The 83,594-nt window shown below is 60.0% G+C and carries 73 protein-coding genes, 1 tRNA gene, 1 rRNA gene and 1 pseudogene; 44 read left to right on the top strand and 32 right to left on the bottom strand.

Annotation, left to right across the window (positions count from 1 at the left end; genetic code table 11):
* Nucleotides 1-86: ribosomal RNA gene (gene rrf, locus QEP12_RS17070) — 5S ribosomal RNA — on the top strand; the annotation flags it as partial.
* A gap of 166 nt (nucleotides 87-252) precedes the next feature.
* On the opposite strand, the gene QEP12_RS15195 is transcribed toward rrf, so the two are convergent.
* The 12 genes from QEP12_RS15195 to QEP12_RS15140 form a co-directional block, all read right to left on the bottom strand.
* On the bottom strand, nucleotides 253-390 hold the full coding sequence (locus tag QEP12_RS15195) for a hypothetical protein (RefSeq protein WP_174862279.1): 138 nt from the start codon (nucleotides 388-390) through the stop codon (nucleotides 253-255).
* A gap of 140 nt (nucleotides 391-530) precedes the next feature.
* Entirely contained in the window at nucleotides 531-1,604 is a 1,074-nt protein-coding gene (locus tag QEP12_RS15190) for a porin (RefSeq protein ID WP_174862280.1), read from the bottom strand.
* A 243-nt stretch (nucleotides 1,605-1,847) separates the two neighbouring features.
* Nucleotides 1,848-3,533 (bottom strand): MFS transporter, encoded by a 1,686-nt coding sequence (locus QEP12_RS15185; RefSeq protein ID WP_284214771.1) that lies wholly within the window; start codon nucleotides 3,531-3,533, stop codon nucleotides 1,848-1,850.
* Nucleotides 3,534-3,743: 210 nt separating this feature from the next.
* Nucleotides 3,744-4,379 (bottom strand): 2-hydroxychromene-2-carboxylate isomerase, encoded by a 636-nt coding sequence (locus QEP12_RS15180; protein ID WP_174862281.1) that lies wholly within the window; start codon nucleotides 4,377-4,379, stop codon nucleotides 3,744-3,746.
* Between the two features lie 127 nt (nucleotides 4,380-4,506).
* Nucleotides 4,507-4,821, bottom strand: a complete 315-nt coding sequence (locus tag QEP12_RS15175; RefSeq protein ID WP_174862282.1) for a DUF1289 domain-containing protein — start codon at nucleotides 4,819-4,821, stop codon at nucleotides 4,507-4,509.
* Nucleotides 4,818-5,333 carry a YbaK/EbsC family protein gene (locus tag QEP12_RS15170; protein ID WP_174862283.1) on the bottom strand — a complete coding sequence of 172 codons (516 nt, stop codon included), beginning with the start codon at nucleotides 5,331-5,333 and terminating at the stop codon, nucleotides 4,818-4,820. The genes QEP12_RS15175 and QEP12_RS15170 overlap by 4 nt, the downstream gene beginning before the upstream one ends.
* Nucleotides 5,334-6,263 carry a hydroxymethylglutaryl-CoA lyase gene (locus QEP12_RS15165; protein WP_219163634.1) on the bottom strand — a complete coding sequence of 310 codons (930 nt, stop codon included), beginning with the start codon at nucleotides 6,261-6,263 and terminating at the stop codon, nucleotides 5,334-5,336.
* A gap of 26 nt (nucleotides 6,264-6,289) precedes the next feature.
* Nucleotides 6,290-7,210 carry a 2-hydroxyacid dehydrogenase gene (locus QEP12_RS15160; RefSeq protein WP_174862284.1) on the bottom strand — a complete coding sequence of 307 codons (921 nt, stop codon included), beginning with the start codon at nucleotides 7,208-7,210 and terminating at the stop codon, nucleotides 6,290-6,292.
* A 391-nt stretch (nucleotides 7,211-7,601) separates the two neighbouring features.
* Entirely contained in the window at nucleotides 7,602-9,617 is a 2,016-nt protein-coding gene (locus QEP12_RS15155) for an acetyl-CoA carboxylase biotin carboxylase subunit (RefSeq protein WP_284214770.1), read from the bottom strand.
* Nucleotides 9,618-9,676: 59 nt separating this feature from the next.
* Nucleotides 9,677-10,447: a DUF4126 domain-containing protein gene (locus QEP12_RS15150; RefSeq protein WP_284214769.1), complete on the bottom strand. Its 771-nt coding sequence runs from the start codon at nucleotides 10,445-10,447 to the stop codon at nucleotides 9,677-9,679.
* Between the two features lie 38 nt (nucleotides 10,448-10,485).
* On the bottom strand, nucleotides 10,486-11,268 hold the full coding sequence (locus QEP12_RS15145; protein ID WP_284214768.1) for an enoyl-CoA hydratase/isomerase family protein: 783 nt from the start codon (nucleotides 11,266-11,268) through the stop codon (nucleotides 10,486-10,488).
* Between the two features lie 30 nt (nucleotides 11,269-11,298).
* Nucleotides 11,299-12,906 carry a carboxyl transferase domain-containing protein gene (locus tag QEP12_RS15140; protein ID WP_284214767.1) on the bottom strand — a complete coding sequence of 536 codons (1,608 nt, stop codon included), beginning with the start codon at nucleotides 12,904-12,906 and terminating at the stop codon, nucleotides 11,299-11,301.
* A gap of 98 nt (nucleotides 12,907-13,004) precedes the next feature.
* Here QEP12_RS15140 and QEP12_RS15135 point away from each other — a divergent pair, with 98 nt between their 5' ends.
* The 5 genes from QEP12_RS15135 (at nucleotide 13,005) to QEP12_RS15115 (ending at nucleotide 19,573) form a co-directional block, all read left to right on the top strand.
* The gene (locus tag QEP12_RS15135; RefSeq protein WP_174862406.1) at nucleotides 13,005-14,732 is read left to right on the top strand and encodes a Na+/H+ antiporter; all 1,728 of its coding nucleotides are present in this window, start codon (nucleotides 13,005-13,007) and stop codon (nucleotides 14,730-14,732) included.
* A 187-nt stretch (nucleotides 14,733-14,919) separates the two neighbouring features.
* Nucleotides 14,920-15,972 (top strand): AraC family transcriptional regulator, encoded by a 1,053-nt coding sequence (locus QEP12_RS15130; protein ID WP_284214766.1) that lies wholly within the window; start codon nucleotides 14,920-14,922, stop codon nucleotides 15,970-15,972.
* 149 nt (nucleotides 15,973-16,121) lie between these two features.
* Nucleotides 16,122-17,075 carry a cation diffusion facilitator family transporter gene (locus tag QEP12_RS15125; protein ID WP_219163642.1) on the top strand — a complete coding sequence of 318 codons (954 nt, stop codon included), beginning with the start codon at nucleotides 16,122-16,124 and terminating at the stop codon, nucleotides 17,073-17,075.
* A 162-nt stretch (nucleotides 17,076-17,237) separates the two neighbouring features.
* On the top strand, nucleotides 17,238-18,647 hold the full coding sequence (gene dbpA, locus QEP12_RS15120) for an ATP-dependent RNA helicase DbpA (protein ID WP_284214765.1): 1,410 nt from the start codon (nucleotides 17,238-17,240) through the stop codon (nucleotides 18,645-18,647).
* Nucleotides 18,648-19,099: 452 nt separating this feature from the next.
* On the top strand, nucleotides 19,100-19,573 hold the full coding sequence (locus QEP12_RS15115; protein ID WP_284214764.1) for a hypothetical protein: 474 nt from the start codon (nucleotides 19,100-19,102) through the stop codon (nucleotides 19,571-19,573).
* A 361-nt stretch (nucleotides 19,574-19,934) separates the two neighbouring features.
* On the opposite strand, the gene QEP12_RS15110 is transcribed toward QEP12_RS15115, so the two are convergent.
* The 3 genes from QEP12_RS15110 to QEP12_RS15100 all read right to left on the bottom strand — a co-directional run bounded on the left by QEP12_RS15110 (nucleotide 19,935) and on the right by QEP12_RS15100 (nucleotide 22,571).
* The gene (locus tag QEP12_RS15110; protein ID WP_284214763.1) at nucleotides 19,935-20,723 is read right to left on the bottom strand and encodes a sulfite exporter TauE/SafE family protein; all 789 of its coding nucleotides are present in this window, start codon (nucleotides 20,721-20,723) and stop codon (nucleotides 19,935-19,937) included.
* Nucleotides 20,724-21,066: 343 nt separating this feature from the next.
* Nucleotides 21,067-21,378 carry a hypothetical protein gene (locus QEP12_RS15105; RefSeq protein ID WP_174862227.1) on the bottom strand — a complete coding sequence of 104 codons (312 nt, stop codon included), beginning with the start codon at nucleotides 21,376-21,378 and terminating at the stop codon, nucleotides 21,067-21,069.
* Complete coding sequence (locus QEP12_RS15100; RefSeq protein ID WP_284214762.1) at nucleotides 21,375-22,571, bottom strand: MFS transporter; 1,197 nt, start codon at nucleotides 22,569-22,571, stop codon at nucleotides 21,375-21,377. Before QEP12_RS15100 ends, QEP12_RS15105 begins: the two co-directional genes overlap by 4 nt.
* Nucleotides 22,572-22,791: 220 nt before the next feature.
* Here QEP12_RS15100 and QEP12_RS15095 point away from each other — a divergent pair, with 220 nt between their 5' ends.
* Nucleotides 22,792-23,631 carry an NADPH-dependent oxidoreductase gene (locus tag QEP12_RS15095; RefSeq protein WP_284214761.1) on the top strand — a complete coding sequence of 280 codons (840 nt, stop codon included), beginning with the start codon at nucleotides 22,792-22,794 and terminating at the stop codon, nucleotides 23,629-23,631.
* Between the two features lie 119 nt (nucleotides 23,632-23,750).
* On the opposite strand, the gene QEP12_RS15090 is transcribed toward QEP12_RS15095, so the two are convergent.
* From QEP12_RS15090 to QEP12_RS15075, 4 genes are all read right to left on the bottom strand, one after another.
* Nucleotides 23,751-23,826: transfer RNA gene (locus QEP12_RS15090), tRNA-Phe, on the bottom strand.
* A gap of 104 nt (nucleotides 23,827-23,930) precedes the next feature.
* Nucleotides 23,931-24,149: a hypothetical protein gene (locus QEP12_RS15085; protein WP_174862229.1), complete on the bottom strand. Its 219-nt coding sequence runs from the start codon at nucleotides 24,147-24,149 to the stop codon at nucleotides 23,931-23,933.
* A 180-nt stretch (nucleotides 24,150-24,329) separates the two neighbouring features.
* On the bottom strand, nucleotides 24,330-24,791 hold the full coding sequence (ybeY, locus tag QEP12_RS15080; RefSeq protein ID WP_174862386.1) for an rRNA maturation RNase YbeY: 462 nt from the start codon (nucleotides 24,789-24,791) through the stop codon (nucleotides 24,330-24,332).
* A gap of 53 nt (nucleotides 24,792-24,844) precedes the next feature.
* Complete coding sequence (locus QEP12_RS15075) at nucleotides 24,845-25,792, bottom strand: PhoH family protein (protein WP_174862387.1); 948 nt, start codon at nucleotides 25,790-25,792, stop codon at nucleotides 24,845-24,847.
* A 60-nt stretch (nucleotides 25,793-25,852) separates the two neighbouring features.
* On the opposite strand from QEP12_RS15075, the gene ruvA reads away from it, so the two are divergent.
* The 5 genes from ruvA to QEP12_RS15050 all read left to right on the top strand — a co-directional run bounded on the left by ruvA (nucleotide 25,853) and on the right by QEP12_RS15050 (nucleotide 30,836).
* The gene (ruvA, locus tag QEP12_RS15070; RefSeq protein ID WP_284214760.1) at nucleotides 25,853-26,431 is read left to right on the top strand and encodes a Holliday junction branch migration protein RuvA; all 579 of its coding nucleotides are present in this window, start codon (nucleotides 25,853-25,855) and stop codon (nucleotides 26,429-26,431) included.
* A 6-nt stretch (nucleotides 26,432-26,437) separates the two neighbouring features.
* Complete coding sequence (gene ruvB / locus QEP12_RS15065; RefSeq protein ID WP_284214759.1) at nucleotides 26,438-27,571, top strand: Holliday junction branch migration DNA helicase RuvB; 1,134 nt, start codon at nucleotides 26,438-26,440, stop codon at nucleotides 27,569-27,571.
* A gap of 68 nt (nucleotides 27,572-27,639) precedes the next feature.
* Nucleotides 27,640-28,884 carry an efflux RND transporter periplasmic adaptor subunit gene (locus tag QEP12_RS15060; protein ID WP_284214758.1) on the top strand — a complete coding sequence of 415 codons (1,245 nt, stop codon included), beginning with the start codon at nucleotides 27,640-27,642 and terminating at the stop codon, nucleotides 28,882-28,884.
* An 11-nt stretch (nucleotides 28,885-28,895) separates the two neighbouring features.
* Nucleotides 28,896-30,116 (top strand): ABC transporter permease, encoded by a 1,221-nt coding sequence (locus tag QEP12_RS15055; RefSeq protein ID WP_284214757.1) that lies wholly within the window; start codon nucleotides 28,896-28,898, stop codon nucleotides 30,114-30,116.
* Nucleotides 30,117-30,119: 3 nt separating this feature from the next.
* Nucleotides 30,120-30,836: an ABC transporter ATP-binding protein gene (locus tag QEP12_RS15050; protein WP_284214756.1), complete on the top strand. Its 717-nt coding sequence runs from the start codon at nucleotides 30,120-30,122 to the stop codon at nucleotides 30,834-30,836.
* 63 nt (nucleotides 30,837-30,899) lie between these two features.
* Here the strand turns inward: QEP12_RS15050 and QEP12_RS15045 are convergent, their stop codons facing one another.
* Complete coding sequence (locus tag QEP12_RS15045) at nucleotides 30,900-31,601, bottom strand: lysoplasmalogenase (protein WP_284214755.1); 702 nt, start codon at nucleotides 31,599-31,601, stop codon at nucleotides 30,900-30,902.
* 184 nt (nucleotides 31,602-31,785) lie between these two features.
* Between QEP12_RS15045 and QEP12_RS15040 the strand changes: the two genes are divergently transcribed.
* On the top strand, nucleotides 31,786-33,414 hold the full coding sequence (locus tag QEP12_RS15040; protein WP_284214754.1) for a peptide chain release factor 3: 1,629 nt from the start codon (nucleotides 31,786-31,788) through the stop codon (nucleotides 33,412-33,414).
* A gap of 166 nt (nucleotides 33,415-33,580) precedes the next feature.
* Nucleotides 33,581-34,375: an HAD-IIB family hydrolase gene (locus tag QEP12_RS15035; protein WP_284214753.1), complete on the top strand. Its 795-nt coding sequence runs from the start codon at nucleotides 33,581-33,583 to the stop codon at nucleotides 34,373-34,375.
* Between the two features lie 124 nt (nucleotides 34,376-34,499).
* Here QEP12_RS15035 and QEP12_RS15030 read toward each other — a convergent pair whose 3' ends face one another.
* The 4 genes from QEP12_RS15030 to QEP12_RS15015 all read right to left on the bottom strand — a co-directional run bounded on the left by QEP12_RS15030 (nucleotide 34,500) and on the right by QEP12_RS15015 (nucleotide 43,682).
* A complete protein-coding gene (locus tag QEP12_RS15030) occupies nucleotides 34,500-35,489 on the bottom strand; it encodes a Bug family tripartite tricarboxylate transporter substrate binding protein (protein WP_284214752.1) in 990 nt (329 codons plus the stop codon).
* A gap of 159 nt (nucleotides 35,490-35,648) precedes the next feature.
* Entirely contained in the window at nucleotides 35,649-36,155 is a 507-nt protein-coding gene (locus QEP12_RS15025; RefSeq protein WP_284214751.1) for a GIY-YIG nuclease family protein, read from the bottom strand.
* A 90-nt stretch (nucleotides 36,156-36,245) separates the two neighbouring features.
* Nucleotides 36,246-42,176, bottom strand: a complete 5,931-nt coding sequence (uvrA, locus tag QEP12_RS15020) for an excinuclease ABC subunit UvrA (RefSeq protein WP_284214750.1) — start codon at nucleotides 42,174-42,176, stop codon at nucleotides 36,246-36,248.
* 165 nt (nucleotides 42,177-42,341) lie between these two features.
* A complete protein-coding gene (locus QEP12_RS15015; RefSeq protein WP_174862395.1) occupies nucleotides 42,342-43,682 on the bottom strand; it encodes an MFS transporter in 1,341 nt (446 codons plus the stop codon).
* A 424-nt stretch (nucleotides 43,683-44,106) separates the two neighbouring features.
* On the opposite strand from QEP12_RS15015, the gene cyoA reads away from it, so the two are divergent.
* The 5 genes and pseudogenes from cyoA (at nucleotide 44,107) to QEP12_RS14990 (ending at nucleotide 49,102) form a co-directional block, all read left to right on the top strand.
* Nucleotides 44,107-45,153 (top strand): ubiquinol oxidase subunit II, encoded by a 1,047-nt coding sequence (gene cyoA / locus QEP12_RS15010; protein ID WP_219163664.1) that lies wholly within the window; start codon nucleotides 44,107-44,109, stop codon nucleotides 45,151-45,153.
* A 127-nt stretch (nucleotides 45,154-45,280) separates the two neighbouring features.
* Nucleotides 45,281-47,221, top strand: a complete 1,941-nt coding sequence (gene cyoB / locus QEP12_RS15005; protein WP_246253951.1) for a cytochrome o ubiquinol oxidase subunit I — start codon at nucleotides 45,281-45,283, stop codon at nucleotides 47,219-47,221.
* Nucleotides 47,214-47,828, top strand: coding sequence for a cytochrome o ubiquinol oxidase subunit III (gene cyoC, locus QEP12_RS15000; RefSeq protein WP_284214749.1), 615 nt, complete (start codon nucleotides 47,214-47,216; stop codon nucleotides 47,826-47,828). Before cyoB ends, cyoC begins: the two co-directional genes overlap by 8 nt.
* Nucleotides 47,829-48,209 (top strand): annotated as a pseudogene (gene cyoD, locus QEP12_RS14995) (cytochrome o ubiquinol oxidase subunit IV); the annotation flags it as partial.
* A gap of 116 nt (nucleotides 48,210-48,325) precedes the next feature.
* A complete protein-coding gene (locus QEP12_RS14990) occupies nucleotides 48,326-49,102 on the top strand; it encodes an SURF1 family protein (RefSeq protein ID WP_174862403.1) in 777 nt (258 codons plus the stop codon).
* Nucleotides 49,103-49,340: 238 nt separating this feature from the next.
* Here QEP12_RS14990 and cyoE read toward each other — a convergent pair whose 3' ends face one another.
* The 4 genes from cyoE to QEP12_RS14970 all read right to left on the bottom strand — a co-directional run bounded on the left by cyoE (nucleotide 49,341) and on the right by QEP12_RS14970 (nucleotide 52,938).
* The gene (cyoE, locus tag QEP12_RS14985; protein ID WP_370893569.1) at nucleotides 49,341-50,330 is read right to left on the bottom strand and encodes a heme o synthase; all 990 of its coding nucleotides are present in this window, start codon (nucleotides 50,328-50,330) and stop codon (nucleotides 49,341-49,343) included.
* Entirely contained in the window at nucleotides 50,240-51,415 is a 1,176-nt protein-coding gene (locus tag QEP12_RS14980; protein ID WP_284214748.1) for a COX15/CtaA family protein, read from the bottom strand. Before QEP12_RS14980 ends, cyoE begins: the two co-directional genes overlap by 91 nt.
* A 394-nt stretch (nucleotides 51,416-51,809) precedes the next feature.
* Nucleotides 51,810-52,484: an HAD family hydrolase gene (locus QEP12_RS14975; protein WP_284214747.1), complete on the bottom strand. Its 675-nt coding sequence runs from the start codon at nucleotides 52,482-52,484 to the stop codon at nucleotides 51,810-51,812.
* 43 nt (nucleotides 52,485-52,527) lie between these two features.
* Nucleotides 52,528-52,938 (bottom strand): YchJ family protein, encoded by a 411-nt coding sequence (locus QEP12_RS14970; protein WP_284214746.1) that lies wholly within the window; start codon nucleotides 52,936-52,938, stop codon nucleotides 52,528-52,530.
* A gap of 106 nt (nucleotides 52,939-53,044) precedes the next feature.
* Here QEP12_RS14970 and QEP12_RS14965 point away from each other — a divergent pair, with 106 nt between their 5' ends.
* The 8 genes from QEP12_RS14965 (at nucleotide 53,045) to QEP12_RS14930 (ending at nucleotide 60,984) form a co-directional block, all read left to right on the top strand.
* The gene (locus QEP12_RS14965) at nucleotides 53,045-53,464 is read left to right on the top strand and encodes a MerR family transcriptional regulator (RefSeq protein ID WP_284214745.1); all 420 of its coding nucleotides are present in this window, start codon (nucleotides 53,045-53,047) and stop codon (nucleotides 53,462-53,464) included.
* A gap of 55 nt (nucleotides 53,465-53,519) precedes the next feature.
* Nucleotides 53,520-53,963 carry a PaaI family thioesterase gene (locus tag QEP12_RS14960; protein WP_284214744.1) on the top strand — a complete coding sequence of 148 codons (444 nt, stop codon included), beginning with the start codon at nucleotides 53,520-53,522 and terminating at the stop codon, nucleotides 53,961-53,963.
* Nucleotides 53,964-54,016: 53 nt separating this feature from the next.
* Nucleotides 54,017-55,198, top strand: a complete 1,182-nt coding sequence (locus QEP12_RS14955; RefSeq protein ID WP_174862401.1) for an isovaleryl-CoA dehydrogenase — start codon at nucleotides 54,017-54,019, stop codon at nucleotides 55,196-55,198.
* Nucleotides 55,199-55,246: 48 nt separating this feature from the next.
* Complete coding sequence (gene can, locus QEP12_RS14950; RefSeq protein WP_174862402.1) at nucleotides 55,247-55,909, top strand: carbonate dehydratase; 663 nt, start codon at nucleotides 55,247-55,249, stop codon at nucleotides 55,907-55,909.
* Nucleotides 55,910-55,953: 44 nt separating this feature from the next.
* The gene (gene aceK / locus QEP12_RS14945; RefSeq protein ID WP_284214742.1) at nucleotides 55,954-57,753 is read left to right on the top strand and encodes a bifunctional isocitrate dehydrogenase kinase/phosphatase; all 1,800 of its coding nucleotides are present in this window, start codon (nucleotides 55,954-55,956) and stop codon (nucleotides 57,751-57,753) included.
* Between the two features lie 64 nt (nucleotides 57,754-57,817).
* Nucleotides 57,818-59,008 carry an acetyl-CoA C-acyltransferase gene (locus QEP12_RS14940; RefSeq protein ID WP_284214741.1) on the top strand — a complete coding sequence of 397 codons (1,191 nt, stop codon included), beginning with the start codon at nucleotides 57,818-57,820 and terminating at the stop codon, nucleotides 59,006-59,008.
* A 66-nt stretch (nucleotides 59,009-59,074) separates the two neighbouring features.
* Nucleotides 59,075-59,740: an SDR family oxidoreductase gene (locus QEP12_RS14935; protein ID WP_284214740.1), complete on the top strand. Its 666-nt coding sequence runs from the start codon at nucleotides 59,075-59,077 to the stop codon at nucleotides 59,738-59,740.
* A 113-nt stretch (nucleotides 59,741-59,853) separates the two neighbouring features.
* Nucleotides 59,854-60,984: an acyl-CoA dehydrogenase family protein gene (locus QEP12_RS14930; RefSeq protein WP_284214739.1), complete on the top strand. Its 1,131-nt coding sequence runs from the start codon at nucleotides 59,854-59,856 to the stop codon at nucleotides 60,982-60,984.
* A gap of 94 nt (nucleotides 60,985-61,078) precedes the next feature.
* Here QEP12_RS14930 and QEP12_RS14925 read toward each other — a convergent pair whose 3' ends face one another.
* The 3 genes from QEP12_RS14925 to lptM all read right to left on the bottom strand — a co-directional run bounded on the left by QEP12_RS14925 (nucleotide 61,079) and on the right by lptM (nucleotide 62,749).
* Entirely contained in the window at nucleotides 61,079-61,606 is a 528-nt protein-coding gene (locus QEP12_RS14925) for an ImmA/IrrE family metallo-endopeptidase (protein ID WP_284214737.1), read from the bottom strand.
* Nucleotides 61,607-61,622: 16 nt separating this feature from the next.
* Entirely contained in the window at nucleotides 61,623-62,459 is an 837-nt protein-coding gene (locus tag QEP12_RS14920; RefSeq protein WP_284214735.1) for an oxygen-binding di-iron domain-containing protein, read from the bottom strand.
* A 104-nt stretch (nucleotides 62,460-62,563) separates the two neighbouring features.
* The gene (gene lptM / locus QEP12_RS14915; RefSeq protein WP_219163681.1) at nucleotides 62,564-62,749 is read right to left on the bottom strand and encodes an LPS translocon maturation chaperone LptM; all 186 of its coding nucleotides are present in this window, start codon (nucleotides 62,747-62,749) and stop codon (nucleotides 62,564-62,566) included.
* Between the two features lie 12 nt (nucleotides 62,750-62,761).
* Between lptM and cyaY the strand changes: the two genes are divergently transcribed.
* Nucleotides 62,762-63,100, top strand: a complete 339-nt coding sequence (gene cyaY / locus QEP12_RS14910) for an iron donor protein CyaY (RefSeq protein WP_219163682.1) — start codon at nucleotides 62,762-62,764, stop codon at nucleotides 63,098-63,100.
* 67 nt (nucleotides 63,101-63,167) lie between these two features.
* On the opposite strand, the gene QEP12_RS14905 is transcribed toward cyaY, so the two are convergent.
* A complete protein-coding gene (locus tag QEP12_RS14905) occupies nucleotides 63,168-65,555 on the bottom strand; it encodes a penicillin-binding protein 1A (RefSeq protein ID WP_284214734.1) in 2,388 nt (795 codons plus the stop codon).
* A 249-nt stretch (nucleotides 65,556-65,804) separates the two neighbouring features.
* Here QEP12_RS14905 and QEP12_RS14900 point away from each other — a divergent pair, with 249 nt between their 5' ends.
* The 16 genes from QEP12_RS14900 to QEP12_RS14825 form a co-directional block, all read left to right on the top strand.
* Complete coding sequence (locus QEP12_RS14900) at nucleotides 65,805-66,884, top strand: pilus assembly protein PilM (protein ID WP_219163684.1); 1,080 nt, start codon at nucleotides 65,805-65,807, stop codon at nucleotides 66,882-66,884.
* The gene (locus QEP12_RS14895; RefSeq protein ID WP_219163685.1) at nucleotides 66,881-67,468 is read left to right on the top strand and encodes a PilN domain-containing protein; all 588 of its coding nucleotides are present in this window, start codon (nucleotides 66,881-66,883) and stop codon (nucleotides 67,466-67,468) included. The genes QEP12_RS14900 and QEP12_RS14895 overlap by 4 nt, the downstream gene beginning before the upstream one ends.
* Entirely contained in the window at nucleotides 67,465-68,160 is a 696-nt protein-coding gene (locus tag QEP12_RS14890) for a type IV pilus inner membrane component PilO (protein ID WP_174864250.1), read from the top strand. The genes QEP12_RS14895 and QEP12_RS14890 overlap by 4 nt, the downstream gene beginning before the upstream one ends.
* A complete protein-coding gene (locus tag QEP12_RS14885; RefSeq protein WP_423108551.1) occupies nucleotides 68,160-68,702 on the top strand; it encodes a pilus assembly protein PilP in 543 nt (180 codons plus the stop codon). Before QEP12_RS14890 ends, QEP12_RS14885 begins: the two co-directional genes overlap by 1 nt.
* Nucleotides 68,702-70,771: a type IV pilus secretin PilQ gene (locus tag QEP12_RS14880; protein WP_431308099.1), complete on the top strand. Its 2,070-nt coding sequence runs from the start codon at nucleotides 68,702-68,704 to the stop codon at nucleotides 70,769-70,771. Before QEP12_RS14885 ends, QEP12_RS14880 begins: the two co-directional genes overlap by 1 nt.
* A gap of 73 nt (nucleotides 70,772-70,844) precedes the next feature.
* Complete coding sequence (locus QEP12_RS14875) at nucleotides 70,845-71,396, top strand: shikimate kinase (protein WP_284214733.1); 552 nt, start codon at nucleotides 70,845-70,847, stop codon at nucleotides 71,394-71,396.
* A 95-nt stretch (nucleotides 71,397-71,491) separates the two neighbouring features.
* Nucleotides 71,492-72,619 carry a 3-dehydroquinate synthase gene (aroB, locus tag QEP12_RS14870; protein WP_431308098.1) on the top strand — a complete coding sequence of 376 codons (1,128 nt, stop codon included), beginning with the start codon at nucleotides 71,492-71,494 and terminating at the stop codon, nucleotides 72,617-72,619.
* Nucleotides 72,620-72,685: 66 nt separating this feature from the next.
* Nucleotides 72,686-73,873, top strand: coding sequence for a deoxyguanosinetriphosphate triphosphohydrolase (locus QEP12_RS14865; protein WP_174862939.1), 1,188 nt, complete (start codon nucleotides 72,686-72,688; stop codon nucleotides 73,871-73,873).
* A gap of 123 nt (nucleotides 73,874-73,996) precedes the next feature.
* Nucleotides 73,997-74,617 carry a DUF1415 domain-containing protein gene (locus QEP12_RS14860; RefSeq protein ID WP_174862940.1) on the top strand — a complete coding sequence of 207 codons (621 nt, stop codon included), beginning with the start codon at nucleotides 73,997-73,999 and terminating at the stop codon, nucleotides 74,615-74,617.
* The gene (locus QEP12_RS14855) at nucleotides 74,617-75,552 is read left to right on the top strand and encodes a class I SAM-dependent methyltransferase (RefSeq protein WP_431308097.1); all 936 of its coding nucleotides are present in this window, start codon (nucleotides 74,617-74,619) and stop codon (nucleotides 75,550-75,552) included. The genes QEP12_RS14860 and QEP12_RS14855 overlap by 1 nt, the downstream gene beginning before the upstream one ends.
* A 407-nt stretch (nucleotides 75,553-75,959) precedes the next feature.
* Nucleotides 75,960-77,453 (top strand): TolC family outer membrane protein, encoded by a 1,494-nt coding sequence (locus tag QEP12_RS14850; protein ID WP_284214731.1) that lies wholly within the window; start codon nucleotides 75,960-75,962, stop codon nucleotides 77,451-77,453.
* A gap of 52 nt (nucleotides 77,454-77,505) precedes the next feature.
* The gene (locus tag QEP12_RS14845) at nucleotides 77,506-77,742 is read left to right on the top strand and encodes a hypothetical protein (RefSeq protein WP_219163693.1); all 237 of its coding nucleotides are present in this window, start codon (nucleotides 77,506-77,508) and stop codon (nucleotides 77,740-77,742) included.
* 18 nt (nucleotides 77,743-77,760) lie between these two features.
* Nucleotides 77,761-79,953: a type I secretion system permease/ATPase gene (locus QEP12_RS14840; protein WP_174862943.1), complete on the top strand. Its 2,193-nt coding sequence runs from the start codon at nucleotides 77,761-77,763 to the stop codon at nucleotides 79,951-79,953.
* A complete protein-coding gene (locus QEP12_RS14835; RefSeq protein WP_284214729.1) occupies nucleotides 79,950-81,335 on the top strand; it encodes an HlyD family type I secretion periplasmic adaptor subunit in 1,386 nt (461 codons plus the stop codon). The genes QEP12_RS14840 and QEP12_RS14835 overlap by 4 nt, the downstream gene beginning before the upstream one ends.
* Before the next feature lie 27 nt (nucleotides 81,336-81,362).
* Nucleotides 81,363-81,989: a response regulator transcription factor gene (locus QEP12_RS14830; RefSeq protein WP_284214728.1), complete on the top strand. Its 627-nt coding sequence runs from the start codon at nucleotides 81,363-81,365 to the stop codon at nucleotides 81,987-81,989.
* A gap of 229 nt (nucleotides 81,990-82,218) precedes the next feature.
* Nucleotides 82,219-83,594: retention module-containing protein (locus QEP12_RS14825; protein ID WP_284214727.1), on the top strand; the 1,376-nt coding region annotated here is incomplete at its 3' end.

Here is an 83,594-nt window from a genome sequence, read left to right as displayed (position 1 = left end):
TTCCTTCCCATCCCGAACAGGACCGTGAAACGACTTAGCGCCGATGATAGTGCGGGCTCCCGTGTGAAAGTAGGTCATCGTCAGGCTCTTGCAGTGACAAACCCCTGATCTCCGCAAGAGACAGGGGTTTTGTTTTATGGGCGCTAGAAAGCCGAAAGACAAAAAATAAGAGCGCACTGCGTGCGCTCTTATTGAAGCTGAGGGCTGAACCTCGTTGAAATCCAAGTACAAGGAGCGCCAAGCGCTCCTTTTTTATTTTTTCTCTTCGGGTGCATGAATTGCATCGGCGCCATGCTTTTCTCCGCCCATGTCCACTTGATCGCCAAATTGCATGATCATGTAGAGAGAAATTGCGGCAAAAATAACAAACCCTACAGCGATTTTCCACATTTCAGTCTCCTTCTCGTTGTTGATGTGCAGGGGCGTTAATAAAAAAAGCCTCAATTCTTACGAATTGAGGCTTAAACCTTGGAGCAGCCCCTGCCGACATTACACCAAGCAGGGATTGCAGTGAGCTTACGCTCGATCGATCAGAAAAGGTGACGGATGCCAACGCCGAAAGAGCGCAGTTTTTCCTTTTCGGTGGGAATGACTCCAGTGTCAAACACTTCGACGATGCCGCCAGTTGTGCCATTCACGTTGTTGATATTGGTGTACAGAGCGTACACCTTGGTGCGCTTGCTCAAGTTGTAGTTGTAAGCCAGTGTCCATTGAGTTGCCGCAGTATTGTCCAGCTTAACGCCATTTGCTTTGAGCTTGTCTGCACGACCAATGTTGGCATGGAACTCAGAAGCGCCCATTGTGTACATGGCTGCCAGACGATAAGCATTGCGCTTCACCTTGTCTGCATCCCACTTCAGCTCTTGACGTTGGTAGTAAGCACCCAGAGTAAGATCGCCGATAGCGTAAGAAGCACGCAGTGCGAATTGCTGAGCGGAGCCTTGTTCTGTGCCAATGATGTCACGCGCCTTTTCTTTAGAGTAACCCAAGCCAAGACCCAAGGGGCCGTTGGCATAGTTAACGCCTAAATCCCAAGCACCACGGTTTTCAACGGTGGCAGGGTCGTCGATTGCAGTCTTTTCGCCGAAGGAGTACTGAACTTCAGCATCAAAGCCTGCGATGTTTGGCGTGCGGTAGGCCAACTTGTTGCCATTGGAACCGGAAACGGTATGGTTGCCAAGGTACAGTGCATCGGCAGAAATGCCTGTATCGTGGTTGTGCATGCTGATGGTGTCAGCAGTCACAGTGTAGGAGTAGGGGTCATATGCACCTAGGCGGAGCATACCGAAGTTGCCGGACAGATTGATTTCGCTGTTGCGTTTGAAATTGAATTGACCATTCTTGCCTGAACCTGCGCCATCATCAGAATTGAAGTTGCCTTCCAGTACAAAACCAGCCTTCAAGCCATTGCCCAGATCTTCCACGCCACGGAAACCGATGAAAGAACTGTTGGTATTCATCTCGGTGACGCGGTCATTACCAATCTTGGTATTTTCAATGGTCGTGTTCACGCGACCATATACATTTACGCTGCTTTGAGCCAGGGCTGCAGAAGTGCCGCAAGCCGCCAACACAGCCAGCATTACGCGAGTTGTCTTTGTCATATTGTTTCCTAGGTGGGTTTGTGAGTAGCCAGTGATTTTGGTCTTAGACACATTCTCAAAGGGCTGAATAAATTCTAGGTTTTAGTAGGCAGAGAGAGTGGTTTTGGATGAAGTTTTGATGACAAATGATGCGTTGCAGCAACATCGTTTGTTGGTTTGCTTCATTTCGGTTCAGTTCTAAATGAAACGCCCCGCAAAAGGGCGGGGCGCACCGAAATGGTGATGGCAAATTAATCGCGAGATTTAGTCATCTGCGTAGATATCCACATCCTTGGTTTCACGCAGGAACAAGGTGCCAATCACGGCAGTCACGCCGGCGATGACGATGGGGTACCACAGGCCGTTGTACATGTTGCCGGTTTGCGCCACGATGGCAAACGACATGGTGGGCAGCAGGCCGCCGAACCAGCCATTACCGATGTGGTAGGGCAAGCTCATCGAGGTGTAGCGGATGCGGGTGGGGAACATTTCCACCAAGATGGCAGCGATGGGGCCGTACACCATGGTGACCAGCAAGACCAGGTAGAACAAGATCAAGATCATCATGAGCTTGTTCATCTTGGCGGGATCGGCCTTGTCTGGGTAGCCGTCTTGCTTCAATGTTTCAGCCAAGCCCTTGTTGAATTCGGCGGCTTTGGTTTTCGCGTCATCGGCGCTCAGACCCACGGAGCTGTAGCTGGCAACGGTGTGCGAGCCGATCTTCACGACGGCAGGGGTGCCTGCAGGTGCAACTTCGGTGTCATAGCTCACGGAACGGTTGGCCAGGGCTTGCTTGGCGATATCGCAGGAGCTGGTGAACTTGGCAGTGCCTGTAGGGTTGAACTGGAAGGAGCATTCTGCAGGGTCGGCCACGATCACGACCTTGGCGTTGGCTTGTGCGGCAGCCAAGTCAGGGTTGGCGGCAACGGTCAGCGCCTTGAAGACGGGGAAGTAGGTGAATACGGCCAGTGCGCAACCCAGCATGATGATGGGCTTGCGGCCGATCTTGTCGGACAGCGAGCCAAAGATCACGAAGAAAGGCGTGCCCAGCAGCAAAGCGGCGGCAATCATCAGGTTGGCGGTAACGGCATCAACTTTCAGCTGCTGTGTCAGGAAGAACAGCGCATAGAACTGGCCGGTGTACCAGACCACCGCTTGGCCTGCAGTCAGGCCCAACAAAGCCAGCAGCACGATTTTCAAGTTTTTCCACTGACCGAAGGATTCGGTCAAAGGTGCCTTGGAGGTCTTGCCTTCTGCTTTCATTTTCTGGAAGGCAGGAGACTCATGCAGCGTCATGCGGATCCACACCGACACGGCCAGCAGCAAGATGGAGACCAAGAAAGGAATACGCCAGCCCCAGTCGACGAATTTTTCTTCGCCCAGCGTAGTGCGTACACCCAGAATCACCAGCAGCGACAGGAACAGGCCGAGTGTGGCAGTGGTTTGAATCCACGAGGTGTAAGCACCGCGCTTGCCGTGGGGCGCGTGTTCCGCCACATAAGTGGCAGCACCACCGTATTCGCCGCCCAGTGCCAAGCCTTGCAGCATGCGCAGCACCATCAAGATGATGGGCGCTGCGACACCAATCGTGGCGTAGTTGGGCAAGATGCCCACGATGAAGGTGGAGACACCCATCAGCAAGATGGTGACCAAGAAGGTGTACTTGCGGCCAATCATGTCGCCCAGGCGGCCGAACACCAGCGCGCCGAAGGGGCGAACGATAAAGCCTGCTGCAAATGCCAGCAGCGCAAAGATGAAGGCCGAGCCTGCATCCAAACCGCTGAAGAATTGCTTGGCGATGATGGCGGCGAGTGAGCCGTAGAGGTAGAAGTCATACCACTCGAAAACGGTTCCGAGGGATGAGGCAAAGATCACTTTGCGCTCTTCTGGCGTCATGGGGCGAGGGGCTACGCCTTTCGCGCCGACGCCGTTTGCAGCGTTGATGGCCATGTGTTGTCTCCTGAATGTGTTGTATGAGCCGCTTTGGACGGGCAAGCACATTCTTGGAGTCGGTACTGACCCGCTTCTGACGTCAATCCAACGCTAACTTGCGCCAAACTTGCGCGTATCTGACGAATTGAGGTCTAACCCGCACGTGGTTTTTCGTGATGTGAGATGGCGTGAAAGTGCCTAGAAGCAAGTGCTGAATCTGGAATCAGGCTAAACCCGTGAAACGCTGTTGGCGTTTTCCCATGCCCCGGAGGCGAACCATGGGTGCCCATCCAGAAAATCGCGCAGCATGGGTAGGCTGTCGAGGCCCCAGAAAACCTGGCCTGCGACCTCGAATGCGGGCACGCCAAAAATATCCTGGGCGCTGGCGGCTTCGGTATTGCTGCGCAGCCATTGTTTGGCTTGATCGGCGATGTCTGGTGCAGGGTTCATTTGCGCTGCCAGCGTGGTTTGCAGCGCTTGCACGCGTGCAGGATCGAGTGCGTCGCCACCGCCTTCCCAGACGTGGCGAAAGACGGTTTCCGCCACATAGCGGTTGATGCTGCCATCTTCGCTGGTGTGCAGCGCCAGGCGCAAAAGCGGCAAGGGGTTGAAGGGGTGGCTGGCGGGCGTTTGCAGCGGCACGCCCAGGTGCTGGCCCAGCCACTCGGTGTGGCGGTACGTCCACAGGCGTTTGGCGGGGGTCTCCATTGGGCCGGGGTTGTTGCTGTGTCGCAGCAAGGCAGCCAGCAGCACCGGGCGATAGGTGACGTGCACGTTCAGGCCTTGCAGCGTTTGGGGCAGTTGCTGGAAAGCCAGCCACGCGTAGGGAGACACAAAATCCAAATGCATGGTGATGTAGTGCATGGCGTGGGCTTTCTGGAGAAAGTGGGGGTGAAGTTTAAAAAAAGAGCTGCTAGCGCTTATCTTTCAATGATTTCAAAGTGTTTGGCATCTGAAACAACGGCTAGATAAGCGCTAGCAGCTCCTTTTTTTAGGGCAAAGAGACGTGGTCTGTGGATACGGCAGGCGCAGTGTCTGCGCGGGTTGTGCAAGCACTGCGTTGCTGAATATGCCCCCAAATTGCGCGTTTGGCATCGGCGTCGGAGGCACCCCAGGCGCGCAACTCATCCAGCGTGCGCAGGCAGCCAATGCAGTACTGGCGCTGCGCATCCATGCGGCATACGTTGACACAGGGGGAGGGGGGCGGCTCGTTCGCATCGGGGCGCAGCAAGCCTTGGGCTGCAACGGTCTGCAGCTTGTGCAGCAGCGCTGGGGGGGCCGCAGGAATCAGGTGGGGTGCTGTCATGTCAGTACGGCCTCTTGCGCCGCTTCGGCGATATCGACCACGGGGGCTTGGGTCAGCGCTTGCAGCTGGGCCAGATTCAGGGCAAACACCGCATGCGGGTGGCCAGCCGCTGCCCACAGCACGTCAAAGCGTTGCAAGCTGCGGTCGATCAGCACCAGGGGTGGATGAGCGTGCGCCACCGGGCTGACGCCGCCAATCGAAAACCCGGTGTGGGCTTTCACAAACTCCGCGTCGGCCCTGCCAATTTTGCCCGCCAAGGCGGCGACCTTTTTTTCGTCCACGCGGCGGTCTCCTGCGGCCACCACCAGCACATGCGTGCCTTCGGGCTTGCGCTTGAAGATTACGCTTTTGGCCACTTGGCCGACAAGAATGCCGAGCTGGTCAGCCGCTTCTTGCGCGGTGCGCGCAGCGCCGTCCAGCATGCGTGGTGCATGTGGGTGGCCCGCGTCTTGCAGAAAGCGCGCGACACGCTGCACCGCTTCAGGCAAGGCATGCAATTGAGAGCCGCACATTTACACGGCCTCACACACGGCAGCGCTGTCACGTTTGGCCAGCAAGGCCTTGGCCACGCGGGACTGGGTGGGGCGCCCCAACGCCTGGCTGATGAACGCGCCGGCATCCACCAGCTTGTCCAGATCCAGGCCGGTTTCAATGCCCATGCCATGCAGCATGTAGACCACGTCTTCGGTGGCCACATTGCCCGTAGCGCCCTTGGCATACGGGCAGCCGCCCAGGCCAGCCACCGACGTATCAAACTGCCACACGCCCATGGCCAGCGCCGCCAGCGTATTGGCCACGGCTTGGCCGTAGGTGTCGTGGAAGTGGCCCGAGACATCGTTGATGTCAAAGTGCTGCAGCGTGGCCTCCAGCGCTTTGCGCACCTTGATGGGCGTGCCCACGCCAATCGTGTCGGCCACGCCAATGTGCTGCACGCCAATGTCTTTCATCAGCTTGGCCAGGTAACCCACTTGGCTTGGGGCCACATCGCCTTCGTAGGGGCAGCCCACGGTGCAGCTCATGGCGCCGCGCACATAGATGCCTGCGGCGCGGGCGGCTTCCACCACGGGGGCAAAGCGTTCAATGCTTTCGGCGATGGAGCAGTTGATGTTTTTCTGGCTAAATGCCTCGCTGGCCGCACCAAACACCACGATCTCATCGGGCTGCGTCAGCACAGCGGCTTCGTAGCCTTTCATATTGGGCGTCAGCACGGAATAGCGCACGTCTGCGCGGCGCTCAATACCGGCCATGACCTCGGCGTTGTCAGCCATTTGCGGCACCCACTTGGGGCTGACAAAGCTGGTGACCTCAATCTCTTTGCTGCCCGCGGCCTGCAGGCGGTGAATCAGCTCAATTTTGACGGCAGCCGGTACGGGCTGCTTTTCGTTTTGCAGACCATCGCGGGGGCCCACTTCAACCAGTTTGACGCGGGTGGGGTAGGACATGTTGTGCTCCTTGGAATAGGTGGAATTTAGTAGCCACGTTGCGGATTGACCATGCCTTGCACGGGCTCGCCCCGGCTCATGGCGGCCACTTTGCCGACGATTTGGGCAATGCTTTCCTCGCGCAGGGTGCGGGCCGAGGTGTGCGGCGTCAGGGTGATGGAGGGCACAGCCCAGAAGGGGTGGTCAGCGGGCAGAGGCTCTTGGCGGAACACATCCAGCATGGCGCCAGCCACATGCCCTTGCGCGATCAGGGCGATCAGGTCTTCGTCCACTAGGTGCGCGCCGCGCGCGACGTTGATGACGTAAGCGCCGGGTAGCAATTGCTGCAGGGTGGCACGGTTGATGATGTTCTCGGTCTCGGGCGTCAGCGGCAGCAGGTTGACCAGGATGCGCGTGCCGCGCAGAAATTCGCCAAAGCCTGCTTCGCCGCTGAAGGTCTGCACGCCGTCGATGTGCTTGGCGCTGCGGCTCCAGCCGCGCACAGGAAACTCGAACACGCCCAGCGCCTTGGCCACGCGTTCGCCCAGCACGCCCAGGCCCATCACGCCTACGGGGAAGTCGGCACGCAGCTGGGGCTTGCGGAACTTCCACTGCCCTTGGCGCATATCGGCTTCGTAGGCATCGAGTTCGCGGAAGTGGCGAATCACCGCTTGCGTCACGTATTCGGCCATCTGCACGGACATGCCGGCGTCGTCCAGGCGCACCACCTGGGCCTGCGGGGGGAGCTTCAGCTTGAGCAGGGCATCCACCCCCGCGCCGATGTTGAACAGCGCTTTGAGCGCGGGTTGCTCATCCAGGAACTGCTGGGGCGGTGCCCAGACCACGGCGTAGTCCGCCTGGGGCGCGCCGGGCGCCCACACACTGATGTCTGCGCCGGGCAAGGCCGCGCGCAATCCGTCCAACCAAGGTTCGGGCTTGGTGCCCGTGCAGCAAAAAGTGACTCTCATGGATGGCGAGGGTAACGGCTGGCTGTGTGGCTGTCTGTCATGTGGGCATGGCGCTCTTGAAAAAGAGAGCTGCTTGCGCAGGTCCATCCAGCAATTGCCAAGGTTTTGTATTTGAAGATGGCTTACATGCTGCGCCAGAAGCTCTCATTTTTGACCCATCCGATTGGGTAATCCCCCTGGGGTGCTCACTTCGCTAGCGCCATGCGGGGTCAGCGCGATGGTGCCAGCTTGGCGGGATGGCACGCATGGTGCGGGCCATGGTAAGGGGGCGCGACAGGGAACGCCATGCGTCCCTACCTTGAACGTGCCACCGTGCACCTGGGGGCAGGATGCACGCTGGCCGCGCTGCAAGCCCAACCCCTGCGGTGTGCCCCCTGGCGTTGCATGGCGTTTACGCGGCCTCGGTGGCTGCAATGCGGATCAGCTCCGCCCCTTCGGTCACCTGGTCGCCGGGCGCGTACAGCAGCTCTTGCACTACACCATCGGCCGGGGCGGCGATGGTGTGCTCCATCTTCATGGCCTCCATCACCGCCAGCGGCTGGCCCTGGGTGACCACATCGCCCGCCTTCACGGCAAACGACACCACCTTGCCGGGCATGGGCGCGGTCAGGCGGCCGCCTTCGCGGTGGCCCTCGCCCGCATGCGCCAGCGGGTCGGGCAGCTCCAGCACGGCCGCGCCCTGGGGCGTGAAGATGTGGCGCACCTCGCCCTGCACATGCACCTGGGCGGTGCTGCGCAGGCCGGCAAACTGCACCAGCAGGCCGTCGCCCTGGGGCTGCCAGTCCAGGCGGCCCGTGGTGTCCCCCACCTGCAGCTGCAGCTGGCCGTCGTGGGCCGTGGTCAGGCTGGCGGCAACGGGCGTGCCGCCCTGCAGCAGCTGCAGCGGGCGGCGTGGGCTGCCGTGGCTGTGCCAGCCGTCGCGGCGGCTGAAGGGGTCGGCCGTCTGCAGCGCCTGTTCGGCCTGCAGCAGCTGGGCCACGGCGGCGGCCATGGCCAGGGCGGTGGGCACGGGCTGCTGGTCGAACAGCGCGGCCTTCTCGCGCTCGATCAGGGCGGTGTCCAGCTGGGCGCCGACAAAGGCGGTGCTGCGCACCACATGGCGCAGGAACTGCACGTTGGTGGCCAGGCCGACGATCTGCGTCTGCGCCAGGGCCGCATCCAGCCGCGCCAGGGCCTGGGCGCGCGTGTCGCCGCGCACGATCAGCTTGGCGATCATGCTGTCGTAGAAGGGGCTGATGGCATCGCCCTCGCGCACGCCGTCGTCCACGCGCACATCGCTGATGGCAAAACTGCTGCACGCCGGCTTGCGATAGACCTGCAGCGTGCCGGTGGCGGGCAGAAAGCCGTTGTCGGGGTTCTCGGCGCAGATGCGGGCCTCGATGGCGTGGCCGATGATCTGCAGCTGATCTTGGCGCTTGGGCAGGGGCTGGCCGGCGGCCACGCGCAGCTGCCATTCCACCAGGTCTTCGCCGGTGATGGCTTCGGTCACGGGGTGTTCCACCTGCAGGCGGGTGTTCATCTCCATGAAGTAGAACTGCATGGCGTCCGGCGCGTCGTAGCCGCCGGGCTGCTCGACGATGAATTCCACCGTGCCTGCGCCCACGTAATTCACCGCTTTGGCAGCGGCCACGGCGGCCGCACCCATCTTCTGGCGCAGGGCCTCGGTCATGCCGGGGGCGGGAGCTTCTTCCAGCACCTTCTGGTGGCGGCGCTGCACGGAGCAGTCGCGCTCAAACAGGTAGACGCAGTTGCCCTGGGTGTCGCCAAACACCTGGATCTCGATGTGGCGTGGGCGCAGCACGTATTTTTCGACCAGCACGGCGTCGTTGCCGAAGCTGTTGATGGCCTCGCGCTGGCAGCTGGCCAGGGCGGCGGCAAAGTCCTCGCGCTGCTCGACCAGGCGCATGCCCTTGCCACCACCGCCGGCGCTGGCCTTGATCAGCACCGGGTAGCCAATGCGGTCGGCCTCGCGCTGCAGCAATTCGGGGTTCTGGTCGGCACCGTGGTAGCCGGGCACCAGGGGCACGCCGGCCTTTTCCATCAGCTGCTTGGACTCGGCCTTCAGGCCCATGGCGCGGATGGCGCTGGCGGGCGGGCCGATGAACACCAGACCGGCGGCCTGGCACGCCTGGGCAAAGTCTTCGTTCTCGCTCAGAAAACCATAGCCGGGGTGGATGGCCTGTGCGCCCGTGGCCTGGGCGGCTTGCAGGATGCGCTCCCAGCGCAGGTAGCTGTCCTTGGGTGCGCTGCCGCCGATGTGCACGGCCTCGTCGCAGGCGGCCACATGCTTGGCCTGGGCGTCGGCGTCGGAATACACGGCCACGGTCTGGATGCCCAGGCGGCGGGCGGTGGCGGCCACGCGGCAGGCGATTTCGCCGCGGTTGGCAATCAAAATTTTGGTGAACATGCCTTGTCTCCGTTTGAAGTGTTTTGAGGCTCTAGCGCTTATTAGGTAAGCGTTAGCAGCTATGTTTTTGGTAGTTTGGGGTGGGTGGTTTCGCCAGCGCCCATCCAGCCTTTGAGCTTGCGCAGGGCGGCTTTGAGAAAGCGCCACAGCATCCACGTCACCGCCCACATGGCAATCACGGTCACCACCAGCACCCCGGCAAACACCGCCGGGTGGGCCAGTGCCAGCCACACGGCGCCCACGGCGGCGGTGTCTTCGGCCAGGCTGGCGCCCAGGTTGCTCAAGGGCTCAGGGCTGGTGTTGATGAGGGCGCGCGTGGTGGTTTTGGCGGCCTGGCTGGTGGCGGCCAGCGTGCCCCCCATCAGCGCAGCCATCACGGCCATGGTGGCCTGGTCGGCGCCGAACACGCCCGCGGCCAAGGCCGCGCCGGCGGGCACACGCAGCACGCTTTGCAGCAAGTCCCACAGCGAATCCACGCCGGGAATCTTGTCTGCAAAAAACTCCATGCACAGCATGCCGCCGCTGGCAAACAGCAGGGCCGGGTGTGCCAGCACATGCAGGCCGCCGGGCAGCTCCATCAGCCCTGTCGCGCCCAGCATGCCCACCAAAAACACCACCAGATACAGCCGAAAGCCGCTGGCCCAACCCAGTGCTGCCGCCAAGGCCAGCAGGCTGGTCATGTCCATACCACTGGCGGCTTGGCCTACGGTGTGGGCGACGCCGGTGGCGCTGTCCAGCACGGCAGCACCGGCACGCTCGACCTCTGCGCGGTCAGGGTGCAGGCCCACGCGGTGCAGCCATTGCAGCAAGGTGTTCCAGAGGTCGTTCATGGGGGCGGGTGCTCAGGCAGGTAAAACGCGGAACGCTGTTACGCGAGCCAGGCGGGCTTGCGCTTGCCAAGGAAGGCTTGCACCCCTTCCTTGCCTTCGGCGCTGGCTCGGATATCGGCAATCGCTTCCACGGTCTGCTGGGTGAGCTGGGCGGTGATTTCACGCTCGGCCGTGTCCAGCACCAACTTTTTGCAGGCCCGCACGGCAGCCGGGCCTGCTTGCAGCAGGTGCTTGAGCAGGTTGTCCACGGCGGTGTCCAGATCGTCGGCGGCGACCACCTCGTGCACAAAGCCCATGCGCAGGGCCTGTGCGGTATCAAAGCGCTCACCCGTCAGAAAGTAGCGGTGCGCTGCGCGTGGCCCCATGGCGCGCAGCACATAGGGGGCGATGGTGGCGGGGATCAGGCCAATCTTCACCTCGCTCAGGCAGAACTGGGCGCTGTCTACGGCCACGGCCATGTCGCAGGCGGCTACCAGCCCCATGCCACCGGCATACACATCGCCTTGCACGCGCGCAATGGTGGGGTGGGGGCAGGTGTAGATGGTGTGCATCATTGCAGCCAGCTTGCCCGCGTCCACCACGTTTTCTTCGCGGCTGTAGTCGGCCATGCGGCGCATCCAGTTCAGATTGGCACCGGCGCAAAAGGCCGGGCCTTCGGCGGCCAGCACCACGGCGCGCACCTCGGTGTGCTGGGCCACGGTTTCAAAGGCGGCGGTGATTTCGGCAATCACCTCGTCGCTGAAGGCGTTGCGGATTTCCGGCTGCGTCAGCGTGATGGTGGCGACGCCAGCATTCACGGTCAGGGTGACAGGTTTGGACATGGGAGGTCTCCTTGTGGTTGGTGCCGCGCATTACATGCGGAAGATGCCAAATTGGGTGTCTTCGATCGGCGCATTGCGGCTGGCCGACAGGCCCAGCGCCAGCACGCGGCGGGTGTCGGCGGGGTCGATCACGCCGTCATCCCACAGGCGGGCGCTGGCGTAGTAGGGGTGGCCCTGGTCTTCGTACTGCTGGCGGATGGGGGCTTTGAAGGCTTCTTCTTCCGTAGCGCTCCAGCTGCCGCCCTTGGCCTCAATGCCATCGCGCTTGACGGTGGCCAGCACGCTGGCGGCCTGCTCACCGCCCATGACGGAGATGCGGGCGTTGGGCCACATCCATAAAAAGCGCGGACTGAAGGCGCGGCCGCACATACCGTAGTTGCCCGCGCCAAAGCTGCCGCCAATGATGATGGTGAATTTGGGCACGGCTGCCGTGGCCACGGCCGTGACCAGCTTGGCGCCATGGCGGGCAATGCCTTCGTTTTCGTACTTGCGGCCCACCATGAAGCCGGTGATGTTCTGCAGAAACACCAGCGGAATCTTGCGCTGGCAGCACAGCTCAATAAAGTGCGCGCCTTTCAGGGCCGATTCGGAAAACAAAATGCCGTTGTTGGCGATGATGCCCACCTGCATGCCTTCAATGCGCGCAAAGCCGCACACCAGCGTGCTGCCAAAGCGGGCCTTGAATTCGTCGAACACGCTGCCATCGACGATGCGGGCAATGATCTCGCGCACATCAAACGGCTTGCGCGTGTCGGTGGGAATCACGCCATACAGCTCTTGCGCATCAAAAAGTGGAGCTACTAGCGCAGCATCGGCGGGCACTGCAGCCTTGTTTTTATTCAAATTACCTACCGCCGTGCGGGCCAGCGCCAGCGCGTGCGTGTCATTTTCGGCCAGGTGGTCGGCCACGCCGGACAGGCGCGTGTGCACATCGCCGCCGCCCAGGTCTTCGGCGCTCACCACCTCGCCCGTCGCGGCTTTGACCAGCGGCGGGCCGCCCAAAAAGATGGTGCCCTGGTTTTTGACGATGATGGATTCATCGCTCATCGCCGGCACATAGGCACCACCGGCCGTGCAACTGCCCATGACCACGGCAATCTGCGCAATGCCTTGCGCGCTCATGTTGGCCTGGTTGAAGAAGATGCGGCCAAAGTGGTCACGGTCGGGGAAGACATCGTCCTGGTTGGGCAGGTTGGCGCCGCCGGAGTCCACCAGATAAATACAGGGCAGGCGGTTTTGCTGCGCAATCTCTTGTGCACGCAAATGCTTTTTCACCGTTATGGGATAGTAGGTGCCGCCTTTGACGGTGGCATCGTTGCACACCACCATGCAGTCCACCCCGCTGACCCGGCCAATGCCCGCAATCAAGCCGGCGCCCGGCGCATCGTTGTTGTACATGTGCAGCGCGGCCAGCGGGGCCAGCTCCAGAAATGGCGTGCCGGGGTCCAGCAGCAGCTGCACGCGTTCACGCGGCAGCAGCTTGCCGCGCGCTACGTGTTTGGCGCGCGCCGCTTCGCCCCCACCTTGGGCGATCTGTGCGCAGCGTGCGCGCAAATCGTCCACCAGGGTTTGCATGGCCGCCGCATTGGCTTGGAAGTCTGCTGATCGTGGATTCAGTTGACTGGAGAGGGTGCTCATCGTGTCTCCTTGGTTTTATCGGGGTTTTTACTTAGATATCCTTGGGGCTTTGGATCTGTCTGACAGCCGCGCGCTCGCTCGCGCAAAGAAAATGCCGCATGCACACCGTTGAAACCGTCTTGCTCGTACTGATGCTGGGTGCCCTTACGGGGATTGCCGCGCGTTATGTGCGTGCCATCCCCCTGCCTCTGATCCAAATTGCCATCGGTGCGCTGATCGCATGGCCCCAAAAAGGGTTGCACATTGCGTTCGACCCCGAACTGTTCCTGCTGCTGTTCATCCCACCGCTGCTGTTTGCCGACGGCTGGCGCATTCCCAAACGGGAGTTTTTTGCGCTGGCACGCCCCATCTTGCTGCTGGCGTTTGGCCTGGTGCTGATTACGGTACTGGGCTTGGGCTATCTCATCCATTGGATGATTCCCGCCATGCCGCTGACGGTGGCGTTCACACTGGCGGCCGTGGTCTCGCCCACCGATGCGGTGGCAGTGTCGGCCATCACACGCAACCTGGGCATGCCGCACAAAACCATGCACATGCTCGAAGGCGAGTCGCTGCTGAACGATGCATCGGGTCTGGTGGCTGTCAAATTTGCCGTGGCCGCCACGCTGACCGGGCTGTTCTCGTGGAGCAATGTGGCCAAAGACTTCACCTGGATGGCCGTGGGCGGGCTGGGTGTGGGCGCTGCCATGGGCTGGGGCTTTAGCTATGCACGCGATGCCGTCACGCGCCGCGTGGGCGATGTGGCCGCTACCCAGATGGTGCTGCTGTTGGTGCTGCTGCCGTTTGCTGCCTATATCGTGGGTGAAAAAATTGGTGTTTCGGGAATTTTGGCCGCTGTAGCTGCGGGTATTGCTACCAATTTTGCAGATCTGGATCGCTCTAACTTCATCTCCGAGCGCCTGCAGACCGAAGGGACGTGGAGCATGGTGGAAGCCGCCTTCAATGGCGCTATCTTCTTGTTGCTGGGGCTGCAACTGCCCTCCATCATGGGCACCACCCTCTTGCATTCGGGCTATGACTGGTGGGTGCTGCTGGGCTGGGTGGCCGCTATTTCTTCGGGCCTGCTGCTGGTGCGCTGGGTGTGGATTGAGCTGGGCGTGCACCGCGCACTGCGCACCGCGCACCGCCAGGGCAAGATGACCGAAAAGCCCTCGCGCCTGCTGAATCTGGCCACCACCATGGCGGGTATCCGTGGTGCGGTGACGCTGGCGGCGGCGCTGTCCATCCCGGTGTATCTGCACAATGGCCGCCCGTTCCCGGAGCGCGACTTGCTCATCTTCTTGGCCACGGGCGTGATTTTGTTCACCTTGATCCTGGGGGCGATTGCGCTGCCCTTGATCTTGCGGCGCATGCCTGCGCATGAAGATACCGAGACCCAGCACGAAGAGCGTGCGGCGCGCACGGCGGCCTGCAAGGCGGCGATTGCCAGCCTGACCATTACCGAAAGCGATGTGCAGCAGCACGACGAGCAGTGGCTGGCGCAGTACCAAGAGGTGGTGGGCCGCATCACGCAGGAATACCGCAACCGCATTCACCTGCTGGACGACAGCGGCGTGGCCACCAGCACCGAAGCCCAGCGTGACACGCCGGAGATGGTGCAAGAGCGTCGTGAGCGCTATGTGAAAGAGATGGAGTTGCGTCTGCACTGCATCCAGGTAGAGCGCGACACGCTGTACGCCGAGCGCCAGGCACACCGCATCAACGATGAAACCTTGCGCGCCATGGTCAGTGAGCTGGATATGTCCGAAGTGGCCCTGCGCAAACGCCTGGTGGTGGCACGCAAAGCCGCCGGCATGCCGATGGCCAGCGTGCATGGAGCCAGCTGATACGGATAAAGGGCGGGTGCGCATACGCGTGAACGTCTCCTGAAACCACAAACTTCGACGCAGGCGCAATGCCTGCGCATCGACGGCAACACCACCGGCCCGGGCTGGGCAGCATGGGCCGCTGTGGCTGTCATCCTAGGGCGATGACAGATACAGAAGCGGTCACATAGGTTGCAATAATTGCCATATGAGCACACCTTTGCTGGTGGCTGCCACAGCCGCCCAACACCCCGCCCACACCCCCATCGCCTTTGTGCGCAGCGTGGCGCATGCCTATGCCCAGCGGGGCATGGCCGTGGAGGGCGCATTGCAGGCGGCACAAATTGCGCCACAGCTGCTGCAAGAGGACAGCGCCCGCATCACGGCGCTGCAAATGGAGCTGCTGTGCGACCACGCCATGCGCGAACTGGATGACGAGGCGCTGGGCTGGTTCAGCCGCCGCCTGCCCTGGGGCAGCTATGGCTTGCTGGCACGCGCCAGCATCAGCAGCCCTTCGCTGGGGCTGGCCGTGGCGCGTTGGTGCCGCCACCATGGCTTGCTAACGCAGGACGTGGCGCTGCAGCTGCAGGTGGATGGCAGCCTGGCCACCATCACGCTGGTGGTGCAGGGCGAGGGGGTACCGCACGCGGCGATGGCGGAGTTCTGTCAGCTCTCGGTGCTGCGCAATTTGCATGGCTTTGCCAGCTGGCTGGTGGATGCACGCTTGCCCCTGCGCCGTGCCAGCTTTCCCTTTGCCCGGCCTGCGCACCACGGCGTGTACGACCTGCTGTTTGAAGCCCCCGTGCAATTTGGCGCAGCGGTGGCCAGCCTGGAGCTGGATGCTGCGCTGCTGCAGCTGCCCGTGCTGCGCGATGAGCAGGCGCTCAACGCCATGCTGCAGCGCGCCTTGCCGATCCAGGTGCGCCCCTACACGCCCGGCCAGCCCTTGGTGCAGCGCGTGCGCCAGGCCTTGGCGTCGCATCCGCAATGCGGGCACACGGCCGCCAGCCTGTGTGCGCAATTGCACCTGGCACCGCGCAGCTTGCACCGGCAGTTGCAGCAGCAAGGCAGCAGTTTGCAGCAGCTCAAAGACGATGTACGCCGCCACCGCGCCCTGCATTTGTTGCACCGCAGCGATTTGCCCCTCAAACGCGTGGCGCAAGCCTGTGGCTTTGCCAGTGAGAAAAGCTTTGGCCGTGCCTTTGTGCAATGGACGGGGCAAGCACCGGGCGCCTACCGACAAGCCCAGCGCGCGCGATAAGCATGGCCGCACCCCGCAGGGCTGGCGGCGCGCGGGTTGCCGCGCTACACTGCTGCATTCATGAAAAAACATAGCTGTCAACGCTTGCTGGATAAGCGCTGAGAGCCAAAATCATTCGCAATCACGATTGCGGTGAACGAAGGAATAGCATGGCATCACCACAGGCTCCCTCCGCCCTGGAGGGTTGGTTGACTCCCCGCAGCTTGCTGCGTATCTCCGTGTTGGTGGCCGTCATCACCATCGTGCTCAAGATGCTGGCATGGTGGCTGACCGGCTCCGTGGGCTTGCTCTCGGATGCTATGGAGTCGTTCGTGAATTTGGCGGGGGCCACGTTTGCGCTGGCCATGCTCACCATCGCCCAGCGTCCGGCCGATGAAGACCACCCCTACGGCCACTACAAGGCAGAGTATTTCTCTGCCGGGTTTGAGGGGCTGCTGATCATTGGCGCCAGTTTGGCCATCCTGTGGGTCAGTGTGGACCGCTGGCTGTCGCCCCAGCCGCTGCAACGGCTGGACTGGGGCCTGGGGCTGTCGCTGCTCAGTACCGTGCTCAACGGTGCGCTGGCGTGGGTGATGTTTCGCAGTGCGCGCACCTACCATTCCATGGCGCTGGAGGGCGATGCACGCCATCTGCTGACCGATGTGTACACCTCGGTGGGGGTGGTGCTGGGTCTGGTGCTGGCCCAAGCCAGTGGCTGGTGGTGGCTTGACCCACTCGCTGGCGTGGCCGTGGCGCTGAACATCTTGTGGCACGGCGCCGTGCTGCTGTGGCGCGCCTCGCAAGGATTGATGGACATTGCCTTGGACCCCGAACAACTGGCGCAGATTGATGCCGTGCTGCAAGCCCAAACCCAGGCTGCACAGCTGCAAACGGGCGAGCACCTGGTGTTTGACAGCCTGCATACCCGCCAAGCCGGTGGGCACAGCTTTATCGACCTGCACCTGCACGTGCCCGGGGAGTGGACGCTGGCCCAGGCCGCAGACTGGCGCCAGCGCACCGAGGCCGCGCTGATGGCCGCCATACCCCGCGTGCAGGCCCGCATTGAGCTGCTGCCCCAAGGTGCCGCGACGGTGCTGGAAACAGAAATGGGCACCATCCGCTAGCGTTTGCCCGCAGCGATAGGTGATTCGTAAATCGAATGATTGCTGCGTCAAAAAGAATGGGACGCAGAGCATAGTGGCCGCCCACCCAGGCGCAGCAGCAGAAAACGCGCACGATTGACCCAGCCCGGGCGCGGGCTGCAGCAGGCCCGGATAATTGCAGCCATGAATACCCACACCAGCGCCGCAGGCGCAACCGCTTCTACGGCGTTTTCCTCACTCAGCTTGCATCCCGCTACCTTGCAGAACCTGCAAGCGCTGGGCTATGAGCAGATGACGCCCATCCAAGCCGCCAGCCTGCCTTTGACGCTGGCCGGTAAAGACCTGATCGCCCAAGCCAGCACCGGCAGCGGCAAAACCGCTGCCTTTGGCCTGCCCCTGCTGGAGCGCCTGAACCAGCGCTGGTTTGCCGTGCAAGGCCTGGTGCTGTGCCCCACGCGCGAGCTGGCCGACCAAGTCGCCACCGAAATCCGCCGCCTGGCGCGCGCCCAAGAGAACATCAAGGTCGTCACCGTCTACGGTGGCGTGCCCACGCGCAACCAGATTGCCAGCCTGGAAAACGGCGCGCACATTGTGGTGGGCACACCCGGCCGCGTGATGGACCTGATTGACCGCGGCGTGCTCGACATCTCCAACATCCAGACCCTGGTGCTGGACGAAGCCGATCGCATGCTGGACATGGGCTTTTACGCCGACATCACCACTGTGGTCGAGCAGTGTCCCGAGCAGCGCCAGACCCTGCTGTTCTCGGCCACCTACCCCGATGACATTGACCGTCTGGCCAAACGCTTTATGCGCGAGCCACAAATGGTGCAAGTGGCGGCCCAGCACAGCGCCCACAAAATTGAGCAACGCTGGTACGAAGTGCCCGCCAAGCAAAAAGTAGACGTGGTGGTGCAAATGCTGGCGCATTTCCGCCCCGAATCCAGCATTGTGTTTTGCAACACCAAGCAGCAATGCCGCGATGTGGTGACCGAGCTGCAGGCCCAAGGCATCAGCGCCTTGGCCCTGTTTGGCGAGCTGGAGCAACGCGAGCGCGACGAAGTGCTGGTGCAGTTTGCCAACCGCAGCTGCAGCGTGCTGGTTGCCACCGACGTGGCCGCGCGCGGCCTCGATATTGCCAACCTGGCCTGCGTCATCAATGTGGACGTGACGCCCGATGCCGAAGTGCACATCCACCGCATTGGCCGCACCGGCCGGGGTGATGCCGAAGGCCTGGCGCTGAACCTGGTGGCCATGGACGAAATGCCCTATGTGGCAAAGATTGAGCAACTGCAAGGCCGCCCCTCGGAGTGGCTGGAGGTGGCGGAATTGACGCCCGCCCCCGGAGGCCCCCTGCTGCCGCCCATGATGACCATTCAGATCATTGGCGGGCGCAAGGAAAAGATTCGCGCTGGCGACGTGCTGGGCGCCATGTGTGCGGACTTTGGCTATGCTAAGGACCAGATTGGCAAGATCAGCGTGAATGACTTTTCGACGTACGTGGCGGTGGATCGGCGGATTGCGGCGGAGGCCTGTGCCAAGCTGAATAACGGACGCGTGAAGGGAAAAAGCGTCCGCGCACGCGTGCTGTAAAAATCTTTTCAGGTTTTTTTGAAAGAAGGCTGCTGGTTGGGAGACTGGTGGCCTTTTTGTTTATGAGTGTTTTTGGCTTGTAGCGCTTGCGTGGTCTGCGCTGTTAGCTATTTTTATTGTTGTGGTGTGTTTGGTTGCAGAGGCCGGTTTGTCGCACCGGCGGGCGAGTAACTTTCTTGTCCGCGACAAGAAAGTCACCAAAGAAGCGCGTCTGCCGACGGCTTCCGGCGGAACTCACTGCGCGCTTGCAGCGCTCCGCTCAAACAGCCGCCGGAAATATGAAGGACTTCCACGTGGTTGGGGCGCGACGCTTGCGCGCGCCTGCTGTGACAAGCGCGTCGTGTTGAATAATTTTTCTAGCGTTAGTTTTGATTGCATGCTGCAGGCCAGCTAAATTTGGTGAAGTGATTTCTATGCATACAGTCGAACTAACGGAGTTTGGAATGGACACCTTGTCGTCCGAAGACGAAGATCAGCTTTTGATCTCTTGGCTTGCCATGATCGGAATGCTAACGATGTACTGGACTCCAGTGGAGAGGCATATTGATCAATGTGTTCACCTTCTTCACTTGCGATCGGTTGACCGGGAAAACAAGAAGAAACCCACCCGACTTGGCTCTAAGCTTGAATTCATTAGAAATAACCTGCCTGCTGCTTTGATGGATGCACAAGAGCTGAAAAATCTAGTTCGTCAAACAAATTTGACGGTGAAGATTCGCGACGTTTTAGTTCATGGCGTGCTCAATGCATACGATCAAGAAAGGATTGAGGTTGGTAAGGTGAAGGGTCGAACCGATGAGCATCTCATTGAGAATTTCACAATTGATCGAAGCCGTCTCGAACGATCGGTGAAGGCTTTGTCGAGTCTTCAGGAGCAATGGCACTCAATTGCTTGGATTCTTACAGAACGTGCAGCTAAGGTTTGATGGGATTTTTCTCGAACCTGCTCCCCTTCTACCCGTGCCGAGGCGCGCAGAGCGCAGGGTGGGCAGATGCGCCGCAGGACGCATCTGCATCGTCATCAAGCTGGCCGCAGTTGTTTGAGCGTAGCGCTGCAAGCGCGTAGCGAGTTCTGCGGCCCCACCGTGTGATCGAGCACCGCAGGTTGCCCGGAGCGAAGCGCAGGGACACGGGTAGCAGGGTGCTCTTTCCTTTGCTTACTTTCCTTTGAGCAAGCAAAGGAAAGTAAGTCGCTGCCGCGCGATAAGCGGCCAGCAATATTTCAAGCAGTAGCAAAGGCTGAATCAGCCGCTAGCGCTTATCCAGCAAGCACAAGGCGCTATGCAATTAGCCCTTCAGGAAAAACAAAGCCGCCATCACCAAGCCGGTAACCACAATCCCCCAGCGCAGGATGTGTGCCGGAATCTTGCGCGCCACGCGGGCGCCGCCGTAGCCGCCCAGTGTGGCGGAGATCATCATCAACAGCGCTTGCGGCCATTCGACGATGCCGCCTGCGGCGTAAATGCCAACGGCAATGGCGGTGAGCAATGCCGAGACCAGGTTTTTCATGCCGTTCATGGCATTGAGCTGGGTTTGGCCTAGCAGGCTGAACAGCGCCAGGCACAGAATGCCCAGGCCGCCGTTGAAGTAGCCGCCGTAAAAAGCCACTGCCAGCATGCCGAGGGTGGCTTTGGTGGCGCTGGCAGGCGTGCCGGGCTGGGTGTTGCGTGATGCCCAGGCGCGGATCTGGGGGCCAAAGGCAAACAGCGCCGTGGCCGCCAGCAGCAGCCAGGGAACGACTTTGCGAAAGACGTCATCCGGGGTGAACAGCAGCAGCGCAGCCCCGCCTGCGCCACCAATCAGGGCCAGCGCAATCGATCGGTCCATGCTCAAGCCTGGCGGGGGCGCCATGTCTTCTTTGAACCCCCATGCGCCAGCGGCATAGCCGGGCAGCAGCGCCACCGTGCCCGTGGCATTGGCGGCCACGGGGGGCATGCCGGTAAAGACGAGCGCCGGCAGTGTCAAAAAGCTGCCGCCACCGGCCACGGCATTGAGTGCGCCTGCCACAAAGGCGGCCGTGAGCAGCAAGGCGATATGTTCCCAGGGGCCAAGGCCCCAGCTAGCCAGAATTTCCATGGTGTCTCCCGTGTCCTTGGTGTTGTGTGTGAAATGGACAAAGCGCACCATGCTGGTGCGCTCGTAGTGATCTTAGTGGCTAGCCAGGCACTGGCCTGCCGTGCAAAAGACAAAGCACTTTGCACCGCAGCGCAGGTAGTGCTGGCCTGCCACAACGGCTGCTGCGTTGTGGGCTCTGGTGCTGTAGAGCCGATCACAACCTCCCTGATATGGTTCCGAACACGACGCTGAAATGCCGTTGTTGCGTCGTTGTCGTACGCCCGTACGGCCTGTGGCTCCACGCTCCCCGTCGTCGCGCAGCTTGGATGGGCAGTTTGGTGGGCGGGCTGCTGGAGTGCGCGGCTCAGGAGCGGATGTAGAGCCAGCCTTGCTGCTGCAGCTGTGCCAGTGCCAGCACCGCAGGGCCGTCCAGCACTTGCAGGGGCGCGTGGCAGGTGCGCTGCAAATGCGCCAAGGTGTTGGGGCACAGCAGGGTGCAGCTGTCTGCTTGGGGGTGGGGGGTGTCCAGCGCAGCGGCCACGGCACCGGCGTTGGCAATAATCCGCACTTCGCAGCGCGGGTCGGCCTTTTGGGCGTTGACGGCGTTCATGCGGGCGCGCTGCAGGCCTTCCGCGTCGGGGGCGTGCAGCAGAATCTGTAGGTGGGTGGAAGTCATGGTGAAACCGTGGTGGTGGCGCGTTGACGCCAGGCATGAAAGGTGATGAGCAGCAGCACCAGCGCAACCAGCGGCAGCATGCCCGCATTGATGGCGTTCCAGCCTGCCGTGTGCAGCAGATGGCCGGAGCCAAAGGAGGCCAGGGCCACGCTGCCAAACACACAAAAATCGTTGGTCGCCTGTACTTTGGCGCGTTCGCTGGGGCGGTAACTGTCGGTCAGCATGGCGGTGGCGCCGATGAAGCCGAAGTTCCAGCCAATGCCCAGCACAATCAGGGCGCCCCAAAAGTGCAGCAGCTCCAGCCCCATCAAGGCAACGCCGCCCGAGATGCCAATCAGCACCAGCCCGATGGCGGTGATGGTGGTTTTGCCCCAGCGCGCAATCAAGCGCCCGGTAAAGAAGCTGGGCGCAAACATGGCCAGCACGTGCCATTGCACGCCCAAAGCGGCCTCACCCACGCTGAAGCCGCAGCCCACCATGGCCATGGGGGTGGCGGTCATCAAGAATGCCATCAGGCCATAGCTGACCACGCCGGCCGCGCAGGCGACGATAAAAGCCGGGGTGCGCACAATCGCCCCCAAAGGGCGCGCCGGGCCGCTGACGCGGGTGGTGCTGGCCGGAGGCAGGCGCAAGCGCAGCAGCACCAGCAGGGCCAAACAGGCCAAAGCGGCCTGGCCGTAAAAGCTGCCGGCAAACGGTGTCATGGGCAGGGCATCACGGGTCCAGATGACCAACTGGGGGCCAATGATGGCCGCCAGCAGGCCGCCCACCATCACGCGTGAAATGGCACGCGCATGCAGCGCTGGCTCTGCCACAGCGTCCACGGCGGCAAAGCGGTAGCTCTGTACGCAGGCGCCGTAAAAGCCGGCCAGCGCAGTGCCCAGGCAAAACAGCATGAAATGGCCGTGGGCAATGCCTTGGGCAGCGATCACCCCCGCCACGATGGCCAGCATGGCGCCCAGCACATAGGTGTTGCGCCGGCCCTGGCGCTGCATCAGCCAGGCAGCGGGCAAGGTGGACAAGGCCAGACCCAGCTGATACAGGCTCACAGGCAGTGTGGCCAGGGTGGGGTCGGCAGAGAGTTGCTGCCCCACCAAGCCGCCCAGCGAGATGATGATGGGCGGCGCCGCCCCGCCCAGCGCCTGCGCAACAAAAAGTAAATTCAAAGAGCGAGAACTGGCGGTGGCGGTCATGGCGAAAGAAGGGCGGGTGACAAGCAGGGCAATAGGCGGTGCATGCACTATTGCATGGTGAAATTGTGGCGGCAGTTGGTGGGGCAACGTGTCGCCGCTGTGCAGCAGGACTGGTGCGCCATGGCAGCCCCACAAAGCCTGTGCCCGCGCGGTGGTGACACATGTCTGCCGCTTATGCCTGCCTAGAATTAACGCTTTGTGAAGTGAAGAAAGAACAACGATGACCGTGACAGCCCTGCAAGCACGCTATGGAGACGCCGCGCCTGCCTTGAATTTGCCCGAATTGCCTGTGCTGGATGCGATGCTGAGCCACCGCTCCGTGCGCCACTTTGTGCGCGATGCGTTGCCCGAACACACGCTGGAGACGCTGGTGGCGGCCGCACAGTCCGCCCCTACCTCGTCGAACTTGCAAACCTGGAGCGTGATTGCGGTGGAATCGCAAGAGCGCCGCGAAGCCTTGGCCAATTTGGTGGGGCCGCAAAAGCATTTGGCCGTGGCGCCCCTGGTGCTGGTGTTTTTGGCAGACCTGTCGCGCATTGAGCGCCTGGGCCAAGCGCAAGGGCGTGACCCCGTGGGCTTGCACTACCTGGATACGTTTTTGATGGGGGTGATCGACGCTGCACTGGCCGCGCAAAACGCCGTGGTGGCCGCAGAAGCCATGGGGCTGGGCACGGTCTATGTGGGGGGCATGCGCAACCAGCCCGAGGAAGTGGCCAAGGTGCTGGGCACGCCCCCGAATGTGTTCCCCGTGTTTGGCTTGGTGGTGGGGCGCCCCGACCCGGCCAAGCCTGCGGCCATCAAACCCCGTCTGCCGCAAAGCGCGGTGCTGCACCGCGAGCAATACCAGGTGCCCGCCGACCAGAGCCAAGAGATTGGTGACTACAACGAGGCATTGCGCCAGTTCATGCGCACGCATGGCATGCGCGAGGTGGATTGGAGTGCGCAGGTGCTGGAGCGTCTGGGCAGCCCGGAGGCATTGACCGGTCGCCATCGTTTGTATGAAGCGCTGCGCAATGCAGGCTTTCGCTATACCGATATCGATAGCTCGACCGAGGGCTGATGCCATCGGACCGGCGCTGCACGCACCGTGCGGCACCGGTATGCACGGCGCAGGGCCGTGCTGCGCAAAGCACAGACAAAGAAAAAGCCCAGATTCTTGCGAATCTGGGCTTTGCTATTTGGTGGCTTGGGACGGGATCGAACCGCCGACACGCGGATTTTCAATCCGCTGCTCTACCAACTGAGCTACCGAGCCATCTGCTTGTGCAGTGAGATTGCGATTGTAGCGCAATTTTTTATGAGTTTTGAGAAAGCCGCAAAAATCACATCATCCGCAGGCGCGCAGGGCTGTGCAAGGCGCTAGGGCAAGCTGGTAAATCCTTCATCCAAGGCGGGCTCGCGCAGCAAATCCTGGTCAATGCCCATGCGTTCGCTGGCTTGCTCCAAGGCCTGCCACATGGGGGCGGGCATTTGCAAAATGCGCTCTGGCGTGCGTGACTGGGCAATCCACTCGCGAATAAAGGCGTGCTGCTCGGTGGACAGCAGCTCGAGGTGCAGCATTTCGTCGATGGTTTTCATGGGGTGCCCTCTCAGCGCTTGTGGTTGTTGTGGGGGAAAGCAAGTTTGGTGCCCTGCAGGCACTGGCTTTGCTGAAGATATGGTGCCAGAGTTGCCGCACTGCAAGCCCCTGCGCTGTGTGCCGGGGCAAAAAAGGCTCCGGGTGGAGCCTTTTGGGGATGCCGCAGTGCGCAAAGGTGCTTAGTCTTGGGCGTAGGGGTCGGCAAAGCCCAGCTCGGCCATGATGTCGGTTTCGTAGGCCTCCATCTCTTGGGCGTCTGCTTCGCTGGTTTCGTGGTCCCAACCTTGGGCGTGCAAGGTGCCGTGCACGATCATGTGTGCATAGTGCTCTTCCAGCGTCTTGTTTTGCTCCTGCGCCTCGCGCTCAATCACGGGGCCGCAGATCACCAGGTCAGCCTGTACCGTGGGCTCTTGCTGGTAGTTGAACGTCAGCACATTGGTGGCGTAGTCTTTTTTGCGGTACTGCAAATTCAAGGCCTGGCCTTCTTCCACACCGACGATGCGCACGGCCATCTCGGCATCCACGGCCAGCGCGTGTTTGATCCATTCGGTGACCTTGGCTTCGGTCAGCAGGGTTTGGTGTGCGGCCAGGTTATCAAACTGGCCGAACTGCAAAGAGAGGTCGAGGTTGTTCAGTGTCATTTTGGCCTCTAAGGCTGATGGGGCAAGCGCTGGTAGCTATTGATTATTGCTAGTTAGCGCGTGGGGCGCCCGCCGTTGCTGGCGTCGTAGGCATCCACAATGCGCGCGACCAGGGGGTGGCGCACCACGTCCGCGCTGGTAAAGCGGTTAATGCTGATGCCCTTGGTGCGTTTGAGTACGCGCTCGGCGTCGATGAGCCCGCTCATGGCACCTTTGGGCAGGTCAATCTGGCTGACGTCGCCGGTGATCACGGCCTTGGCACCAAAGCCGATGCGGGTCAGGAACATCTTCATCTGCTCGGGCGTGGTGTTTTGCGCCTCGTCCAGGATGACGAAGGCGTTGTTGAGCGTGCGCCCGCGCATGAAGGCCAGGGGGGCAATTTCCAGCGCGTTGCGCTCAAACGCCTTTTGCACTTTGTCGTAGCCCATCAGGTCGTACAACGCGTCGTACAGCGGGCGCAGATAGGGGTCGACCTTTTGCGTCAGATCACCGGGCAAAAAGCCCAGGCGCTCACCGGCCTCTACAGCCGGGCGGGTCAGCACAATGCGCTGCACGGCGCTGCGCTCCAGCGCATCCACCGCGCAGGCCACGGCCAAATAAGTTTTGCCGGTACCCGCAGGGCCAATGCCGAAAGTGATGTCGTGCTCGGCAATGTTTTGCAGGTACAGCGCCTGGTTGGGCGTGCGCGCACGCAGGTCGGCGCGGCGGGTGGTGAGCTGGATGGCGTCGGGGTTGACCTCGATCATCTCGGCATCCCCGGCAATCATCAGTTGCAGGGTGGCTTCCTGGATGGGTTCATCGGCCATTTCATACAGCGCTTGCAGCAACTCCATGGCTTCCGTAGCCTTGGCTTTGGGGCCGTCCACCTTGAATTGCTCGTGGCGGTGCGCAATCTTGACCTGCATGCCCACTTCAATGGTGCGCAAATGCGCATCTGCGGGCCCGCACAGGTGGGTCAAACGGGTGTTGTTGTGGGGAGTGAAGGTGTGGCGCAAGATCACGCTGATAATTCCTCGGTAGGAAGACGCCGCAGCGTGGGCTGCAGCACAAAAAGGATCGCAATGATAGGCAAACTGACTGGAACCCTGCTCGAGAAGAACCCGCCCGAAGTCCTGGTGGACTGCCATGGCGTGGGCTATGAGGTGCAGGTGCCCATGAGCACGTTTTACAACCTGCCGCACCTGGGTGAGCGAATCAGCCTGCTCACGCACTTTATCGTGCGCGAGGATGCCCAGTTGCTGTATGGGTTTGCGACCGCGCCAGAGCGTCAGACATTCCGTGCGTTGATAAAAATCACCGGTGTGGGGCCGCGCATGGCGCTGTCGCTGCTATCGGGCCTGAGTATCGATGAGCTGGCGCAGGCCGTGGCGCTGCAGGAAGTGGGGCGTTTGGTGAAGGTGCCGGGCATTGGCAAGAAGACGGCCGAGCGCCTGCTGCTGGAGCTCAAGGGCAAGCTGGGCGATGCCGTGGTCAGCGGCGCTGCCACCCAGGTGAAAAGCGATGCGCAGTCCGACATCTTGCAAGCGCTGCTGGCGCTGGGCTACAACGATAAGGAAGCGGCCGTGGGCCTCAAAGCCCTGCCGGCCGATGTGGGCGTGTCGGACGGTATCAAGCTGGCCATCAAGGCTTTGACAAAGTAAGCGCCCATGAGCATCCATACCGAAGATTTTGGCGAAGGTTTTGAGCCCGCCCCCGCACGCAAGCCGCGCGCCAAAGCCAAGCCTGCTGCCGCAGCGCCAGTGCCGGAAGCCGCAGTGCGCAGCAGCGCCATCTCCCCCGCCCCCGTCAACAAGCACGAAGAGGCGCTGGAGCGCGCCTTGCGCCCTAAGTTGCTGGATGAATATGTGGGCCAGGAAAAGGCGCGCGAGCAGCTGGAAATCTTCATCGGCGCGGCGAAAAAACGCGGCGAAGCGCTGGACCATGTGCTGCTGTTTGGCCCACCGGGGCTGGGCAAGACCACGCTCAGCCACATCATTGCCGCTGAGCTGGGCGTGAACCTGCGCCAGACCAGTGGCCCGGTGCTGGAAAAACCCAAGGATCTGGCGGCGCTGCTGACCAACCTGGAAGCCAACGATGTGCTGTTTATTGACGAGATCCACCGCCTGAGCCCCGTGGTGGAAGAAATTTTGTACCCCGCGCTGGAAGACTTTCAGATCGACATCATGATCGGCGAAGGCCCGGCGGCGCGCTCCATCAAGCTGGACTTGCAGCCCTTCACGCTGGTGGGGGCCACCACGCGCGCGGGCATGCTGACCAACCCGTTGCGCGACCGTTTTGGCATCGTGGCGCGGCTGGAGTTTTACAACGCCGAAGAGCTGGCACGCATCGTCAGACGCAGTGCCGGGCTGCTGGGCGCGCCGATTGACGTGGACGGGGCGCAGGAAATTGCCAACCGCTCGCGCGGCACGCCGCGTATTGCCAACCGCCTGCTGCGCCGGGTGCGTGACTACGCCGAAGTCAAGGGCGATGGCACCATCACCCAGGCGATTGCGCACAAAGCGCTGGCGATGCTGGATGTGGACCCGCGCGGCTTTGACGTGATGGACCGCAAGCTGCTCGAAGCCGTGGTGCACCGCTTTGACGGAGGCCCCGTGGGCGTGGACAACATTGCGGCCAGCATTGGAGAGGACGCGGGCACCATTGAAGATGTGATTGAGCCCTACCTGATTCAGCAAGGCTATTTGCAGCGCACGCCCCGAGGGCGCATTGCCACCAAGGCGGCCTACCAGCACTTGGGCTTGGTGGTGCCGCAAACGGCTGGTTCGCTGTTTCATGACTAAGGCAGGTTGCGAATGTGCCGCGGAAGTGGGTGCATGCGTTGCTGCACCAAGTACCTGGGAGAGATGGCTTGAATTCCAAAACTGAACCACAGGCCTCGCCCAAGCCACGCCGCCCACGCTGGCTGGCACTGGCTGCCGCCGTGCTCGTGCTGGTGGGGGGGGCTTATGCCGCGCTGCAACAGTGGCGCGGCCCCCAGGTGCCCGCTGTACAGGTGCAGGCGCAAGCGCTGGTGCGCAGCCTGCAGTTCTCGGCCCGGGTGGAAACCAATACCCGCGTCGGGGTGGGTAGCACCGTGGTGGGCCGGGTGGAATCGGTGGCTGTGAACGAGGGGGACGCGGTACAGGCCGGGCAATTGCTGCTGCACCTAGAGCAGGCCGAGTTGCAAGCAGCCGCCCAGCAAGCGCAAGCGGGTGTGCTGCAGGCCCAGGCCCAGCTGCGCAATCTGCGCAGTACCAGCCGCATCAGCAGCCAAGCCCAGGTGGCGCAGGCACAGGCCAGCTTGAGACAGGCGCAGGCCGACTGGGCACGCAACCAGCAACTCGTGACCCAGGGCTTTCTGAGCCAGGCCGCTTTGGATGAACGCCGCAAAGCGCTGGAAGTGGCGCAAGCCCAGCTGCAGGCGGCGCAGGCCCAGGCGGCGGCATCGGCCGATGGCGGCGCCGAGTTGAAAGCCGCTGAGGCGCAGGTGGGGCAAACCCAGGCGGCCTCGCAGGCTGCGCAGGCCAAGCTGGCGCAGACCCGTATCACGGCACCGTGTGCGGGCAAGGTGCTGCGCCGCGCCGTGGAGCCGGGGCAGATCGTGCAGCCCGGCACGGTGTTGCTGGAGTTGGCGCTGGAGGGGGCCACCCTGATCGTGGCGCAGGTGGACGAGCGCTTTCTGGACCAGTTGCGCGAGGGTCAATCCGCCACCGTGGTGGCCGATGCCTTTGCCGACCAGCGGCTGGCAGCGCGGGTGATGTCGATTGCGCCGGGGGTGGATGCGCAGCGGGGCTCGATCGAGGTGAAGCTGGCGCTGGATGCGCCGCCGCCCGCGTTCTTGCGCGAGGACATGACCGTGTCGGTGCTGGTGGAGACCGGCGCTGAGCCGCAGGCCGTGGTGCTGCCGCTGGAGGCCCTGCAGCCCCAGCGCGATGGCAGCATTCAGGTGCTGGTACTCAAAGAAGGTAAGGCCACCGCACAGACCGTGCAGGTGGGACTGCGCACCCTGGAGGCAGCGCACATTGCCCAAGGCGTGCAGGTGGGCGATGTGGTGTTGCTGCCACCGGCCCGGGCGGGGCAGCGCGCGCGCCCACAGTGGACCACCCATCCCTGAGGGCCGGACCCATGCCGTGGATGTTTGAATGGACCGTCGCCCTGCGCTTTTTGCGCGAGGGGCGGATGCAAAGCCTGCTCATCGTGGCGGGTGTGGCAGCCGGTGTGGCGGTGGTGACTTACATCACCGCGCTGATCCATGGCTTGCAGGCCAACACGGTGAACAAAACCCTGGGCACGCAGGCCCATATCACGGTGCGCGCGCCTGAAGACGTGGTGGTTCCGCTGCTGCCCGCAAAGGCGCAAGGTGTGGTTGTTAGCGACACCCAGCCGCGTGCGCAGCGCCTGCGCTCGGTGGCCAACTGGCAGCAACTGGTGCCGGTGCTGGAGGCAGGCGCTGGCGTGGTGGCGGTCTCGCCCATGGTGTCGGGCGCTGGCCTGGCGCTGCGCGGCGAGGCGTCGCAGGCGATTGCACTGATGGGCGTAGAGCTGGAGCGTTACCAGCGCATCGTCAATCTGCGCGAAAAAATTGTGGCCGGGCGCTGGGGGCTGGCGCCGGGCGAGGCCATGATTGGTGTGGAACTGGCATCCGACTTGGGCGTGCGCCCGGGAGACCGCTTCACCATTGACACCGGCAGCGTGACCGAGCCGGTGCGCGTGACGGCGCTGCTGGACATGGGCGTGAAAGATTTGAACCGCCGCACCGTCGTCATTCCCTTGCGCAGCGCGCAAAACCTGCTGGGCGTACCCGGCGGGGCCACGGTGCTGGATCTGAAGGTGGCGGATGTCTGGACGGCCGAAACGCTGGCCCAGCAACTGCGCCAGCGCTATGACTACGACATCGAAAGCTGGCAAGCCACCAACGCGCAGCTGGTGTCCGCGCTGAATGCACAAAGCATCAGCACGGCGGTGATTCGCGGCGTGGTGCTGATCGTGGTGGTGCTGGGGATTGCCAGCGTGCTGGTGGTGAGCGTGGTGCAAAAGCGCAAGGAGATTGGCATCTTGCGCGCCATGGGCACCACGCAGGCGCAGGTGCTGCGCATGTTTTTGCTGCAGGGCGCGGTGGTGGGGGCGCTGGGCTCGGTTGGTGGCGTGCTGCTGGCAGCCGTGCTGGTGCAGCTGTTTACCTTTTTTGCCCGCGATGCGGCCGGAGGCGCTTTGTTTGAAATCCACTTGAGCGGTGTCGATGCCCTCTCGGCAGCCCTGACCGCCACGGTGTGCGGCGTACTGGCGGCGGTGATTCCAGCGCGCAGTGCCGCGCGGCTGGATCCGGCCCAAGCGATTCGGATGTAAGCCATGGCCCCGGAAAAACCATTGCCTGCCACCCCTTTGCTGCAGCTACAGGCCGTGCGCAAGTCCTATAACGTGGGCCTGCCCAGCGAGGTGGAGGTGCTGCATGGCGTGGACTTGCGCCTGGATGCGGGCGAGTTTGTGGCGCTGGTGGGGCCGTCGGGTTCGGGTAAAAGCACCTTGCTCAATATTCTGGGGCTGCTAGAGCGCATGAGCAGCGGCAGCTACCAGCTGGAAGGCCGCGAAACCCACGCGTTGGACGACAGCGGCCTGACCTTGCTGCGCCGCGAACGGCTGGGTTTTGTGTTCCAGTTTCACCACCTGCTGCCCGCCTTCACCGCGCTGGAGAATGTGACCTTGCCCGCCTTGATGGCCCAGGGTGCCGTCACCGCACAGGATCGGGCGCGGGCGACCGAGTTGCTCCAGGCCGTGGGGCTGGGCAAAGCCCTGCACCAAAAACCGGCGGAACTGTCGGGCGGCATGCAGCAGCGGGTGGCCATTGCCCGGGCGCTGGTGCAGCGGCCCCGGCTGGTGCTGGCCGATGAGCCCACGGGCAATCTGGACACCCAGTCTTCGCAAGACGTGTTCAACCTGCTGCGCGAGATTCACGCCAGCTACGGCACGGCGTTTTTGATCGTCACGCACGACCCGCGCCTGGCGCAGCAATGCGATCGGCTGGTGGAAATTGTGGATGGCCGGATTGCCCAGGATACCCGCGCTTAGGATGAAGGATCTTTTTGGCCTCTAGCCCATATTCAGAAAGCGCAGGCAGCTCTGTTTTTTGATTTACCGCTCGTGCAGTGCGGGCAGCATGCCGTGCACAATCAGCCACTGTGCCAGGTAGTAAGTGCCCAGCACCCAGAGGTAGACGCCCGGTATGGGCGCCACAAACTTGTCGATGGCCAATAGGCTGTCGCTGGCCATAAAGCTGATGGCGCCTGCCGCCACGCACCAGGATGCGGTGGTGCGCAGGTGCAGGGCACGGCCTATTGCCTGCGCTGCCATGCAGACAATCACGCACACATAAGCGAAAACAGGTACGCGCAACGCCGCAGGCAAGCCGCTAAACCACAGATAGCCATATAGAACTGCACCCAGGAGCGCGCACAGGACGAAAGCCGCCTTGCTGGGCAGCCATTGCGGTGTTTCACGGCGCAGCACCCCCAGGTAAGCCAGGTGGGCGCACAAAAATGCCCCCAGGCCCAGCACAAAGCCACGCTCAAACAGCAGGCAGATATCGCCAACCATGCTGAGCAGTAGCCCCAGCAACAGCAAGGCCCAGGCAATCGGGTAACGGCTGGGGCGTGCCAGGAACCACACGCAGGCCATGCCCCAGACCATGGGCAGGGGTTTGAGCACCGCATACGCGCTGCTGTAACCGTAGTGTGCGCTCAGGGCAGCCAGCACAGCGAAGGCGGCCATGGTCTGTTGCAGCGGGTGAATGGAGCGAAGCATGCGCATGCCCGCAGTCTGCGTGGTGGGGTGCATGCCGCACACTAGGGTTGGCCCTGCTTGCCCGCAAGGGCTGGACACAATCTCCGGGGGCGGTGGAGTTTCGGGCTTTCCTTTAAAATTGCGCCTCTTTAGCTTTTGCGGCCTGCTGTGCGTATGCGCTTGCGGCCCTTTGTCTGCAACGCGTGGCCGCAGCTGCGCCCGAACCGTCTCCCATCCAGTGACTTACGCTCCAGAAACCCGGCGTCGCCGCACCTTTGCCATCATTTCCCACCCGGACGCGGGTAAGACCACGCTGACCGAAAAGCTGCTGCTGTTCTCGGGGGCGATCCAGATTGCCGGTGCCGTCAAGGGCCGCAAGGCTTCGCGCCACGCCACGTCGGACTGGATGGAGATTGAAAAGCAGCGCGGTATCTCGGTGGCCTCGTCGGTGATGCAGATGAGCTACCGTGACCACGTGATCAACCTGCTGGACACCCCCGGTCACAAGGACTTCTCGGAAGACACCTACCGCGTGCTGACGGCCGTGGACTCGGCGCTGATGGTGATTGATGCGGCCAACGGTGTGGAGTCGCAAACCCGCCGCCTGATCGAGGTGTGCCGCCAGCGCAACACGCCCATCATTTCGTTCATCAACAAGTTTGACCGTGAAGTGCGCGACCCGCTGGACATCATGGACGAAGTCGAGCGCGAGCTGGGCATGCCGTGCTGCCCCATCACCTGGCCCGTGGGCCAGGGCAAGAGCTTCGGCGGCATCATCAATCTGCAGACGCAGACCATGACGGTGTTTGCTGCTGGCAGCGAAAAGCGCCCGGAAGATTTCGAAGTCATCCCGCTGACCGACACCGACAGGCTGCGCGCCCGCTTTGGCCAGGCCTTTGACGATGCCATCGAAAGCATGGAGCTGGCACAGGGTGCCTCGGCACCGTGGAGCCATGCAGACTTTCTGGCAGGCAAGCTGACCCCTGTGTTCTTCGGCTCCGGCGTGAACAACTTCGGTGTGATGGAAGTGTTGAACGCCGTGGTCGACATGTCGCCCCCACCCGGCCCGCGCATCGCCTTCACCGAGGTGAACCGCAAGCGCGAAGAAGTCACCATCAACCCCGAAGACAAGACCTTCGCCGGCGTGGTGTTCAAGGTGCAGGCGAACATGGATGCCAACCACCGCGACCGCATCGCCTTTGTGCGCGTGGCCTCGGGCAAGTACACGCCGGGTATGAAGATGAAGGTGCAGCGCACCGGCAAGGAACTGCGCCCCACGTCGGTGGTGACGTTCATGAGCCAGCGCCGCGAAGCGGTGGATGAAGCCTACGCGGGCGACATCATCGGCTTCACCATCCACGGTGGCGTGCAGCTGGGTGACTCGATCACCGATGGCCCCAATCTGCAGTTCACCGGTCTGCCTTTCTTCGCGCCCGAAATGTTCATGACTGTGGTGCTGAAGAATCCGCTGCGCACCAAGCAGCTGCAGCAGGGCCTGATGCAGCTGGGCGAAGAAGGTGCGATCCAGGTGTTCAAGCCCGATGTCGGCGGCAACATGCTGCTGGGCGCCGTGGGTCAGCTGCAGTTTGAAGTGGTGCAACACCGCCTGAAGACCGAGTATGACTGCGACGTGCGCCTGGAAGGCTGCCAGTACACCGGCGCGCGCTGGATCACGGCCGATTCGCCCGCCGAGCTGCGCGAGTTCGAGAACGCCTACCCCATGCGCCTGGCGCACGATGCGGCGGATACGCTGGCCTTCTTGTGCACCAGCCCCTACGACGTGCGCCTGGCGCAGGAACGCTTCCCCAAGATCCATTTCCACCCGCTGCGCGAACACGCCGGTCTGTCCTTGGGTAGCGCCCATTAATTGAAATCATTAGCGGCCTGCATGCGTCGTTGCCGCATCTCGCCGTAGCGCTGCGACGGTCTTCGATCCGGCGCCTCGCCTGCACCGCTGCGCTGGCCGCGACGGATTTCTAAAGTGTGTGGTTGCGAACCCGTGCGTGCACGGGTTTGTTTTTTGAGAGTTTGCTGTGAGCCAAGAATTTCTGCGTCCCTTGTCTGAACTGCCTGTGCCTGCCAATGTGCTCGGCGTGCTGACCGACATTGATGACACGCTGACCACCGAAGGGGTGGTGCCCGAGCACGTGGTGGCCGCCATCGCACGCCTGAAAGATGCGGGACTGAAGGTGGTGCCCATCACCGGCCGCCCCGTGGGCTGGAGCGTGCCGTTTGCGCGCGCCTGGCCGGTGGATGCCATCGTGGCCGAGAACGGTGCCGTGGCCCTGCGCCGCAACGCCGCAGGTGGCCTGGACAAGCTGTACCAGCAAAGCGAAGACACCCGCGTGCGCAACTTTGCACGCATGCAGGAAGTGCTGGCGCAGATCGAGCAGCAGGTGCCCGGCGCACAGCGCGCCACCGATTCGCATGGCCGTGAGTGCGACATTGCCGTGGACCACAGCGAGTTCACGCACATGCCGCAGGCCCAGATTGACGAGTGCGTGGCCATCATGCGCGAAGCGGGCATGAATGCCACCGTCAGCTCCATCCACATCAATGGCTGGTTTGGCGACCACAACAAGCTGGAAGGCGCGCGCTGGATTGTGCGTGAGCTGTTTGGTATCGATCTGGATGCCACGTTGGGTCAATGGATCTACATTGGTGATTCGACCAACGACCAGCTGATGTTTCAGCACATGCCCCACAGCGTGGGCGTGGCCAACATTGCGCGCTTTGTGCCGCAACTGCAGCACATGCCGCGCTATGTGACCGCAGCCGAACGGGGTGACGGTTTTGTACAGCTGGCCGACCATTTGCTGGCCCGATAACCGCCGTGCAAATGAAGCATAAAAAGTGCTGCTAACGCAGATATAGCAAGCGTTAGCAGCTATTAAAACCAAACAACAAAAAGGCCCGCATGCTGACGCTTGCGGGCCTTTTTTTGTGGAGCAATCAGTCGATGCTGACCTGTGCTTTGTCGATCACGCCCTTGTACATGGCGGTGTCCTGGTCGATCAACTGCTGGAACTGTGCGGGCGTGCTGCCGACAGCGCCAAAGCCCAGCTGCGTCAACTTGGTTTTGACCTCGGGCGATTGCGCGGCTTCGGCAATCGCGCTGGACAGCTTGTCCACAATCGGCTGGGGTGTGCCCTTGGGGGCCAGCACGCCGACCCAGGAGTTCATCACAAAGCCGGGAAAGCCAGCTTCTTCCATGGTGGGGATGTCGGGCTCGCCGGGCCAGCGCTGCTTGGAGGCCACGGCCAGCACCTTGATCTTGCCGCTCTTGGCGTGGGGCATGGGCACCAGGGCGGGGTCAAACAGCATGTCGACCTGGCCACTCATCAGGTCAGCCAGGATGGGCGCGCTGCCGTTGTAGGGCACGTGCTGGGCGTTCAGCCCGTTTTCCTGCGCCCAGCGCGCGCCGATCATGTGGGCGCTGGCGCCTGTGCCGCTGGAGGCGTAGTTGAGCGGGTGCTTCTTGCCATATTCGGCCAGTTCCTTGGCGTTTTTCACCGGCAGCTTGTTGGCGGCGAACAGGAACATCGGCAGATCGGCCACATGGCTCACGGCCACAAAATCGCTGGCTTTGTAGGGGAGCTTTTTGTACAGCGACATGTTCACCGTGTACGCGGCCAGCATGCTGACAAAGTGGTAGCCATCGGCCGGTGCCCGTGCGGTTTGGGCGACACCGATGGTGCTGTTGGCGCCGGGCTTGTTCTCAATGATGACGGGTTGGCCCAGGCGCTTGCTCACTGCGTCAAACACGGTGCGGCTGACGATGTCGGTGGAGCCACCAGGGGTGTAAGGGACCGTTACTTTGATCGCCTTGGTGGGCCAGTTGGCGGAGCTGTCTTGGGCCTGGCTGTGGGTGGTGAACGCCACGCTGCCCAAGGCCAAAAGGGTGGTCCATGCGCTGCGCTGGAAGTGGGCAATGCTTGCCATTGGTGTCTCCATTTCTTTGTTGTATGGGCAGCGGTGCCGCCTCTCCCTGAATGTCATCTTCTTGATAAAAAGATGACATTTGAACTATAGAAATGAAGGGCAATCAACGGTCAGGGGGTTATCCCTTGCACCGTGTCGTGCAGGTGTCTGCGGTCTTGGTTAGACGCGCGAGATATGGCGTTTGCTACCCGCGACACGCTCGACTTTGTCTTCCCGCATCAGCAACCCCAAGATGCTGTACGACAAGTAATCTTTGGAGCCACCGCCGTAATCACTGCGCAGGCCCAGCAAGCTGGCAACGTCTGAATTGCTCACCCCTTGGGGATTGGCGCGGACAAAGTTCAACACCGCTTCTTTGAGCAAACTCAGCCCCATCTGTGCGCGTTCTTGGGCACCCGTCGGTACCGTGATCGCCGTACGCTGTGTGCGCGATAAGCCTGATGGCATCACGCTGTTGGTCAACGGGCCTCCACTGTCTTCGGTGCCGAACGCGGCAATCAACTCCGCTTCAATCTTGAGTGACTCTGCTTCGGTCAAGTGCTGCACCAGCACTTCGACCAGAACCTTTGCCCCGCTTTCCACAATGGCCTGAATGCGCAGACCCTTGCGGGTGCTGTCAGGTTGGAGCAGGTGGTCAGACGAGCGGGTAGCCCGTACCTTTGCCAATATAAAAAGCCTGGGCGGGCGATGAGCGAGGGTCTTTGAGTGCGTAAACGTAGTAAGACTTGGCCTCGCTCATGCTGGCTCCTGGTGGGGTTAAGTGCGTGCAAGCACTGACTGTATTGCTTGCCCGGTGTGCGTGCCCAGGGCCACCACCTCTTCGGGGGTGCCGGCGGCCATGATGCGGCCACCGCCGCTGCCGCCTTCGGGGCCCAGGTCGATGATCCAGTCGGCCTCGGCGATCACGTCCAGGTCGTGCTCGATGACGATCACGCTGTGGCCGCCGTCCACCAGGCGGTGCAGCACGCGGATCAGCTTGTCCACGTCGGCCATGTGCAGGCCCACGGTGGGCTCATCCAGCACATACAGCGTGTGGGGCGCCTTGTTGCCGCGCTTGGTGATGTCGTCGCGCACCTTGGTCAGCTCGGTCACCAGCTTGATGCGCTGGGCCTCGCCGCCGCTCAGCGTGGGCGAAGGTTGGCCCAGGGTCAGGTAGCCCAGGCCCACGTCCTTCAGCAACTGCAGCGGGTGCGCGATGCTGGGCATGGAGGCGAAGAACTCTACGGCCTCGTCCACCTCCATCTGCAGCACGTCGCCAATGCTCTTGCCGCGCCAGGTGACGGCCAGCGTCTCGGGGTTGAAGCGCGCGCCGTGGCAGGTTTCGCAGGGCACCTTCACATCGGGCAGGAAGCTCATCTCGATGGTGCGCATGCCCTGGCCTTCGCAGGCCGGGCAGCGGCCTTCGCCGGTATTGAAACTGAAGCGCCCCGCGCCGTAACCACGCGCCTTGGCCTCCAAAGTATCGGCAAACAGCTTGCGGATGGTGTCCCAGAAGCCGATGTAGGTGGCAGGGCAGCTGCGCGGGGTCTTGCCGATCGGCGTCTGGTCCACCTCCAGCACGCGGTCGATGGCTTCCGTGCCCCAGACGGCTTCGCAGCCGACCAGCGCTGGCGTCTGGCCCGCTTGCGCCGCTTCGCGGCCTGCCTTGGTGCTGCGCTGGCTGACCAGCGCGGCCACATTGGTCAGCAGCACATCGCGCGCCAGCGTGGATTTGCCGGAGCCGGACACGCCGGTGATGGCCACCAGGCGTTGGAGGGGCACGCTGGCTTCGATGTCCTGCAGGTTGTGCAGGTTCGCGCCATTCACCACCAGCCAGTGCAGCGGGCCGGTGGCTTTGCTGGGGTTGGCCAGCTCGGCATTCAGGGCGGCGCTGTCGGCGGCCAAGGCGGCGGCCGCATCGGCTGCGATCTGCTTTTTAGTACGTTTTTTGGGTTTTCCGCTGGCTGCATCTGCGCTGGCAGCTTCTGTTTGGATAGCGGCTGCATCCGCCACGCCATGCACTGCACGGCGGGCTTGGAAGGGGTGGCGCATGGCATGCAGCAGGTAGCGGCCGGTTTGCGAATCGGCGGCGGCCATGATGTCGGCCGGCGTGCCCTGGGCCACGAGCTGGCCGCCGCGCTTGCCGGCGCTGGGGCCGATGTCGATCACATGGTCGGCACGGCGGATGGTGTCTTCATCGTGCTCCACCACCACCAGGGTGTTGCCCTTGTCGCCCAGCTTGTGCAGGGCGTTGAGCAGGATGTGGTTGTCGCGCGCATGCAGGCCAATCGTGGGTTCGTCCAGCACATAGCACACGCCCTGCAGGTTGCTGCCCAGCTGCGCTGCCAGGCGGATGCGCTGCGCCTCGCCGCCGGACAGCGTGGGCGCACCCCGGTCCAGGGTCAGGTAGTTCAGCCCGACTTCCTCCAGGAATTCCAGGCGGCCCAGAATTTCCGGCAGCAGGTCGCGCGCGATGTCGGTTTCGCGGCCGCTTGTCGTCAGTTGCTGGAACCACTGGCGCAGCGCGCTGACCGAAAGGCGGGCCAGTTCGGTGATGCTCTTGCCGTGGAAGCGCACGGCGCGGGCGCGGGCGTTCAGGCGCGTGCCTTCACAGGTTGGGCAGGTGCATTCCTCCAGGTCTTCGACCTCGTTGGCGGTCAGCGTCAGCTCACGCCCGCGGTTGTCCTCGGCCAGGGTGCTGTCGTCGTAGACCTTGCGTTGGTCCTTGGTCAGCTTCACGCCCGTGCCCACGCAGTCGGGGCACCAGCCGTGCTTGCTGTTGTAGCTGAACAGGCTGGGCTCCAGCTCGGCATAGCTGGTGGCGCAGACCGGGCAGGCGCGCTGGGTCGAAAACACCTGCAGCGTGCCCACGCCCAGACCTTGCCCGGGGGCCGCGATGGCGGCTTCGAGGTTGTCGATGCCGGCCAGCACATGCACCACGCCCTTGCCGATCTCCAGCGTCTTGGCCAGTTGGGCGCGCAATTCCTTTTCATTCGCCGCCGTGACCTTGACGCTGGCCACGGGCAGTTCGATGGTGTGTTCCTTGAAACGGTCCAGGCGCGGGAAGCCCGTGGTTGGCAGGAAGGCGCCGTCCACGCGCAGGTGTGTGTAGCCCTTGGGGCGGGCCCAGTCGGCCAGCTCGGTGTACACGCCCTTGCGGTGCACCACCAGCGGGGCCAGCAGGCCGATGTGCTGGCCCTTGAACTGGGTCAGCAGCTGGGCGGCAATGCGTTCGGGCGTTTGCGGCTCCACCGCCGCGCCGTCGTGCACGCAGTGCTGGGTGCCCAGCTTCACGTACAGCAGGCGCAGGAAGTGCCAGACTTCGGTGGTCGTGCCCACGGTGGACTTGCGGCCACCGCGCGACAGGCGCTGTTCGATGGCCACGGTGGGCGGAATGCCCCAGACGGCATCGACCTCGGGCCGGCCCGCGGGCTGGACGATGGAGCGCGCATAGGCATTCAGCGATTCCAGGTAGCGGCGCTGGCCTTCGTTGAACAGGATGTCGAACGCCAGCGTGGACTTGCCGGAGCCGGACACGCCGGTCACCACATTGAACTTGCCGCGCGGGATGTCGACGCTCAGGCCCTGGAGGTTGTGCTCGCGGGCGTTGACGATTTCAATAGCGTTTTTGGCTTCTTGCGCTTTGTGGGCGGGCGCTGACAGCTCTTTTTTATAGAGCATGGGTGCCACTTCGGCCACCAGTTGGCCGCCCACGCCCATGGCCAGGTCGTACTCGCGCAGCGCCTGCGCGGTGTGCGAGCCCTTGACCTGGCGCACGTCCTCGGGCGTGCCCTGGGCCACGATCTGGCCACCGCCGTCGCCGCCTTCGGGGCCCAGGTCGATCAGCCAGTCGCTGGCGCGGATCACGTCCAGGTTGTGCTCGATGACGATCAGGCTGTGGCCCGCCTCCAGCAGCTTGCGCAGCGCGCGCATCAGCTTGGCGATGTCTTCAAAGTGCAGGCCGGTGGTGGGTTCGTCGAACAAGAACAGCGTGCCCTTGCGCGCAATCTTTTGCTTGGACTTGGAGGCGGTCTTGGCCGCTTCGGCCAGAAAGCCCGCCAGCTTCAGCCGCTGGGCTTCGCCGCCCGACAGCGTGGGCACGGGCTGACCCAGCTTCACGTACTCCAGGCCCACATCGACGATGGGCTGCAGGGCGCGGATCACCTCCTTGTCCTGGGCGAACAGCAGGGCCGCTTCGGCCACGGTCAGCTCCAGCACATCGGCCACGTTCAGGGCGCGGCCCTCGCGTTCCAGGGTGATTTCCAGAATCTCGGCGCGGTAGCGGCTGCCGTTGCAATCCGGGCAGCGCAGGTAGACGTCGGACAGGAACTGCATCTCCACGTGCTCGAAGCCCGAGCCGCCGCAGGTGGGGCAGCGGCCATCGCCGCTGTTGAAGCTGAACTTGCTGGCCGTGTAGCCGCGCTGGGCCGACAGCGGGGCCAGCGCAAACAGCTCACGCAGGCTGTCCCAGGCGCCCACGTAGGACACGGGGTTGGAGCGCGCGGTCTTGCCGATGGGGGACTGGTCCACGAACACCACGTCGGCCAGGTGGTCAGCGCCCAGCAGACGGTCGTGCAGGCCAGGGCTGTCGGTGGGCTTGCCAAAGTGGCGCAGCAGGGCGGGGGCCAGGATGTCCTGGATCAGCGAGGACTTGCCGGAGCCGGAGACACCGGTGATGGTGACCAGGCGTTGCAGCGGGAAGTCCACGTTGAGGTTTTGCAGGTTGTGCTGGCGCGCGCCTTCCAAAATCAGGCGCGGGGTGGCTTCGGTCACCATGCGCTTGACGCCAAAGCCCACCTGCTTGCGCCCGCCCAGGTAGGCGCCGGTCAGGGTGTCGGCGCGCTTGAGTTCCTCGGGCGTGCCGTCGAAGACGATGTTCCCGCCCTTCGCGCCGGGGCCGGGGCCCATGTCGATCATGCGGTCGGCGGCAAACATCACGGCCGGGTCGTGTTCCACCACCACCAGGGTGTTGCCGGCATCGCGCAGGCGGTGCATGGCCTGGGTGATGCGCTCCATGTCGCGTGGGTGCAGGCCGATGCTGGGCTCGTCCAGCACAAACAGCGTGTTGACCAGGCTGGTGCCCAGCGCGGTGGTCAGGTTGATGCGCTGCACCTCACCGCCACTCAAGGTGCGGCTTTGCCGATCCAGTGTGAGGTAGCCAATGCCCACGTCCACCAGGTACTTCAGGCGCGTGCCGATCTCTTCGTTCAGCAGCTTCAGCGCCTGCAATTCGCCCTCGGCCAGCCCGGTCTGGTTGCCCAGGTGCAGGCTGTCGAAGAAGCTGCGCAGCCGCGTGATGGGCAAGCGCATTAGGTCGTGCAGGCACAGGCCGGGCAGGGCCTCGAGCTGGGCACGGCTCCAGGCCACGCCGGTGGGCATAAAGCGCTGTGCAGGGGGCAGCACCGCATCGGCCTGCGCCTTGCTGCCGATGCGCCACAGCAGGCTTTCGGTCTTCAGGCGTGCGCCGGCGCAGGTGGGGCATTCCGTGTAGCTGCGGTACTTGGACAGCAGCACGCGGATGTGCATCTTGTAGGTCTTGGTTTCCAGGTACTCGAAGAAGCGGCGGATGCCGTACCACTGCTTGTTCCACTGGCCCTTCCACAGTGGCGAGCCTTCAATCACCCAGTCCTTCTGTTCCGGGGTAAGCTTGCTCCAAGCGATGTCGCGCGGGATGCCTTCGGCCTCGGCATGGCGCATCAGGTCGTCCTGGATCTCCTTCCAGCCGGGCGTCTGGATGGGCTTGATGGCCCCGGTGCGCAGCGTGAGCTTGTCGTTGGGAATCACCAGGCCCCAGTCCACGCCAATCACGCGGCCAAAACCCCGACAGGCGTCGCAGGCGCCCACGGCGGAGTTGAAGGAGAACAGCGACGGCATGGGCGCGGTGTAGCTGAGGTTGCTCTCGGGGCAATGCAGGCCCTGCGAGAACTTCCATTCGTAAGCCTCGCCCTCCTCGGGCATGACGTACACGGTCAGGTGGCCGTTGCCGCGCTTGAGGGCGACCTCGATGGCCTCCATGGCCCGGGCGCGCTCCACGCGGCTGAAGCGGAAGCGGTCGGCCACCACGTCCAGTACTTTGATTTTTTCGGGGGGCGTGGCCTTGGCTTTCTTGCCTTTGGCGGGTTCTTCTGCGGGGGCGGCACGTTCGACTTCCCGCTCGGCCTGCACCTTGGTGAAGCCGCTGGCCGACAGCCATTGCGCCACTTCTTCCGGCGAGGTGTTAGCGGGCAACTCGACCGGGAAGGTCAGCGCAATGCGCGGGTCGCCCGCAGCTTCGCAACGCTGCTGCAGGGCGGCCAGAATCGTTTCGTGGGTGTCGTGCTGCACAGGCAGCGCGGTCTGACGGTCGAACAGATGGGCGGCGCGCGCAAACAGCAGTTTGAGGTGGTCGTTCAACTCCGTCATCGTGCCCACGGTGGAGCGGGAGTTGCGCACCGGGTTGGTTTGGTCAATCGCAATCGCCGGGGGCACGCCTTCGACCTTGTCCACGGCCGGTTTGTCCATGCGGTCCAGGAACTGGCGCGCATAGGCACTGAAAGTTTCCACGTAGCGGCGCTGGCCTTCGGCAAACAGGGTGTCGAACACCAGGCTGGACTTGCCCGAGCCGCTGGGGCCGGTGACGACGGTCAATTCGCCCGTGTTGATGTCGAGGTCCACGTTTTGCAGGTTGTGCTGGCGGGCGCCACGGATGCGAATCAGGCCTTGGGTCATGGTGTGCGTAGGGGAAGCAAAAACAAAGCGGCCAATCATTCTAGGCAGGCGGTCGTCGCAAGGCGGTCGGCATGGCGAATGCGCATGCAGTTTCTGCTGGTAAACAAAAAGGGCTTGCCGTGGCAGGCAAGCCCTTGCGTGGGAGCTGCTCCGCAGCGGTGCAAATTATTTGCGCTTGGTTTCCAGCGCCCGGTTCAGGCCGAGTGCCAGCAAGGTGCATATAGCCCCTGAGAGCAAGTACCCGCCAACTGCCATGGGTCCAAAGCGCGAAGACAGATACAACGCAACCAAAGGAGCGAAAGCCGCGCCGAGCAACCAAGCGACATCGGCGGAATAGGCCGCGCCAACAAAGCGGTATTTGCGTGAAAAGTTGGCAGTGACCGTCCCCGAAGATTGCCCGTACGACAAGCCTAGCAGCGTGAAGCCGACCAGGATGAACACGTTTTGCCCTGCGGTGCCACCATGTAGCAGCATGGGGGTGGCAAAGCTGAAGAGGCCGATGAGCACCGCCATGGCGCCCAAGGTATTGCGGCGGCCAAAACGGTCAGCCATCCAGCCTGAGAGCACGACGGCAGCGCAGGCAATCAACGCACCGAGCACCTGTACCCCCAAAATCTGCGTGACCGAGGCCTCGCCGTACAGCATCATCCAGGACAGGGGAAAGACCGTCACCAGGTGAAAGAGCGCAAAACTGGCCAGTGCCGCCAAGGCGCCCAGAAAGACATTGCGACCTTCGCCGCTGCGAACCATTTCAAACGGTGCGGAAGGCGTTAGTTCCATGGAGTGGAACTGCTGGGTATAGGCGTCATCGGCCACCAACCGCAGGCGGGCAAATAAGGCCACAACGTTGATGGCAAAAGCGACGCAGAACGGGTAGCGCCAGCCCCAACTGATGAATTCTTCGTGCGAGAGTTGGCTGTAGATAAAGCCAAAAACCCCTGCGGCGACGATAAAACCAATCGGAGCGCCGAGTTGACCAATCATGGCCCACCAGCCGCGTTTTTCTGTGGGAGCGTGCAGCGCCAGGAGTGAGGGCAAACCTTCCCAGGAGCCACCCACCGCCAGGCCTTGGGCGATACGCAGGCCCATCAGCCACCAGATGGCCTGCACGCCAATGCTGTCATAGCTGGGCAGCAGAGCAATGCCTACCGTCGCGCTGCCAAGCAGAAAAAGCGCAATCGTGAGTTTGGCGGCCATGCTCCAGCGGCGCTGTATTTCCATGCCAATGAAGGTGCCCACCGGGCGGGCGATGAAAGCCAGTGCGAAAACTGAAAAGGCTGCCAGCATTCCTTCCAGCGGGGACAAGAACGGGAAGTACACATAAGGAAACACCAGCACGCAGGCAATCCCGAAGACGAAAAAGTCAAAGTACTCAGAGGCTCGTCCGATGATGACGCCGGCGGCAATTTCTCCTGGGGTGATGTCTTCGCTGTGGTTCGCCGCAGCAAGCTGCCGGTCCATGGATGCCGCATCCATAGGATGGGGGGTGTGTGCAAAGCTAGTCATAGATGCATCGCTCCTGGGGAAACAATGCACCACTTGTACGCCGCTTGATGCAGGTCAACAAGCGAGTTTTATCCGGCGCCTCTGTAGGAGAAGGGTTTGTTGCTACGGCAAAGCGACCCTAAAGGCGCAAAGACCCCGGCCAAAGCGGGGTGTTGGGTGTGGCTGGATTGCCCCAAGTTGGGGGTGGTCTTGACATTTATCAAGAGCTTTTTCTTATTTCAGTATGTCCTGAAAAATCAAGGATTTAGACATTCTTTGACGGAGGTCTATTGACAGCTCGGGGTGCTGGTTTCCTACGTAAAGACATCACACGGCACTGCGTTGACCAGCGTCAAGAAGCAAGAAGATGGTGGACCGGAGTAAATTCAGCAGGTTTTGTAATCCGCGTTTACACCTAACAACGCGCGTTTTTCGCGTTCAAAGCATGCCTAAATCCACGGAAACTCGCGGGCCAGTCTGGCTCGCTGCCGCGGCACTGCTTGCCACCCTTACCGGTTGCAGCAAGGCCGTCGTGCTTAATCCCGCTGGGGATGTTGCTGCTCAGTCCGGCGACTTGGTGGTGACTGCCACCTTGCTGATGCTGATCATCATCGTCCCTGTGATCCTGCTGACTTTGCTGTTCGCCTGGAAGTATCGCCAGACGAATGCCGAGGCCGAGTACGACCCTGAGTGGCACCACTCGACCGCCTTGGAGCTGGTCATTTGGAGTGTGCCCCTGATCATCATCATTGCGCTGGGCGCACTGACGTGGATCAGCACGCACAAGCTGGATCCTTATCGTCCGCTGGACCGTATTTCTGCGAGCAAGCCGTTGGACCCCAACGTCAAGCCGCTGGAAGTGCAAGTCGTGGCACTGGACTGGAAGTGGATGTTCATTTACCCCGAGCAAGGAATTGCTACGGTCAATGAACTGGCTGCGCCTGTGGATCGTCCGATCCGCTTCAAGCTGACCGCCTCGCACACCATGAGTGCGTTCTACGTGCCCGATCTGGCCGGCATGATCTATGCCATGCCCGGCATGCAGACCGAGCTGAATGCCGTGATCAACCAAGAAGGCGTCTTCAAGGGTTTGAACTCGCACTACAGCGGTGCAGGCTTCTCGGGCATGACTTTCAAGTTCCATGGCCTGAGCAACGAAGGCTTTGACGCTTGGGTGCAAAAGGCCAAGGATGAAGGCCAGGAGCTCAACCGTGTGTCTTACCTGGATCTGGTCAAGCCCAGCGAGCGCCACCCCGTCACCCGTTTCTCTTCCGTGCAAGAAGGTCTGTACGACCGCGTGCTGAACATGTGCGTGGAAGAAGGAAAGATGTGCATGCACCACATGATGGCCATCGACGCTGCAGGCGGCGCGGCTTACATGAAGAAGGTGGGCCTGAACCTGCCTGACGATGTGTGCTCGGTGGAAAACGCAGACCGCGTGGTGGCCCTCCTGGACCAGCGCGATTCCCAGGGTGCTGTGGCACAGCAATAAGCAAGGACGGCGGCCTTGAGGCGCTTCGGCGCGTCAGGCGGCCACTGAAAGAGACACAACTATGTCTGGACAAACAACGCTGCCCCACGATCCGCTGATTGGGCGGATCAGCTGGGACTCCATACCGATGGCGCATGAGCCCATCGTGCTGTGGACCTTTATTGCCGTGGTGCTCGGCGGCCTCGTAGTGATGGCCGCACTGACCAAGTTCAAGCTGTGGGGCCCCCTGTGGCATGACTGGATCTGCTCGATCGACCACAAGAAGATCGGCATCATGTACATCATTCTGGGTATCGTCATGTTGCTGCGCGGCTTTGCCGACGCGGTGATGATGCGTATCCAGCAGGCCATGGCCTTTGGTGACAACCTGGGCTACCTGCCTCCGCACCACTACGACCAGATCTTCACGGCCCACGGCGTGATCATGATTTTCTTTGTGGCCATGCCTTTGGTCACGGGTTTCATGAACTACCTGATCCCGCTGCAGATCGGCGCACGTGACGTGTCCTTCCCCTTCCTGAACAACTTCTCCTTCTGGATGACCGCCACCGGCGCCATCTTGGTGATGGTGTCGCTGTTCCTGGGTGAATTCTCGACCTCCGGCTGGTTGGCGCTGTCTAACTTGGGCAACCAAAATCCGGGAGTGGGTCTGGATTACTACATCTGGGCGCTGCAGTTGTCGGGTGTGGGTACGACGCTCTCGGGTATCAACCTGATCGTCACCATCATCAAGATGCGTGCCCCTGGCATGAATTTGATGAAGATGCCTGTGTTCGTGTGGACTTCGCTCTGTACCAACGCGCTGATCGTGGCTTCGTTCCCGATCTTGACCGCAGCCCTGGTGCTGATGTCGATGGACCGCTACTTCGGCACCAACTTCTTCACGAATGAGCTGGGCGGCAACCCCATGCTGTACGTGAACTTGATCTGGATCTGGGGCCACCCTGAGGTCTACATCCTGATCTTGCCTGTGTTCGGCATCTTCTCCGAAATTGTGGCCACCTACTCCAAGAAGCGCCTGTTCGGCTACACCTCCATGGTGTACGCGACCGTGTGTATCACGGTGCTGTCGTGGCTGGTGTGGTTGCACCACTTCTTCACGATGGGATCGGGTGCGGCGGTCAATACCTTCTTTGGTATCACCACGATGATCATCTCGATCCCTACGGGCGCGAAGATTTTCAACTGGCTGTTCACCATGTACAAGGGCCGCATCGAGTTCAAGCCTCCGATGCTGTGGACCATTGGTTTCATGTGCACCTTCGCCATCGGCGGTATGACGGGTGTGTTGCTGGCCGTGCCTCCTGCTGACTTTGTGTTGCACAACTCGCTGTTCCTGATTGCGCACTTCCACAACGTGATCATTGGTGGCGTGGTGTTTGGTTTGCTGGCTGGTATCAACTACTGGTTCCCCAAGGCATTTGGCTACAAGCTCAACGAGTTCTGGGGCAAGGTGTCCTTCTGGTGCTGGTTGGTGGGCTTCTGGGTTGCCTTCACGCCGCTGTACATCCTGGGTCTGATGGGCGTTACACGCCGTGCCAACCACTTTGATGACCAATCGCTGCAAATCTGGTTTGTGATCGCTGCCGTCGGTGTGGCCATCATTGCCTGCGGTATCGGTGCGTTCTTGCTGCAATTGGTGGTGTCGTACTTCCAACGCAATGCCAACCGTGACGTTACGGGCGATGCATGGGGTTCTGGCCGTACGCTGGAGTGGGCAACTTCTTCGCCACCTCCTGTGTACAACTTCGCCAAGACACCGGTGGTGCATGAGGTGGACGCATGGTGGGACATGAAGAAGCATGGTTATCAGCGCCCCACATCGGGCTTTGAAGACTTGCACATGCCCAAGAACACCGGCGCTGGCTTTGTGATCTCCATGATTGCCATGGTGCTGGGTTTTGCCTTGATCTGGCACATCTGGTGGCTGGCCATTGTGTCGTTCGCTGGCGTGATCCTGTCCACGATCATTCACACCTTCAACTACAACCGCGACTACTACATCCCTGCAGCTGAAGTGCAGGCGACAGAAGACGCACGTACTGAGCAGCTTGCACGCCATGTCTAATCACACTATCTCTGTGGGTCAGCGCGAGTACCATCCCGCGCACGAACCCCATCCAGAAAACGGCACCTCGCTGGGCTTCTGGCTGTACCTGATGAGCGACTGTCTCATCTTCGCGGCACTGTTTGCCACGTATGGCGTGCTGGGTCGCAGCTACGCCGGTGGCCCCACCGGTGCTGAGCTGTTTGACCTGAAGCTGGTGGCCATCAACACGGCCTTCCTGCTGCTGTCGTCCATCACGTTTGGCTTCGCGTTGATTCAGCGCCAAAAGGGCAATTTGGGCGGTACCCAGCTGTGGCTGGGCATCACCTTCTTGTTCGGCCTGTCGTTCCTGGCGGTAGAAATCTATGAGTTCTATCACCTGTACCACCTGGGTGCGACCATCCAGACCAGCGCCTTCCTTTCATCGTTCTTCACGCTGGTGGGTACGCACGGTCTGCACGTGACCTTTGGTCTGATCTGGCTGATCGTGCTGATGATCCAGTTGAACAAGCACGGTATCACCCGTGAAAACACCCGCCGTCTGATGTGCCTGTCCATGTTCTGGCACTTCTTGGACGTGGTGTGGATCGGCGTGTTCACCTTTGTGTATCTGATGGGGGTGCTGTAAATGAGTGCACACAATATGCATGCGGATCACCACGATCACCATGGTGAAGAGGAAGTGCACGTCACCACCGGTGGCTATGTGACGGGCTTCATCCTGGCTGTCATCCTGACCGTGATTCCTTTCTGGTTGGTGATGGGCGATGTGATCCAAGACCGTTCCACTGCCGTGATGGTGCTGGGCTTGTTTGCCGTGGTTCAAGTGGTGGTACACATGTACTTCTTCTTGCACATGAACGGCAAGATCCAAGGTGGCTGGACCATGATGTCCACCATCTTTGCGGTGGTCTTCGTGGCCATTACCTTGGCGGGCACGCTCTGGGTGATGTTCCACATGAACACCAACATGATGCCCAAGCACACGGAGTTGCCTGTGCTGGCACAGCCTGCAGCCCCTGCCGCCGTTGAAGCCACCGAAGCAACGCCTGCGGTGGATGCAGCAGCCCCTGCGGCACAGCAGCAACCGGCTGAGGCCGCTCACCCCGGTCACAGCAGCAAAGAATGACGGTGCAAACCCCGGGAGGGCGCCAGCCCTCCCGCTCCACCTTCACGAAGGCGATCCTCGCAGTAGCGGGCATCGCCCTTTTTTTTGCGTTCATCAGTCTGGGCACCTGGCAGGTACAGCGCCGCGCCTGGAAGCTGGACTTGATTGAACGGGTGAACGAGCGGGTACACAGCCAGCCCGTCGCCGTACCTGCACAGCCTGTGTGGCCCCAGGTTACACCCGAAACCCACGAATACCTGGCCGTGCAAGCGCAAGGCCAGTGGATGGAAGGGCGCAGCGTGCTGACGCAGGCAGTGACAGAACTGGGCGCGGGCTTTTGGCTGGTGACGCCACTGCTGCAAGCCGATGGCACACAACTGCTGGTCAACCGGGGCTTTATCCCTGCCGAGCAGCGCAAAGCATGGCAACAGCGCATTGCAGTGGCCCCCAAGTCTGCGGCGGGCGATGAGGTACAGGTGGTGGGCTTGCTGCGCTTTAGCGAGCCCCAAGGCGGTTTCATGCGCGACAACGCCCCGGAGGAAGACCGCTGGCATTCGCGCGATGTGTCTGCCATTGCCAAGGCCAAGGGGCTCAAGCAGGTTGCACCGTTTTTTGTGGACCAAGGGATACCCGGGCAAACCACGGAACAGACGTGGCCGCGCGCGGGGTTGACGGTGATCCAGTTCACCAACACCCATGCGGTCTATGCGCTGACGTGGTACGGCTTGGCGCTGATGGTGCTGGTCGCTGCGTGGCTGGTGGTGCGCCACGAGCGGCGCAAACGCATGCCATAAGCGCGCAGTCAGCGTCGCGCAAGGGGTTCGCAGGGCTGCTTGCTCGCACACATCAAAAAGGCCGCATATGCGGCCTTTTTTTGGGTGAGGGATGCGAATAGCAGTTGACAGCAGCTGATGGCTTTGATAAGTTTCGATAGTTTTATAGTTTTTTCATAGCTGCTAGCGCTTGATAGATAAGCGCTAGAGCCTGATTTGATGCTGAAAACTGCGGGCGCCCCGCTGGCGCCGAATCGCTTTAAAAAGCGATGTAGTGGTCAATCAGCAGGGCTGCGAATACGCCGCTCAGGTGAATCAGCGAGAAGCGGAAGGTGGTGCGGGCCAGGGCGTCCGAGTAGTTCAGCCACAGGCGCAGGGCATACCAGCTAAAGCCCAGGCACAGGGCCGATGCCACGGCCAGATAGAACCAGCCGCTCATGCCAAAGATCACGGGCAGCAGGCAGCCCGCAAACAGCACCAGGGTGTACAGCAGGATTTGCAACTGCGTGTACTTGGGACCGTGGGTCACGGGCAGCATGGGCAGGCCCGATTTTTTGTAATCTTCCACGCGGTACAGCGCCAGGGCCCAGAAGTGGGGTGGCGTCCACAGGAAAATGATCAAGAACAGAATCAGTGCTTCGGGGCCGACATTGCCGGTCATGGCCGCCCAGCCCAGCACGGGCGGCATGGCGCCCGATGCGCCGCCAATCACAATGTTTTGCGGTGTGGCTGGCTTGAGTACCACGGTGTAGATCACGGCATAGCCAATGAAGGTGGCCAGCGTCAGCCACATGGTCAGCGGGTTGGTAAAGGCCAGCAAAATGGCGGCGCCGGTGATGCACAAAATGGCGGAGAACGCCAGCGCCTGCTGGGGCGACAGCTCGCCCTTGGCCGTGGGGCGCCAGCTGGTGCGCTTCATCTTGGCGTCAATGTGGCGCTCTACCAGGCAGTTAAACGCTGCCGCGGCGGCCGAGACGAACCAGATGCCCAGGCAGGCCACGGCCATATCGCCCAATTGCGCCAGGGTGGGCACGCCGGGCACGGCCAGCACCATGCCAATCAAGGCGCAAAACACAATCAGCTGTACCACGCGGGGTTTGGTCAGGGCGTAGAACTGGCTCCAGCGCGAGCCTTGGGTATCGGTCAAAGTTTGTGCGTTCATGCAGCAATGCTCCGCGCGCCGTGGGGCGCATTGTGATCTTCTTGCAGCGCTAGGGCGCTGCGGGTACGTGTGGCAGCCAAGGCCCAGGTCATCACGGTGACCAGGGCGGCTGCACCGCCGGTGTGCAATACCGCGGCCAGCAAAGGCCAGTCCAACACCACGTTAGACAGGCCGGTGGCAAATTGCAGTGCAATCAGGCCCAGCAGCCACTTGCGCTGGCTGGTCAGTGCGGGCTGTTTGCGCAGCGCATAGACCAGCAGCAGCACCGCGGCAATCACCGCATAGGCGGCCAGGCGGTGGATGTAATGGATGGCAGTCAGCGCCGCAAAGCTGATGGTGGTGCCATCAGAGAGCAGGCCCAGCGGGCGCCAGATGTCTGCAGCTTGGGCAAAGTTCATCTCAGGCCACCAGCTGCCATTGCAGTCGGGGAAAGTGCTGCAGGCCAGCACGGCGTAGTTGGTGCTGACCCAGCCGCCCAGTGCGACCTGGATAAACAGCAAGGAAAATACGGCCCACAGCGCATTACGCAGCGGTCTGGAGATGGGGGCGGGTGGCTGCTGCAGCACCGCCTGCTGGTGGCCTACGGCCTGCACGCACAGCAGCACCAGCAGGAACAGGCCGCCCAAGAGGTGCAGGGTCACAATCGCCGGAAACAGTTTCATGGTGACGGTGAGTGCGCCAAACGCGCCTTGCACCAAAACCCAGAACAGCGTGAACGTGGCCCATGCAGGGTGGCGCGCGCCGCGCAGCGGGGCTTGGCGGTGCTCGCGCCAGGCCAGCACGGTCAGCGCGATGATGAGTACCCCCACCATGGTGGCCAGGTAGCGGTGAATCATCTCCACCCAGGCTTTGCTCAGCGTGACAGGGCCGGTAGGCATGGCGGCTTCGGCCATCGCGATTTCGTGGCTGGCGCCCAAGGGGCTGGCGTTGCCGTAGCAGCCGGGCCAGTCGGGGCAGCCCAGGCCGGAGTCGGTCAGGCGGGTGAAGGCACCAAACATGACCAGGTCAAACGTCAGAAACAGGGTGAGCAGGCCCAGCGCCTGCAAGCGGCGTGCGCTGCCTGCACCGCGGTTGCGCCGCCACACCCACAGCAGGGGGGCCAGGGCGATGAGGGCGCCCAAGGCCATCAACTCCAGCAGTGGCGCTAAATCGTAAAGAGGCTGTTCGCCCATCAGCACTCCTCAAGCAATGGCTGAAACATGTCCGACGAAGATCTGGCAACCCCGTATGCACAAGGGGTGTCAGAGCAGAAGTCTCCGAATGGCCCGCAAAGCGGGCGAGCCTCCTTGTCTGGCGCAAGGGTGGCTGGGGTGATCGTTCAGCCGGTACAGGCCACAGATTTGCACGGCACCTTGGGAGTGGCTATTGGGCAAAACCTTGATCTGGCGCAGATTTTATATTTGCACTCTGTGCTCTGCAGGCATGGGCTGCAAAGCCGCCATCTGCGGGTGCGGTCTTAGCTAGAAAACAGGAGCAGCTAGCGCAAGTAAAACAAGCACTTGCATATCAAAAGTATCTGAAATGCTTGCAATCAATGCGCTGCCAGCTCCTGTTTCTAGAAAAAGGCTATTGGTTGGCTTGTGCCAGCAAGCGTGGTAGGTCGGCCATGTCGTCAAAAACGTGGGTGGCACCGGCTTGCAGCAACTGCTCGGGGGTGGAATGGGCGTTGATCGGGGGGCAGTAGCCCCAGACGGTGGCGCCCGCGCGCACGCCTGCGGTCAGGCCGGGCACGGAGTCTTCAATCACCAGACAGCGCTGCGGCGCGATGTCCAGCGACGCTGCAGCAGCCAGGTACACATCGGGCCAGGGCTTGGTGCGGGGTAGATCGTGGCCGCTGAACACATGCGCGCCGAAGAAAGGCAGCATGCCCACTTTTTCGAGCTGCATGATGACTTTGGGCTTGTCCGCGCCGCTGGCCACGGCAATCTTTCCATTCAATTGGTGGTGCACGGTTTGGACAGCATCCAGCGCGCCCTCAATGGCCACCAGCTCCGCGCGCAGGCGGGCATTGCGGCGTTCGTAAAACTCGGCCATCCAGGCATCGGTCAAAGGTTGGCCGGTTTCGGTTTCGATGCGTGCGGTTTCGCTGCGCACGGTTTTACCGATGAAGATGCGCATGCAGTCGTCTTCCGACAGTACCCAGCCCGATTCGTTGAGCATGCCGTGCAGCACGCGGTTGGTAATGAGTTCGCTGTCCACCAGCACGCCGTCGCAGTCGAACAATATGGCTTCAAATTGCATAGCTATCAGCGCAAGCTGGGCAAGCGCTAGAGATTGAAAATTCTTAAAACTGATCGCCGTCTACATAGAACCAGCGGCCGTCTTCGCGCACAAAGCGGCTGCGCTCATGCAGGCGCACCGCGCGGCCAGCAATGCGAAAACGCGCCACAAACTCCACTTCGGCGGTGTCGGCCCCCGTAACCTGAAAGTTTTTGACTTGCAGGCCCAGCCACTTGGCTCCGGCTTCAAAGTCCAGCGCTGCAGGGCGCTGGCTGGCATGCCATGTGGCCAGCAGATAGGGCGCATGCTCCAGCACAAAAGCGCTGTAGCGCGAGCGCATCAGGTGCTCGGCATCGGGGGCAAGCGTGGTGTCAAAGTGCTCCACAAAGCGTGCGCAGCAATCTGCGTAGGCCAAGACGTGGCCTTTGGGGTGGGTGCGCCCGCAAGGGCAAGCGGCGCTGGGCAGCAAAAGCATGGGGGAGTGTATGAAAAGCAGGGCGAGCCCGATTCTGTGCCAAAAAATGACCTCCTGCGGCGGCAGGGGCTGGGCGAGGTTGACGTTTACGTCAATAATCGCGGCCATGAGCAAGACGACACCCGCCCCCCAGACCTATTCCATCAGCGATTTGGCGCAAGAGTTTGACCTGACGACCCGCGCCATCCGCTTTTATGAAGACATGGGCCTGCTGCAGCCCACGCGCCAAGGCGCAGGCGGGCGCACCCGCGTGTACAGCCCGCGTGATCGCACGCGCTTGCGCCTGGTTTTGCGGGGCAAGCGGCTGGGGCTGTCGCTGGTGGAAGCCAAAGAAATCATCGACATGTATGACAGCCCGCGCGACACCAGCGTGCAGCTGGAGCGATTTTTGCAAGTGCTGGGCAAACACCGCCAGCAAATGGAAGAGCGCATGGAAGACCTGCAAGCAACGCTGGAAGAGGTGCGTGCGCAAGAAAAAGAAGCCAAAGCACTGCTGCGCAAACTTACCAAGCCAAAAGCTGCATAATTGACGTTAACGTAAAAGGCGTAATGCCAAAATTCCATAACGCTCAGGAGACAACATGGCCGGTTTTGACGCTTTGCAGCGCGTGCAAGAGAGCTTTGCTTTGCAGGGTGCCATGCAGACGCTGGGCGCCCAGATCACGCATTTGGCGGCAGGTGCGGTGGACATTGGCTTTGACTGGGCGCCGGGGCTGACGCAGCAGCATGGCTTTATCCACGCAGGCATGCTGTCAGCGGCGCTGGACTCGGCCTGCGGCTACGCCGGATTCAGTCTGATGCCCGAGGGCGCCGGGGTGTTGACCATCGAATTCAAGATCAACCTGCTGGCGCCGACGCAGGGCCAGCGCTTTCGCTGCGAAGGCCGGGTGCTCAAACCCGGTCGCACCATCGTGGTGACAGAAGGGCGCGCCTACGCCATCGACAACGGCCAAGAAAAACTCTGCGCCACCATGCAGTGCACGCTGATGGCGGTGCACGGGCGCGAAGGTATCGCGGGCAAATAAAGCGCTGCACAGACAGCCGCCGCCCACCCACTAGCACACAAGGAGACAAGACCATGAACAATCTGCCGGGCCTGAACTTTCAGCTGGGTGAAGACATTGACGCGCTGCGCGATGCCGTGCGGGAATTTGCACAAACCGAGATTGCGCCGCGCGCGGGGGAGATTGACCGCAGCGACCAATTCCCCATGGATGTCTGGAAAAAATTTGGTGAACTGGGCGTGCTGGGTATCACCGTGCCGGAGCAGTATGGCGGCGCCAACATGGGCTATCTGGCGCACATGGTGGCCATGGAGGAAATCTCGCGCGCCAGCGCCTCGGTGGGCCTGAGCTACGGCGCGCACTCCAACCTGTGTGTGAACCAGATCAACCGCAACGGCACCGAAGCGCAAAAGCAAAAATACCTGCCCAAACTGATTTCTGGCGAGCACGTGGGCGCGCTGGCCATGAGCGAGCCGGGCGCGGGCTCGGACGTGATCAGCATGAAGCTCAAGGCCGAGGACAAAGGCGGCTACTACCTGCTCAACGGCAGCAAGATGTGGATCACCAACGGCCCCGATGCCGACACCTTGGTTGTGTACGCCAAGAGTGAGCCTGAAATGGGCGCACGCGGCGTGACAGCCTTCCTGATCGAAAAGGGCATGCCGGGCTTCAGCATTGCGCAAAAGCTCGACAAGCTGGGCATGCGCGGCAGCCACACGGGCGAGCTGGTGTTCCACAACGTCGAAGTGCCTGCGGAAAACATTTTGGGTGGCTTGAACAACGGTGCCAAGGTGCTGATGAGCGGGCTGGACTACGAGCGCGCCGTGCTCACGGGCGGGCCGCTGGGCATCATGCAAAGCGTGATGGACAACGTGGTGCCCTATATCCACGACCGCAAGCAGTTTGGCCAAAGCATTGGGGAGTTCCAGCTCATCCAAGGCAAGGTGGCCGATATGTACACCGTGCTGCAGGCGGGCCGCTCGTTTGCCTATACCGTGGCCAAAAATCTCGACATGCTGGGCACCGACCACGTGCGTCAGGTGCGCAAAGACTGCGCCAGCGTGATTTTGTGGTGTGCGGAAAAGGCCACCTGGATGGCCGGTGAGGGCATCCAAATCTATGGTGGCAATGGGTATATCAACGAATATCCATTGGGCCGTTTGTGGCGAGATGCGAAACTCTACGAGATTGGCGCTGGCACCAGTGAGATCCGTCGCATGCTGATTGGCCGTGAGTTGTTTGCGGAAACTTGCTAAGACGGGCTGGCAGTCCAGCGCTGTTTTTCAACGAGAAAGGAATGCCACATGACTACCACTTCCATCGATGAACTGTTTGTCCACAACAAAGAATGGGCAGCCCAGATGGAGTGCGAACGACCCGGGTTTTTCACGGGATTGATGGCACAGCAAAAACCCCGGTACATGTGGATTGGTTGCTCTGACAGCCGCGTGCCTGCCAACCAGATCACGGGCTTGGAGCCCGGTGAAGTGTTTGTGCACCGCAATGTGGCCAACGTGGTGGTGCCCAGTGACCTGAACTGTTTGTCCACCATCCAGTACGCGGTGGATCACCTGAAGGTGGAGCACCTGATGGTGGTGGGCCACTATGGCTGTGGCGGCGTGCTGGCGGCGTTGGAAGGCATGCGTCTGGGTCTGGTGGACAACTGGACCCGCCATGTGCGCGATGTGCGTGACAAGCACTATGAACTGATCATGGCCACGCCGGTGCAGCACCGCCACGATGTGCTGTGCGAGCTCAACGCCATTGAACAGGTGGTGAACGTTGCACAAAGCACGGTGATGCGTGACGCTTGGGCGCGTGGCCAGCAGGTGTCGCTGCATGGCTGGTGCTACAGCCTGAAAAACGGCTTGATCACCAACTTGGAAATGACAGTCCCCGGCGTCGGTGGCTTGCATGAAATTCACCAAGAAGCGGTGAAAAAAGTCGCAGAGCGTCAGCGCGGCTGAGGTCGCAGCGCATGCCATAGCCTGTAGCAGCAAGAAATTTCACCATGTTTCCCCAGCGACTGGATGCTCCACAGGCCTATGACATCGCCCAGGCGATGATGGATGGCGTCAACCGCCACTATCAGCGGTTTCGGGCGGCCACCCAGGCGGCCAAAGGCTACTTTGAGCAGGCCGACTGGGCGGCGCAGCAGCGCGCCCAGCGCGAGCGCATGGCCTTTTACGACCAGCGGGTGCAGGAGTGTGTGCAGCACCTGACCCAGACCTTTGCGGCGGACACCCAGCCCATGGCCGTGTGGCAGCAGGTCAAGCTGCATTACATCGGCCTGATGGTGGGGCACTTGCAGCCCGAGCTGGCAGAGACCTTCTTCAACTCGGTCACCACCAAAATTCTGCACCGCACACACTTTCACAACGACTTTATTTTTGTGCGGCCCGTGGTCAGTACCGAGTATCTGGATGTGCCCGGTGCCCCTGCCTTTCGGGCGTTTTACCCAGGCAGTCTGGATGCGTTAGTGCCTACGCTGCACAGCGTGATGGGGCACTTTGCGCTGCATGCCAAGTTTGAAAATTTGGGGCGCGATGTGACCTTGCTGGCCGCACGCATTCGCCAGCGGCTGCAAGGCCTGACGCTGCGCGCCAATTTGCAGATTCAGGTGCTCAGCAGCTTGTTTTTTCGCAACAAGGGCGCCTATGTGGTGGGCAAGATCATCACCGGCTACACCGAGATTGCGCTGGCTATTCCCATCTTGCACACCAGCGATGGCCGAGGTCTGGTGCTGCACGCGGTGTTGTTCGACGAGGAAGACTTGCACGGCCTGTTCAGCTTTGCGCGGGCGTATTTCATGGTGGACATGGCCGTGCCCAGTGCCTATGTCGAGTTTTTGCACCACCTGATGCCACGCAAGCCGCGCGGCGAAATCTATAGCGCCCTGGGCTTGGCCAAGCAGGGCAAAACCATGTTTTACCGTGATTTGCTGCACCACCTGCGGCACAGCACGGACAAGTTTCGCATTGCCCCGGGTATTCAGGGCCTGGTCATGCTGGTGTTTGACCTGCCCAGCTTTCCCTACGTGTTCAAGCTCATCAAGGACCAATTTCCCGCGCCCAAGGAAACCACGCGCCAGGAGGTGCAGGCCAAGTACCGCCTGGTCAAGCTGCACGACCGCGTCGGCCGCATGGCCGACACCATGGAATACAGCCTGGTAGCCCTGCCGCTGGAGCGCTTTGCGCCCGAGCTGTTGCAGGCGCTGCAAACCCAGGCGGGCAAGCACGTGGAAATCAGTGACCGCGATGGCGATGGGCAGCTGGAAGTCATCATCGACCACCTCTATATCGAGCGCCGCTTGCTGCCGCTGAACATGTTCCTCAAAGAGTGCATGGATGCGGGCCTGGAGCATGCGGCACCACGTGCAGCGCTGGAGCGTGCGGTGCTGGAGTACGGCAATGCCATCAAAGACTTGGTGGCCGCCAACATCTTTCCGGGCGATATGCTGTGGAAAAACTTCGGCGTGACCCGCGGCGGCAAGGTGGTGTTCTACGACTACGACGAGATTGAATACCTGAGCGACTGCAACTTCCGTGCGGTGCCCCCGCCGCGCAACGAGCAAGAAGAAATGAGCAGCGAAATCTGGTGGCGCGTGGGTCCCAAGGATGTCTTTCCCGAGACGATGGAGCCATTTTTGCTGGCCCACCCGGCGGTGCGCGATGTGTTCATGCGCTACCACGCCGATTTGCTCACCCCCGATTTCTGGAAGGCACACCAGGCGCGCATTGCGCAAGGCCATGTGCACGATGTTTTCCCCTATGAGCGCAGCCGGCGGCTGCTGCCCGACGTGGTGCATTAGCGCATCACCCGCGGTACGTTGTTTGATGGATTGGCACAGATTTACACCACAAGGAGACTTTGATATGCCCCAACACCAAGACCCCGTTGTTATCGTCAGCGCCGCGCGCACGCCCATGGGCGCTTTCCAGGGCGATTTTTCCGATCTGGCCGCCCATGACTTGGGCGGTGCAGCCATCCAGGCCGCGGTAGCGCGCGCCGGCATTGCCCCCGAGCAAGTCGAAGAAGTGCTGTTTGGCAACTGCCTGATGGCAGGCCAGGGCCAGGCCCCAGCGCGCCAGGCCGGCTTCAAGGGCGGCCTGCCCCAGAGTACGGGCGCCGTGACGCTGTCCAAGATGTGCGGCGCAGGCATGGAAGCCACCATCCTCGCCCACGACCAGCTGATTGCAGGCAGCCGCGATGTGATGATTGCCGGCGGCATGGAAAGCATGACCAACGCGCCCTACCTGCTGAAGAAGGGCCGTGCGGGCTACCGCATGGGCCACGACAAGGTGTACGACCACATGATGCTCGACGGCTTGGAAGATGCGTACGAAGCCGGCCGCAGCATGGGCACCTTTGGCGAAGACTGCGCCGCCAAATACCAGTTCACGCGCGAGCAGCAAGATGCCTACGCGATTGCCAGCGTGCAGCGTGCACAGGCAGCCGCACAAAGCGGTGCGTTTGATGCCGAAATCACGCCTGTCACCGTCAAAACCCGCAAGGGCGAAGTCACCATCAGCGTCGACGAAGGCCCTGCCAAGGCCAAGCTGGACAAGATCACCAGCCTGAAGCCTGCGTTCAAGAAGGACGGCACCATCACTGCAGCGTCAAGCTCCAGCATCAACGACGGCGCGGCCGCCATGGTGCTGATGCGTGCCTCCACCGCCCAGGCGCTGGGCTGCAAGCCGCTGGCCAAGATCGTCGGCCATGGCACGCACGCCCAGGCCCCCGAGTGGTTCACCACCGCCCCCGTGGGCGCGACCGAAAAGGCGTTGAAGAAGGCAGGATGGACCGTGGAAGACGTCGACCTGTGGGAAGTGAACGAAGCCTTTGCCGTGGTGCCCATGGCGCTGATGGCCGAGCTGAAGGTGCCGCACGACAAGGTCAACGTGCACGGCGGCGCCTGCGCGCTGGGCCACCCCATCGGGGCCAGCGGTGCGCGCATTCTGGTCACGCTGATTCATGCCCTGCAGCGTCATGGCAAGAAAAAAGGCCTGGCCACGCTGTGCATTGGCGGGGGCGAAGGCACGGCCATGGCGATTGAGCTGCTGTAAAAAAGAGAGCTTCTGGCGCTTATTCATCCAGCGCTAGAAGCCTATTTCGTACCAAAGGGAGTCGGCATGGCAACGGTCTTGGTCATCGGGGCATCGCGCGGCATTGGGCGTGGCGTAGTGCAAGCCTGTTTGGAGCGCGGCGATCGCGTGATCGCCACCGTGCGCAAAGCCGACGATGCGCAGGCCCTGCGTGCTGCCGGGGCTGAGGTGCTGGTGGTGGATGTGGCGCAGCCTGCCAGTGTCAGCGGGCTGGCCTGGCAGCTGGATGGGGTGGAGCTGGATCAGGCGTGGTACGTGGCCGGTGCCTGGGATGGCGCCAGCGCCCACACCCCGCCCACGCAGCAAGATTTTGACCGCGTTATGCACACCAATGTGCTGGGGTTGATGCAGGTGCTGCCACAAGTGATGCCGTGTGTGGAAGCCGCTGGCGGCACCATGGTGTGCATCAGCAGCATGATGTCGCGCCTGTCACAGGCCGAAAGCGGCGCCTGGCTGTACCGCACCAGCAAAGCAGCGCTCAACATGGTGGTGGCCTGCGCCCAAGACGCATGGAAAAGCACATGGGTGGTGGCGATGGACCCGGGCTGGGTGCAGACCGACATGGGCGGCCCAGGCGCGCTCATCACCGTGGAGGAATGCGTGCACGGCATGCTGGCCACGGTGGCGCAACTGGATGAGGCCGACAAAGGTGCCTTGGTGCGCTATGACGGCCACCGCTGGGAAGATTGGTAATTAAAACCATAGCTGCTTGCGCTTGATTTATAAAGATTTCAAAGTGTTTTTGCATTAAAAGCTAAACACACAGCGCGCAAGCAGCTCTCTTTTTAAAAAGACAAGGAGACAAGATGCTGTTGAGCGAAGACCAACAAATGATCCGCGATGCCGTGCGCAGCTTTGTGCAGGCAGAAATCACGCCGCACGCCGCCCGCTGGGACAAAGAGCATCATTTCCCGAAAGATGTGCACCAAGGCTTGGCCGCGCTGGGTTGCTATGGTCTGTGCGTGCCGGAGCAATACGGGGGGGCAGGCTTGGATTACGTCACCCTGGCCGTGGTGCTGGAAGAAATTGCCGCTGGTGATGGTGGCACCAGCACCGTGATCAGCGTGACCAATTGCCCGGTCAACGCCATCCTCATGCGCTATGGCAGCGAAGCGCAAAAGCAGCAGTGGCTGACCCCTTTGGCTCGGGGCGAAATGCTGGGCGCGTTTTGCCTGACGGAGCCGCATGTGGGCTCCGATGCCTCGGCATTGCGCACCACCGCCACCAAAGAGGGTGGGGACTACGTCATTCACGGCGTCAAGCAGTTCATCACCAGCGGCCAAAACGGTGACGTAGCGATTGTGATTGCGGTGACGGACAAAGCGGCAGGCAAGAAAGGCATGAGTGCCTTCCTGGTGCCCACCTCCAACCCCGGCTATGTGGTGGCTCGTCTGGAAGACAAGCTGGGTCAACACAGCAGCGACACGGCGCAAATCAACTTGGACCACTGCCGCATTCCGGCCGAGAACCTCATTGGAGCCGAAGGCGACGGCTACAAGATTGCGTTGAGCGCGCTGGAAGGGGGGCGCATTGGCATTGCTGCCCAAAGCGTGGGCATGGCACGCGCGGCGTTTGAATGCGCGCTGCAGTACAGCAAAGAGCGCGAGAGCTTTGGCCAGCCCATCTTCAACCACCAGGCGGTGGGTTTCAGGCTGGCCGATTGCGCCACGCAGATTGAAGCGGCCCGCCAGCTGATCTGGCACGCCGCCAGCCTGCGCGATGCCGGGCAGCCCTGCCTGAAGGAGGCAGCCATGGCCAAGCTGTTTGCCAGCGAGATGGCCGAGCGTGTGTGCAGCGCTGCGATCCAGACACTGGGCGGCTATGGCGTGGTGAGCGACTTCCCCGTGGAGCGCATTTACCGCGATGTGCGGGTGTGCCAGATCTACGAGGGCACCAGCGATGTGCAGAAAATTCTGATTCAGCGGGCGCTGGCCTGATCCGGTGCGCAGCCACTCAGGTGGCTGTGTGCCGTGCTGTTGGCCCCACGGCTCACCGCACATGGCACGGCCAATCGCTATGAGGCAGCGTGGCTCAGGGCTCCAGGTCGATGGTGAAGCCGCGCAAGTGGCGCGGGGTGGCGCGTGGCAGATCCAGCTGTACATCCGCCATGCGCTGCTTGATAAATAGGGTGGGCACCGCGAAGGCATGGGCCAGCTCTTCCCAATTGCGGGCTTGCATGGTTTGCACGGCGTAGCGCAAGGCCACTTCGGGCAAGAGCAAGCGCAGCGCAAAGTCATTGGCTTCAGCCATGTGGCGCAGGCCAAAGTCCAGGCGAAAGTCTGTGCTGATATGGATGGCCTGGGTCATGCCGGGGCGCAAATGGTGCAGCGCGACGTGTGCCAGCGCGTGGGCCACGACATAACGCTGGTGCACGCTGGGCAGGCTGGACTGCAGGGCGATGTGCGCCTGATTGTCGGTAGCAATCGACAACACAGCACTGGCAGGCAGATCGGGTTGCAGCTGTAAGCGCACCCCCATTTGCCTGGCGATGTGCGCTACGTTCACGGGAATGGATTGATCCCAGTGCAGCTTGAGGATGCCTTCTGCCAACAATGCCATGGGCGGCATTATCTCCTCAGGATGCTTCGGTCATCGCTGCGAGTGGCGCTGCGCGGATTTGGCGTGTCACGGGGTCGATATAGGCGCCAGGGATTTGGTAGTTGCTTTCATTGAACACATCAATGCCGCATTCCAAGTTCTCAATCCAGCAATAAAAGTCTTCAACCGCACGTTTGCCCATGATGGGGGCACCATGCTGCGGCACCAGCATTTGCACATCCAGCTGCCGTGCCATCTTGGTCCAGAGACGCAAAATTTTGTTGGAAACCATGTAACGCCGGTGGAACGCATCCATGCGGGGAATGTGTGCTTGGACATTCACCACGGGCTTGCGCGCTTCAGCGCCAGATGTCATCGATACCGCCAAGTCGCCTGTGAACAAGATACGGCTGATGGGGTCGTAGAAGTGGAAGTTGCCTTCCGAATGCATAAAGTGCGCAGGCAGCAAAATGAGTTCGCTTTGGCCCAGAGGCAGGCGGGCACCACTGTCTGGCACGCCAATTACACGGTCTTCGGTTTTTCCAACTTTGGTGAAGTGCGGGGCAAATCGCTCCCAGACGCGCGAGATGACCAGCGATGCCTTGGTACTGGTCATCCAGCGATCCAAAGACGCGATGATGTCTGGGTCAGCATGGGATGCAATCACATAGGAAAGCTTTTGCGGTGGGAAGTGCCGCGTCATGCCCATGAACAGCTCATTGAAAGCCAAATTGCCGCCCGGATCGATGATGGCTCCAGTACCGTGGTCGACAATCAAAAACTGGTTGCACTGAACGGCCTGACCATCTTCTTCCATCAGGTCCGTGAACATCAGGCAAGCGTGGGTTTTGTCGCGGTAGAGTTCAATGGCCATGGAACTGGGGCAAAGAGTGAAAGGTGTTTACTCTAGGAGATCCAGTCGTTTTAACGCTTGATGCAGCGCAAGCAGCTGGCCTGGCTGCGGTAGCGGGGCAAGGCTTAGGGTTGGGAAGTGGTTCCCCGTGCGGGCATAGTGGGAACCACGGCATCCGGCAAAGAGGCACGCCCTTGGGCGGCAGGCTCTGTCGGTAGATACAGATCTCCACGCTGCCCGCAAGCTCCTAGTGCTGCCGTACAAACGGCAAGGACAATGCACCTGACTAAAATTTGGTAAGCATTCAACATGAGTGAATTGTAATGACCGACCTTGAATATTTAGATAAAGCGGAACAACTGTTGATGGCAGTTGAACAGTCTTGTGACCGCCTTAATGACGATGTGGATGCAGACATCGATGCACAGCGTGTAGGCGGTATGGTGACTTTGGTGTTTGCTAACCGTACGCAAATTGTGATCAACCAGCAAAAGCCACTTCATGAAATTTGGCTGGCAGCCAAAGCGGGTGGTTTCCACTATAAGTTCGACGGTGCGCAGTGGCAAGATACCAAAGGCAGTGGCGAATTTTTTGCCAATCTGAGTCGCTTTGCCAGTGAGCAATCGGGCCTGTCGCTTACCTTTTCTGCCACGCTGGCCTAGCTAAAAGCGCAGCGTTCCCATAAAAAAAGCCCAGTGTGAACACACTGGGCTTTTTTGTTGACAAGCTCTAATTGCGGAATAAATCAAGGATGCGATTGCGCTCTTCGGGTGGTGGTGCTTCCGTAGGCTCATCGGGGCTGCGGTAGCCCGTATCCATGCCGAGGCTGGTGACACTTGCAGAGCCAATGAATTCATCGAAGAACCATTCACCTCCCATGTTGGTCAATCCCTCAGGCACTGGATAGCTGGCAACGGGCACGTCTTTGAGTGCATGTTGCATAAAGCTGATCCAGATAGGCAGGCTCAGGCCACCACCGGTTTCGCGCGAGCCCAAATTGCGTGGGTTGTCGTAGCCAATCCATGTGATGGCAGCCAACGTAGGCTGGTAGCCCGCAAACCAGGCATCCACAGCATCATTGGTAGTGCCTGTTTTTCCGTACAAATCAGGTCGTTTGAGTGTGGCTTGTGCCCTCGCTGCGGTGCCTGATTTAGCGACGGTTTGCAGCATGCTGTTCATCACGAATGCGTTGCGTGCGTCAATCGCTCGCTCTTGCTGCTCCAGAGGTTTGGGCGTGAATTCGGAAAGCACGCGTCCTTTGTGGTCGGTGATTTTGGCAATCAGCCAGGGGTTGATGCGGTAGCCGCCATTGGCAAAGACCGAGAAAGCGGTTGCCATCTGCATGGGAGTGACCGACCCAGCACCCAGTGCCATGGTCAGATAGGCGGGGTGTCGGCTGGCATCAAACCCGAACCGGGTAATCCACTCTTGCGTGAACTTCGGTGTGGTGAAGTCCAGTACACGAATCGAAGGAATGTTGCGTGACTTGGCTAATGCGGTGCGCGCGGTCATGGGGCCTTCAAACTTGCCGTCGTAATTGCGAGGCTCCCAAGGCTGACCACCGGTGACGCTGGCGCCATAGACTAAGGGCGAGTCGTTGATGAGCGTTGCTGGGCTCAGGCCTTTTTCAAGCGCAGAAGAGAAGATGAACGGCTTGAAGGTGGAGCCGGGCTGGCGCCACGCCTGTGTGACGTGGTTGAACTTGTTCTTCTGGAAGTCGAAGCCGCCCACCAAGGCGCGGATGGCACCTGTGCGAGGGTCTATCGCAACAAATGCACCTTCTACTTCAGGGAGCTGCGTGGCAGACCACTTGCCTTTGCTCGTTTCGATAATGCGGATCACAGCGCCAGGGCGAATTTTGATGTTGGGCGCAGCTTTATCGCTCAGACCAGACTCGACAGGCTTCACCCCATCCCCGCTAATGACTAATGTTTGGCCATCAGGGCGTTGCACGGTTAAAGAGCGGTTTGCGACTTGCAAAACTACGGCAGCAAGAACATCCCCGTTGTCAGGGTGCTGTGCCAGGGTGTCATCAATCACATCTTCAAGCGCGGCTTTGTCACTGGGTAGGGCAATGAATTTCTCGGGGCCGCGATAGCGCTGGCGGCGCTCGTAGTCCATGATGCCTTTGCGCAAAGCGGTATAAGCGACTTCTTGCTCGCCTGCATTGAGCGTCGTGTAGACATTCAAGCCGCGGGTATAGGCTTCATCGCCATATTGGGCATAGACCAGCTGGCGCGCCATTTCTGCAACATAGTCTGCATTGACTCCGCCACTGCGGCCGGCGTTGCGCAGTTGCAGAGGTTCTTCGCGCGCGATGCGGGCTTGCTCAGCAGTAATGAATCCGTTTTCCTCCATGCGTTCAATGATGTACAGCTGGCGGATGCGGGCGCGCTTAGGGTTGCTGATGGGGTTGTAGGCAGAGGGTGCTTTAGGCAGGCCGGCCAGCATGGCTGCTTCTGCTACGGTCACGTCTTTCAGTGGCTTGCCAAAATACACCTCACTGGCTGCTGCGAAGCCATAGGCGCGATGACCCAAAAAGATCTGGTTCATATAGATCTCAAGAATTTTCTCCTTGGTCAGGAGGTGCTCCAGTTTGAACGTGAGAAGCACTTCATAGATCTTGCGGGTGTAGGTCTTTTCCGTGGACAGGTACACATTCCGTGCGACCTGCATGGTGATGGTTGATGCACCTTGGCTTTTCACTTTGCCCAAGTTGGCCAAAGCCGCGCGCAGCATGCCCTTGTAGTCAACGCCACCGTGTTCAAAAAAGCGGGTGTCTTCGATCGCAAGGACTGCATCCACCATGACTTTGGGAATTTCGTCAATAGGTGTGAGCGTTCGTCGCTCTTCGCCAAATTCACCAATCAAGGCGCCTTCTGCAGAGTAGACCCGCAGCGGTAGCTTAGGGCGGTAGTCTGCGAGCTCAGAAACATCCGGCAGGTTGGGGTATGCCATTGCCAGTGCAACAGCAATCACCATGCCAAGTGCCAGTGCGCCTGCAACAGCGAGGCCAAAGAGCCAAATCAATGCACGCACCAGCCAGTGCGTGCGAGGTTTTGGGGCGTTGTTTTGTGTTGAAGATGGCTGTTTGCCGGATTCGGGAGAGGTAGGCATGTCGCTCCACTCAAATGAGGAAAAGCATTATAGAAAAACACTCTAGGCGGGTGATCTCAAGGGATGTGTCGTGCAGAACCAACCTTTGGCAGCGAAGCTAGGCTGATAAGGATCAAAGCGTGTGCTTTTGGCAACGGTGCTGCATCGGAGGGCGATGATGGGCACTTGGTCGATTTATACCCTTGCTGATAGCATGCATTCGAATTGTGATTTTCTATTCATCAAAATGAAACGGGAAGGGAGGGGCCTGTGATCTCTATGGGATCCCTTTTTAAGCGGAAACCTGATCCGCTTATTGGTCTGGATATCAGCTCATCAGCAATCAAGCTGGTCGAACTCAATCAAGATGGTCAAGGCGCTTGGATCTTGGAGCGCTGTGCTTCAGAGGCTTTGGATAGTGATTGGGTGGTCGACGGCAATATCGAAAAATTTGATGAGGTTGCGGATGCACTGAAGCGACTGTTGAGAAAAAGTGGGACACGTGCAAAACACGTTGCGCTAGCCTTGTCGCATTCATCAGTTATTACAAAAAAAATCATTCTTCCTGGTGCTTTGAGTGAGCAAGAGCTCGAAGTGCAGGTGGAGTCAGAGGCCAGTCAATACATTCCCTTTCCTTTGGATGAAGTGAGCTTGGATTTCTGCGTCATTGGCCCCAACCTCAAAAATCCTTCGGACGTTGATGTCATCTTGGCCGCCACGCGCAAAGAGAAGGTCGAAGAAGTTAACAATTTGGCTGTCTTGGTTGGATTAAAGCCTGTTGTGGTGGACGTGGAGTCATACGCATCACGTCTAGCTGCTGGTCGCTGGATTGCGCAACTGCCGAATGCAGGCGAGGGGGATTTGATTGCCCTCATCAAAGTGGGTGCGCGAAACTTCAGTTTGCAGATTGTGCGCAACGACGAGGTCTTGCATGACAGCGAGCAAGGCTTGGGAGGCGCGCAACTGACACAGCTGATTGCACGTCAATATGGGATAAGTCTTGAGGAGGCAGAACTCAAAAAGAGGTCGGGAGAGCTACCAACTGATTATGCAGAGGCGGTGCTGCATCCGTTTGTATCTGGGATGGCGCAAGACATCATGCGTGCGCTGCAGTTTTTCTTCACGAGCACTCCTTACCACAGTGTTCAGCACATTGCGATGTTTGGAGGAAGTGCAGGGGTGCAAGGGTTGGTGCAAGCGGTGCAAGAGCAGATAAAACTGCCCGTTCATTTGCTGAATCCTTTTGAAAAGATGTCGTTTGCAGCCACTGTGCATCAAAGCAAATTGAAAAATGATGCACCGATGTACCTCACAGCATGTGGTTTGGCCATGCGGAGGTTCTTGTCATGATTTTGATTAACCTCCTGCCTCATCGTGAAGCTGCGCGCAAACGGCGCAAAGAAGCGTTTCAGATCACGATGTTTATGTCGGTGATTGCAGGGCTTTTGGTGGTTGGGCTGATCTATTGGTGGTTCCAGATCCGCATTCAAGAGCAGCAAGACCGAAATGCATTTCTACAGTCAGAAATTGCAGTCCTCAATCAGCAGATCAAAGAAATTGAAGGTCTTGAAGGGGAAATCACTGCCTTAAGAGAGCGACAAAAGGCCGTGGAGGATTTGCAAGCAAATCGAAATTTACCTGTGCATTTATTGATGGAGTTGGTGCGCCAGCTCCCAGAAGGGGTTTATATCACCTCTTTAAAGCAAACAGGATTAATGGTCGAAATGAAAGGGGTTGCGCAGTCCAATGAGCGCGTTTCAGAGGTGTTGCGTAACCTGTCGGGAGGAACGCCTTGGTTTGCCAAGCCCAATCTTAAGGAAATTGTCGCAGGGAGCGTGGCATTGTCACCGAAGGATCAACGCAAGGTGGTAAATTTTAATTTGACATTTTCTTTGATTCTTCCAGCAGATGCCAATGGAGGTGGTAATCCATGATTAAATCATCTCGGAAAAGCTCTGTTGATATTAAATTGCATTTTCAAGAGCTAAAAACGCAGTTTCAGAATTTGGATCCTAAAGATCCTTCGCTATGGCCATTCCTGCCAAAATTTTTTCTCTGTGTTGGTATTGCAGTTTTTACTATTGGAATAGCTTGGTATCTTTATTTGAGCAGCTATGAGCAAGATCTGGAAGCGGCACGTTCTTCTGAAGTGAGTCTGCGAGCAGATTATGAAAAAAAACTGTTGAAGGCAGTCAGCTTAGATGGTTTGAAAAGACAGAGAGAGCAAGTGCAGCAGTATGTGCTTCAGTTAGAGAAACAATTACCAAGCAAATCAGAAATGGCTGCGCTGCTATCTGATATCAACCAAGCAGGCTTAGGGCGTAGCTTGCAGTTTGAATTATTCAAGCCTGGTTCAGAAGCAATTAATGACTATTATGCAGAATTGCCGATTTCGGTAAAAATTTCAGGAGGCTTTCATGATATGGGATTGTTTGCCTCGGATATTGCACACTTGCCGCGTATTGTGACACTAAACAATATTTCTATAGCTCCTAAAGGAGCGGATGGCGTATTGATGCTGGATGCAACAGCTAGAACCTACAGGTATCTAGATGCAGAGGAGGTGAGCGCGCAGCGTAAAACGCAGGCTCAGAAGAACAACGGTAAAGGATCTGGAGGGAAATGATGTATATAAAACTCATGATCTCTCAGTGTGCAGCATTGTTTTTTTTAACGGGGTGCTGGGGTGAGGAACATGGTGATTTACGAGAGTGGATCGCATCGCAAAAGGCCGTGACCAAGCCAAGGGTTCAACCACTGAAAGAACCCTCTGTTTTTACGCCACAGGCTTATACGGCATCTCAGGGGATGGATCCCTTTAATATGCTCAAACTCACGCAAGTTTTAAGCAGAGAATCTGCCCAAAATACGTCTAATATGGCGCTTTTGCTGGCAGAGAAAAATCGTCGCAAAGAAGAGTTGGAAAGCTATCCGTTAGATAGCATGTCGATGGTTGGTAGTATGCGTAAAGATGGGCAAGACACTGCTTTATTGCGCGTGAATCAGCTGATTTATCAGGTGAAGACGGGTAATTATCTCGGGCAAAACTACGGTCGTATTTTGCAAATCGGGGAGCACAGTATCAAGCTGAGAGAAATCGTTCAAGATGCCACGGGTGATTGGGTGGAGAGAATGACAACGCTTGATCTGCAAGAGGGAAGCAAATAATGCAACACAAGAAAAGTTTGGTACCTTTCCGCTGGTTCGTTGTCTCTATGACTGCTTTAGCGACGGCGCATGCTTGGGCTGCCAGTGTGCAGTCTGTAACTGGCTCCATGCAAGGCGGTGGGGAGGTGGTGCGCATTGAGCTTTCCGAGCCGTTGGCACAGCCCGTAACTGGTTTTTCTATTCAGTCTCCAGCACGGATCGCACTAGATTTTCCTGACACAAGCAATGCGATGGGACATTCATTGGTGGATATTCAACAGGGAAATTTGAATACCGCCAATGTCGTTGAGGCCTCTGGACGAACACGTCTTGTGTTGAACCTGAAAGCTGCCACCACCTACCGCACGAAAGTCAGTGGAAACACAGTTTTGGTGTTTCTGGATCCGGTGCAGCAAGCGTCTGCGATACAGCCAGCTAGCTCGACCAGTCGGCGGGCATTGGCACCATCAGCACCTCAGGAGGGGGGGGCTGCGCTGAAAGACGTGGATTTTCGACGAGGAGCAGATGGGGCGGGGCGATTGATCGTCAACCTGGGGTCGTCCATGGTGAGTGCCGATGTCCGTACCGAGGGCAAAGGCCTCACGATTGATCTCTTGAAGACGAGTTTGCCGGAAGGCTTGCGCCGCAGGTTGGATGTCGTGGACTTTGCAACGCCAGTACAAAGTATCACGGCAAGCCAGCAGGCTGACCGGGTGCGTCTGCAGGTAGAAGCTACCGGTGAGTGGGAGCATAGCGCTTACCAGAGTGATAGCCAGTTTGTGCTGGAAGTGCGCCCTAAAAAGACGGACCCTACGAAGCTGACGAAAGGCCCTGGTTTTACTGGGGAGCGGCTGTCGTTGAATTTTCAAAATATTGAAGTGCGCTCGCTGCTGCAAGTGATTGCGGATTTCACGAATTTCAATATCGTCACTTCCGATACGGTAGGTGGCTCTTTGACCTTGCGCTTGAAAGATGTGCCTTGGGACCAAGCGTTGAACATCATCATGGAGGCCAAAGGCTTGGGGATGAAGAAAAACGGCAACGTGCTGTGGATCGCCCCCAAAGATGAGATCGATGAGCGTACCAAACGAGACTTTGAAGCCGCACGCAATATTGAGCAGCTGGAACCTTTACGTACCCAAGGTTTCCAGATCAATTACGCCAAGGCGGAAGAGTTGAAAAAGCAAATTGCGGACAACAGTGGCAACAGCGAGGCCAGCACGAGATTCTTGTCAACGCGTGGTTCAGCGATTGCCGAGCCACGTACCAACCAGTTGTTTGTGACCGATACGTCCAGCAAGCTGGAAGAAATCGCCAATTTGTTGAAGAAGCTGGATGTGCCAGTGCGGCAAGTGCTGATTGAAGCGCGGATTGTCGAGGCGCGAGATACGTTTGGTCGATCGCTGGGGGTGAAGTTTGGCGGTGGTTATGACAGGGCAGGTCGTGGCAGCATAGGGAGTGGTTACGACAGTTTTGGAACTACGACCAACTCGCCGTTTGTGAACTTGCCTGCCGGGTTGTCGACCGGTGGCACTGCGGGAACGTTGGCCTTGAGTATTTTTAACTCGGGGCTCACCCGCTTCTTATCCTTGGAACTGTCAGCCATGGAAGCAGAAGGCGTTGGTAAGGTGATCTCCAGCCCGCGCTTGCTGACGGCGGATCAGACACAAGCCGTGATTGAGCAAGGTACGGAGTACCCTTACACCCAGACAGCCCCCAATGGCGCAACCACCGTGGCTTTCAAGAAGGCGGTACTGAAACTTGAAGTGGTGCCGCAGATCACCCCCGAAGGCAACATCATCATGGACTTGGACTTGAACAAGGACTCCCGTGGTGAAACCACCTTGCAGGGTGTTGCGATTGATACCAAGCACATCAAGACCCAGGTGCTGGTAGAGAACGGCGGCACGGTGGTAATTGGCGGTATCTTTGAAATGGAAGAAACCAACCAAGTCAACAAGGTGCCGGTGTTGGGGGATATCCCAGGAGTAGGTAATCTGTTCAAGAGCCGCACGCGCGAGTCGACCAAGCGCGAAATGCTGGTATTTATTACCCCCCGTATGGTGACCGATGCGATTGCTCGTAACTGAAGCCTGTGGCTATCGGTAACAATCAAAGACCGCCGCTGGCGGTCTTTGTGCATCTGTGAATCAGGAAAATTTCGTGCATATCTCTCTCATCGGTTTGCCAGGCTCAGGCAAATCCACCATAGGTCGCCAGCTTGCGCGGTTGTGGAAACTGCGGTTTGTTGATACCGACCATGTGATTGAGCAACGCCTAGGCTGCAGCATCAAAGATTTTTTTGCTGCCCAAGGCGAGGCCGCGTTTCGAGAGGTCGAAGCGAAGGTTTTGGTTGAGCTTTTGCAAGAAAAGACAGCATCGGTGATTTCGACCGGGGGCGGGGCTGTCTTGCGGCCAGAAAACCGCGTGGCGCTGCGTGCATTGAGCACGGTGTTTTATTTGCAGTCGCTACCCGAAGATATTGCGCGGCGGCTGCGCACGGATACCTCGCGGCCTTTGATGCAGGGGGAAGATCCACTCAAGCGCTTGCGTGATTTATTGCAGGTGCGTGGCCCGCTGTACTTGGAAACCGCGCATTATGTGGTGGATGCAGCGCGGCAAAATACCGCGCAAGTGAGCCGCAAAATTTGTATGCAAGCAGAGTTGGCAGGATTGCTGAGCAGCCCCGGCTGCAGCGAAGAAGTGGTGGATTGAAGGTATAAACAGACGCAGCGCTTAGTGTTTTAAGCAGTGAACCCCCCCATTCACCAGGCCGCATAGTGCCTGGTTTGTTGACAAAGAAGCTTGCCGTGATCCCTCAGAGCCAGACCGTTCGTATTGATTTGGGAGACCGCTCCTACCCCATCGTGATTGCCAGCGATCTGATCGAGGCGCCAGCCACTTTTGCGCACTGTCCACCTGCTGCGCAAGCAGTGATTGTGACCAATGACACCGTACAGCCTTTGTATGCAGAGCGACTGCAGGCTGCTTTGGCGCCGAAATATGCCAAGGTGCATACGGTGGTGCTGCCTGATGGAGAGGCACACAAAGACTGGCAAACCTTGAATGTGATTTTTGATGGCTTGCTGGCCAATGGTTGCGATCGTAAGACGGTGTTGTTCGCACTGGGTGGCGGTGTGATCGGTGATATGACGGGCTTTGCGGCTGCGAGCTATATGCGCGGTGTGCCGTTTGTGCAAGTACCTACGACGCTGCTCTCGCAGGTGGATTCCAGCGTCGGCGGTAAAACTGCCATCAACCACCCGCTGGGCAAGAACATGATTGGTGCGTTCTACCAGCCGCAGTTGGTGGTGTGTGACTTGGCCTCGCTGGATACTTTGCCCGATCGGGAGGTGTCTGCAGGGCTGGCAGAAATCATCAAATATGGACCGATTGCGGACATGGCGTTCTTTGAGTGGCTGGAGACGCATATGGATGCGCTGCGCCAACGCGATCGCCAAGCACTGCTGCATGCCGTTCAACGCAGCGTAGAAATCAAAGCCTGGGTGGTGGGGCAGGATGAAAAAGAAGCGGGGTTGCGGGCTATTTTGAATTTTGGTCACACCTTTGGTCATGCCATAGAAGCAGGCATGGGATATGGCAACTGGCTGCATGGCGAGGGTGTGGGGGCAGGCATGGTGATGGCTGCCCATTTATCGCTCCAACTGGGCTTGGTGGACGCGCATTTTGTGGTGCGCTTGACCCGCTTGATTGAACGCGCCGGCTTGCCTACCCGCGGCGCCGTGTTGGATGCCAAAGACAACGCAGGCGCGTACCTGCAGCACATGCGTGTGGACAAAAAGGCAGAAGCTGGTGAGATTCGCTTTGTGTTGATTGATGGCCCTGGCAAGGCCATCATGCGTTCCGTTCCAGACCATCTGGTGCGGCAAGTGATTGATACCTGCTGTGCCCAAGGGGTGGGTATTCAGACTGCATAGTTGATAGCTGCTAGCGCTCGTCCAGTAAGCGTTAGCGCATGATTTGGCTTGAAATTCGGAGGGTGGATGGTTGCATCGTTGTTGTCTCCTTGGGCCAGTCTGCCGCAAGCCACACGGGGGCGCAGGTATGCAGACAGCGCTGCCCCCACGCGCACAGAGCACCAACGTGATCGCGATCGCATCGTGCACTCCAGCGCCTTTCGGCGCTTGGTGTACAAAACCCAGGTGTTTGTGAACCATGAGGGTGACTTGTTCCGCACGCGCCTGACCCACTCGCTGGAGGTTGCGCAGCTGGGTCGTTCCATCGCGCGGCCCTTGGGTTTGAACGAAGACTTGGTGGAAGCCATTTGCCTGGCCCACGACCTGGGGCACACCCCTTTCGGACACGCTGGCCAAGACGAACTCAATGCCTGCATGCAAGACTTTGGTGGGTTTGAGCACAACCTGCAAAGTCTGCGGGTGGTGGATTACTTGGAAGAGCGCTACCCGCAATACGACGGCCTGAACCTGACCTTTGAAACGCGCGAAGGCATCTTGAAGCACTGCTCGCGTGCCAATGCCCTCAAGCTGGAGGCGCAAGAGCCCCACGGCGTAGCTGCACGCTTTTTGACAGGACAGCAAACTTCTCTGGAAGGGCAACTGGCGAATTTGGCCGATGCCATCGCCTACAACGCCCACGATGTGGACGATGGTGTGCGCTCAGGCCTCATCAGCTTGGAGCAACTGCAATCGGTGCCCTTGTTTGCCCACTTTTATACGCAGACGCTGGCTGAATACCCCCAACTGGCACAGCCCCATGCCCAGCGCCGCCTGCTCTACGAAACCATTCGCCGCATGCTGAGCGCACAGGTGTATGACGTGATTCACACCACGCGTCTGCACATTGCCCAGGCTGGTGTGCAGCATGAGGATGATGTGCGTGCATGCGGGCAGCGGCTGGTGCGTTTTAGCGATGCGATGCAGACGCAGTCCCAAGCGCTCAAGCATTTTCTATTTCATCATCTGTACCGCCATGAGCAGGTGATGCACACCATGGATGCCGCGCGCCAAATGGTGCGCGAGCTGTTTGATGCATACATGGCGCAGCCTTCCATGATGAAACCCCGGTTCGCCTGGCGCGCACAACAGGCCGCAAGCCTCGCTGCACGAGCACGTGCGGTCGCAGATTTTGTGGCTGGCATGACAGACCGCTACGCAGCCAAAGAGCATGCGCGAATCACCGGGCAGCAACTGTTGCCTGCAGCGATGAATTAGAGAACTTGCGCTGGCGCAAGCGCCAATCACACCGTGGCCTGCAGCCAAGCCATGGGATGGCTAGAATTCGGGCCATAACACAAGAGGGGGCATGGTGCCCCCATTTGTTTTTAAGGGCGACACATGACCGATACCACCACCGAACTTTCCTACCCTGAAGACATCGTGATCGCTGATACGGTGCGTTGGCTGGAAAAGGCCGTGATTGGCTTGAACCTGTGCCCCTTTGCCAAAAGCGTGCATGTCAAAGGCCAAATCCACTACGTGGTGAGCCAGGCAACCGACGCTGAAGGCGTGGCCATAGATCTGCACCGCGAGCTGGAGGCGCTGGCTGAAATTTCGCCCGAGAAGCGAGACACCACCTTGCTCATCTTGCCCCATGCGTTACAAGATTTTCTGGACTTTAATGACTTCACCGAGCTGGCGGATGATTTGGTCGAAGAGCTGGATTTGGGCGGTATTTTGCAGGTGGCATCGTTTCACCCCATGTTCCAGTTTGAAGGCACTGATGTGGACGATGTGACCAACTGCACCAATCGCGCGCCTTACCCCACATTGCACCTGATCCGGGAAGACAGCATCGACAAGGCTGTAGAAGCCTTCCCTGAAGCCGAGATGATCTACGAGCGCAATATGCAGGTGCTGCAAGAGATGGGTATCGAAGGCTGGCTGGATCTGGATGTGGGCGCACGCTGCCCCATAGCTGCACGGGATGTTGGCGCTGCAGCGCAAGAGAAGAAGTAATGGCGAAGAACCACAAAATGGCCCAAGGAACGGGATCTGCAGGCGTGGGCAAAGCAGCCAAACCAGCGGCGCAAGATATTGCAGCGCAGCTGGATTTGAAGCCCGGACAAAGTATTGAACTGCTCAAGGCGCTGCACATCCTGACGCGCGACGGCAAGCTCAATCAGGACTCGCGCCGCAAGCTCAAGCAGGTCTACCACCTGTACCAATTCATCGAACCCATCCTGCAGGAGCTGGGGCAGGGCGGCCAGCCCCTCACACTGGCCGACCATGGCGCTGGCAAGTCCTACCTGGGCTTCATCCTGTATGACCTGTACTTCAAGGCCCAGGCGCAGGGCCATATCTACGGTATTGAAACCCGCGCGCCCTTGGTTGAGGCCTCGCAGAAGCTGGCGGCCGAGCTGGGCTTCGAGCGCATGCATTTCCTGAACATGTCGGTGGCCGAATCCACGCGTGCCGACGCCATGCCCGAGCGCTTTGACGTGATCACAGCGCTGCATGCCTGCGACACCGCCACCGACGACGCGATTGCGTTTGGGCTGGAAAAGAAGGCCAAGGCCATGGTGCTGGTGCCCTGCTGCCAGGCAGAAGTTGCCGCCTGCCTGCGCCAGACCAAGGCCATGAGCCTGTCGCGCACCCCTTTGGCCGAGCTGTGGCGCCACCCCATCCACACGCGGGAAATGGGCAGCCAGATCACCAACGTGCTGCGCTGCCTGTACCTGGAGGCCAGCGGCTACCAGGTGACCGTGACCGAACTGGTGGGCTGGGAACACAGCATGAAGAACGAGCTGATCGTGGCGCGCTACACCGGCCACAAGAAGCGCAGCGCAGCCGAGCGCCTGCAACAGCTCCTGACTGAGTTCGGGCTGGAATCCCTGGCGCAGCAGCGCTTCAAAGTGGAGTTGCCCAGAAACGCAGCGCCGGTCGAAGTGTAGTTTTTTACATACAGTCGCCTAGCGTATTAGGAATTTATTTAATTCCTAAAAAAATAGCAAGAAGCGCTTTAATTTAAAGGTTTTCAACATGAAAGATTGTTGAATCTCTTTAAATTAAAGCGCTTTTTGCTATCAAAAATGAAATCGATAAAAATTTCTCAACCACAAAGTCAATGTTTTTCCTGGGGTTTTTGCTATCAATCCGATGTAGTGATAGTTTTTTTGTTTGCGCAGGGTTTTTCCTACATCAGCCCAAGAGAAAGGATGTAACCTAGATAAGCGGCTTGGAGATGGATGTATTTTTTTTCGTAAGTAAATTACAGTTTATGTAAATTTAAATCTAAGCCTTTTTCTGATTGGTTTTTTCAATCAGGCGGGGCCGTTGCAACTCACTAGAGAGCACTCTTATGAAAATGCGTCAACTTCCTCGCCTGATAGCCTCCTTGGGCTTAACCTCCCTGGCCGTGGGTGCCTGGGCCCAGCAGGCTGCTCCTGCAACGGTGGCACAAGCTTCACCTGTGGCGCAGCCACAACTCAACCAGATCGTGGATCGTGCCATCACATCCCACCCCGAGATCATGGCCCGGTACCACGACTTTGTGTCTTCGCTGGAAGATCAGAACATTGCACGTGCTGGCTGGCGTCCGCAGGTAACCGCTTCGGGCTGGGTGGGCAAGGAATGGCGCAGCAACATTGAAAATGTGTCTTCCTACGACTGGAATCGTCCCGGCTGGAACCTTGAGTTGCGCCAGCTGATTTTTGATGCAGGAGCTACCACCAACCGCATTCGCCAGTTCGGCTTCGAGAAGCTGTCAAAGTATTACGACCTGCGCTCCACCACCAATGCCTTGGCCAATGAGGCTGTGGCGGCTTACCTCGATGTGCAGCGTTATCGCAACATGCAGACCCTGGCGCAGGAGAACTTTTCCATGCACCAGACGACACTCAACCAATTGCGTGAGCGACAGCAGTCGGGCGTTGGGCGTGGTGTAGATATGGAACAGGCCAGCGGACGCCTGTCGCTGGCACAAACCAATCTCATGACCGAGAGCAACAACCTCAATGACGTCACCCAGCGCTACCGCCGTCTGGTCGGCGATTACCCACCAGCACAGATGGAGCCCGTACCCGCTGCGGTAACCGGGTTGCCGGTGGTCGGCCAGACCAAGAGCTTTGAGGATGCCTTGCGCGCCAATCCGACCATCCTGTCCAAGCAGGCCTTGGTTCAGGCGGCTGAGGCTGGTGAAAAGGTCGCCAAAGCTGCGTTCGCCCCTACCGTAGATCTGCGGGCTTCCACCGGCCGTGATCGCGAGCAGCCCGGTGCCCTGTACCGCGACGTGCAAAGCTCCCGCGTGCAGCTGATGCTGACATATCCCCTGTACCGCGGTGGCGCCGACTCCGCACGCCTGCGCCAGACTGCTGCGCAAAACTATGCCGCCCGGGATGTGCGTGACTACACCTGCCGCAATGTGCAGCAAGAGCTGTCGATTGCCTGGAACAACATCCAGCGTTTGCGCCAGCAGTTGCCTTTCCTGCGCGAGCATGAGTTGTCGACCTCCAAAGTGCGCGTGGCTTACCAGCAGCAATTCAGCATTGGTCAGCGTTCGCTGCTGGACTTGCTGGACACCGAGAATGAGCTGTTCGATGCCCGCCGTGCGCTGCTGAACGCGGAGTACGACCTGAAGAAGGCCGAGTACTACTGGTTGACGCTGTCCAGCCAGGTGCTGCAGACCTTGGGCTTGGCACAGCCCTACAACGACAAGCAGCCAGATGAGCAGCAAAACTTGGTCTTGCCGGACGATCCTGTGATGGCTTGCTCCGATGTGCTGCCTGACACCAGCAATTTGACCCCTGTGGCACTGCAGCAGACCGGTTCGACCGCGCCGCGCCCAGCCAACTGATGACGTCCCCCCACTGCAGGGGGCATACAGCGCCCAAGCGAGGGAGGGCACTATGGCAACAAAAAATGCAAACGATGGGCCGCGTAAAGGCCAGCAAGACTTCTCAGCACTGGATGATGATTTCATCCGGGTGCTGGAGGATTTGATTGATGCGTTGCTGAGCAATGGCACGCTGCGATTGACCGATCTGCCGCCTCAGGCGCTGGAAAAACTCAATCGACGCAAGCAGGTGCGTGAGCGTTTACGCAATTCGCTGGATTTGCTGCCCGATGACGACGGTTTGATTTAACACGACAGATACCCTCCTATGGATACCTCCCAAGAGACCCTGTCGGCACCTGCTGCGGTACATGCCGCAGACAGGCTCCCTCCGCACAGCACCCAAGACGATCCTTTGCTGGATTGCCTGGTGGAAGTCACCCGCATTCATGGCACGCCCTACACCGCACAGGCATTGAGCAATGGCTTGCCATTGGAAAACAACCGCCTCACGCCATCTCTGCTGGAGCGTGCAGCCGCCCGCGCCAAGTTCAGCTCTCGCATTCTGCGGCGAGCGTTGCAGGGCATACCGACCGGATTGCTGCCAGCGATTGTGTTGTTGCACGACCGCCGCGCCGCCATCCTGCTGGAAGAACGCGAAGATGGCTCGTTCCTGCTGCAGTTCCCTGAGGTCAGCAGCCCGGTCGAGATGACGGCTGAAGAACTGCAGGCGATCTACACCGGCTATCTTTGCTTTGTTCGGCCTCAGTTCCGCTTTGAAAAGCGGGCATCGCAAGGGGTGGAAGGAAAGCAAGGGCACTGGTTCTGGTCCGCGGTGCTGGACAACAAGCGCCTGTATCGGGATGCGCTGTTGGCGGCGGTACTCATCAATCTGTTTGCGCTGGCAATTCCCTTGTTCAGCATGAATGTGTATGACCGCGTGGTTCCAAACAATGCGGTGGAGACCCTGTGGGTGCTGGCCATCGGTGTGGGCCTGATCCTGTTCTTCAACTTTGTGCTTGCAACGGCCCGAGCCTATGTGGTTGATACCGCGAGCAAGCGCATCGACGTGCAGCTTTCAGCGCAAATCATGGAGCGTGTTCTGGATTTGCGCATGGAAAGTCGCCCCGCATCGGTGGGCTCTTTTGCAGCCAACTTGCGGTCGTTTGAATCCGTGCGTGACTTCATCGCCTCAGCCAGTCTCACCACCTTGGTCGACCTGCCGTTTGTGCTGCTGTTCTTGGTGGCATTGGCCTGGATTTCACCCTGGATGGTGCTGCCCCCAGTTGTAGCTATTGGGTTGGTTTTGCTGGTGTCATTCTTTGCGCAATCCAGCTTGGAAAGCTTGACGGTCAAGACGTTCCAGGCCACTTCACAACGCAATGCGCTGCTGGTGGAAGCACTGACCAATCTGGATGCCGTCAAGACCTTGAATGCCCAAGGCGGCGTGCAGCGGTTGTGGGAGAGTGCATCGCAGTACATCGCCCTGATCGGGGGCAAGATCAAGCTGATTTCCTCTGCGAATGTGAATTTCGTACAGGTGATGCAGCAACTGGTAACGGTGGCGGTCGTGGTCATCGGCGTATATCTGGTGCAAGGGGCCCAGTTGTCGATGGGGGGGATCATTGCCGCCTCGATGATTGCCGGGCGCTGCATTTCTCCACTGGGGCAGGTCGCAGGCTTGATGATGCAGTACCACAATGCGCGCACTTCGCTGGCTTCTATCGACAATTACATGAAGATGCCTGTGGAGCATGGTGCCGATAAAGAGTTTGTGGCGCGTCCTATCATCAAGGGTGGGGTGGAGTTTCGACAGGTCAGTTTTACCTACCCCGGGCAGGCGCAGCCTGCACTGACAGGCGTGAGCTTTCAGGTTCGCCCTGGTGAAAAAGTGGGGGTGATTGGCCGCATAGGCTCTGGAAAAACCACTCTGGAAAAGCTCATTTTGGGGCTGTACCAGCCCACAGAGGGCGTGATTCTGGTCGATGGCGTGGATGTGCGCCAAATGGATCCGATTGATTTGCGGCGTGCCATCGGGCATGTGCCTCAGGATCCGATGCTCTTTTACGGCAGCCTCAAGCACAACCTGTTGGTGGGTGCTCCTTATGCCTCTGAAGGCGACATGCTGCATGCCGCACAGATCGCCGGCGTGGACGAATTTGCGGCTGAGCATCCGAAAGGCTACGACATGGCGATTGGCGAACGTGGCGAATCCCTGTCCGGCGGACAGCGCCAGTCAATCGCCGTGGCTCGGGCCTTGATCCAGGATCCACCGATCCTGTTGCTGGATGAGCCCAGCAGCAATTTGGATAACCAAAGCGAAGCCTTGCTGAAACAACGTTTGCAGCGAGCTAGCGCAGATAAGACGATCATTTTGGTCACGCACAGAACCGCATTGCTGGAACTGGTCGATCGTCTGATCGTGATTGATTGCGGAAAAATCGTGGCTGATGGTGCCAAGGAGCAGGTGATCCAAGCGCTCAAATCGGGTCGGATTGCACGTGCAGGGGGGCGTACATGAAGCAGCCTGAGAGTAAGTCCAACAGCTGGAAGCAACGCTGGGAGAACTGGCTGGTGGAAGGCGATGCCAAAAAAGACACATTGGCGGCGTCTGATCTGGCGGCTGATGCGCAGTGGGCCGCCAGCCAGCAGCAGGCCAAGGGGTCGCGCATCTTGCTGTGGAGCTCCCTGCTTTGCGTGCTTGTTCTGCTTATCTGGGCCAGCCTGGGCTCTATCGACGAAGTGGTGCGTGGTCAGGGCAAGGTGGTGCCATCGCGGCAAGTGCAGGTGGTGCAAAGCCTGGATGGTGGTGTCGTAGAGGAAATTCTGGTGCGGCCCGGACAAAAGGTGGACGCCGGTCAGGTCTTGCTGCGGTTGGATCCTACGCGCTCGACAGCTTCTCTGGGGGAAAACAAGGCGGAGACTCTTGCGCTGAAAGCCAAGGCCGCACGCCTGGAGGCGCTGGCAACTGGAGAGCCTTTCAAGGTCCCTGACGATGTGCTCAAGCAGGCCCCGAATGTGGTCGAGATGGAGCGGCGGGTGTGGGAAAACAAAAACCAAGAATTGCAGACTGCTGTCAGCATTGCACGAGACCAATTCAATCAGCGTCAGCAGGAGTTGCGCGAGACCATGGCCAACCGTGATCAGGCCGCATCCAGCTGCAGCTTGACTTCTGAAGAGTTGCGGGTGACCAAGCCTTTGCTGAGTAGCGGCGCCGTGTCGGAAGTGGATTTGCTGCGCTTGCAGCGTGATGTCGCACGTTTTTGTGGTGAGGCCAAGGCGGCAGGTGCGCAGATTGGCCGCATCCAGGCCGCGATCCAGGAGGCTGAGCGCAAGGTGCAAGAGTCAGAGCTAAACGCACGCAACCTCGCCCGAGTAGAACTCTCGGAGACCCGGGGCAAGCTTTCGTCTTTGGAGCAAGGGCAGTTGGCGCTGCAGGATCGTGTCAAGCTGGCGGAAGTGCGCTCTCCGGTGCGGGGCACGGTCAACAACTTGATGGCCAACACCGTTGGTGGGGTGGTGCAGCCTGGCAAGGACATTCTGGATATTGTTCCGATGGATGACACCTTGCTGTTGGAAGTGCAGATTAATCCGAAAGATATCGGTTTTCTGCATTTTGGTCAGAAGGCAGAAGTCAAGTTCACCGCATATGACTTCGCAATTTACGGGGGGCTGGCAGGCAAGGTGGAGCAAATTGCTGCCAACACGATCACCGACGAGAAAGGCAACTCTTTTTATATCGTGAAGGTGCGAACCGATCGTGCCCATGTGGGCGACGACTCGCGGCCGATCATTCCGGGCATGCAGGCGGAAGTTCATATCCTGACGGGGCAGCGCACCCTGATGCAGTACCTGCTTAAGCCCATTTTGCGAGCCAAGGCGAATGCCTTTACCGAACGTTGAGCTTGCTATCCAAGCAGTGAGGACATCATGCAAGTACAACCAATTTTGATAGCAACCAAGGATGAATTTCTGAGTGCTAGCTGGCAAATTCTTACCCAGCAAGGGCGTGCGCTGCAGCATGCAGACAGTTTGCAGGCGCTGCAGGACTGGAAGCTAGCAGGACATCGCTTTGCAATTGTTGACATGGCTCTGCTGAAACAGCAGTCTGCTGCAGACCAGTGGTCCCGGTATTTCGATGGCCTGTCTGTGCTGGTGCTGAGTTCGCACATGAGTGACCAGGAAGGCCAGCAGGTGCTGGGTTGCGGAGCCAGTGGCTATAGCCACACCCATTTATCAGCGGAATCTCTGGCGCTGGTTGTGCAGAGCATTGAGTCTGGAGCCATATGGATGGGGCGCAGTCTGCTACAGAAAATGTTGCTGGATATCGACCAGCGTCTGCCCGCCAGTACGGCCAGCGACTGGGCACAACCTTTATCTGCTCGGGAGCAGGAAGTCGCACGCCTTGCGGCCGTCGGCGACAGCAATGCAGAAATTGCTCAGAAGCTGTCCATCACCGAGCGAACAGTGCGAGCACATCTGTCCGCCGTGTTTGAAAAACTGCATGTGGATGACCGCCTCAAGTTGGCGCTCAAGGTGCATGGCATTCACGCGTAACACCACGGCGTAGTCCACCCAAAGGCAACGGTTTGTTCACAAGCCGTTGCCTTTTTTGTGGCGCTGATCCAGAGCGGGCCTAGATAAATCCACCTTTGATAGATACCTTCAATCAATTGTGCGTTCCGTATTGGCTGTGCAGCCAATAGCTTTCATTGCTGTTGTTTCTTAGTATTTCTCCAAAGGTGGCGCATTCGCGTCAGCGGTATCTATATTTTGGAGAAATGTCATGGCAAATACTTCTGCATTGGTCACTAAGCTGGAAGGCCAAGCTTGGATTCGTAACGCTGACGGCAACCTGGAACCCTTGCGTGTAGGAATGCGCATTCCGGTGGATGCGGAAATCATTACGGCTGCCGGTACGCAACTTGCCCTGCAAGGCAATGAGGAAGGCGTGCTGCAAGTTGCCGAGGATCAGCAGCTGAAACTGGCTGACGAATTGTTTGTAACACCTGACCCCGCAGCAGCAGCTATCGCAGCGCCAGCGAATGCAGATGTCAACGCACTGATCACTGCGTTGAATCAAGGGCAGGATCCGTTGGCTGAACTGGACCCAACCGCTGCGACGCTGGCTGGTGGTGAAGGTGGTGGCAGCACGTTTGTGCGCCTGTCCAGTGTGATCGAGAACACATCGCCACTTGCCCTGCAATATCCGAGCCCGACGACTCCCACGACGGACAACTTCATTTCTGGTGGTGTCATCGCTGTGGAGCAGCCGGCTACTCCAGGTCAGGCAGGCGTGGCATCTGACGCGCAGTCGGTGAATGAAGCCGGGCTGACTTCTGTCGATGACGTGCGGGAAGTGACCACAGGCTCTGTGACGGTGACTGCGACAGACGGCGTTGCGGCCATCAACATTGGTGGCACGAGCTTCACGCTGGCACAGCTGCAAGGTGACGTGACGCAGCTGGGGGGCATCAACACAGGCGAGGGGACGCTCAAGATCACGGGCTACGTGGCTGGGCCGAATAACCAAAGCGGCACCCTCAGCTACGAATACACGCTCAATGCAGCCCAGACCCATGCCAACGGGCAGGACAACAACACCCTGACAGATACGATTGCAGTGACGGTGGGCGGTGCAGGTGGCAGCACGGGCAGCGGAGCCATCACGATCACCATCGTGGACGACGTGCCCGTGGCTAGCAGCATCAACGCAGGCTCGTTGAGCGAAGACGGTGCGCAAACGCAGTTGTCGGGCAGCGTTGAGCCCGGCGCTGTGGGCAACAGCAACAGCTATGGAGCGGATGGGGCGGCGGCAGTGGGGGCGACGGCCTGGGGCGTTGTGACAGCCAAGCTGGGTCAAAACGCTGTGAATCTGCAGGACTACGGCACGTTGACACAAAACCCCAACGGTACGTGGCGCTTTGAGCTGGATAACAGCAAAGCGGCGACCCAGGCGCTGAAAGCAGGGGAGACCATCACAGTCAGCATGGCCTACACGCTGACCGACAAAGACGGTGACGTGCGTGGCAGCGATGTGAACTTCAGCATCCTTGGTCAGGCAGACACAGCGACAGTGACGTCGAATGCAGGCAGCGGAGACGATGCAGGCAAGGTCTACGAATCGGGCCTGAACAACATTGCGGATACAGAAACGACCGG

Origin of the sequence: Comamonas jiangduensis, assembly GCF_030162955.1 — a bacterium.
Taxonomy (GTDB): Bacteria; Pseudomonadota; Gammaproteobacteria; order Burkholderiales; family Burkholderiaceae_C; genus Comamonas; species Comamonas jiangduensis.
Note: the sequence above shows the minus strand (reverse complement) of the source record. Positions and strands in the feature narration are given on the sequence as shown.

What these genes read in the sequence shown, in the direction of transcription:
- QEP12_RS15195 (WP_174862279.1), bottom strand. Translation starts at nt 390, where the DNA reads ATGTGGAAAATCGCTGTAGGGTTTGTTATTTTTGCCGCAATTTCTCTC.
- QEP12_RS15190 (WP_174862280.1), bottom strand. Translation starts at nt 1,604, where the DNA reads ATGACAAAGACAACTCGCGTAATGCTGGCTGTGTTGGCGGCTTGCGGC.
- QEP12_RS15185 (WP_284214771.1), bottom strand. Translation starts at nt 3,533, where the DNA reads ATGGCCATCAACGCTGCAAACGGCGTCGGCGCGAAAGGCGTAGCCCCT.
- QEP12_RS15180 (WP_174862281.1), bottom strand. Translation starts at nt 4,379, where the DNA reads ATGCACTACATCACCATGCATTTGGATTTTGTGTCTCCCTACGCGTGG.
- QEP12_RS15175 (WP_174862282.1), bottom strand. Translation starts at nt 4,821, where the DNA reads ATGACAGCACCCCACCTGATTCCTGCGGCCCCCCCAGCGCTGCTGCAC.
- QEP12_RS15170 (WP_174862283.1), bottom strand. Translation starts at nt 5,333, where the DNA reads ATGTGCGGCTCTCAATTGCATGCCTTGCCTGAAGCGGTGCAGCGTGTC.
- QEP12_RS15165 (WP_219163634.1), bottom strand. Translation starts at nt 6,263, where the DNA reads ATGTCCTACCCCACCCGCGTCAAACTGGTTGAAGTGGGCCCCCGCGAT.
- QEP12_RS15160 (WP_174862284.1), bottom strand. Translation starts at nt 7,210, where the DNA reads ATGAGAGTCACTTTTTGCTGCACGGGCACCAAGCCCGAACCTTGGTTG.
- QEP12_RS15155 (WP_284214770.1), bottom strand. Translation starts at nt 9,617, where the DNA reads ATGTTCACCAAAATTTTGATTGCCAACCGCGGCGAAATCGCCTGCCGC.
- QEP12_RS15150 (WP_284214769.1), bottom strand. Translation starts at nt 10,447, where the DNA reads ATGAACGACCTCTGGAACACCTTGCTGCAATGGCTGCACCGCGTGGGC.
- QEP12_RS15145 (WP_284214768.1), bottom strand. Translation starts at nt 11,268, where the DNA reads ATGTCCAAACCTGTCACCCTGACCGTGAATGCTGGCGTCGCCACCATC.
- QEP12_RS15140 (WP_284214767.1), bottom strand. Translation starts at nt 12,906, where the DNA reads ATGAGCACCCTCTCCAGTCAACTGAATCCACGATCAGCAGACTTCCAA.
- QEP12_RS15135 (WP_174862406.1), top strand. Translation starts at nt 13,005, where the DNA reads ATGCACACCGTTGAAACCGTCTTGCTCGTACTGATGCTGGGTGCCCTT.
- QEP12_RS15130 (WP_284214766.1), top strand. Translation starts at nt 14,920, where the DNA reads ATGAGCACACCTTTGCTGGTGGCTGCCACAGCCGCCCAACACCCCGCC.
- QEP12_RS15125 (WP_219163642.1), top strand. Translation starts at nt 16,122, where the DNA reads ATGGCATCACCACAGGCTCCCTCCGCCCTGGAGGGTTGGTTGACTCCC.
- dbpA (WP_284214765.1), top strand. Translation starts at nt 17,238, where the DNA reads ATGAATACCCACACCAGCGCCGCAGGCGCAACCGCTTCTACGGCGTTT.
- QEP12_RS15110 (WP_284214763.1), bottom strand. Translation starts at nt 20,723, where the DNA reads ATGGAAATTCTGGCTAGCTGGGGCCTTGGCCCCTGGGAACATATCGCC.
- QEP12_RS15105 (WP_174862227.1), bottom strand. Translation starts at nt 21,378, where the DNA reads ATGACTTCCACCCACCTACAGATTCTGCTGCACGCCCCCGACGCGGAA.
- QEP12_RS15100 (WP_284214762.1), bottom strand. Translation starts at nt 22,571, where the DNA reads ATGACCGCCACCGCCAGTTCTCGCTCTTTGAATTTACTTTTTGTTGCG.
- QEP12_RS15095 (WP_284214761.1), top strand. Translation starts at nt 22,792, where the DNA reads ATGACCGTGACAGCCCTGCAAGCACGCTATGGAGACGCCGCGCCTGCC.
- QEP12_RS15085 (WP_174862229.1), bottom strand. Translation starts at nt 24,149, where the DNA reads ATGAAAACCATCGACGAAATGCTGCACCTCGAGCTGCTGTCCACCGAG.
- ybeY (WP_174862386.1), bottom strand. Translation starts at nt 24,791, where the DNA reads ATGACACTGAACAACCTCGACCTCTCTTTGCAGTTCGGCCAGTTTGAT.
- ruvA (WP_284214760.1), top strand. Translation starts at nt 25,853, where the DNA reads ATGATAGGCAAACTGACTGGAACCCTGCTCGAGAAGAACCCGCCCGAA.
- ruvB (WP_284214759.1), top strand. Translation starts at nt 26,438, where the DNA reads ATGAGCATCCATACCGAAGATTTTGGCGAAGGTTTTGAGCCCGCCCCC.
- QEP12_RS15055 (WP_284214757.1), top strand. Translation starts at nt 28,896, where the DNA reads ATGCCGTGGATGTTTGAATGGACCGTCGCCCTGCGCTTTTTGCGCGAG.
- QEP12_RS15050 (WP_284214756.1), top strand. Translation starts at nt 30,120, where the DNA reads ATGGCCCCGGAAAAACCATTGCCTGCCACCCCTTTGCTGCAGCTACAG.
- QEP12_RS15045 (WP_284214755.1), bottom strand. Translation starts at nt 31,601, where the DNA reads ATGCACCCCACCACGCAGACTGCGGGCATGCGCATGCTTCGCTCCATT.
- QEP12_RS15030 (WP_284214752.1), bottom strand. Translation starts at nt 35,489, where the DNA reads ATGGCAAGCATTGCCCACTTCCAGCGCAGCGCATGGACCACCCTTTTG.
- uvrA (WP_284214750.1), bottom strand. Translation starts at nt 42,176, where the DNA reads ATGACCCAAGGCCTGATTCGCATCCGTGGCGCCCGCCAGCACAACCTG.
- QEP12_RS15015 (WP_174862395.1), bottom strand. Translation starts at nt 43,682, where the DNA reads ATGACTAGCTTTGCACACACCCCCCATCCTATGGATGCGGCATCCATG.
- cyoA (WP_219163664.1), top strand. Translation starts at nt 44,107, where the DNA reads ATGCCTAAATCCACGGAAACTCGCGGGCCAGTCTGGCTCGCTGCCGCG.
- cyoB (WP_246253951.1), top strand. Translation starts at nt 45,281, where the DNA reads ATGGCGCATGAGCCCATCGTGCTGTGGACCTTTATTGCCGTGGTGCTC.
- cyoC (WP_284214749.1), top strand. Translation starts at nt 47,214, where the DNA reads ATGTCTAATCACACTATCTCTGTGGGTCAGCGCGAGTACCATCCCGCG.
- QEP12_RS14990 (WP_174862403.1), top strand. Translation starts at nt 48,326, where the DNA reads ATGACGGTGCAAACCCCGGGAGGGCGCCAGCCCTCCCGCTCCACCTTC.
- QEP12_RS14980 (WP_284214748.1), bottom strand. Translation starts at nt 51,415, where the DNA reads ATGGGCGAACAGCCTCTTTACGATTTAGCGCCACTGCTGGAGTTGATG.
- QEP12_RS14975 (WP_284214747.1), bottom strand. Translation starts at nt 52,484, where the DNA reads ATGCAATTTGAAGCCATATTGTTCGACTGCGACGGCGTGCTGGTGGAC.
- QEP12_RS14970 (WP_284214746.1), bottom strand. Translation starts at nt 52,938, where the DNA reads ATGCTTTTGCTGCCCAGCGCCGCTTGCCCTTGCGGGCGCACCCACCCC.
- QEP12_RS14965 (WP_284214745.1), top strand. Translation starts at nt 53,045, where the DNA reads ATGAGCAAGACGACACCCGCCCCCCAGACCTATTCCATCAGCGATTTG.
- QEP12_RS14960 (WP_284214744.1), top strand. Translation starts at nt 53,520, where the DNA reads ATGGCCGGTTTTGACGCTTTGCAGCGCGTGCAAGAGAGCTTTGCTTTG.
- QEP12_RS14955 (WP_174862401.1), top strand. Translation starts at nt 54,017, where the DNA reads ATGAACAATCTGCCGGGCCTGAACTTTCAGCTGGGTGAAGACATTGAC.
- can (WP_174862402.1), top strand. Translation starts at nt 55,247, where the DNA reads ATGACTACCACTTCCATCGATGAACTGTTTGTCCACAACAAAGAATGG.
- aceK (WP_284214742.1), top strand. Translation starts at nt 55,954, where the DNA reads ATGTTTCCCCAGCGACTGGATGCTCCACAGGCCTATGACATCGCCCAG.
- QEP12_RS14940 (WP_284214741.1), top strand. Translation starts at nt 57,818, where the DNA reads ATGCCCCAACACCAAGACCCCGTTGTTATCGTCAGCGCCGCGCGCACG.
- QEP12_RS14935 (WP_284214740.1), top strand. Translation starts at nt 59,075, where the DNA reads ATGGCAACGGTCTTGGTCATCGGGGCATCGCGCGGCATTGGGCGTGGC.
- QEP12_RS14930 (WP_284214739.1), top strand. Translation starts at nt 59,854, where the DNA reads ATGCTGTTGAGCGAAGACCAACAAATGATCCGCGATGCCGTGCGCAGC.
- QEP12_RS14925 (WP_284214737.1), bottom strand. Translation starts at nt 61,606, where the DNA reads ATGGCATTGTTGGCAGAAGGCATCCTCAAGCTGCACTGGGATCAATCC.
- QEP12_RS14920 (WP_284214735.1), bottom strand. Translation starts at nt 62,459, where the DNA reads ATGGCCATTGAACTCTACCGCGACAAAACCCACGCTTGCCTGATGTTC.
- lptM (WP_219163681.1), bottom strand. Translation starts at nt 62,749, where the DNA reads ATGTTGAATGCTTACCAAATTTTAGTCAGGTGCATTGTCCTTGCCGTT.
- cyaY (WP_219163682.1), top strand. Translation starts at nt 62,762, where the DNA reads ATGACCGACCTTGAATATTTAGATAAAGCGGAACAACTGTTGATGGCA.
- QEP12_RS14905 (WP_284214734.1), bottom strand. Translation starts at nt 65,555, where the DNA reads ATGCCTACCTCTCCCGAATCCGGCAAACAGCCATCTTCAACACAAAAC.
- QEP12_RS14895 (WP_219163685.1), top strand. Translation starts at nt 66,881, where the DNA reads ATGATTTTGATTAACCTCCTGCCTCATCGTGAAGCTGCGCGCAAACGG.
- QEP12_RS14890 (WP_174864250.1), top strand. Translation starts at nt 67,465, where the DNA reads ATGATTAAATCATCTCGGAAAAGCTCTGTTGATATTAAATTGCATTTT.
- QEP12_RS14885 (WP_423108551.1), top strand. Translation starts at nt 68,160, where the DNA reads ATGTATATAAAACTCATGATCTCTCAGTGTGCAGCATTGTTTTTTTTA.
- QEP12_RS14880 (WP_431308099.1), top strand. Translation starts at nt 68,702, where the DNA reads ATGCAACACAAGAAAAGTTTGGTACCTTTCCGCTGGTTCGTTGTCTCT.
- QEP12_RS14865 (WP_174862939.1), top strand. Translation starts at nt 72,686, where the DNA reads ATGGTTGCATCGTTGTTGTCTCCTTGGGCCAGTCTGCCGCAAGCCACA.
- QEP12_RS14860 (WP_174862940.1), top strand. Translation starts at nt 73,997, where the DNA reads ATGACCGATACCACCACCGAACTTTCCTACCCTGAAGACATCGTGATC.
- QEP12_RS14855 (WP_431308097.1), top strand. Translation starts at nt 74,617, where the DNA reads ATGGCGAAGAACCACAAAATGGCCCAAGGAACGGGATCTGCAGGCGTG.
- QEP12_RS14850 (WP_284214731.1), top strand. Translation starts at nt 75,960, where the DNA reads ATGAAAATGCGTCAACTTCCTCGCCTGATAGCCTCCTTGGGCTTAACC.
- QEP12_RS14845 (WP_219163693.1), top strand. Translation starts at nt 77,506, where the DNA reads ATGGCAACAAAAAATGCAAACGATGGGCCGCGTAAAGGCCAGCAAGAC.
- QEP12_RS14840 (WP_174862943.1), top strand. Translation starts at nt 77,761, where the DNA reads ATGGATACCTCCCAAGAGACCCTGTCGGCACCTGCTGCGGTACATGCC.
- QEP12_RS14835 (WP_284214729.1), top strand. Translation starts at nt 79,950, where the DNA reads ATGAAGCAGCCTGAGAGTAAGTCCAACAGCTGGAAGCAACGCTGGGAG.
- QEP12_RS14830 (WP_284214728.1), top strand. Translation starts at nt 81,363, where the DNA reads ATGCAAGTACAACCAATTTTGATAGCAACCAAGGATGAATTTCTGAGT.